At 70.9% G+C, this 96497-nt stretch carries 89 protein-coding genes, 1 tRNA gene and 9 pseudogenes; 53 read left to right on the forward strand and 46 right to left on the reverse strand.

Features of this window, described 5'->3' with window-relative positions; all coding sequences use genetic code 11:
- Nucleotides 1-198: 198 nt before the first annotated feature.
- Both MMR14E_RS08070 and MMR14E_RS08075 read left to right on the forward strand, forming a co-directional pair.
- Complete coding sequence (locus MMR14E_RS08070; RefSeq protein WP_331313626.1) at nucleotides 199-1515, forward strand: hypothetical protein; 1317 nt, start codon at nucleotides 199-201, stop codon at nucleotides 1513-1515.
- Nucleotides 1515-4799 (forward strand): hypothetical protein, encoded by a 3285-nt coding sequence (locus MMR14E_RS08075; RefSeq protein ID WP_331313627.1) that lies wholly within the window; start codon nucleotides 1515-1517, stop codon nucleotides 4797-4799. Before MMR14E_RS08070 ends, MMR14E_RS08075 begins: the two co-directional genes overlap by 1 nt.
- On the opposite strand, the gene MMR14E_RS08080 is transcribed toward MMR14E_RS08075, so the two are convergent.
- The 5 genes from MMR14E_RS08080 to MMR14E_RS08100 all read right to left on the reverse strand — a co-directional run bounded on the left by MMR14E_RS08080 (nucleotide 4749) and on the right by MMR14E_RS08100 (nucleotide 6650).
- Nucleotides 4749-4988, reverse strand: a complete 240-nt coding sequence (locus MMR14E_RS08080) for a hypothetical protein (protein ID WP_331313628.1) — start codon at nucleotides 4986-4988, stop codon at nucleotides 4749-4751. The two genes, MMR14E_RS08075 and MMR14E_RS08080, sit on opposite strands and share 51 nt — an antisense overlap.
- Before the next feature lie 38 nt (nucleotides 4989-5026).
- Nucleotides 5027-5275 carry a hypothetical protein gene (locus tag MMR14E_RS08085; RefSeq protein WP_331313629.1) on the reverse strand — a complete coding sequence of 83 codons (249 nt, stop codon included), beginning with the start codon at nucleotides 5273-5275 and terminating at the stop codon, nucleotides 5027-5029.
- Between the two features lie 278 nt (nucleotides 5276-5553).
- On the reverse strand, nucleotides 5554-5796 hold the full coding sequence (locus tag MMR14E_RS08090) for a hypothetical protein (protein ID WP_331313630.1): 243 nt from the start codon (nucleotides 5794-5796) through the stop codon (nucleotides 5554-5556).
- A gap of 246 nt (nucleotides 5797-6042) precedes the next feature.
- The gene (locus MMR14E_RS08095) at nucleotides 6043-6432 is read right to left on the reverse strand and encodes a hypothetical protein (protein WP_331313631.1); all 390 of its coding nucleotides are present in this window, start codon (nucleotides 6430-6432) and stop codon (nucleotides 6043-6045) included.
- Nucleotides 6429-6650, reverse strand: a complete 222-nt coding sequence (locus tag MMR14E_RS08100) for a hypothetical protein (protein WP_331313632.1) — start codon at nucleotides 6648-6650, stop codon at nucleotides 6429-6431. Before MMR14E_RS08100 ends, MMR14E_RS08095 begins: the two co-directional genes overlap by 4 nt.
- A 17-nt stretch (nucleotides 6651-6667) precedes the next feature.
- Here MMR14E_RS08100 and MMR14E_RS08105 point away from each other — a divergent pair, with 17 nt between their 5' ends.
- The 13 genes from MMR14E_RS08105 (at nucleotide 6668) to MMR14E_RS08165 (ending at nucleotide 16926) form a co-directional block, all read left to right on the forward strand.
- The gene (locus MMR14E_RS08105; protein ID WP_331313633.1) at nucleotides 6668-7009 is read left to right on the forward strand and encodes a hypothetical protein; all 342 of its coding nucleotides are present in this window, start codon (nucleotides 6668-6670) and stop codon (nucleotides 7007-7009) included.
- A gap of 223 nt (nucleotides 7010-7232) precedes the next feature.
- The gene (locus MMR14E_RS08110; RefSeq protein WP_331313634.1) at nucleotides 7233-7964 is read left to right on the forward strand and encodes a hypothetical protein; all 732 of its coding nucleotides are present in this window, start codon (nucleotides 7233-7235) and stop codon (nucleotides 7962-7964) included.
- 15 nt (nucleotides 7965-7979) lie between these two features.
- Nucleotides 7980-9224: a phage tail protein gene (locus tag MMR14E_RS08115; protein WP_331313635.1), complete on the forward strand. Its 1245-nt coding sequence runs from the start codon at nucleotides 7980-7982 to the stop codon at nucleotides 9222-9224.
- A 7-nt stretch (nucleotides 9225-9231) separates the two neighbouring features.
- The gene (locus tag MMR14E_RS08120) at nucleotides 9232-9792 is read left to right on the forward strand and encodes a hypothetical protein (RefSeq protein WP_331313636.1); all 561 of its coding nucleotides are present in this window, start codon (nucleotides 9232-9234) and stop codon (nucleotides 9790-9792) included.
- 1 nt (nucleotide 9793) lies between these two features.
- The gene (locus MMR14E_RS08125; RefSeq protein ID WP_331313637.1) at nucleotides 9794-10267 is read left to right on the forward strand and encodes a hypothetical protein; all 474 of its coding nucleotides are present in this window, start codon (nucleotides 9794-9796) and stop codon (nucleotides 10265-10267) included.
- 1 nt (nucleotide 10268) lies between these two features.
- Nucleotides 10269-11759 carry a hypothetical protein gene (locus tag MMR14E_RS08130; RefSeq protein WP_331313638.1) on the forward strand — a complete coding sequence of 497 codons (1491 nt, stop codon included), beginning with the start codon at nucleotides 10269-10271 and terminating at the stop codon, nucleotides 11757-11759.
- An 11-nt stretch (nucleotides 11760-11770) separates the two neighbouring features.
- Entirely contained in the window at nucleotides 11771-13423 is a 1653-nt protein-coding gene (locus MMR14E_RS08135) for a hypothetical protein (protein WP_331313639.1), read from the forward strand.
- Nucleotides 13424-13464: 41 nt separating this feature from the next.
- A complete protein-coding gene (locus tag MMR14E_RS08140) occupies nucleotides 13465-13818 on the forward strand; it encodes a septal ring lytic transglycosylase RlpA family protein (protein WP_331313640.1) in 354 nt (117 codons plus the stop codon).
- 13 nt (nucleotides 13819-13831) lie between these two features.
- Nucleotides 13832-14452: a lysozyme gene (locus MMR14E_RS08145; protein WP_331313641.1), complete on the forward strand. Its 621-nt coding sequence runs from the start codon at nucleotides 13832-13834 to the stop codon at nucleotides 14450-14452.
- A complete protein-coding gene (locus MMR14E_RS08150) occupies nucleotides 14452-14727 on the forward strand; it encodes a hypothetical protein (protein ID WP_331313642.1) in 276 nt (91 codons plus the stop codon). Before MMR14E_RS08145 ends, MMR14E_RS08150 begins: the two co-directional genes overlap by 1 nt.
- Nucleotides 14727-15140: a hypothetical protein gene (locus MMR14E_RS08155; RefSeq protein WP_331313643.1), complete on the forward strand. Its 414-nt coding sequence runs from the start codon at nucleotides 14727-14729 to the stop codon at nucleotides 15138-15140. Before MMR14E_RS08150 ends, MMR14E_RS08155 begins: the two co-directional genes overlap by 1 nt.
- Before the next feature lie 45 nt (nucleotides 15141-15185).
- A complete protein-coding gene (locus MMR14E_RS08160; RefSeq protein WP_331313644.1) occupies nucleotides 15186-15542 on the forward strand; it encodes a hypothetical protein in 357 nt (118 codons plus the stop codon).
- Between the two features lie 334 nt (nucleotides 15543-15876).
- A complete protein-coding gene (locus MMR14E_RS08165) occupies nucleotides 15877-16926 on the forward strand; it encodes a tetratricopeptide repeat protein (RefSeq protein ID WP_331313645.1) in 1050 nt (349 codons plus the stop codon).
- Nucleotides 16927-17922: 996 nt separating this feature from the next.
- On the opposite strand, the gene MMR14E_RS08175 is transcribed toward MMR14E_RS08165, so the two are convergent.
- Nucleotides 17923-18183: a hypothetical protein gene (locus MMR14E_RS08175; protein ID WP_331313646.1), complete on the reverse strand. Its 261-nt coding sequence runs from the start codon at nucleotides 18181-18183 to the stop codon at nucleotides 17923-17925.
- 230 nt (nucleotides 18184-18413) lie between these two features.
- On the opposite strand from MMR14E_RS08175, the gene MMR14E_RS08180 reads away from it, so the two are divergent.
- On the forward strand, nucleotides 18414-18602 hold the full coding sequence (locus tag MMR14E_RS08180; RefSeq protein ID WP_331313647.1) for a hypothetical protein: 189 nt from the start codon (nucleotides 18414-18416) through the stop codon (nucleotides 18600-18602).
- A gap of 107 nt (nucleotides 18603-18709) precedes the next feature.
- On the opposite strand, the gene MMR14E_RS08185 is transcribed toward MMR14E_RS08180, so the two are convergent.
- Nucleotides 18710-19063 carry a DUF6883 domain-containing protein gene (locus tag MMR14E_RS08185; RefSeq protein WP_331313648.1) on the reverse strand — a complete coding sequence of 118 codons (354 nt, stop codon included), beginning with the start codon at nucleotides 19061-19063 and terminating at the stop codon, nucleotides 18710-18712.
- Nucleotides 19050-19307, reverse strand: a complete 258-nt coding sequence (locus MMR14E_RS08190) for a DUF4926 domain-containing protein (RefSeq protein WP_331313649.1) — start codon at nucleotides 19305-19307, stop codon at nucleotides 19050-19052. Before MMR14E_RS08190 ends, MMR14E_RS08185 begins: the two co-directional genes overlap by 14 nt.
- Nucleotides 19308-19462: 155 nt before the next feature.
- Here MMR14E_RS08190 and MMR14E_RS08195 point away from each other — a divergent pair, with 155 nt between their 5' ends.
- From MMR14E_RS08195 to MMR14E_RS08210, 4 genes are all read left to right on the forward strand, one after another.
- Nucleotides 19463-19834 (forward strand): hypothetical protein, encoded by a 372-nt coding sequence (locus MMR14E_RS08195; protein WP_331313650.1) that lies wholly within the window; start codon nucleotides 19463-19465, stop codon nucleotides 19832-19834.
- 140 nt (nucleotides 19835-19974) lie between these two features.
- Nucleotides 19975-20175 carry a hypothetical protein gene (locus MMR14E_RS08200; RefSeq protein WP_331313651.1) on the forward strand — a complete coding sequence of 67 codons (201 nt, stop codon included), beginning with the start codon at nucleotides 19975-19977 and terminating at the stop codon, nucleotides 20173-20175.
- Nucleotides 20176-20334: 159 nt separating this feature from the next.
- On the forward strand, nucleotides 20335-20805 hold the full coding sequence (locus MMR14E_RS08205) for a hypothetical protein (RefSeq protein WP_331313652.1): 471 nt from the start codon (nucleotides 20335-20337) through the stop codon (nucleotides 20803-20805).
- Nucleotides 20806-21148: 343 nt separating this feature from the next.
- On the forward strand, nucleotides 21149-21598 hold the full coding sequence (locus MMR14E_RS08210) for a MucR family transcriptional regulator (protein ID WP_331313653.1): 450 nt from the start codon (nucleotides 21149-21151) through the stop codon (nucleotides 21596-21598).
- 889 nt (nucleotides 21599-22487) lie between these two features.
- Here the strand turns inward: MMR14E_RS08210 and MMR14E_RS08215 are convergent.
- The gene (locus MMR14E_RS08215) at nucleotides 22488-22691 is read right to left on the reverse strand and encodes a hypothetical protein (protein ID WP_331313654.1); all 204 of its coding nucleotides are present in this window, start codon (nucleotides 22689-22691) and stop codon (nucleotides 22488-22490) included.
- On the reverse strand, nucleotides 22688-22948 hold the full coding sequence (locus tag MMR14E_RS08220; RefSeq protein ID WP_331313655.1) for a hypothetical protein: 261 nt from the start codon (nucleotides 22946-22948) through the stop codon (nucleotides 22688-22690). The genes MMR14E_RS08215 and MMR14E_RS08220 overlap by 4 nt, the downstream gene beginning before the upstream one ends.
- A 209-nt stretch (nucleotides 22949-23157) precedes the next feature.
- On the opposite strand from MMR14E_RS08220, the gene MMR14E_RS08225 reads away from it, so the two are divergent.
- The 6 genes from MMR14E_RS08225 to MMR14E_RS08250 all read left to right on the forward strand — a co-directional run bounded on the left by MMR14E_RS08225 (nucleotide 23158) and on the right by MMR14E_RS08250 (nucleotide 27576).
- Nucleotides 23158-23232, forward strand: a tRNA-Thr gene (locus tag MMR14E_RS08225).
- A 567-nt stretch (nucleotides 23233-23799) separates the two neighbouring features.
- Complete coding sequence (locus tag MMR14E_RS08230; RefSeq protein WP_331313656.1) at nucleotides 23800-24018, forward strand: hypothetical protein; 219 nt, start codon at nucleotides 23800-23802, stop codon at nucleotides 24016-24018.
- Between the two features lie 318 nt (nucleotides 24019-24336).
- A complete protein-coding gene (locus tag MMR14E_RS08235) occupies nucleotides 24337-25551 on the forward strand; it encodes an ABC transporter substrate-binding protein (RefSeq protein ID WP_331313657.1) in 1215 nt (404 codons plus the stop codon).
- Between the two features lie 17 nt (nucleotides 25552-25568).
- Complete coding sequence (locus MMR14E_RS08240; protein ID WP_331313658.1) at nucleotides 25569-26327, forward strand: SDR family oxidoreductase; 759 nt, start codon at nucleotides 25569-25571, stop codon at nucleotides 26325-26327.
- 407 nt (nucleotides 26328-26734) lie between these two features.
- On the forward strand, nucleotides 26735-26983 hold the full coding sequence (locus MMR14E_RS08245) for a NepR family anti-sigma factor (RefSeq protein WP_331313659.1): 249 nt from the start codon (nucleotides 26735-26737) through the stop codon (nucleotides 26981-26983).
- The gene (locus tag MMR14E_RS08250; protein WP_331313660.1) at nucleotides 26980-27576 is read left to right on the forward strand and encodes a sigma-70 family RNA polymerase sigma factor; all 597 of its coding nucleotides are present in this window, start codon (nucleotides 26980-26982) and stop codon (nucleotides 27574-27576) included. Before MMR14E_RS08245 ends, MMR14E_RS08250 begins: the two co-directional genes overlap by 4 nt.
- A gap of 59 nt (nucleotides 27577-27635) precedes the next feature.
- Here the strand turns inward: MMR14E_RS08250 and MMR14E_RS08255 are convergent, their stop codons facing one another.
- The 3 genes from MMR14E_RS08255 to MMR14E_RS08265 all read right to left on the reverse strand — a co-directional run bounded on the left by MMR14E_RS08255 (nucleotide 27636) and on the right by MMR14E_RS08265 (nucleotide 29949).
- Nucleotides 27636-28169 (reverse strand): isochorismatase family protein, encoded by a 534-nt coding sequence (locus MMR14E_RS08255; protein WP_331313661.1) that lies wholly within the window; start codon nucleotides 28167-28169, stop codon nucleotides 27636-27638.
- Between the two features lie 134 nt (nucleotides 28170-28303).
- Nucleotides 28304-29209, reverse strand: a complete 906-nt coding sequence (locus tag MMR14E_RS08260; protein ID WP_331313662.1) for an SEL1-like repeat protein — start codon at nucleotides 29207-29209, stop codon at nucleotides 28304-28306.
- 338 nt (nucleotides 29210-29547) lie between these two features.
- Complete coding sequence (locus tag MMR14E_RS08265; RefSeq protein WP_331313663.1) at nucleotides 29548-29949, reverse strand: hypothetical protein; 402 nt, start codon at nucleotides 29947-29949, stop codon at nucleotides 29548-29550.
- On the opposite strand from MMR14E_RS08265, the gene MMR14E_RS08270 reads away from it, so the two are divergent.
- Nucleotides 29948-30208 (forward strand): hypothetical protein, encoded by a 261-nt coding sequence (locus MMR14E_RS08270; protein WP_331313664.1) that lies wholly within the window; start codon nucleotides 29948-29950, stop codon nucleotides 30206-30208. The two genes, MMR14E_RS08265 and MMR14E_RS08270, sit on opposite strands and share 2 nt — an antisense overlap.
- A gap of 154 nt (nucleotides 30209-30362) precedes the next feature.
- Here MMR14E_RS08270 and MMR14E_RS08275 read toward each other — a convergent pair whose 3' ends face one another.
- The 6 genes and pseudogenes from MMR14E_RS08275 to chpT all read right to left on the reverse strand — a co-directional run bounded on the left by MMR14E_RS08275 (nucleotide 30363) and on the right by chpT (nucleotide 37068).
- A complete protein-coding gene (locus tag MMR14E_RS08275) occupies nucleotides 30363-31226 on the reverse strand; it encodes a protein-glutamate O-methyltransferase CheR (protein WP_331313665.1) in 864 nt (287 codons plus the stop codon).
- On the reverse strand, nucleotides 31223-32398 hold the full coding sequence (locus MMR14E_RS08280; RefSeq protein WP_331313666.1) for a chemotaxis response regulator protein-glutamate methylesterase: 1176 nt from the start codon (nucleotides 32396-32398) through the stop codon (nucleotides 31223-31225). Before MMR14E_RS08280 ends, MMR14E_RS08275 begins: the two co-directional genes overlap by 4 nt.
- A gap of 58 nt (nucleotides 32399-32456) precedes the next feature.
- A complete protein-coding gene (locus MMR14E_RS08285) occupies nucleotides 32457-32849 on the reverse strand; it encodes a response regulator (RefSeq protein ID WP_043352407.1) in 393 nt (130 codons plus the stop codon).
- Between the two features lie 11 nt (nucleotides 32850-32860).
- On the reverse strand, nucleotides 32861-33379 hold the full coding sequence (locus MMR14E_RS08290; protein ID WP_331313667.1) for a chemotaxis protein CheW: 519 nt from the start codon (nucleotides 33377-33379) through the stop codon (nucleotides 32861-32863).
- Nucleotides 33380-33491: 112 nt separating this feature from the next.
- Nucleotides 33492-36253, reverse strand: a pseudogene (locus MMR14E_RS08295) (hybrid sensor histidine kinase/response regulator).
- A gap of 104 nt (nucleotides 36254-36357) precedes the next feature.
- The gene (gene chpT / locus MMR14E_RS08300) at nucleotides 36358-37068 is read right to left on the reverse strand and encodes a histidine phosphotransferase ChpT (RefSeq protein WP_331313668.1); all 711 of its coding nucleotides are present in this window, start codon (nucleotides 37066-37068) and stop codon (nucleotides 36358-36360) included.
- A gap of 304 nt (nucleotides 37069-37372) precedes the next feature.
- On the opposite strand from chpT, the pseudogene MMR14E_RS08305 reads away from it, so the two are divergent.
- Together MMR14E_RS08305 and MMR14E_RS08310 are read left to right on the forward strand one after the other, a co-directional pair.
- A pseudogene (locus MMR14E_RS08305) lies at nucleotides 37373-40138 on the forward strand (bifunctional [glutamine synthetase] adenylyltransferase/[glutamine synthetase]-adenylyl-L-tyrosine phosphorylase); the annotation flags it as partial.
- Nucleotides 40096-40293, forward strand: a pseudogene (locus MMR14E_RS08310) (CTP synthetase); the annotation flags it as partial. The pseudogenes MMR14E_RS08305 and MMR14E_RS08310, both read left to right, overlap by 43 nt.
- 474 nt (nucleotides 40294-40767) lie before the next feature.
- On the opposite strand, the gene MMR14E_RS08315 reads toward MMR14E_RS08310, so the two are convergent.
- From MMR14E_RS08315 to MMR14E_RS08325, 3 genes are read right to left on the reverse strand one after another with little or no spacing between them, the layout of a single operon-like run.
- Nucleotides 40768-41103 carry a hypothetical protein gene (locus MMR14E_RS08315; RefSeq protein WP_331313669.1) on the reverse strand — a complete coding sequence of 112 codons (336 nt, stop codon included), beginning with the start codon at nucleotides 41101-41103 and terminating at the stop codon, nucleotides 40768-40770.
- 18 nt (nucleotides 41104-41121) lie between these two features.
- Nucleotides 41122-42459: an acyclic terpene utilization AtuA family protein gene (locus MMR14E_RS08320; RefSeq protein WP_331313670.1), complete on the reverse strand. Its 1338-nt coding sequence runs from the start codon at nucleotides 42457-42459 to the stop codon at nucleotides 41122-41124.
- Between the two features lie 26 nt (nucleotides 42460-42485).
- Nucleotides 42486-43802 (reverse strand): citrate:proton symporter, encoded by a 1317-nt coding sequence (locus tag MMR14E_RS08325; protein ID WP_331313671.1) that lies wholly within the window; start codon nucleotides 43800-43802, stop codon nucleotides 42486-42488.
- A gap of 117 nt (nucleotides 43803-43919) precedes the next feature.
- Between MMR14E_RS08325 and MMR14E_RS08330 the strand changes: the two genes are divergently transcribed.
- A complete protein-coding gene (locus tag MMR14E_RS08330) occupies nucleotides 43920-44846 on the forward strand; it encodes a LysR family transcriptional regulator (protein WP_331313672.1) in 927 nt (308 codons plus the stop codon).
- Here the strand turns inward: MMR14E_RS08330 and MMR14E_RS08335 are convergent.
- Nucleotides 44734-45474 carry an amidohydrolase family protein gene (locus tag MMR14E_RS08335; RefSeq protein WP_331313673.1) on the reverse strand — a complete coding sequence of 247 codons (741 nt, stop codon included), beginning with the start codon at nucleotides 45472-45474 and terminating at the stop codon, nucleotides 44734-44736. The genes MMR14E_RS08330 and MMR14E_RS08335 overlap by 113 nt on opposite strands.
- A gap of 83 nt (nucleotides 45475-45557) precedes the next feature.
- Between MMR14E_RS08335 and MMR14E_RS08340 the strand changes: the two genes are divergently transcribed.
- Nucleotides 45558-45830, forward strand: coding sequence for a hypothetical protein (locus tag MMR14E_RS08340; protein ID WP_331313674.1), 273 nt, complete (start codon nucleotides 45558-45560; stop codon nucleotides 45828-45830).
- Between the two features lie 69 nt (nucleotides 45831-45899).
- Here MMR14E_RS08340 and MMR14E_RS08345 read toward each other — a convergent pair whose 3' ends face one another.
- Nucleotides 45900-47591 (reverse strand): methyl-accepting chemotaxis protein, encoded by a 1692-nt coding sequence (locus tag MMR14E_RS08345; protein ID WP_331313675.1) that lies wholly within the window; start codon nucleotides 47589-47591, stop codon nucleotides 45900-45902.
- Between the two features lie 456 nt (nucleotides 47592-48047).
- A complete protein-coding gene (locus tag MMR14E_RS08350) occupies nucleotides 48048-49019 on the reverse strand; it encodes a GNAT family N-acetyltransferase (protein WP_331313676.1) in 972 nt (323 codons plus the stop codon).
- Nucleotides 49020-49203: 184 nt separating this feature from the next.
- Between MMR14E_RS08350 and MMR14E_RS08355 the strand changes: the two genes are divergently transcribed.
- The 3 genes and pseudogenes from MMR14E_RS08355 to MMR14E_RS08365 all read left to right on the forward strand — a co-directional run bounded on the left by MMR14E_RS08355 (nucleotide 49204) and on the right by MMR14E_RS08365 (nucleotide 50451).
- A complete protein-coding gene (locus tag MMR14E_RS08355; protein WP_331313677.1) occupies nucleotides 49204-49701 on the forward strand; it encodes a hypothetical protein in 498 nt (165 codons plus the stop codon).
- Nucleotides 49698-50018 (forward strand): annotated as a pseudogene (locus MMR14E_RS08360) (aldehyde dehydrogenase family protein); the annotation flags it as partial. The gene MMR14E_RS08355 and the pseudogene MMR14E_RS08360, both read left to right, overlap by 4 nt.
- A 178-nt stretch (nucleotides 50019-50196) precedes the next feature.
- The gene (locus MMR14E_RS08365) at nucleotides 50197-50451 is read left to right on the forward strand and encodes a helix-turn-helix transcriptional regulator (RefSeq protein ID WP_331313707.1); all 255 of its coding nucleotides are present in this window, start codon (nucleotides 50197-50199) and stop codon (nucleotides 50449-50451) included.
- A 128-nt stretch (nucleotides 50452-50579) separates the two neighbouring features.
- Here MMR14E_RS08365 and MMR14E_RS08370 read toward each other — a convergent pair whose 3' ends face one another.
- The 4 genes and pseudogenes from MMR14E_RS08370 to MMR14E_RS08385 form a co-directional block, all read right to left on the reverse strand.
- The gene (locus MMR14E_RS08370) at nucleotides 50580-52580 is read right to left on the reverse strand and encodes a TonB-dependent receptor (RefSeq protein WP_331313708.1); all 2001 of its coding nucleotides are present in this window, start codon (nucleotides 52578-52580) and stop codon (nucleotides 50580-50582) included.
- Between the two features lie 332 nt (nucleotides 52581-52912).
- Nucleotides 52913-53359: a nickel-responsive transcriptional regulator NikR gene (nikR, locus tag MMR14E_RS08375; protein WP_331313678.1), complete on the reverse strand. Its 447-nt coding sequence runs from the start codon at nucleotides 53357-53359 to the stop codon at nucleotides 52913-52915.
- A 346-nt stretch (nucleotides 53360-53705) separates the two neighbouring features.
- Nucleotides 53706-55335: pseudogene (locus tag MMR14E_RS08380) on the reverse strand (PepSY-associated TM helix domain-containing protein).
- 34 nt (nucleotides 55336-55369) lie between these two features.
- Nucleotides 55370-57712: a TonB-dependent siderophore receptor gene (locus tag MMR14E_RS08385; protein ID WP_331313679.1), complete on the reverse strand. Its 2343-nt coding sequence runs from the start codon at nucleotides 57710-57712 to the stop codon at nucleotides 55370-55372.
- A 401-nt stretch (nucleotides 57713-58113) separates the two neighbouring features.
- On the opposite strand from MMR14E_RS08385, the gene MMR14E_RS08390 reads away from it, so the two are divergent.
- Both MMR14E_RS08390 and MMR14E_RS08395 read left to right on the forward strand, forming a co-directional pair.
- On the forward strand, nucleotides 58114-58938 hold the full coding sequence (locus MMR14E_RS08390) for a hydratase (protein ID WP_331313680.1): 825 nt from the start codon (nucleotides 58114-58116) through the stop codon (nucleotides 58936-58938).
- Nucleotides 58939-59039: 101 nt separating this feature from the next.
- Nucleotides 59040-59276, forward strand: a complete 237-nt coding sequence (locus MMR14E_RS08395) for a hypothetical protein (protein WP_331313681.1) — start codon at nucleotides 59040-59042, stop codon at nucleotides 59274-59276.
- A 27-nt stretch (nucleotides 59277-59303) separates the two neighbouring features.
- Here MMR14E_RS08395 and MMR14E_RS08400 read toward each other — a convergent pair whose 3' ends face one another.
- Nucleotides 59304-60011, reverse strand: coding sequence for a response regulator (locus MMR14E_RS08400; protein ID WP_331313682.1), 708 nt, complete (start codon nucleotides 60009-60011; stop codon nucleotides 59304-59306).
- Nucleotides 60008-60535 carry a helix-turn-helix domain-containing protein gene (locus tag MMR14E_RS08405; RefSeq protein ID WP_331313709.1) on the reverse strand — a complete coding sequence of 176 codons (528 nt, stop codon included), beginning with the start codon at nucleotides 60533-60535 and terminating at the stop codon, nucleotides 60008-60010. The genes MMR14E_RS08400 and MMR14E_RS08405 overlap by 4 nt, the downstream gene beginning before the upstream one ends.
- 216 nt (nucleotides 60536-60751) lie before the next feature.
- On the opposite strand from MMR14E_RS08405, the gene MMR14E_RS08410 reads away from it, so the two are divergent.
- Nucleotides 60752-62119 (forward strand): 8-oxoguanine deaminase, encoded by a 1368-nt coding sequence (locus MMR14E_RS08410; RefSeq protein ID WP_331313683.1) that lies wholly within the window; start codon nucleotides 60752-60754, stop codon nucleotides 62117-62119.
- 157 nt (nucleotides 62120-62276) lie between these two features.
- Here MMR14E_RS08410 and MMR14E_RS08415 read toward each other — a convergent pair whose 3' ends face one another.
- From MMR14E_RS08415 to MMR14E_RS08440, 5 genes and pseudogenes are all read right to left on the reverse strand, one after another.
- Complete coding sequence (locus MMR14E_RS08415) at nucleotides 62277-63950, reverse strand: formate--tetrahydrofolate ligase (protein WP_331313684.1); 1674 nt, start codon at nucleotides 63948-63950, stop codon at nucleotides 62277-62279.
- A gap of 229 nt (nucleotides 63951-64179) precedes the next feature.
- On the reverse strand, nucleotides 64180-65139 hold the full coding sequence (locus MMR14E_RS08420) for an OmpA family protein (protein ID WP_331313685.1): 960 nt from the start codon (nucleotides 65137-65139) through the stop codon (nucleotides 64180-64182).
- Between the two features lie 207 nt (nucleotides 65140-65346).
- On the reverse strand, nucleotides 65347-67215 hold the full coding sequence (locus tag MMR14E_RS08425; protein WP_331313686.1) for a tetratricopeptide repeat protein: 1869 nt from the start codon (nucleotides 67213-67215) through the stop codon (nucleotides 65347-65349).
- Between the two features lie 280 nt (nucleotides 67216-67495).
- The gene (locus MMR14E_RS08430) at nucleotides 67496-69169 is read right to left on the reverse strand and encodes an electron transfer flavoprotein-ubiquinone oxidoreductase (protein WP_331313687.1); all 1674 of its coding nucleotides are present in this window, start codon (nucleotides 69167-69169) and stop codon (nucleotides 67496-67498) included.
- 488 nt (nucleotides 69170-69657) lie between these two features.
- Nucleotides 69658-69966: pseudogene (locus tag MMR14E_RS08440) on the reverse strand (uracil-DNA glycosylase); the annotation flags it as partial.
- A gap of 86 nt (nucleotides 69967-70052) precedes the next feature.
- Here MMR14E_RS08440 and MMR14E_RS08445 point away from each other — a divergent pair.
- A pseudogene (locus tag MMR14E_RS08445) lies at nucleotides 70053-70691 on the forward strand (uracil-DNA glycosylase); the annotation flags it as partial.
- Between the two features lie 143 nt (nucleotides 70692-70834).
- Nucleotides 70835-71746: a neutral zinc metallopeptidase gene (locus MMR14E_RS08450; RefSeq protein WP_331313688.1), complete on the forward strand. Its 912-nt coding sequence runs from the start codon at nucleotides 70835-70837 to the stop codon at nucleotides 71744-71746.
- A gap of 145 nt (nucleotides 71747-71891) precedes the next feature.
- On the opposite strand, the gene MMR14E_RS08455 is transcribed toward MMR14E_RS08450, so the two are convergent.
- Entirely contained in the window at nucleotides 71892-72152 is a 261-nt protein-coding gene (locus MMR14E_RS08455; RefSeq protein WP_020094308.1) for a hypothetical protein, read from the reverse strand.
- 194 nt (nucleotides 72153-72346) lie between these two features.
- Between MMR14E_RS08455 and MMR14E_RS08460 the strand changes: the two genes are divergently transcribed.
- Both MMR14E_RS08460 and MMR14E_RS08465 read left to right on the forward strand, forming a co-directional pair.
- Entirely contained in the window at nucleotides 72347-73969 is a 1623-nt protein-coding gene (locus MMR14E_RS08460; protein ID WP_331313689.1) for an ABC-F family ATP-binding cassette domain-containing protein, read from the forward strand.
- A 197-nt stretch (nucleotides 73970-74166) separates the two neighbouring features.
- A complete protein-coding gene (locus tag MMR14E_RS08465) occupies nucleotides 74167-74646 on the forward strand; it encodes a hypothetical protein (RefSeq protein WP_331313690.1) in 480 nt (159 codons plus the stop codon).
- 79 nt (nucleotides 74647-74725) lie between these two features.
- Here MMR14E_RS08465 and mnmE read toward each other — a convergent pair.
- A pseudogene (gene mnmE, locus MMR14E_RS08470) lies at nucleotides 74726-76065 on the reverse strand (tRNA uridine-5-carboxymethylaminomethyl(34) synthesis GTPase MnmE).
- Nucleotides 76066-76188: 123 nt separating this feature from the next.
- On the opposite strand from mnmE, the gene bla reads away from it, so the two are divergent.
- The 5 genes from bla to MMR14E_RS08495 all read left to right on the forward strand — a co-directional run bounded on the left by bla (nucleotide 76189) and on the right by MMR14E_RS08495 (nucleotide 80439).
- Nucleotides 76189-77067, forward strand: coding sequence for a class A beta-lactamase (gene bla, locus MMR14E_RS08475; RefSeq protein ID WP_331313691.1), 879 nt, complete (start codon nucleotides 76189-76191; stop codon nucleotides 77065-77067).
- 11 nt (nucleotides 77068-77078) lie between these two features.
- Nucleotides 77079-77672 carry an aminoacyl-tRNA deacylase gene (locus tag MMR14E_RS08480; protein ID WP_331313692.1) on the forward strand — a complete coding sequence of 198 codons (594 nt, stop codon included), beginning with the start codon at nucleotides 77079-77081 and terminating at the stop codon, nucleotides 77670-77672.
- A 75-nt stretch (nucleotides 77673-77747) separates the two neighbouring features.
- Nucleotides 77748-78104, forward strand: coding sequence for a hypothetical protein (locus tag MMR14E_RS08485; protein ID WP_331313693.1), 357 nt, complete (start codon nucleotides 77748-77750; stop codon nucleotides 78102-78104).
- 97 nt (nucleotides 78105-78201) lie between these two features.
- Complete coding sequence (panC, locus tag MMR14E_RS08490) at nucleotides 78202-79050, forward strand: pantoate--beta-alanine ligase (RefSeq protein WP_331313694.1); 849 nt, start codon at nucleotides 78202-78204, stop codon at nucleotides 79048-79050.
- A gap of 138 nt (nucleotides 79051-79188) precedes the next feature.
- Nucleotides 79189-80439, forward strand: a complete 1251-nt coding sequence (locus MMR14E_RS08495; protein WP_331313695.1) for an OprO/OprP family phosphate-selective porin — start codon at nucleotides 79189-79191, stop codon at nucleotides 80437-80439.
- Between the two features lie 76 nt (nucleotides 80440-80515).
- Here MMR14E_RS08495 and MMR14E_RS08500 read toward each other — a convergent pair whose 3' ends face one another.
- Nucleotides 80516-81937 carry an EAL domain-containing protein gene (locus MMR14E_RS08500; protein ID WP_331313696.1) on the reverse strand — a complete coding sequence of 474 codons (1422 nt, stop codon included), beginning with the start codon at nucleotides 81935-81937 and terminating at the stop codon, nucleotides 80516-80518.
- A 240-nt stretch (nucleotides 81938-82177) separates the two neighbouring features.
- Between MMR14E_RS08500 and MMR14E_RS08505 the strand changes: the two genes are divergently transcribed.
- A complete protein-coding gene (locus tag MMR14E_RS08505; RefSeq protein ID WP_419539324.1) occupies nucleotides 82178-83050 on the forward strand; it encodes a MipA/OmpV family protein in 873 nt (290 codons plus the stop codon).
- A 68-nt stretch (nucleotides 83051-83118) separates the two neighbouring features.
- Complete coding sequence (locus tag MMR14E_RS08510; protein ID WP_331313698.1) at nucleotides 83119-83340, forward strand: heavy-metal-associated domain-containing protein; 222 nt, start codon at nucleotides 83119-83121, stop codon at nucleotides 83338-83340.
- Nucleotides 83341-83473: 133 nt separating this feature from the next.
- On the opposite strand, the gene MMR14E_RS08515 is transcribed toward MMR14E_RS08510, so the two are convergent.
- Complete coding sequence (locus MMR14E_RS08515; protein WP_331313699.1) at nucleotides 83474-83623, reverse strand: hypothetical protein; 150 nt, start codon at nucleotides 83621-83623, stop codon at nucleotides 83474-83476.
- Nucleotides 83624-84016: 393 nt separating this feature from the next.
- Between MMR14E_RS08515 and mnmG the strand changes: the two genes are divergently transcribed.
- From mnmG to MMR14E_RS08535, 4 genes are all read left to right on the forward strand, one after another.
- Complete coding sequence (mnmG, locus tag MMR14E_RS08520) at nucleotides 84017-85918, forward strand: tRNA uridine-5-carboxymethylaminomethyl(34) synthesis enzyme MnmG (RefSeq protein ID WP_331313700.1); 1902 nt, start codon at nucleotides 84017-84019, stop codon at nucleotides 85916-85918.
- A complete protein-coding gene (gene rsmG / locus MMR14E_RS08525) occupies nucleotides 85915-86550 on the forward strand; it encodes a 16S rRNA (guanine(527)-N(7))-methyltransferase RsmG (RefSeq protein WP_331313701.1) in 636 nt (211 codons plus the stop codon). The genes mnmG and rsmG overlap by 4 nt, the downstream gene beginning before the upstream one ends.
- A complete protein-coding gene (locus tag MMR14E_RS08530) occupies nucleotides 86547-87404 on the forward strand; it encodes a ParA family protein (RefSeq protein ID WP_012321019.1) in 858 nt (285 codons plus the stop codon). Before rsmG ends, MMR14E_RS08530 begins: the two co-directional genes overlap by 4 nt.
- A 61-nt stretch (nucleotides 87405-87465) precedes the next feature.
- Complete coding sequence (locus MMR14E_RS08535) at nucleotides 87466-88359, forward strand: ParB/RepB/Spo0J family partition protein (RefSeq protein WP_026605106.1); 894 nt, start codon at nucleotides 87466-87468, stop codon at nucleotides 88357-88359.
- Nucleotides 88360-88583: 224 nt separating this feature from the next.
- Here MMR14E_RS08535 and holA read toward each other — a convergent pair whose 3' ends face one another.
- The 5 genes from holA to MMR14E_RS08560 all read right to left on the reverse strand — a co-directional run bounded on the left by holA (nucleotide 88584) and on the right by MMR14E_RS08560 (nucleotide 94622).
- On the reverse strand, nucleotides 88584-89585 hold the full coding sequence (gene holA / locus MMR14E_RS08540) for a DNA polymerase III subunit delta (protein ID WP_419539323.1): 1002 nt from the start codon (nucleotides 89583-89585) through the stop codon (nucleotides 88584-88586).
- Nucleotides 89586-89591: 6 nt separating this feature from the next.
- Complete coding sequence (gene lptE / locus MMR14E_RS08545) at nucleotides 89592-90137, reverse strand: LPS assembly lipoprotein LptE (RefSeq protein WP_149313280.1); 546 nt, start codon at nucleotides 90135-90137, stop codon at nucleotides 89592-89594.
- Nucleotides 90138-90302: 165 nt separating this feature from the next.
- Nucleotides 90303-91262, reverse strand: coding sequence for an AEC family transporter (locus tag MMR14E_RS08550; protein ID WP_331313702.1), 960 nt, complete (start codon nucleotides 91260-91262; stop codon nucleotides 90303-90305).
- Between the two features lie 107 nt (nucleotides 91263-91369).
- The gene (locus MMR14E_RS08555) at nucleotides 91370-93613 is read right to left on the reverse strand and encodes a TonB-dependent siderophore receptor (RefSeq protein WP_331313703.1); all 2244 of its coding nucleotides are present in this window, start codon (nucleotides 93611-93613) and stop codon (nucleotides 91370-91372) included.
- 130 nt (nucleotides 93614-93743) lie between these two features.
- Nucleotides 93744-94622 carry a phosphatase PAP2 family protein gene (locus tag MMR14E_RS08560; RefSeq protein WP_331313704.1) on the reverse strand — a complete coding sequence of 293 codons (879 nt, stop codon included), beginning with the start codon at nucleotides 94620-94622 and terminating at the stop codon, nucleotides 93744-93746.
- A 307-nt stretch (nucleotides 94623-94929) separates the two neighbouring features.
- Between MMR14E_RS08560 and MMR14E_RS08565 the strand changes: the two genes are divergently transcribed.
- Nucleotides 94930-95793 (forward strand): hypothetical protein, encoded by an 864-nt coding sequence (locus tag MMR14E_RS08565; RefSeq protein WP_331313705.1) that lies wholly within the window; start codon nucleotides 94930-94932, stop codon nucleotides 95791-95793.
- Between the two features lie 34 nt (nucleotides 95794-95827).
- Here the strand turns inward: MMR14E_RS08565 and MMR14E_RS08570 are convergent.
- Nucleotides 95828-96497 (reverse strand): annotated as a pseudogene (locus MMR14E_RS08570) (hypothetical protein); the annotation flags it as partial.

Raw genomic sequence — 96497 nt, forward strand, 5'->3', positions numbered from 1 at the left:
GCGGAACCGGAGCGGTCGCCGCTGCCCAGCCTCGTCGGCTTGCGCGCGCCCGCCCTGCCGGTCAGCGCGCCGGTCGCGCCACGTGGTGATGATGTGGCGCCGTCCGCGCCCGCGCCGGCTCGCCCGCTGAGTTTTGGCAGTCTGCCGGCGCCCGCCGCACCGGCGACGACCGGGTCGACGAACGCCCCTGCTGCGACCGTGCCGGCCTCTCCCGCAGCGGAGCCGTCGCTTCTCGACCGGATCGGCGACGGGCTGCGAAATCTCAACGCGAACGGCGGCGGCGACCTGCTGACGTCCCTCGGCATCGGCCTCATGTCGACGCCCGGCTTCGGTCGCGGCGCGGCGGCCGGGCTGAAGGCCTACCAGGACAACGAGGGCAAGCGCGCTGCCTCCGCGCTGGCGCAGGCCGAGTTCGGGCTGAAGGCCCGGAAGGCGCAGCAGGAGCAGGGCGTCCAGAACCTTACCGCCCGGGCGATCATGACGAAGCTACCCGGCACCTCCGCCGAGGACGCCGTCGCGCTCGCGGGCAACCCCGACTTCGTGAAGAGCTTCCTCTCGGGGAACTATGGCGCGCCGGAGGGCTACGTCCGGACGTCGACCGGCCTCGTGCCGGTGGCGGGCGGCCCGCAGGACCTGGGAACGCTGAAGGCCCGCGCGCAGGCGCAGGCCGAGGGCACCGCGGCCGGGGCGAAGGACGATGTGCAGGTCATCACCCGCCTGGACGGGTCGATCGTCGGCGTGAACAAGTCGCGGATCGGCGAGACCGATGGCCCGTCCGCGCTGACCCCCGTCGCCCCGGCGACGGGCGGCGCCCGGGTGTGGGGCACGGTCGGTGCCGACGGTCGCGTGATCGAGCCTCCGCCCGGCACCCCGCCGGGCACGCCCGGCGCCTACGATGAGAAGGGCATGCCGCATGTCGCCCTGACGCAGGGCACGAACCAGCTTCCGCAGAAGGCCAACGCCGAGCTGGATCAGGCGGCCGTCAAGGCGATCACCGAGAGCCGGGCGAAGGCCGAGGGCGCAATCGGCACCATCGCCGCGATCAACCGGCAGAAGGAGGCGCTCGACCGTGGCATCGTGGCGGGCGCCGGCGCCGACTGGCGGACGCAGGCCCGGGCGATCACCGCGCAGGTCCTCGGCATCCCGGACAGCTACGTGACGAACTCGCAGCTGTTCGACCAGGCCGCGACCCAGAAGAGCGCCGAGCTGGCCAAGGCCATCTCGCAGTCCGGCCACACGACCAACATGGACCTCCAGCTCGGCAAGACGATCTCGTCGGGCGACCGGTCCAGCGTCGAAGCAGCCCTGCGCGCCGGCATCGAGGCGCAGGAGATCCTCGCCAAGAACACGATCGCCCACCACAACGCGAGCGTGGATCGGTTCGCGACGCCGGAGACGACGCAGCGCGCGGGCTTCTTCAAGGTGGAGCAGCCCGAGATCTACCAGTACAAGCCGGCCGCGCCTGACCGGGCCGCGGTCGAGTCCGAGATGCGCCGCCGCGGGATGATGCGCTGATGGATCTCTCGAAGATCTCCGACGACGAGCTGCAGCGCCTCTACCAGAGGGCGCCCGCGCCTCAGGCGACGGCCGGCGCCGCGCCGAAGGCGGATCTCGCCGGCATGTCGGATGCGGACCTGCTGAAGCTGCACCGCGGCTTCTCGGACGCGCCGACGGCGGACGAGCCGGGTGACGCCTCGGCCGCCGTCGGCCGCGGGCTGATCGAGGGCGTGCCGGTCGTGGGCCCGTACCTACTCGCGGGCGCGAACCGCGCCGCCGCCGGGATCCGCGCGCTGAAGAACGACACGCGCTTCTCCGACGAGCTGGCGAACGTCGAGCGGTTCGGCGAGCGCACGGCGGCCGAGCATCCGATCGCCTCCGGCCTCGGCGAGGCCGGCGGTGGTGTTGTCGGCGCCCTGCCCCTGATGGCGGCTGCTCCCGCGGCCTTCGGCATCTCGGGCGCTGCGCTGCCCGTGCGCATGGCAGCCTCCGCAGTCTCCGGCTCCGGCCTTGGCGCGGCGGATGCCGCGGTCCGGTCCGGTGGCGATCTCGGCGCGATCGAGCAGGGTGCCGCGATCGGCGGCGGTCTCGGCGCCGGAGGACCTCTGATCGGTGCGGGTGTCGGGCGGGTCGTGCGCGCCATCAAGGGCGGCAACCCGGGCGAGCACCTCCTGCGTGAGGCGACCCACGGCCTCACGGAATCCGAGCTGGCCGCGGCACAGTCGCTGCGCGATGGGGCGATGAACAGCCCGGGCGGACCGGTCGCGCTGTCGGTCGACGAGGCGCTGAACGCGGCCACCGGCGGCAAGGCGGTGCGGGCGTCGCAGCTCGCCCGGGTGGCGGCCAATTCCGGCGGCGAGGGCAGCCGGATCGCGGGCGAGTTCTACGCGGCCCGTCCGGCGCAGGTCGACAACGCCGGCCGCGCCCTGTTCGACCGCATCGGCGCCGAGCCCGCCAGCCCGACCGGACTCGGGTTCGATGTCCAGACCGCGGCGCGCCAGGGCATGATGCAGACGCCGGAGGGCACGGCGCTGTCGCAGGCACGCGCGGCGACCGGCCCTCGAATCACCCCTGAGCAGGCCGGCCGCACCATCCAGGGCGAGCTCCGCGGCGTGGCCGATGGCCTGGAGGCGCGCCGGGCCGCGCAGGCGGACATCGACTATCGCGCCGCCCGTGCTGCGCCGGAGACGGTCGGCATCGAGCGCACGACCACGGTGGAGCGCCCTGGCGAGCCCATTGTGACGCCGCAGCGGTACAGCCGCCCGCAGTTCGCGGATGGCGCGCCCGCTCCGCTCGGGCCGCCCCCGGGCCGCGCCGACGGCGCCATTCAGGAGGCCGGCCCGGTCAGCCTCGGGCGGTTCATCGCCCAGAACGGCGGCCTGCCGCTCGAAGGCGACGTGCTCGCCACCGACCTGCACAAGTTCGGCATCCCCGGGCTCGGCAACGTCGCGCGCCCGGGCGGGAAGTCGATCGACAGCTTCTGGCGCGAGCGACTGATCGAGGAGGGGTACTTCCGCCCCGACGCCGACGGCGGCATGGCTCGGGACATCTCGTCCGAGCTGCTGCGCAAGCTTCAGAACGAGCAGCGCGGCGTCCCCTCGTATCCGCTCGGCTCCAGCCGGGCGATGGGAGCCGGTCCGACTGCGGGGCAGCTCGGGGACGAGTATGCCGCCGCGCTCTCGCAGGCGGAGACCCGGCTGAATGGCGATCTCCGGGCCGCCGGTATCGACCCGGCCAGCGTACACCCCGACGTCCGGTCGCGGACCCTCGGCGCCCTGATGCGCGGGGAGACCGCCGAGCCCCTCGACGCGTTCGAGCGCACCGTGAACGCAATGCGGGAGCAGCCTGCGCCGCTCGTGAAGACGCCGATGGTGACGGAGGAAATCCCCGACGTCCGGTTCGGGCAGGTCGACCCGCGCCCGGCGCTCGCCGCGGTGGCGGAGCAGGGCCGCACGGCGAAGGGCGATGTGCGGGGCGCCCTGACGGCGGTTGGCCGCGACCTGCGCGAGCCCGGCGGCGACCTCGACATGAGCGTCGCCGGTCTGCTGCACGCCCGCGAGCGGCTCGACTTCAGCATCCGCGCCGCGCAGGACATCGGCGACGCCACGAAGGTGCGCGACCTCCAGGCCACCCGCTCGGCCCTCGACGCACAGTTGAAGAGCGTGCCGGAGGTGGCGACCGCCGACGCGAACTTCGCTGCCAACTCGGCGCCGCTGGAGCCGTTCGCCGGCAACAACCCGCTCGGACGCGTGGTCCGGCGGGACGATCTCACCGGCCGCATGGCGACGCCGGCCGAGCAGGTCCCGGGCATCGTCGGCCAGCCGTCCGCCGCGCGCGAGATGCTGGCCCAGCCGGCGCCGAACTCGCGCCAGGCCCTCGGCCGCCACGTCGAGACGCAGATCCTCGACCGGGCAACCGGCGCGAGCGGCGACCTCTCGGCCGACACGCTGCGCGCGGCGATGCGCGAGCATGCCGACGTCCTCGACGCCCTCCCCGAGGTTCGGGATCGGCTCTCACGGCTGACGATGGCGCGCGAGGGCATGGCCAGGATCGAGGCGTCGCCGCTCGGCCAGATCGCGCAGCGTCCCGACGTGGCGGCGGCGACCCGCGCCCTGTTCGCCCCGAACCCGGGCACCGGTAGCCATGTCGAGGTGGCGAGCGCGATGCAGGCCCTGGTCCGCAATGACGCTCCGGCTGCCCAGAGCCTCGCCCGGACCTATCTGGAGATGGTGTTCAACGAAGCGACCCAGCAGTCGAAGGGCGTCGCCTCGCAGTACGGTGGCGCCGGGTTCGCCTCGGCGATCCGGGGCAACGCGCAGCAGCGCCACAACCTCGAAGCGGTGATCCGGGCGCTGCCCGAGGGCGAGACGCGCTGGGGCGGTCTCGACCGGCTACTGACAACCCTGGAGGCGACCGGTTACCGGCCGGCGAAGGGGTCGGACACTGCGTTTAACCACGCCATCCAGAAGGAATTCCAGTCCGGCAAGACCCACGTCGGGCAGGCGGTCTCGGATGCCGTCACCGGCATGGCTGCTGGTGCGATTGCGGGCGGACCGAAGGCGATGCTCGCTGGTCTCGCGGTCGGCGCCAAGCACGGGATTGGTGACGCGATGATGCGGGCGCGGATGCTGAACAGCGGTGAGGCCGTGGCGCGGCTGATGTTCGACCCGAAGGCCCTCCCGGATCTCCGGGCGCTGTCGAAGTCCCCGCCCGGCAGCAAGAACGCCGAGCTGTTCACGACCCGGCTGCTATCACTGGCGAATGCGGGTCTGTCGCCTGCGCGCGAGCCAGCCCAGCAGTAGAGGTCGGTAGCCATAGAAGGCGAGCACGAGCCAGCCGGCGAGCATCAGGATGCCGAGCGTCCCGACGCCGATCGCGCCCTGCAGGCTGGTCATGATCGGCGGCACGATGGCGTGCAGCACCCACGACAGCGCGGCCATCGCTACGGTGAAGAGCGCCCAGCAGAGGATGACGTCGGTGCGGGTCGGCATCGGCGGAGCTTAGCATGCTTCGCCGCTATTCGGGAGCCTTAGTACCGAGCGCCGCGCGATCCGTAGGTGCCATTGTGGTAGTTATAGTTGCCCGACGTGCTGTAATTATCAGTCTGAGTGTTGTTCGGGTTGGTCGAGTAGTGCGGCTGGACGTACGTCCCCGAATTGGTCGTATAGCCGCGCGTGTAGTGACTGTTCGAGTTCGATCCGGTGCCGTAGCCATATCCCTGGGCGGCGGCGGCACCCACGGAGCCGAGCATCAGCGCGGTTGCGAGAAGCGTCTTCATCGAGGTTTCCTCTCAGGCATCACGAGCCCGGGACAACCTACGCGAGTGGCCGGCGCGCCTGCTATGGCGCCGCCGCCACAGTCTCGCCGCATTGTGAGATGGCTCAGATAATCGCCCACACGGCCAACGCGAAGCCTACGCAGACCGTCAGGTTGAGTATGATCCGGAGCCCGCGGCGCATGGCCCGATCATAGCACAGGTGTTCCGCGGAACACCTGTCAGCGCGCGCGTCGGGCCAGCCAGAGCGCGCTGAGACCCAAAACAGCATTTGATTTACATCACCAATAATAGTGACGGCAAACAGCCAGCCCGATCAGAGCAGTTACCATACCCAAAAATGCGCCCCCTGGCATGAATAATAATACGACCATATAGCTAGCCGTCCCTTCCATTGGGCTAATTTTCATCAGATCAATATACAAATTTCCAGCAATAAAACCCAATATTCCACCCAGTATCACTCCACATACGGCGGCGCCTAGATAGGCAAGAGCTGTCAATAAAGATTGATCGAGCGCCATTCAATCGCTGCTCCGTCGCGTCGTTGTGGACGGCACAGTTTAATGTTATACCGGTTATGCAACAAGTACGCTCTCTGGTTGTGCTAGCGCCAATCTTCGGTCTGACTAGCCTCATCGGCACTGTTACAGCCTGCCACATTGTGGATCGGCTCAGACGATCGCTCACACAGCCAGTGCAAAGCCTACGCACACCGTCACGTTAAGCAGGATCTGGAGCCAGCGGGGCGTGGCGGCATGCCTAGCACGTCACGGTTGTGTACGCTTCAAGGTCCCTTGGAACTCACACGAGGCGCCGTGCCACATCATGCAGCCCTGCTCCTCCAACACGACCGACCGGAAACCCGAGGTGTAGCGAGCGGTGATCCGGCAGGTTTGACCACCTTCAGTTTTGCTGAAGACGACCGTGTCGGGTCCAGTCGGCCGCCCCTTCATGGTCACCCCACCGCCGCAGCCTTTGGTTCCCGTTGAGAACTCGGCCGTGAAGCCGGCTGCGCCGGCTGCCTTTACCTCGACGCCCTGCTCGTAGCCGTCTTCTTTGTGCCCGAAGGTGCCCGTTGCCTTGGCTCCTGGGCCTGTAGCATGTGCAACCGTGGAGACGAGCAAGAGCGGGAGGATCGCGAGCCGGCGGAGCATCATCGCACCTTGTCAGATCGAGGAGGGCGATAGCCCTGAGCAGCCCGCACGATGATCGCCACGAAACTCAGGGCCAGCAACAGAACCAACACCTCGTAGGCCCACGGCCCAAGCCAGGATGCGACCTCGTCCGGCACGTGACGCACGAGCGTGCGCACGATCCCCGCGGCGAGCGCGATCAGCGTGACGAGGCCGAGGGCGAATTGGAGCCAGCGGGGCATCGGCAACGTGTACCACGATGCCGGACAAACCGCAGCTTGCCGGCGTCGATGTAGGCGCCCATCAATTGGGCTTGGGCGACGCCATATTTAATGATATTCAGCCAAGTTGGATAATCCGATATCAATATTCACAGGCGATGGAGGCGATCGTGTTATTTTTCCGCCTGCAGCTTATCGCGAGCGCTAATAAGTTATTGATAGCAAATCTACCTGAAATAACACAGCCCTACGGATCGTTCGTGGCAGGACAGTTTTTCACGTGGAATGGCCATACATATCGTATTGAAGATGTGGCACACGGTGCGATTGCGCAGCAGAATGGACCCCTATTGATGGAAACAAGTCTTCTGCTTTCGTGATTGCGCGGCCTTGCCGTCGTGTTGGGCCTCCGTCACGTCTTCTAATCTTCCAGAAGCTTCACACCTCCACGGCTGATCGGGCCGGGCCGCTTGAGCAAGCGTCCGGCCCACCCCTTGACCCGACGGGCGAAGTGCCCGAAACAGCCAGCGTCGCGAGCGCTGTGCGCCCGACCCTGCAAGGCCCGCCATCGCGCGGGTCTTTTGCGTTTCAGGACCTCCCAGCATGCCGACTGCCGCAGACCGCGACGCGCTGATCGCCAGCGCGCAGCGCATCGGCGCGGATCCGCTCGACTACGCGACCGTGATGTCGTTTGAGAGCGGGTTCAGCCCTTCGATCCGGGGCGGCTCGGGTAACCGGCACATCGGCCTGATCCAGTTCGGGCCGACCGAGCAGCAGAAGTACGGCGCGAGCCAGGATCAGAGCTTCTCGGATCAGCTTCCCGCCGTCGAGCGCTACCTGACCGACCGCGGCTTCAAGCCCGGCATGGGGATGCTCGACCTCTACTCGACGGTGAACGCCGGATCGCCCGGGCTGTACGACCGGAGCGACACGGCGAACGGCGGCACGCCCGGCACGGTCGCCGACAAGGTCAACAGCCAGATGGCCGGGCACCGAGCGAAGGCAGCAGCCTTCCTCGGCGGCGCGTTCTCGCCCGGCTCGGCCTCGCCCCGCGGCGCCTTCGGCCTATCCGGCCCGGTCGCGGCCGGTACCGAGGGTTCGGTTACGCCAGCCGGCGGCGCCGCGATGCAGTCGCCCGAGGCGGATCGCACGCTCCAGGTCGCCGCGCTGCTCCGGACGCTCTCCGCCGCCGACGGGCCGGCCGCCTCCCCGGTGGCGCAGGCTGCTGCGGCGCCCGCCCCGGCCCCGGTGCAGATGCACCCGGCCCGCCGGCAGGCCCCCGCCTTCGACGCGCAGCGCTTCTTCGCGCTGCTGCCTGGCGCCCAGACCCGCTAACCCGAGGACGAGCCTATGCCCGGCGCAGCCTTTTGGGACGAAGCGCCCTCGGGCAACGACGTCTCGGATCCCCCGATCATCTTCAACGAGGGGCAGCCGGCCAAGACCATCAACGACGCCATGCGCGCGCTGATGGCGTCGGTGAAGCTCTGGATGCTCGACAACTCGGGCGTGAACCAAGCCTACGGGTCGGACGCCTACACCGTCATCACCCGGCAGACCTTGTCAGCGAAGGTTACGGCGCAGGCGCACACGCTGAAATTCCGGACCACGACGACCAACCTCAACCCGTGCACCCTGGCGGCCGACGGGAACGATCCGAAGCCGTGGCTGCGCTCGGACGGGACGCAGTTCGGGCCCGGCGATATCGGCCAGAACGTCGTCTGGTCGGTGGTCTATGACCCGGACGCGAAGGTCTACCGCACCCTGTCGCCGACCACGGAGGCGGCCGGGAAGATCGCGGCGTTCGGCGGCCCCAACGTGCCGTCGGGTTGGGAGATCTGTGACGGCCGCCCGGTCTCGCGCGCCTCCTACGCCACTCTGTTCGCCGCGATCAGCAGCCTGTGGGGCGTCGGTGACGGCTTCCAGACCTTCAACCTGCCGGACCTGCGCGGGCGCAGCCTCTTCGGCGCAAACCGCGGGCTGAGCCTGCTCACCTCGGCCGGCGGTCTCGTCGGGTCGCTCGGCACGCTCGGCGGCTCCGAGGTCGTGGCGATGCTGCCGAACCAGATGCCGCGGCACATGCACACCTCGACCATGTCGCCGGCCGGCTTCTTCCAGCCGAACGTCCAGTCCGCCGGCTCGCACAACCATGGCGGCACCAACATCGACGGCGCCCACGACCACACCGGCTCGACCAACGTGACCGGCGCTCACGTCCACACCGGGACCAGCGACATCAGCGGCGATCATGCCCACGTCGTGCAGTACGGCTACGGGCTGGTCAGCACCGCGACCCCGAACAACGCCCAGGTCGTGACGGGCATCAACCTCGGCTCGCAGGGCAACGGCCAGACGACCCAGAGCGGCCCACATTCGCACACCTTCACCACGGGCGGAGCGGGCAACCACGGGCACAGCTTCGCGACCGATCCGGGCGGCACGCACAGCCACGGCATCCAGCTCGACGGCGGCCACATCCACACAATCGATCCGACGCCGAACCACACCCACACGCTGGTGATCGACACGGCCGGCTCGGGCGACCCGCACCCGAACGTGCCGCCGGGCGCGGTGGTGACGTGGGCGATCAAGACCTGAGGACCGGATGAGCGCTTTCGACTGGAAGACCGACCCGACCCAGAACGGGCAGGTCGACGCCGCCGTGCCGGCGCTGCCCGGGACCTCGGCGCGCCTGCTGCCGGATGCGGCCCGCGGGATCATGGCCGGCGTCGCCATGCTCGTCGGTGATCAGGGGGGCGCCCTGGTCTCGCAGGGCCTGACCGACGTGTTCGAGGTGCAGACCCTGTCCGGTCTGAAGCCGGCGCCGGGCGTGATGATCGGCTTCTGGGCGCATCGCGACAGCGTGGCCGAGCCGGCGCTCGCGGTCGACGGGTTCGGCCCGGCGCCGTTGCGCGCGGCCGACGGCGGCGAGCTCGCACCGGGGGCCATGCGCAAGGGCGAGTTCCAGCTCGTCGTCTGGGACGAGGCGATCGCTTCCGGCGCGCCGGCCTGGCGCAAGGTGAACCCGGCTCCGACCGATCTCGGCGTGCTCAACATCGCGACGCTTCTAGCCGCGCTCCAGGCGATCCTCCCGACCTCGGCGCCGCCCGGCAAGGGCAAGCTCTGGTTCAACGAGGGCCAGCTCGTCGTGACGACGGGAGACTGACATGAGCGCCTTCGACTGGTCCACCAGCCCGGCGGCGAACGCGTCGGCGGACCCCGACGTGCCGGCCCGCGACGGGACCTCCGCGCGCGACCTGCCCGGGCTCCTGCGCAGCATTATGGCGGCGCAGGCCGCGCTCCTGGCCGATCAGGGCGGCGCGATCCGGACCGCCGGACTGGCCAACGCCTACCTCGCGCGCACCGCCTCGGGCGTGGCGAGGATGCGACCCGGCGTGGCGATCCTGGTCCAGGCCGACCGGGACAACACGAACAGCCCGACGCTGAACGTCGACAGCCTCGGTGCGCGGCCGTGGCGCGACCTCGATGGCTCGCCGCCGCCCGCCGGCCGGATCCAGGCCGGCGCCTTCTACCTCGCGGTCGCCAACGGCTCGACCTGGACCTCGGATTTCGGCGCCCTCGCCCGTGCCGACGCCCAGGATATCGCGATCAGTACGGCCCTCATCTTCGGCGGGATCTGACATGAAGCTGCCCCCCATCCTCACGGGCATCGTCCTCGATCCCGTCGCCGGCACGCTCGACTTCTCGGCCCTCGGCGCCGACTTCGACCCGCGCACGGTGCTGGGCGTCCTCCACGAGCCGAGCAACCGCTTCGTCTTCGCCAAGGGGCGCCCCGGGCTCGGCTACGTCTCGACCGCCGGCGCGGTGATGACGCTGGCCACGGACGTGTCCGGCCTCACCGCCGGGCCGCTGACCGGCTTCCTCGACGACGGCGCGCTGATCGCCACCGACGCGCGCCTCGAAGCGTGCCGCGCGCTGCTCGCGACCGGCAACGCGACGCTGTCGAACCTCTCGACCGCGCTCGGCACCCCGGCCGACGTCGCTCCCGGGTCCGACGCGGCGGCCGGCTCCCTGATCGCCAAGGCGACACGGCTGCTCGCGACCCAGTCCGGGATCGCCGTCATCCTCGCCGCGATCCGGGACCGCCTACCTGCGGCCCTGGTCGGCGGTCGCCTCCCGGTCGACGGGTCCGGCGTGGTGCAGCCGGTCTCCGGAACCGTCAGCCTCGGGGCCGGCGCGGCGCAGATCGGCACCATCGGCAACGCCTTCGCCCTCGATGCGACCGCGCAGGCCGGCAACACCAGCACCGCGGCGATCGCCGCGGCGACCGGGACGAGCGCCGATGCGGCGACGGCATCGGGTGCGAGCACCTCCGTCATCGGCGCATTGCGGGCGATCCGGGATCGGCTGCTCGGCACGCTGGCAGTCTCTGGCACGGTCACATCGAACCAGGGCGCGGCCGGCGCCGCCGCCTGGAAGGTCGACGGATCCGGCGTGACGCAGCCGGTCAGCGCCGCCGCCCTGCCGCTTCCGGCCGGCGCCGCGACCGCGACCAACCAAGCCTCGCAGATCTCCGCGCTCGGCGCGCCGGCCGACGCCGCCTACGCGGGCGGGGCGACGGCCTCGATTATCGCGGCGCTGAAGGGGCTCTACGCGGCGATGATCGCCGCCACCCCGGCAGGGGCGAACATCATCGGCAAGGTCGGCCTGGATCAGACTACGCCCGGCACGACGAACGGCGTGGTGGTGAACAGCTCGGCGCTTCCGGCCGGCGGCGCCACGGCGGCGAACCAAGCGAGCGAGATCGCGCAGCTCACGGCCGCCAATCAGCGCACGGCCTTCTACGTGGACTATGGCCCGGGCTCGCTGGCGGCAGGCGCTTCGGCGGCCAACAACGCCTACGACGCAGGAGCCAATCCGGCGCCGTACACGAAGTTCAACGCGACCTTCGCGTCGACTCAGGCGATTACCGCCATCGTGCAGGGGTCGTACGACGGAGCGACGTTCTTCGAGGTGTTCAGCGGCGCGGTACCGGCGCCGCCGACCGGGTCGACCTATGGCGCGCTCAACGTAACCGTGCCGGTCACCCTCCGCTACTACCGCACCAAGATCATCGGCAACGCTTCCGCGGCCGCCACGGTCCTGGTCACCCACTCCTTCAGCGCGAACTGAGGCTCGTCCCGATGCGCTTCGTCTGGAAGATCCTCGCCCTCGTCGCGGCGCTGTCGCTGCCGGTCCAGGCGTTCGCGCTCGACCTCGAGCCGACCACGCGGGACCCGGCGGGCCGGTTCAGCACGCCGCGCGGTCTGACGCCCGGCTTCACCGACAACTCGCGGCGCCTCGCGACCACTGAATTCGTCCAGGCCCTGGCTTCGGCCACGGTCGTCAGCCCGTACCTGTCCGACACCCACTGCGGCGCCGATCAGACCGACCGCATCAACAGGCTGTCCGCGTCGCTGCCGGCCGGCGCGTGGCTGATCTTCCCGCGGTCGGGCTGCATCGCGATCTCGGGCACCCTGCTGAACGTCAAGCAGCGCTGGTCCGGCGCGGGCTTGGTCAACGGGACCGAGTTCCGCTACTCGGGCGCCACCGGCACGGCCATCAAGCTGATGGGCGACGGCGCGCTCTTCGAGCATGCCCGCGTCGCCAACAACGGGTTCACGAGCTCGTCGACCGGCATCGTGATGTCGGACGCCTCGGAGAACCCGACCCATCAGGGCGTCGAGAACGTCTACACGACCGGCTTCACGACCGCCATCAACGTCGAGAGCGGGTACTTCTGGGCGATCCGCAACGTCTGGGTCCGCAACTATGCGAAGTACGGCGTTCTCGTCCGCAACGGGAACTATTGCGACAACGGCGACAGCTCGATCGAGCATCTGATCACGCTCAACGACTTCGCGCCCCTCGACGGTTCCGCCGGGATCCGCTTCCAGAGCGGCGGCGGCTTGAAGATCACCAACTCCAAACTCCTCGGATCGCAATACGGCGTCGACCTCCAACTCGAACCGACCTGCAACATGCCCGGCACGGGCATCCTGCTCGTGTCCAACACCTCCATCGAGAACCAGACCGTCGCCGCCGTTCGCCTCGGTGCGGCCCCGGGTCTTGCCGGGGCCAGCAACCCGAAAATCTTCGGCTCCATCTCGATCTCCGGGAACGAGATTGCCGGGCAGCCGACCGCCATTCGGATCGACCCCGGCGTCTACAACGTCAACGTCACCGGCAACGTCTTCAACATCCACAATTACGACGTTCAGGTGTTTGGCGGGGAGAACGTCTACATCGGCGGGAACACGCACAAGAACTTCAACGTGGCGGCCATCGATCTCCACGATGGCGGCAGCAACATCGTCGTCGGCCCGGCGGCGTATTCCCCCGTTTCGCTCTCGTCCCACCGCGTGCTCGACCAGCGGCTGACGGACACCGGGCCGGTCGACCGCTTCGAGCAGCGCCCGCTCCATCTCGCCGCCCCGCCGGCCCAGGGCTACACGCCATCCGCGCCGGGATATGTGCCAGCCTTCCAGATCGACATGCGGCCGAACCGTGCCACCCGCGCGACCATCCAGATCGAGGGCACGCTGCAGGGCGTCGGCACCGTCTCCAGCTACCAGGACGTGCTGCTGACCAACACCGGCCTGACCGCGACCATCACGCCGACTTCTCCTCCGGTCACGGCGGCCAACCCGATCGATCTCGCATACGACACCACCACGGTGCCGGGGTCGGTAATCGTCCAGGTGCGCACCAACGCACCCGCCGGCGGCAACGGCTTCGACGGTTCGATCTCCGCCCGGGTGAACGGCCCCGCTGTCGGGTTCAAGGTCCTGCAGTAGGCCGCAGCTCCCCTCTCAAGCTCTCCTCCTAAGGGACTGCCATGATCCTGCGCTTGCCGGCGCGGGCCGCCCTCGCGTGCCTCGCGCTCGCGGGATCGGCCGCGTGCGCCCCAGCCTCGGCTGAGACCGCCTCCTGGTACGGCCCGGGCTTCCATGGCCGCCGCGCGGCCGACGGTTCGCGCTTCGACCAGGACGCGCTCACCGCCGCGCACAAGACCCTGCCGTTCGGGACTCGCGTGCGGGTGACCTGCGCCGCCACGGGCCGCTCGGTCGTCGTCCGCATCACGGACCGCGGCCCCTTCATCGCCGGCCGGGCGATCGACCTCTCGCGCGGCGCAGCCAGGGCCATCGGCCTGTCGGGCGTCGGCCGCGTCCACCTCGCCATCCTCGGCTGACCCGGAGACCACCATGGACGTCTCGCCCATCGGACGCGCCGCCCTCGAGGGGCGCGAAGGCACGCGGCTGACCGCCTACAAGGACAGCGTCGGCGTCTGGACGATCGGCACCGGCATCACGACCGCCTCCGGGCTGATCAAGGTCGTGCCGGGCCTGACGATCACGCCGCTCCAGTCCGACGCGCTCTTCGCCGCCGCGCTGGAGAAGTACGCGGCCCCGGTCCGTGCCGCCCTGGCCAAGCCGGTCCCGCAGCCGTTCTTCGATGCCTGCGTGAGCCTCGCCTACAACATCGGGCCGGTCGGCTTCGCGCACTCGACCGTGGTCCGCCGCGCCAACGCCGGCAACCTCGCCGGGGCCGTCGAGGCGTTCCTGATGTGGAACAAGCCGGCCGCGATCATCCCGCGCCGGCAGGGTGAGCGCGACCAGGCCGTCCTCGCCTCCTACGACGGCGCCAAGGTTTACGCGCGCCGCGGCGACCGCTCGCCCGTGAAGGCGATGGCCGGCACGCTGCCGGCGCCCGCGACCGCGCCCGACCCGCTCGCGCCGATGACAGGCGCGAAGCCGGCGGCCGCGGCCCGGCCCAGCCTCTTCACCCGCCTCGTCGACCTGTTCCTCGGACGAAAGGCTCCCTGATGCCCCGTTCTCGCTTCCACCGTGCCCGCATGCTGTGGCGACGCCTCAGCGGGTGGCGCACCTTCATCTTCTTCACGCCGGCATTCCTGCTGGCGCTGCTCGACGCCCTTCACGCCGTCGACTTCCGGCAGCTGCTCATCGACATGGGCGCGCCGGAGGGCACCGCGAAGGCGATCGTGGCCGGGTGCTTCCTGATGGGCCTCGTGATGCGGGCCTACACGACCACGCCGCCCATGCGCGCGCCGGACCGTGACGCGCCGGGAGGGCCGCGCTGATGCTCGCCGCCCTCCTCACCCTCGTGCCCGGCCTGCTCGGCAAGATCCTCGACTTCGCCAACAAGCGGGCTGACACGGATCTCGCCAAGCACCAGGTCGATGTCGGCGCCGACGTCTCGACCAACGCGCAGATGTTCCAGGCCTGGATCGTGGCGCAGCAGCAGGTCGCGGCCGCGCGCAACGCCGATCGGGCTTCCCTGCTGACCGCCTGGATGATGCCCGTCGCGTTCGCGATCGCGATCATCCACTTCGGCGCCGTGACCTTCGATTGCTTCCCCTGGGACGGTCACACGGTCGGCTCATGGCGGATCGCCGCGATGCCGGGCGAGTACCTGGAGATCCAGAAGACGATCATCTGGGCCGGCGTCGGACTGATCGGCCTGCTCGGCGTCAAGAAGACCTTCACCCGCTAACCCTCTCCCGCCCCGGAGAGGGGCCGGGCCGCGAAAGACCGCCCCATGGACACGTCCTTCCTGTCGCCCGGGCCGATCACCTGGGCGCAGCTCATCGCGCTCGCGCTGTTCCTGATCGCGCTCGGCAAGGGCACGGACTGGATCATCGGGAAGCTGCGCACCGGCACGAAGGAAGCGGTCTCGCCGCTCACGATCGACATGGCGGCGGCGAAGATCGAGATCCGCTCGCTTGAGGAGAAGCTGAATGCCTTCAAGATCGAGGTCGCGCGGACCTACGTCACCGGCGACGTGATTACCCGTCTGGAGCGGCGCATCGACGACATGGTGGTTTCGGTGCGGGACGAGATGAAGGAGACGCGCGAGGCGATGCTGAAGGCCTTCATGCGCCGGCCGCCCGACTGACCGCTGCGTCACATCCTACTTCACACCGCCCTGGGCGCCCCGGCTTCGGCCGGGGCGCCTTTCGTCGTTTGCAGAGCCTACATGGCATTTAAGTGGAACGCCGTGCCTACGACCTATTCTACAGTTGCAGATTAAGCTGCAATTTCCAATTTTGATCGAACAATCTTTAACCGCTTTAACAATGTCAGGCGGCGTCGGTGCGAATTTCAGACTTCAGCAGCATCGGTGCAGTCACATCGGGACGCAATTTACATCCATGTGTCTTGGAGCACTGCGGCATTCCCCGGGCGACGGTACGTGGAGCCAATAGTAACGCTGGATAGGGTTTAAGAAGATGCGCTCAAATCTGAAAACTGCAATTTGCTTCGGGTTGGCAATGAGTGGTGTCCTGATCGCAAGCGAGAGCGGGGCCGCTTCGTCGCAACCGGCTCCTCCAAACTCTATAGATTTCTCCAAGGATGAAGCTGCCTGCAAACGAATTTTCTTCGACGGGCGCGACCTCAGCAGCAATTATGCCTCGTGTTCGTTCGCAAAAGTCGCCACGGCAGACAATAGCCAGCTACCGGTGGCTGCTGACACGAGTCACGTCAGCAACGATCGCATAGACGGGGTCGGAAAAAACTACGAAACAGCACGGATGTGGTACGAAAAAGCCGCCGTAGCCGGCGACGTTACGGCCATGTACAATCTTGGTCTATTTTATTCGAGAGGAAATGGCGTCACGCAGAACTACGTTGAGGCAAGGTCATGGTACAAAAAAGCTGCAGACGGCGGTGACACCGATGCGATGAACAATCTGGGAAATTTGTATCAGGATGGGCTGGGCGGCAAGCAAGACTATAACGCGGCCAAAGCATTATTTGAAAAGGCGGCAAACAATGGAAATGCATTTGCGATGGCAAATCTAGCCGTTATGTATAACGCCGGTCGCGGAACTAAGATAAATTATCAGACTTCGCTAAAATGGTTCGAAAAATCTGCGGCGCTTAACAACGATTTTGCGCAAAACAGCCTTGGCATCATTTATCGTGAGAGTATCGGTGTTAAGCAAAATTTGAAGTTATCGCGTTCTTGGTTTGAGAAAGCTGCTGCGCTCGGCAATTTCGATGCGATGAACAGCTTAGGTGTTATGTTGGCCAACGGGCAGGGCGGCTCTCAGGACCTAGAAGCTGCAATCAAGTCCTACGAAAAATCTGCGGCAGGCGGCAACACTCTAGCAATGAACAATCTTGGTTCAATGTACGTAGATGGCAATGGCGTCAAGCAGGATCTAGTTAGTGCCAAAAACTGGTTCGAAAAATCCGCTGCAGCCGGCGATGCCACGGCGATGCGACGTCTGGCGGAGATGTATTCTCCCGACGACGGCAGGACCAAGAATGACTAATCATCCGTAGGAAATTTGATTGAAAGTGTGTTGCTGACTATTTGTCTATATTCGAAACGATGCCAAACCGCCCGGCTCCGGCCGTGGCGGTTCTTTCAGAACGGTAGCCCTTAGGCAGCTGTCTCATGGTCAAAAGGATTTACTCGGAGTCAGCAGCCAACAGTTACGGCACGTGCAAGAAAATAATCCGCCGAAGACCCTAGCGGTACTTTACTAAGGGATGCTCCGCGATCGAGAGACAACAGCGCCATACACCCCTTTCCTGTTGCGTATAATAGCCAAAATTTGCCCGGGAATTTTGATCCGGCGGCGAGTTTTTGCCAGAAATGCATATGAGAGGACAGCCAATGCGCGCCATGTCGACCGTCCTAATTGCTTCGCTTGCGGCAATTGCCTCAAGATCGGCGTCAGCTCAGCCGATTGCGCCCGGCGGCACCCCGCGATCAGGCGGTGCAGCTATCCAGCTTCAGCCCAACACCACTGGAAATGATCGCAACGTGGTCATTCCTCGCGGCGCAACGGGAGCGGAGACCATCACGACGGACTCGGCAGCTGGCGGTAACGCGAGCCTACCTGAGAGGGCCGTTCCAAATGGCAGTGCTGGTGGCGGCAGCGGCAGCGGCAGCCGTTAGATCGGCGGCAAAGACCTCGCATTAGCCTCAAAACAGACCGTCTTCAGCTCCGCCGCCGCGCGGCGCATTGTTGGTCCTGGTAGCCGCGGTCGGCTTTTCGGTCGGATGGATCTGTCACCGCGGCGACGTCTCCTCCGCCGGAAGGGCTGGTACTATTCCGGCTGTCACTCGGCGTAACGCACCGAGTTTCCTTAACCTCTAGCCCGCCCGGTCCGCCGGTGCGGGCTTTTTCGTGCGATCGCGATGAACTTTGCCGGGTGTTAAGGCGGAGGATCCTCGATGGCGTAATCTCGGTGCTCCTCCCGAGCCCCAACTTAGCCCGCCCGGTCCGCCGACGCGGGCTATTTTGTTCCTCGTGCCGCGGTCAGTTCACCGCATTGGGTCGATCGCCCACGAAGGGGCCGATCCCCGTCGCCTCGATCATTGCAAGGAAGGCCGCATGGGCATCCGCATCCGTCGCGAACGTGTCGTGCCAGCGAGTGCAGCCGGAGAAGTGAATCACCTCCATCCGCCAGCGATCCTGCGTCCCTGCGAAGCGGAAGATCTCGACTTCAACCTCATGCCCGTCGCGCGTGAAGATGCCCGATAGGGGTGAGCTCTCGAAGTCGTAGTCCTCGTCGTCCACTCTGACAGCCCCCTGCCGCCGGGCAGCACGCCGCTGCCCGTTCTCAATTCGGGACGCACGCGTAGAGGATGCTCAAACGATCCGGCAAGTGACGCTCGCCATCTAGGCACGCGAGCCGCGCTGCAATTCGGCTCCCGCAGGAGAGGCGATCGACCCCCATGCCGTCGCAGAGCGACCCGCATTCTCCTGCCGTTCGGGGTGAAAAGGCTGGACGGCTTGCGGCGACCGAGATGATCAAGACGCTGAGCCCACAGACCGGAAGCGTTCAGGGCCTCGTGCGCCGGCTCGAGGAGGTCGGGATTATCGTGGCCCAGGAGCACCTGAGAGCCGGCATGCTACCTGCTGAAGTCCGGGCATGGCACATCGGCTTCCAAGCAGGGATGAGCCTCGCACTCGGGGATTACATGCGCCGCTTTTGACCGGACAACTGATCCCCCGCCTCGTGAGCAGATCGGGGCGGGGTTGAGTGGGGTTTGGCCATGCGCATCCCGGCAGGATAGCCGCCGGGATGGCAGTGTCTAAGGGTTCAGCGAGTCAGTGGCACGGCGGTGATGAAGCGCATTCGCCGCTCGCCTTCCGTCTCGGTAGCCTCCCACACGGTTGCGAGCGGCATGTCGCGGCCGTCCGGCGCCCGCACGCGGCCTTCGAACCGAATGCGGACAGGACCCGTTGGTTGCGGCTGCGCGATGCCAGGGAAGTTGCCTATCGCGTGTGCTGCCAAAGCGTCGGCGAGCACCTTGGGCTCGGCGGGCGTGAAGCCGAACCGCATCAGGTATTTCGCCTTCGAGGCTCCGCGCTTGCTTTCGAGATTTAGAAGGTAGGCTGAAACCTTCGGCGCATCGATCGTAAAGAGGACCGGGACGAGCTTAGGGCTCACCATCGAGCCTGTTCACGAGCTGCAGCTGATGCGGGAGTGCCGTCACCAGAGCTCCGAGTGGCTCGGAAAACTCCACGACGTAGCTTTCGCCTTCCCCATGTACGCTTACAACCGTGCCTTCGGTGCCCGCGAGGATCGTGTCGCCATCATCGGTAACGGCATCAAAGAGCAGCACCACATCATCGAGATCCCGTAGGCTCGACGGCGGCTCGGTCTGCCAAACCCGGTAGGTGTACTCGAACGACATGGGTATCAAATACCCTGGTTGTCGCCGCCGTTCCATCGGAATCGTACCCTCAGAGGGTACGGTGTCAGCGACACGCGCACGCACGAAATTCCCGCCGCCTTGCTGGGCGCGGTGTGATGACGCTCCGTTAAGCCTGCGCCCTTAGCCCCCTTGGCATGTCCAACCTCCCGCCCGCCGTCGCTTCCTGGCGCGACCAGATCGAGCGCCTGTCCGAGCACGCCTCGCCGTGCCGCTACCTGACCCCGGCGCGGTGGGCGGCGATGCGGACGAACGCGCTGGCCTTCCTCGACCAGCACGGCGCGGAGGCGCACCGGCTTGGCTGGACCGCGCCGCAGCTCTTCGGTGTCCACCCGGAGCACGGCTTCCTGCGCGTCGAGTATGCGGGCGCGCTGATGGTCAACGACAGCAAGGTCGTCGGCGTAGAGCCGGACCGGATCGTGTTCGACCGGTTCTCCGGCTACCGGACGAAGCCCGGTCAGACCTGGGGGCCGCCGATCTGGGAGATCGCGGCCAAGGAGCGCGGCTGATCCCGCCTGTGATCTGAGAGGATGTCGGGGGCAACCATGTGGTGAGCCGGCGCAGGATGTTGCGCTGGCCAAGCCATTAACACCCCACGCCTTTTCCGAGCGCAAGGTGCCGGTATGTCCACTCGCATACCGAGCCATCCATGCATTTCGAGATCCGATCCACCGGCCGCCACCTCTGGACCTGGGTGCTCCTCGACGCGGCGCATCTGACGGTGATGGAGTCGGACCGGACCTTCCCGTCCGAGGCGCAAGCGTCGGCCGCCGCGCTGGCGTTCTCGAAGCTGGTGACCCGGGCGGGCAAGACGCTGACCAGCGGGCCAACGGGCGGCGGACTGATCTGATCGGATCGCCTGTTCCGGGCAAGCTGATGCTGCGGCAGTCGAAATCGGCCGCCATTCACATTCGTCCACCGGTCGCGAAGATCGCCCGCGCGAGCATCTTGAAGGAAGCGGCCGCCTCGGGCTTGTTCCGTGTTCGTTCGCGAGCGGAGGGCCACCAGAATGGGGCGCCTGGGGGATGCGGGGCCCGGTCGGGTGTACGTCGACTGCGCGACCTGCAAGCGCTCGGGCCGCTACACCATCGCCAGCCTGATCGACCGCTACGGGGCCGACATCTCGACGATCGACCTGCTGCGACACCTGACGGCCTCTTGCCGCTATCAGCGCGCGCCCGGGGCGCCGCCCGCGCGGAAATACGAGCACCTCTGTCTCGCCGCGATCACGCTGCCGCCGGCCGCCAAGAAGATGCCGCCGGTGCCGCCGGGCGTGCCATACACGATCGAGGTCTGGGACCGGATCGGCGGCAAGCTCGAGCTGCACCTCGCGACCATCTACCCGCTGACCGTGGCGATCGCTGCGTTCGAGGCCGCCTGCAAAGAGTGGCCAGCGAACGAGATCACCCTTCGGGATCGCGCACGAATCGTGCGGAAGCGGGAACTGACACCAATGTCCACGAGCACGTCACCGTCGTGAGGCGTCCGAAGACGCCATCGAGCGTAACGGCTCGGTACGCATCGGATGACCTAAAGCCGCACTGCGTTCAAACGGCACAACCATTGGAACGGATCTCCCAGTTCTAGTCCTCGGAAAGCCAAGTTGCCCTTAGTTGCGGCTAATAGGTCGTTCATTTGTATCGAATCATACATTAAAATGATCGATCAATCTGCCTACTTCTGATGGAATGGCTTCTAGAAATTGTCATTCGTAAGTAGTTATTGTGCTCGCGGGGCAACAATTGGATACAATCTTCACAACTTCAGATTTTGCCTTTAGAATTGTGATACTACGGCGTTGGTCTACTACTGGTGGGGGCACCGTGAACCAACACAGCATTACCGGCGCGGGTTCGCCGGCCGACTATACACGTCTGACTGCCACAATCGTGAGCGCCTATGTAAAGCATAACAACGTGCCGACTTCGGACCTAGCTGCGCTGATCGCCAGTGCTGCCGATGCTCTTATCGGCCTCACAGCGCCTGAGACGCCGAGCATTGCGACGGCCGGAAGAGTTTCGCAGGCGCAGATCCGAAACTCCATCACGCACGAGGCGCTGATCAGCTTCGAAGATGGGAAGGGCTATAAAACCCTCAAACGGCACCTGACGACCTGTGGCCTGACCCCGGAAACGTACCGGGCGAAGTGGGGCCTTCCTCGCGACTACCCGATGGTAGCTCCCGGCTATTCGGAGAGGCGATCTGCCATCGCTACAAGCTTGCAGCTCCGTCACGCCCACCGCTCGGCCGCTCGAACTGCAGGAAGAACGTAGATCCAGATGCGCCCAACCTCGTCGGAGGTCATCTCGCCTGGCTAGACCAGCGCTGAGGCATGGCGCGCCGGCCCTGCGGAGCGCCACCGGGTGACGTTCCGGCGCAACTCGCTGACCGCGAGGCCATCATCCTCAAAGTGTGCCAGCGCGCGGGCGGCGTGCATGCCGCGCTCACGGCCAGGGATTCCAGCGCGCCCAGCGAGCTCGACGGCGGTCGGCGGCTCGAACGTCAGCGCCGCCAGGGCGCGTGGGCGGAGATCCTGGCGCGGCCGGGCACCTCGCGACGATGAACCATACCGTAAGCTTTTCAATCGAAAGCGACCTTATTATTGATCCTGAGGCGTGGCCTCGTCCGCGCAGGCGCTTAATTGTGTCTTTTAACACTTTCAAAAAGTGCTCTGCACTGTAAATCAACGCCGTCGGACAAATCCGACCTTTCTGATAACAATATGTCTGGATCTTGCAGGATGAAAAAGATGATATTTGCTTCGATCGCGACTATTATCGGCGTCTCGTCTTTGGTTAGCCCTGCGCTTGCGTATTGGGTCTAGCTTTTTGTGATGATGATGGCCGATATGAGAAATGAAAATCGTACGCGGCCTTTGGCGGAAGCTGCCGTCATTGAGGCCCTGGTGCGTTCGCCAGGGCCTACGATACGGGTCGATGGCGCGCCTACAACTGAAGGATGCTCTGTGAGCCAGCCTGCCGCGCCTCGTCTGCCCCTGCTAGGCGGCTCTTGGTCGTGGTTCGCAGCGAGGCGCCACAACTTAGAAGCTGAAGAACGACTTATCCCGAGGAGATCGCGTCGACGGTCGACGCCACCGCGACGCCGGCCGCCCGGGGCACCGTCTTCGCCTCCATGATCGTGGCGGCCTCGTCGCTAATGCCACTACCCCAGCGCGATCAGCATCCAGGTGCGTGCCTTCGCCATCAGGTCGCCATCCCCGGCTTGAGGGTCGGACGCAATCACGCGGTCGATGATTTCGCGCGCGTCCGCGCCGCTCATCCCGATTCCCTGAACGAAGCCGCTCAGCCGCTCGGAGAGACGTTCGATGGTCGCCGCGCGGTCGGCGCTCGAATCGGTCTCGCTCATCCCTTCACCGGATGAGCCAGCAGAATCGCGGTCCGGACCATGTTCCGCTTCCAGGCGGGCTTGTCGGTGGTGAGCGCCTCGGCCGCGCGGGTGTTGGTTCGGAGCGTCTCGACGAGGTCGAGGGTCCAGCCCTTCGCGAGCGGGTATGCGTCGGTCGCCAAGTCCGCGAGGACGGCGTCGACCGCGGCGTCGACCTCCTGATCGCTGACCTCGGCAGACTTGCGCAGCTCGGAGACGGTCGCGGGTTCCTTAGCCATTCGATCCTGTGCCGTGGGCTGTGCCGAGTCTTGTGCCGACCCCCGATTTCCTCGGGGGTCGGCTGGTTGGGCTCGTTCAGAGGGTAGCGCGAACGAGCAGTGAACGGAATGTGCCGAGTTCTGTGCCTTGACGAAACGCCTCCAAACGTAGTCAAAGACGCTCCTGACGCACCGAAACCGCCAATTTCCTCAATGGTTTCAGGGCGCCTGCCGGTGTAGCACAGCGGTAGTGCAGCGGTTTTGTAAACCGAAGGTCGGGGGTTCGATCCCCTCCGCCGGCACCACGAACTTCGAGACCGGAGGGCTGCCCTCGCCTCGGCGGAGGCTCCGGAGTCCCGACCGGGGTCTCGGGGGACAGCGGCGCAGGCCGCTCGCCGACCTCCCCGGACTGGGGCGGCGGCGCCCGCGCGGCGTGGACATCATCCGGCAACGCCCGTCGGCTACGGCCGAGCTTGTCGGTGGCCTAAGCCCCCTCCGGCCGTCCACGCCCGCTCAGCACCAACTCCGACCGGAGCGGGCGGGCGTGGATCGCCGTCGGCGTCGCGGATTGCACGAATGCGCGAGCGACGGCCGATGTTACAAAATGATACACCGCGCCGGCCGGATCGGCGCCATGGTCGAGAGGTCGACGGTGATCGACCTCCACGCCCGCGACCTGGTGACCCCCTCAAGACTCTGGTGAGCGGGCGTGGAGCCCCCCGCGGCGGGCGCGACCGCCCGGAGCCCGGCGAACCCTCGGTCAGGGGTCGCGCGAAATCACGCCCCCGTCCCCCGTTCGAGGGACGCGCCCCGACACCCCGCAGCCTAGCCTCTCCGCTGGCGCAGAGACTGCGCCGCTTGGGAGGACATCCATGGCCACCGCCCGGCTTCCCGCGCTCCGGCGCAACGTCCTGCTGTTCAGTCTCGCGTTCGCCGCCGCCAGCCTGGCGTTCGGCGCCGTGATGCTGACCTCGCCGCCGATCAGCGAGGCGGCCGTCTCGACCCTGACGGACGACGGGATCATCCCGCCGGTCACCAACTGCGAGTTCCTGCCGAGCGGGGACGTCAACGGCTGCACCGTCTACCGCTGAGCGCGTGAGACCCGACCGCGGCCGCGGTCGGGCCCCGCCCTGTCCCGTCGGGCTGCCCCTCCGGAACCGCCGCCTGCGGCGCTCCGCCGGCGCGCCCGCGACCGGGCGGAGGCCCGGTCTTCGCACCGGCCCAGATGTCCCGACGGGCGGCCTCGCGAGGACGCACCGGCCCGATCCCGTCGGCACCGCCGCCGCGACACATCCGGCCCCGGCCTGTCTCGCGGGTCCCGGATCCGGTCGCGGACCGCTGCTTGACGCTGGGATGCCAGCGTGGCCTCCTGGCCGAAAGAAAGAACGTGCCGCGGAGGACGGTCTGCCATGGCGTTGATCCGGAGCTGCGTCCTCTCGGTCGCGATCGGCTTCGCCGCGCTCGCCGGACCGGCCGCCGCCGAGCCGATCCGCGTCAAGGTCGGCGTCCTCAACGACATGTCGGGCGTCTACGCCGATACCGGCGGCAAGGGCTCCGTCGTCGCCGCCCAGATGGCCGTGGAGGACTTCGCCAAGACCGAGCCGGGCGTGCAGGTCGAGATCGTCTCGGCCGACCACCAGAACAAGCCCGACGTCGGCGCCGCCATCGCCCGCCAATGGTACGACCGCGACGGCGTCGACGCGATCCTCGACGTGCCGACCTCCTCGGTGGCGCTGGCGGTGAGCCAGGTCACCCGCGAGAAGAACAAGATCTTCATCGACTCGGGGGCCGGCACCACGGAGCTGACCGGCAAGCAGTGCTCGCCGAACACGATCCAGTGGACCTACGACACCTACGCCCTGGCGCATGGCACGGCCGGCGCCATGCTCAAGCGCGGCGGCGACACGTGGTACTTCCTCACCGCCGACTACGCCTTCGGCCTCTCGCTGCAGAACGAGGCCACCGCGGTGGTCGACCAGGGCGGCGGGCGGGTGCTGGGCGCAGCCCGGGTGCCGTTCCCCGCCACCGATTTCTCGTCGTTCCTGCTGCAGGCGCAGGCCTCGGGCGCGAAGGTGGTGGGTCTGGCCAACGCGGGCGGCGACACGGTCAACGCGGTCAAGCAGGCGCACGAGTTCGGGCTGACCGACGGCGGCCAGAAGCTCGCCGCCCTGCTGATCTACGCCGTCGACGTCCACGCGATCGGCCTGCAGACCGCGCAGGGACTGGTGCTGACCGAGTCGTTCTACTGGGATCTCAACCCGGGGACGCGGGCCTTCGCGGAGCGGTTCTACCCGCGCAACGGCAACAGCATGCCGACGATGAACCATGCGGGCGTCTATGCCGGGCTCCTGCACTACCTGAAGGCCGTGGCGGCGACGAAGTCGACGGACCCGCAGAAGACCATGGCGTGGATGAAGGCCAACCCGACCGACGACCCGCTGTTCGGCAAGGGCGTGGTCCGGGCTGACGGGCGCAAGACCCACCCGATGTACCTGTTCGAGGTGAAGGCGCCGTCCGAGTCGAAGGGCCCGTGGGACCTCTACAAGGTGCTGGAGACGATCCCCGCCGAGCAGGCCTTCCGCCCCCTGGCCGACGGCGGCTGCCCGCTCGTCGCCAAGCCGTAGCGACGGAGCCGAACGCCATGATGCGCGCGCTCGACGGGCAGGTCGCCTGGGTGACGGGGGCCGGATCCGGGATCGGGCAGGCGACCGCCCTGGCGCTGGCCCGGGCCGGCATGCGGCTCGCGCTCACGGGCCGGGGGCGGGACGCCCTCGACCGCACCGCGGATCTCGTCCGCGCGGCGGGGGGCGAGGCCCTGGTCGCCCCCGCCGATATGGGCGTGGCCGAGGACGTGCAGCGGGCCTGGGAGGCGGTCCACGCCGCCTGGGGGCGCTGCGACCTGCTGGTGAACTCCGCGGGCCTCAACGTGCCGCAGCGCGGCTGGAACGCGATCACGCCGGCCGGCATCGACGCCGTGGTCGGCGTCAACCTGAACGGCCCCTTCTACGCGTCGCGGGCCGTGCTGCCGACGATGCGGGCGCAGGGGAGCGGCCTGATCGTCCACGTCTCCTCCTGGGCCGGCCGCTACGTGTCCAAACTCACGGGACCCGCCTACTCCGCCGCCAAGCACGGGCTGGTGGCGCTCTCGGAGAGCCTGAACCAGGAGGAATGCGGGCACGGGATCCGGTCCTGCTGCATCTGCCCCGGCGAGGTCGCGACGCCCCTCCTCGACAAGCGGCCGGTTCCCGTCACCGCGGAGGATCGCGGACGCATGCTGCAGGTGGAGGATCTCGCCGAGACGATCCTGTTCGTCGCCCGCCTGCCGGCCTCCGTCTGCGTCAACGAGATCCTCATCAGCCCCACCTGGAACCGCGGCTATCTCGAGGGCGTGAAGCTCTGAGCGGGGCCGTCGCGGCGCGCTCTGACGGGGCGCGACGCGCGCGGCGACCGTCGGCCCGGCCGGCCGCGATGCCCATCGATCGGCCGAGAGGCCGGGACGTCCCGGCCCGGGGTGCGGCGCACTCATCCGCCGTTCAGGTGCGAAGGATGAGTGTCGTCACGGCCAAGCTAAAAACAAGTATTTCTGAATTGTATCTGGGATTTCACGGATTAAATCCGGCACAAGCTGGGCCATTTCAAGATTAAAATTTGATGAATGCGGAGTTCAGAACCGATTAAATCCGTCGCGCCTACCAGCGCTGCCGGAAGGCGATGAGACGCGTCTTCGCCGAACCGACGGGGACAACGGTCCGGCGGACCGCCGGGCCCCTCGGGGCCCCATCGCGCACGACCGGGGGGGGCGCGACCATGTCAGGGACCGAGGACGATCCAGGGATTCCGGGCGCCGCGGACGCGGCCGGAACGGGCGCCGCGGCCGCGTCCCGCCCGGTGCCGGACGGCAGCCCCGGCCGGCCGATCGACGACGGGGCGCGGGACCGGATCGGGCGGGGGCTGCGCCTGCACTACGCGGGCGTCCTGGCCCTGCCGATTCCGGACCGGCTCCGGACGCTGCTCGACGAACTCGCCGCCCACTCCGACACGGAGGCCTCGCGATGACCCTGATGCTGCAAGCCGCCCCCGCGGGGAGCGGGTCCGGTCCGGCCCCCCGGGGCGCGGACGCGGAGATGCGCGACCTCCTGCTGGGGGCGATCCCGGCGCTGCGGGCCTTCGCGTTCTCGCTGACCTACGACCTCGACCGCTCGGACGACCTCGTGCAGGACACGCTCGTGCGCGCCTGGATCAACGCCGCCAGCTTCCGCCGCGGGACCAACCTGACGGCGTGGCTGTTCACGATCCTGCGGAACCTGTTCTACTCGGAGCAGCGCAAACGCAAGCGCGAGGTGGAGGACGCCGACGGCGTCCACGCCGGGCGCCTGACCGCCCTCCCCGAGCAGGAGATCCGGATGGAGATGGCGCAGTTCCAGAGCGCGCTGAACCAGCTGCCGCCGGCCCAGCGCGAGGCGCTCGTCCTGGTCGGCGCCCAGAGCTTCACCTACGAGGAGGCCGCGGCCATCTGCGGCGTCGCGGTGGGCACGATCAAGAGCCGGGTCAGCCGCGCCCGGACCCGCCTGATCGAGGTGCTGGGCATGACCGGCACCGACGATATCGGACCCGACCCGCAGACCCGCGCGGCCCTCGACGGCTCCTGAGGCGCGCGCGGCCGCCGCGAGGACCGCCGCGAGGACCGCCGCGAGGACCGCCGCGGAGCCTACTTGATGAGCCTGACGACGTCGCGGAACCGCCTGTGCCGCGCCGTGCCGAGCCACTCGAACGCCACCATCTCGGTGGTGACGATCTCGGCGCCGTGGGCCGCCATCCGGGCGAGCGCCGCCTCCCGGTTCCCGATCCGCCGCGAGCCCACGGCGTCGGCCACCACGGCGACGCGGCGACCGGCCTCGCGCAGCCCGAGAACCGTCTGCAGCACGCAGACATGGGCCTCGCAACCGCCGACCACGAGGTCGCGGTCCGCGGGCAGGCGCTCGAGGAAGCCGGGCGTCCGGGTCGCGCCGAAGCTCATCTTGGCGAAGACCGTCCCGGGCTCGGGCGCCAGGGCCGGCACGGTCGGCCCGAGGCCGGCGGCGTTCTGCTCGGTGACCAGGACCGGGACGTCGAGCAGCCGCGCGGCGGCGAGGAGGCGGCCCGCATTGGCGACGACCCCGTCCCCCTCCGCGATCGTCGGCATCAGCCGGACCTGAACGTCGATGACGAGGAGGAGCGAGCGGGCGGAGTCGATCTGCGGCATCGATGTCTGGTCCCTGCGGAGGGGTCCCGTCGGAGACGGACGCGCCCGATCCGCGTCCCGTCCGGCCCGTTCGGGACCGCGCCCACCGGCATGACAGGTGCGCGTCTCGACCGCGACCCCGCCGGCGCATTGCCCTAGCGGAGCGCGATGTCGCCGGGGACGCCGGCGGCCGCGGCCCCGCCGGCGGCCTTCTCGAACCACCGCCGGGCGGCGTCGAAATCCTGCTTCACCCCGCGACCGTTGAGGTAGAGGAAGCCGAGATTGTTCATCGCCTCCGCGTGGCCGGCGGCGGCCGCCTTCTCGAACCAGCGGCGGGCGGCGGCGTCGTCCGGCTTCACGCCCTGGCCGTTCAGGTAGAGGCTGCCGAGGTTGTTCATCGCGTCGACGTTGCCGCCGGCGACCGCCTTCTCGAACCAGCGGCGGGCCGCGGGGGCGTCCGGCTTCACGCCCAGACCGTTGAGGTTCAGGCTGCCGAGGGCGTTCATCGCGTCGACGTTGCCGCCGGCGGCGGCCTTCCCGAACCAGGACGCGGCCGCGCCGTAATCCTGCCCGACACCCTGACCGTTGGTGTAGAGAAGCCCGAGATTGTACATGGCCGACGCGGCACCGGCGGCCGCGGCCTTCTCGTACCAGCTGCGGGCGGTGGCGTAGTCCTGCGTCACGCCCTGGCCGGCATCGTAGAGGCTGCCGAGGTTGTTCATCGCCTCGGCGTTGCCGGCCCGGGCGGCCTTCTCGAACCACGCGGCCGCGGCGGCGTAGTCCTGCTTCACGCCCTGGCCGTTGTAGTACAGGCTGCCGAGGTTGAGCATGGCGTCGACGTCGCCGCCGGCGGCCGACTTCTCGAACCAGCGTCCGGCCGTGCCGAAATCCTGCTTCACGCCCTGTCCATTGATGTAGAGGATCCCGAGATTGTACATCGCGGCAGCGCTGGCGCCGGTGGCCAGCGTCGCGGAGGCGCTCCGGGCGGTCTCCGCCCGGGCGCCCAGTCCGGACAGGACCGAGAGCGCCAGCGTCATGGAAACGATGGATGTCGCGCGCATGGCCGTGAATCCCTGTGCGGGCACGCGAACCGTCATGCCCTGCGCGGAAGCCGATCCCGAGCATCTTCCGCAATGCTGATGGCGTCTTTCAGAACCTTGTTCCGTCCGATGACAGTCTTCCGGGACGAGGCCCCTTCAGCTGAACTGCACCGAACTGATCCGTGACCTATCCGGGTCCGGCAGGACTTTCTGGACCAAATCGCACATGCGGCCCGCCGCGCCGGCGCGTCCCGCAGGCGCGCGACGGGCTCGCGCGTGGCGGCCCGTGCGCCTNCGGGAGGCCCGCCGAGCGCGCCCCGACCTCGCGCCCCGGCCCCTCGCCGGGACGGGCCGCGGCCTCAGCTGCGGAAGTCGACCAGGAGCGCCGAGACGGTGCCGCTGTTGGCGGTGCCGCTCGCCCCGTAGCCGGCGCTGCCCGACTGGCTGCTCTGGAGCTGCTGGATGAAGGTGGACAGCAGGTCGTTCGTCGTCCCCGCCGCCGAGGTGGTCGAGGCCGACGCGGAGGCCGACAGGCCAGTCCCGGCGCCGCCCGCGGCGTCTCCCGGGGGCGGGCCGGGCGGGGGCCCGGGCGGCGGGCCGTCCGGACCGGCGACGTCGCCGGTCCCGTCGCCCGCGGCGTCGGTGCTCTGGGTGCTCCGGCCGTGGCTGGCGAACAGGTTCTTCAGCTCCGTGGCCTGGTCGGCGGTGAGGCTGCCGCTGCTGACCTGATCGGCGATCAGGCCGTCGATCCGGTCCTTCATGGAGGACGGGTCGAGCTTCGACCCTGTCGCGGTGCTGCTCGAGGCGGAACTGTCCGACGACAGGCTCGAATCGATGCTGCTCAGGGCGCTCGTGAGCGCCGTCGCGTCGGTGCTGCTGATCGTGCCGGCCGACAGCGCGCTGCTGATCGTGTCGGACATCTGGGTCTTGGGCGACGGCGGCGGCGACCATCGCTGCGCGGCGAGCTGCGCTGTCGCGGTGGATGAGACGGTACTCATTGGGGGCTCGGGTCACGGATGAGCCGGATTCGCCCGGCGGCGGGTCCGTGTGCAAATTACCCACGCGATCCTTAAGGCCGCGTTTCCGCGATCGCCCGGATCCCCGCCGCGGTGAAGGGACGGCCTCGGTGACGGGACGGCCGCGTCGGCGCGGCCGGGAACCCCGATCGCGCCGCTCAGAGGCTCGCGGCCATGCGCAGCGGCGCCGCTTCGGCCGGGCGCGCCGCGGCCTCGGCGTGGCCGTAGAGGCCGCGATGCTTCGGGTTCGGCGACAGCCGGTCGGTCAGGCCGATCACCGTCTCGGCGGCGCCGAGCAGGAGCGCGCCCTCCGGGGCGAGCTGCGCCGCGAGCCGCGCCAGGACGTCCGACTTGGTCGGCGCGTCGAAGTAGATCAGCACGTTGCGGCAGTAGATCACGTCGAACTGGCCCAGCGAGGCGAAGCTGTGCAGCAGGTTGAGCTGCCGGTAATCCACCATGCTGCGCAGGCTCTGGGCGATCTGCCACTGCTCGCCGACCTGGGTGAAGTACTTGATCAGCCACTGCACCGGCAGGCCGCGCTGGACCTCGAAATGGCTGTACAGCCCGAGCTTGGCCTTCTCGATCACCTCGGTCGACAGGTCGGTGGCGACGATCTCCACCTGCCAGCCGGCGAGCCGCGGCGCCGCCTCCTGGAGGAGCATGGCCAGCGAGTACGGCTCCTGCCCGGTGGAGGCCGCCGCGCACCAGATGCGCAGCCGGCGACGGCCGGCATTGCGCGCCAGCACGTCGGGCAGGAGCGTGTCGCGGAACAGGTCGAACGGGATCCGGTCGCGGAAGAAGAAGGTCTCGTTCGTGGTCATGGCCTCGACCACGGCCCGCTCGATCGTGCTGTTCTGGGCGAGCTTGAGGGTGCCGATCAGGTCGCCGAGGCTGGCGAGCCCGAAGCGGCGGCAGACCGGGGTCAGCCGGCTCTCCACGAGGTAGCGCTTCTCCGGCGTCAGCGCGAGGCCGGAGCGCTGCTTCAGGAAGGTGCGCAGGAATTCGAACTCGAGTTCGGTCATGCCGGCTGCCCCGTGATCATGGCGCGCAGCGCCGTCGCGAGTTCGGGCAGCGGCAGCACGGCCTCGGCGAGCCCGGCCCGCGCGACGCTGCCCGGCATGCCCCAGACCGTGCTGGTGGCCTCGTCCTGGGCGAGGACCGGGCCGCCGGCCTCGGTGAGCGCCCGGGCGCCGTTGGTCCCGTCCGAGCCCATGCCGGTGAGGATCACGGTCGCGGTGGCGGCGCCGAACACCACCGCCGCGTCCTTGAACAGGACGTCGACCGCGGGACGGCAGAAATTCACCGGCGGGCCGTCGGTGAGCTTGATGATCGGGCCGCCGGCCCCGGCGGCCAGCCCCATGTGGCGGCCGCCCGGGGCCACGTAGATGCGGCCCGGCTCGACCCGCTCCTCGGCCTTGCCCTCGGCCGCCGGGAGCCCGGTGCGGGTGGACAGGTGCTCGGCGAAGACCGCCGTGAAGATCGGTGGCATGTGCTGGACGATCAGGACCGGCAGGCGCCGCAGGGCGGCCGCGCCGATGCCCTCCAGCATCTCGCCCACGGCCCGCGGCCCGCCCGTGGAGGAGCCGATCAGAAGGGCCCGGGGCTGGGACCGGGTGCGGACCTTGGGCCGCAGGGTGAAGGGGGTCGCCGGGCGCGCCGCGGCGGCGGCGGCGTGATGCCCCGGGGCGTGGCCCGCGGGCGCGGTGACCGGGCGCCGGTTCCGCGCGCGGGCGGAGCCGAACACGCGGACCCGCTCGATCAGCTCGACCCGGAACGTGTCCGAGGTGGTGACGCCGCGGCTGCTCTCCGGCTTGGCGATGTAGTCCACCGCGCCGAGGGCGAGGCACTTCAGCGAGATGTCGGCGTTGCGCGTCGTCAGCGTCGACATCATCACGACCTGCACGCTCGGGCTCATGGCGAGCATGCGCGGCAGCGCGGTCGTGCCGTCGAGTTCCGGCATCTCGATGTCGAGCAGGACCACGTCCGGGTCGTGCTTGGCCATCAGCTCGAGGGCGATCCGGCCGTTCGAGGCCGTGCCGACGAGCTCGAACCCGGCCTCGCCGATCCAGCGGGCCACGAGGCCGCGCACCACGGCCGAGTCGTCGGCCACCAGGACACGGATCGCCGTGGCCGATGAGGTCGTGCTCTGGGTTGGCGGCGTGCGCAGCGGGGCGACCGCGGGACTCAGGGCCATGATGATTGCCTCGGGTGCAGGGTCGCGGGGCTCGGGCCGCGGGTCAGGGAGCAGGCGATCAGGCCGCGTCGGCGACGAGTCCGACCTGTTCGAGCTTGGCCGTCAGGATGTCGCGGTCGAAGGGCTTCATGATGTACTCGTCGGCCCCCGCCCGGAGGGCGCGGGCGATCGCCCCGACGTCGTTCTCGGTGGTGCAGAACAGGACCTTCGGCACACCCCCGCCCTCGCTCTGGCGCAGGGCCTGGAGGAACGCGTAGCCGTCCATGTTCGGCATGTTCCAGTCGAGCAGGATCGCGTCCGGCATGCTGGCCGCGCAGGCTTCGAGGGCGGCGCTGCCGTCCTCGGCCTCGCTGACGTTCATGCCGAGATCCTCGATGATCCGCCGGGCGACCTTCCGGATCACCGCGGAATCGTCCACCACCAGGCAGGTGGTCTCGTGGGGCGCCTTCATCGACCTCTCCCTCAAGCCGCCTTGGCGCCGGCGGGCGTGAAGCCGAGGAGCGCGTCCACGTCGAGGATCACCAGGAGCCGCCCGTCGAGGCGGTGGACGCAGGTGGCGAGGTCGCGGAAGCGCGGATCCAGGTTGATCGGCACGGCCTCGCGGCTGTCGGCGCCGAGCTTCAGCACCTCGCCGACGCCGTCGACCACCAGCGCGAAGGTCTCGCCGGCCTGCTCCAGGCCGATCGCCATCTTCGGGCTCGCCTTGCTGCCGTCCGCCTCGGCCTCCGCGTCGGGCAGGCCCAGGCGGCGGCGCAGGCTCATGGCCGTCACGACCCGGCCGCGCAGGTTCAGGAGGCCGACGATCTCGGCCGGCGCCAGGGGCACCGGGGTCACGCCCGACGGGACGAAGACGTCGTGGACCCGCTCGATCGCCAGGCCGAACAGCGTCTCGCCGACGAAGACCGTGACGAAGTCGTCGGTGGCGCCGGTCTCGACGCCGTTGGTGGTGGCGCCGCTGGTGTTGGCGTTGGCAGCCTGCATCGGAACTCTCCGGATTCGTTCGTCGCGATGGTCGCGATCGGCTTTGGGCGATCGGCCTGGGTCGATCGGCTCGGGTCGATCGGCTCGGGTCGATCGCCCTGGGGCGGGCGGCTCAGGCGGCTTTCGACACCGTGGCGGCGCCGATCTCGGCCAGCGCCGAGATCAGGCCGCTGCGGTCGAACTTCGCCACGAGGTCGCTGATCGCCAGCGCCCGCGCCTTCTCCACCGCGTCGGCGCCGACCGCGCCGGTGAGGCCGATCACCGGGAGCCCGGCGAGGCGCGGCTCGGCCCGCCGCATGGCGGCGACGAGGTCGAAGCCGCTGCGGCCCGGCATCTCCAGGTCGGTGACCACCACCTCGATCTGCGGATCGGACTGGAGGGTCGACAGCGCCGCCTCGGCGCTCGCCGCCGTGACCACCTGGTAGCCCGCGGCCTTGAGCACCGGGCTCAGCATGTCGCGGAAGAAGGCCGAGTCGTCGACCAGCAGGATCGTGGAGATCTGCTCGGGCCGCTTCAGGCCGCGCGCCCAGTCGTCGTAGGCCAGCGGCAGGAAGTGGGCGATGTTGATGATGTCGGTCGCCCGGCCCCGAAGCACCGCCGAGCCGATCAGGTCCGACCGGTCCGCCGCGATCTCGATGTCCAGGCGCTCCTCGACGATGTCGACGATCTCGTCGACCACGAGGCCCATGGCGCGCTCGCCGTCGGAGAACACCACCAGGGCCTGCGTCCCCTCCGACTTGATGGTGATCGCCGCGTCGGCCGGGACCAGGGGCATCAGGCGCCCGCGGTACTGGATCAGCGCGCGGCCGCCGAGCCACTCGACCTTGGCGCACTCGATCTCCTCGAGGCGGGTGACCAGCGACAGCGGCACCGCCTTGAAGCTGCCCTGGCCGCCCTTGAACACCAGGAGCGTGGTCTTGGTGTCGGCCATCTCGACCGCCTCGTCGGCGTCGGCGTCGATGTGGCCGCCGCTGCCCTGGACGCCCTGCGCCACCTGGCGGGCCACGCCGTTGGGATCGACGATCAGCACCACGGCGCCGTCGCCGAGGATCGTGTTGCCGGCAAACATCGGGATGTGCCGCAGCTTCACCGACATCGGCTTCACGACGATCTCCTCCGTGTGGAAGACCTCGTCGACGAGGATGCCGAAGCGCTCGCGCCCGACCTGGGCGACCACCACGAACCCGGCCTGGTCCGTCTCCGCGCCCGGGCTCGACTGTCCGAGCAGGCCGGTGAGCGAGACGATCGGCAGCAGCCGCTCGCGCAGGCGCAGCACCGGCGCGCCGTTGATGTGCTCGACCCGCTGCGCCCCGGCGTCGACCCGAACCAGCTCCAGAACCGCCACCTGCGGCAGGGCGAAGCGGTGCTCGCCGGCCCGCACGATCAGGGCGGCGACGATGGCGAGCGTCAGCGGGATCTTGATGGTGAAGGTGGTGCCGCGCCCCGCCGTCGTGGCGATGTCGATCAGGCCGCCGATGGTCTCGATGTTGGTCTTGACCACGTCCATGCCGACGCCGCGGCCCGAGACCGAGGTCACCGCCGCCGCCGTCGAGAAGCCGGCGTGGAAGATGAACTTGGCGACCTGGGCGTCGGTCATCCGCTCGACATCGGCCTGGGAGGCCAGGCCGCGCTCCACCGCCTTCTTGCGGATGGCCGCGAGGTTCAGGCCCTTGCCGTCGTCGGCGATCTCGATCGTGATGGTGCCGCCCTCGTGGTAGGCGGCGAGCCGGATCGTGCCGCGGGCGGGCTTGCCCGCCGCCACGCGCTCGGCGGTCGATTCGAGGCCGTGATCCGCCGAGTTGCGGACCATGTGGGTCAGCGGGTCCTTGATGACCTCGAGGACCTGCCGGTCGAGCTCGGTCTCGTTGCCGACCATGACCAGGTCGATCTGCTTGCCGAGTTCGGCCGAGAGGTCGCGCACCACGCGCGGCAGCTTCTGCCACGCGTTGCCGATCGGCTGCATGCGCGTCTTCATGACGCCTTCCTGCAGCTCGGCCGTGACGTGCGACAGACGCTGCAGCGGGACCTTGTAGCTCGAATCCTCGTGCCGGCGGGCGATCTCGAGGAGCTGGTTGCGGGTCAGCACCAGCTCCGAGACCATGGTCATCAGGTGCTCGAGCGTGTCGACGTTCACCCGGATCGTCTGGTTCTTGGCGGCGGCGGTCGCCTCGCCCTCGACGGCCTCGGCCTTCTCGGCGCGCGCCGGCTCGGGCTTCTCGGCCTTCTCGGCCTCGACAGGCTCGGCCCGGGCCGGCTCGGGCTTCTTCTCGACCTTGGGCGCCGCGCTGACGGCGGGGGCCGGAGCGGGCGCGACGGCGGCCGCCGGGNCACCGCGGGGGCCGGCGGCGGCAGGAAATCCGACTCGTCCGGGCCGGGGGCGGCCAGGAAGGCGGCCTCCAGGTCGTCCAGCGAGACCTCGCCGGGCTTCAGCTCGCGGACCACCGGATCGGGCAGGACCGGCTCGGGCGGGGGCGGCGGGGCGGCGGCCTCCGGCTCGTGCGCGCCCTCGGCCATGCGCTCCAGGGCGGAGATGAGGTCGTCATCCGAGCCCGCAGGCTCCGTGCCGGTGGCCTCCAGGTCGGCCAGGATCGCCTTCAGCCGGTCCAGCGTCAGCAGGATCAGGGTGACGGAATCGGACGTGGCGGGCAGCCCGTCGCGGAATCGCCCCATCAAGGTCTCGGCGGCGTGCGCCAGGGCTTCGAGCCGCGGGAGACCGAGGAACCCGCAGGTTCCCTTGATCGTGTGCACGAGTCGGAAAATGTTCCGCAGAATAGTCTCGTTGTTCGGATCCTGCTCGAATCGAACCAATTCTGCATCGACCGTGTCGAGATGCTCCCCGCTCTCGGTCAAAAACTCGCGAAGCAGGTCGTCCATAGGCGCTACTCGTTACGCGGAGAAGGTCTCGCGCAACCTACTTACTCGCGCGGGGTTAGGGAAGCGTTTCCATCCCGGCCCCGCGCGGCACCTTTTTCAGAGTTTCACGCCAGCGCCGTGTCCGAAGCTTCTCCATCGGAGTCTTCGGGCGCGTCGATCACTGCGGGCGTGGCGGTGATAGTCACTTCATCGCCCTCGATGGCGAAGCGCACATCCATGGCGGCGGCCCGCGCCACGAGGCCGGCGTAGAACGGCAGGATGCCGTGGGCGTCGACGGTGCCGCTCTCGGGCCGACCGGCCATCAGCTCCTCGACGTGGGGCGGGATGCGGGCGTGCGAGCCCTTGGCCTTGAGCACCAGCGTGGGCGCCTCGCCGTCGCCGGAGACGACGACGTCGATCAGGCCGCCGCGGGGAATCGCAGAGGTGGCGACCATCACGAGATTGAGGAGGAGCTTGACCTTGTTCTTCGGGAACAGGGCCTGCGGCGCGCTCCAGGTCAGCTTGGTCTTGTCGTCGGAGAACATGCCCTTGGCCACGCTCTCGGCGTCGGCGAGGTCGATCGAGGCTCCGGCCGAGCCGGCGGCCCCGAAGGCGATGCGGGCGAATTTCAGCCGCGCAGAGGCCTGGCGGGCGCTCTTCCCGATCAGCTCCAGGGCGAAGGTCCGCATCGATTCGTCCTGGTCGTCCTCCAGGACCTCGAGCCCGTTCACGATCGCGCCGACGGGGCTGATCACGTCGTGGCAGACGCGGGAGCAGAGCAGGGCGGCGAGGTCGAGGCCGTCGAGAGTCAGGGTGGGCGAGGTCGGGGAGGACATGGTGCGCTCCGGGCGGGCGGATCTGAGGTGCGGACGTCTGCGGGCCGGGGCCCCGATTGAGGCTGCCGGTTCCCGGCCGCCCGGTTCTCGGCCGCCCAGTCCTCGGCCGCCCCTGCGGCGATCGAGTCGCCCGAAAGGGTCCCGCGCGGCCTGCGGGCCGGACCGGGGGCGACGACCGGTCCGCACGGATAGACGCCACGGTCGGCTTTGAAAAGCGTTACCGCATCGGACGGGAGGCCGGGCCGGGCGCCGATTCCGGGCCCGCGCGCGCCGCCGCGGCCCTGTCCCGAAGCCGTGGTGGCCCTGCCGGGACCTGCTCCTCGGGCTGGCGGACCATTCCCCCTTCCTCTGGCGGGCGGCCACCCGGTCGCCCGAGCGGCTCGTCGCCCTGATGGAGCAGCCGCCGGACGCGATGAGCCGGGACATCGTCGCGCGGCAGCGCGGGGTCGGCGCCGCCTGCGGGGCGAATCCCGACCTCGCCGAGGTCGGCCGGCGGCTGCGCGCCAACCGGGAAGCCCACGCCCTCCTGGTCGCCCTGGCCGATCTCGGGGGCTGCTGGGACCTCGAGGCGGTGACCCGCGCCCTGTCGGCCTTCGCCGACGCCTCGGTGAGCGCGGCCGTCGAGGCGCTCCTCCGGCAGGGGATCGCGGCCGGACGATACCGGCCCAGGGATCCGGAGGCGCCGCAGGACGGGTCGGGCCTGATCGTCCTGGGCCTGGGCAAGCTCGGCGGCTGCGAGCTGAACTACTCCAGCGACATCGACCTCGTCGTCTTCTACGAGGCCGAGCCCACCGCCGCGGCGACCGGCGGCGACCCGAAGCCGTTCCTCGTCAAGCTGGCGCAGGGGCTGGTGAAGCTCCTGGCCGACCGGACCGCCGACGGCTACGTCCACCGCATCGACTACCGGCTGCGGCCGGACCCCGGCTCGACCGCGGTGGCGCTCTCCACCGCCTTCGCCTTCGACTACTACCAGACGCTCGGCCAGAACTGGGAGCGCGCGGCCTTCATCAAGGCCCGGCCGATCGCCGGCGACATCCCGGCCGGCGCGGCCTTCCTGGCGGAACTCGCGCCGTTCATCTGGCGCCGGCACTTCGACTTCCCGGCCATCGCCGAGATCCACGCCCTGAAGCGGCAGATACACATGGTCCGCGGCCACGAGACCGTCGCGGTCGGCGGCCACGACATCAAGATCGGCCGCGGCGGCATCCGGGAGATCGAGTTCTTCGTCCAGACCCAGCAGCTCGTCTTCGGCGGCCGCAAGCCCGCCCTGCGGGGCCGGCAGACCGTCCCGATGCTCGGCGAGCTCGTCGCGGAGGGCTGGATCGACGGACGGGCCCGGGACGAGCTCTCGGCGGCCTACGCGTTCCTGCGCACCCTCGAGCACCGGATCCAGATGATCCGGGACGAGCAGACCCAGCGCCTGCCCACCGGGACCGAGGCGCTGACCGCGCTCGCCCTGTTCGCGGGCTTCCCCGACCTGCCGGCCTTCGAGGCGGCCCTGCTCCACCATGCCGGGCGGGTCCAGGCGCACTACGCCCTGCTGTTCGAGGCGGAGCCGGAGGCCGGCGCGGACGGGGCCGCCCTGGTCTTCGGCGAGAGCGAGCCGGATCCCGAGACCCTGGCGCGGCTCGGCGCCTTCGGGTTCCGGGACCCGCCCCTGGCCTGGGAGACCGTGCAGGGCTGGCATCTCGGGCGCCGCCCGGCCCTGCGGACAGGCCGGGCCCGGGAGATCCTCGCCGAGTTGCTCCCGGCGCTGCTGCGGGCGCTCGGGGGGACCGCCGATCCCGACGCGGCGCTCCTCGCCCTCGACCGGGCCTTCGCGCGCATGCCCGCGGTGGCCGAACTCCTCGCCATCCTGCGCTCGCACGAGCGCCTGCGCCTCCTGTTCGCCGACATCCTGGGGACGGCGCCGCGCCTCGCCGACACGGTCGGCCTGAGCCCGCACGTCCTCGACACCGTGCTCGACGCCGACTTCGTGACGCCGACCACGGATCCCGGAGAGGTTCGCGCGCAGTACCGGGCGCTCCTGGGCCAGCCGGCGAGCCACGAGGAGAGCCTCGACCGCTGCCGGGACGCCACGCGGCAGATGGCCTTCGTCACCGGGGCCCGCCTCCTGTCGGGCATCCTCACCCCGCGCCAGGCCGGGGAGGCCTACGCGGCGATCGCCGAGGCCACGGTGGCGCTGAGCCTGGAGGCGGAGGAGCGCCGGTTCGCCCTCGACCACGGCGCGGTCCCGGCGGGGCGCTGCTGCATCCTGGCGCTCGGCCGTCTCGGGTCCCGCCAGCTCAGCGCCGAATCCGACCTCGACCTCGTTTTCCTGTACGATTTCGACCCGGAGAACCGCACCAGCGACGGCCGCCGCCCCCTCGACGCCGTGGTGGCCTACAACCGCTTGGCGCAGCGCGTGTTCGCGGCGCTCACCACGGCCACGCGGCGCGGCCGGCTCTACGCGGTCGACCTGCGGCTGCGGCCCTACGGCAGCCACAGCCCGCCCGCGGTGCAGCTCAGCGGCTTCGCGGCCTATCACGGCGGCGAGGCGGAGCTCTGGGAGCACATGGCCCTCGCCCGCGCCCGGGTCGTGGCCGGCGACGCCACGCTGGCGGCCGACGTCACGGCCACGATCGCCGGGATCCTCCGGCAGCCGCGCGAGACCGCCGCCGTCTGCGCCGAGGCGGGCGCGATGCGGGCCCTGGTCGCGCGGGAGCGGGGCCATGCCGGCCCCTACGACCTGAAGCTCGCCCCCGGCGCGCTGTTCGACCTCGACTTCCTGGCTCAGGCCATCGTGCTGAGCCGGGCCCGCGACTGGCCCGGCTGCATCGGCCTCGGCGCGGAGGCGCTGTTCCGGGAGGCGGCCGCGCGCGGCCTCCTGCCCGCGGCGGCGGGCGAGGCCCTCGCCGAGACCTACGGCTTCCTCGACGCCGTCTACCAGTGGCAGCGGCTCGTGATGACCGATCCCGCCGCCGAGCCGTCCGAGACCGCGTCCCGGCAGATCGCCAAGGCGGTGGGTCTCCCGGACGCGCGCGGCNCCACCTCACGCTGCTGCCCTACATCCCGTCCGCGGGCGAGCTGAAGACCAAGCCGACGCAGCACTCCGTGAAGGAGCTGCGCTCGATCGGCATCCAGCCCGACATCCTGCTCTGCCGCTGCGACCGGCCGATCCCGATGGACGAGCGGCGCAAGCTCGCGCTGTTCTGCAACGTCCGCCAGACCGCGGTCATCGAGGCGCTCGCACCACGCCGCGAAGATCTCCGGCTCGATCGGCACGCGCACGACCTCGACGCCGCTGCGCTGCACCTCCCGCTCCATCTGCTCCGTGGCGACGCGCCAGGTCTCGTAGTCGGGCGGCAGCTTGGCACCGTCCGCGAGGCTGGTGCGCAGGGCTGGGTACTGCTCCGGGGTGTACCAAGGCAGTCCGACGCGGCGGGGACGGTCCATCTGGGCTCTTCGAACGGTCACGCTGAACGACCGTCAACGGTCATGGGCGCCCTCCGGTTCGCATCCGGATCGCGGGCGGGCCGCGATCATGCCGCAGCGGCCGAACGCCCGATGGCCGCCCCGGCGGCGAGCCGCTAGCCGGCGGGGATGGATCCGCTCGTTCTGGCCCTCGTGGCCGCGACCCTCACCTTCTCGAGCTTCGTCGTGCTGCTCGGCTGGCGCTGAGCCTCGGGATCGCGCGTCGGGCCGGCGGGGCCGGCGGCCTCACCGCGGCGGCGCGCGCCCGGCTTCGGGCCGGTCCGGGATGTCCAGATCGAGGAGCGCGGAGCCGAGGCCCTTGCCGTGCGCGTCGAGGGCGAGGGAGCGGGTGACGCCGCCGCCGAGCGCGCCCGTGAGCACGAAGTTCAGCGCCCCGAGCTTCGGCAGCGCGTAGCGGGTCACATCGCCGGCCACGATCCCGCGGAAATGCGCCCGCACCCGCTCGGCCGTGACGTGCGCCGCCAGGTGCTCGTAGTCTGCCGCATCGTAGGCGATCAGCGCGATGTTCGACGTGTTGCCCTTGTCGCCCGTGCGGGCATGGGCGAGCGCGCGCAGCTTCATCCTCGGGACTCCCGGCTCTCAGGCTTCGACGACGTGCACGCGCGGCCGGGCGAGCGCGGCCGGGACGAGGACCGACTGCACCGCCACCACCTCGCGGGCCGACTTCCAGGCACCGCCGCCGCCGGCCGGGCCGTTGGTGTAGAGCGTCTCGACCTCGTTGCCGATCCGCACCGCCTCGGCGTGTGTGTCGGTCCGACCGGCGACCCGCAGGCGGACCTCGTAGGGCTCGCGCCCGCCCGACAGCGCCGCGCCGTGGAGCGCGTCGACGCCGATCAGGTCGCAGCGCAGCTCGGTCGTCGCCACGCCGGTGAGGGCGAGGCGCTCGCGCACCACCGCCAGGGCGAGGCGGCCGCGGGCCAGGGCACCGGGCCCGGCGTAGGAGATCTGCCCCTCGCCGATATACGAATCCACGTACCCGACCGAGACCTTCAGGAGGCCCGTCGCCGGCGCCCCGGTCGCGCCGCTCACGCGGACGCGGTCGGGGCCGGTCTGCTCCATCGCGACGCCGGAGAAGTCGCCGACCACGTCCGGCTGGATGTAGCGGGCCGGGTCGTGCACCTCGTAGAGCAGCTGCTCCTTGCAGGTGGCGAGGCTGATCCGGCCGCCCGAGCCCGCGACCTTCGTGATCTCGACCGTGCCGTCCTCGGCCACGATCCCGATGGGGAAGCCGAGGCGCGCGAGGTCCGGGACGTCCTTGAAGCCCGGATCGGCGAAGTAGCCGCCGGTGATCTGGCCGGCGCATTCGAGGAGGTGCCCCGCGAGGGTGCCGCGGCCCAGGCGCTCCCAATCGTCCATCGCCCAGCCGAAGGCGTGCACCAGGGGGGCCAGGAACAGGGCCGGGTCGCCGACGCGGCCGGTGATGACCACGTCGGCACCGTCCGCGAGGGCGGCCACGATCGGCGCCGCGCCGAGATAGGCGTTCGCCGAGACGACGCGGTTGCCGAGGCTGGCGACCGGCTCGCCGCTCTCCTCCAGGACGAAGTCGCCCGCCCGGACCGCGTCGAGCAGGTCGTCGCCGGTCACCGCGGCGATCCGCAGGCCGGCGAGGCCCATCTCCCGCGCCAGCGCCCCGGCCTTCCGGGCGGCGGCGACCGGGTTGGCCGCGCCCATGTTGGTGACGATGCGGACGCCGCGGGCCCGGCACGGCCCGAGCACGGCCCGCAGGCGCGCCTCCAGCAGCGGATCGTAGCCGCCCGCGGGGTCGCGCAGCTTCGCCTGCTGCGCCAGCGCGATGGTGCGCTCGGCGAGGCACTCGAACACGAGGTAGTCGAGGTCGCCGCGCTCGGCGAGTTCGACGGCGGGCTCGATGCGGTCCCCGGCATAGCCGGCGCCGGCGCCGAGGCGGACGGTTCTCATGGCGTGCTCTCCGCTGTCAGAGGGGTTCAGATGGGGAAGACGCCGAGGACGACGCAGGCGAGGGTCATCACCACCGAGGCCGTCAGCAGGAACGGGAAGGTGAACTTCTGGTGGTCGGCGAGGTCGATCCCGGTCAGGCCGCAGACCAGGAAGGTCGCGGGCGTCAGCGGGCTGACGGGGAATCCCGTCGTCATCTGGCCGAGCAGCGCGCCCTGGGCGACCTGCACCGGCGGGACGCCGAGCTGGTGGGCCACCTCAGCCACCACCGGCAGGACGCCGAAGTAGAACGAGTCCGGGTCGAACAGCATCGACAGGGGCATCGACACGAGGCCGAGCCCGAACGGGATGTGGCGGCCCATCTCGGGGGGCACGAAGGTGACGGCCGTCTGGGCCATGGCCCTGAGCATGCCGGTGCCCTGCATGATCCCGGTGAACACGCCGGCGGCGAGGAGGATCGAGGCCATCAGGATCGCGGCCCGGGCGTGCGCGTCGATGCGCTGCCGCTGGGCGTCGACCTGCGGGTAGTTGATGACCAGGGCGAGCGCCGTGCCGAGCATGAACATCAGCGCCGGCGGCACTTTCTCGGCCAGGAACACCATCGTCCCCAGGACCGCGGCGGTGAGGACGATGTTGATCCAGAAGCGGTCGGGGCGGCGCAGGCTCCGCTCCGCGTCGCTCAGGGTCCGGGCGGTCGGGACCGGGCCGGGCGCGGCCCCCGCGGCGCCGGGAACGAGGGCCAGACGGCGCTCCTCCCGCAGGCCGAGCCAGTACGAGGCGGCGAAGATGAAGACGAGGCCGACCGCCTGAACCGGCACGAGGGGCGAGAAGATCTCGGGGATCGGCAGCTTCAGGGCCGCCGAGGCGCGGATCATCGGCCCGGTCCAGGGCAGGAAGTTCACGCCGGCCGCCATCGAGGCGGCGCAGGCCAGGATGCGCCGGTCGATGCCGACGCGGTCGTAGAGCGGCAGCATCGCCGGGATGGTGATCAGGAAGGTCACCGCGCCCGACCCGTCGAGGTGAATCAGCAGCGCCAGCAGGGTGGTGCCGGGCACGATCCGGGTGGGGCGGGTGCCGACCCGGGCGAGGATCCGGTCGATGATCGGGTCGAGCATCCCGGCATCGCTGACGATGCCGAAGAACAGGATCGCGAACACGAACATGCCGACGACGCCCGCGAGGCTCTGCAGGCCCGCGAGGACGAACTTGCCGGTCTCGAAGCCGAACCCGCCGATCAGGGCGGCCGCGACCGGGATGACGATCAGCGCCACGAGGGGCGACATCCGCTTGGTCAGGATGGCGGCGAGCAGCAGCGCGATCGTGCACAGGCCGAGCAGGGCCAGCATCCGTTCCTCCCGTTGGGCGCCGGCGCGGTTCGAATCCGCGCCTGTATCGGGTCAGGAGACGGCGGAACACTTCATGACACAATTGAAAAGATCGGATCGCGGCGATAGCCTGAGCTTATGGATCTCAACCTCCGGCAGGTGCGGGCCTTCGTGTCGGTCGTCCAGGCCGGCAGCTTCACCCGGGCCGCCGCCCTGCTGAACCTGTCGCAGCCCGCCCTGACGGTTCAGATTCGGCGCCTGGAGGAGACGCTCGACGCGCGGCTCCTCGACCGGACCAGCCGCACCGTCGCGCCGACGCGGCTCGGCCGCGAGCTGCTGCCCGTGTTCCAGCGCGTGCTGCGCGACCTCGACGCGGTGGTGGTCGACACCCGCGACCTCGCGGCGAGGCGGCACGGAGTCGTGCGCGTCGCGACGCTGCCGTCCTTCGCGGCGAGCGTTCTGTCCGATGCGATCGTCCGCTTCCGCGCCGAGCACCCCGCCGTGACGTTCCTGATCAAGGACGTCATCGCGCAGCGGGTGCTCGACCTCGTGCGCGGCGAGGAGGCGGATCTCGGCATCGTCGGCGGCGACGTCCGCGATCCGGAGATCGGCGTCCTGCACCGGACGCGCGACGCCCTGCACGTGATCTATCCCGCCGATCACCCGATCGGCGCGCTGCCCCGGATCACGATCGCGGCGCTCGCCGAGCATCCCCTGATCCTGATGGACCCGGCCACGAGCGTGCGGGCGGTGGTCGACCGCGCCTTCGTCGGCTCGGGCCGGCTGCCCCGCGTGGCCTGCGAGGCCACCTACATGATGACCGCCGTCAGCATGGTCCGGGCCGGCCTCGGCCTGACGATCCTCCCGGGCGCGGCGCGGGAGATCCGGGCCGAGCCCCTGCTCCGTTCGCGGCCGATCGACGACCCGCTGTTCGAGCGTCCGGTCTGCCTGATCAAGAAGGCGGGGCGGACGATGCCGCCGGCGGCCGAGGCGTTCTGCCGGATGGTGGCGGACCGGCTCGCGGCTCCGGGCGGGCCGGCCGCCGGCGCACCGTCGAGCGCCTGATCGGCCGATCGGAGCCGCGGGCCCGGTGCCGCACGGAACCGTCCATCTTGGTCAGGGCGACCTCGGTCCGGTGGATCACGCGCGGGTCGATCGTCGGGCTGCTGCGGCCGAGGACGATCAGGTCGGCGCGCCTGCCCGCCGCCGCCGACCCGCTCCTGTCGTCCATGCGGAGCCGATAGGCGGCGCCCATCGCGTTGGCGCGGATCGCCTCCGCGACCGTCAGGCTCTCCTCGGCCGGGCTCAGCACGGGCCCGTCCGGCCGCCCGACCAGCTCCCGCGTCACGCCGACCCGGATCGGCGAGAGGGGCGCGTCGCTGTCCGCGACATGGACCAGGTGCGCGACGGCGTGACGCCGGTCGCGGGCGGATTGTTTGCGACGGCCCTCACACGCGACGCACCTGCAAGCCTCCCGGTTCCCGAACCCGACGAGACCTGTTTTCATTCTCGTGACATTTGGATAAGATCTACTATCGATTGACGAATAACCGATCGCATAGCGTTCGCGGGATGAGCGAGCCGACCGGCGCAGATCGACCGGGCCCGCAACCGGCCCGGCCCGCCACACGATCGCTCCGCGCGACGCCGGAACTCTATCGGTCAGTCGGATTACGGTGGATCGTGGAGTCATCCGGCTCGCGACTGGACGAAAACGGTTCCGGCAGGCGACGGATACTGCCAGGCTGGTTCACGCGCTCGAAGACGGGAGGTACGATGACCCGAACGCTCTACCGCTCCGCGGCCCTGGCCACGCTGAGCCTGGCCGTCCCCGCCACGCTCGCGGCGCAGGGCCTGGCGCCGGACCAGACCGGCACCGGCGGCGGCCCGGCCTCGACGATCACGGCGCCGAACACCAACAGCCTCGGCGTGACCAAGCCCCCCGGCACCTCGCTCGGCCCGGGCGAAGTGCCGCCGCGCGCCGTGCAGGAATACGAGCGCGCCCGGGTCAACAAGATCGAGCGCAGCATCTGCGACGGCTGCAACTGAGCGCGGGCGCGGCCGGTCGCGACGGAGGCAGGCCCTCCCGCCCCAGCCTCTCTCGCCCCAGCCCGATCGCTAGGCGGCCCGGACCTCGTCCAGGAAGCTGCGGACGGCCCGGCTGAGTCCGTCGGACCGGACCGCGAGGGTGCGCGCGGCGCCGAGAACCTGCGTGGCGGCCGAACCCGTCTCGCCGGCCCCCTCGCGCACCGACCCGATATGGCCCGTGACCTGCCGCGTCCCCTGCGCGGCCTCCTGGACGTTCCGCGCGATCTCGCGCGTGGCCGCGCCCTGCTCCTCGATCGCCGAGGCGATGTGGGTGGCGATGCCGGACATGTCGTCGATCGTGCGGCTCACACCCTGGACCGCCTCCACCGCGCCCCGCGTGGCGGACTGGATCGCGCCGATCCGGGCGGAGATCTCCTGGGTCGCCCGTGCGGTCTGCTCGGCCAGCGTCTTCACCTCGGCGGCCACCACCGCGAAGCCGCGCCCGGCCTCGCCGGCGCGCGCCGCCTCGATGGTGGCGTTGAGGGCGAGCAGGTTGGTCTGGCTCGCCACGCCCGAGATCAGGCCCGCGGCCGCGCCGATCCGGTCGGCGCTGTCGGACAGCTCCCGGATGATGGTGCCGGTCTCCTGCGCGCGCGCGATCGCCGAGGCGGCAATCTCCACCGAGTGGGTCACCTGCCCGCTGATCTCCTGCACGGAGGCCGCCATCTCCTCGGTCGCGCTCGCGACCTGCTGGACGTTGCCGGACGTCTGCTCGGCGGCGACCGAGACGCTCGCCGCGAGGGTATTGGTCTGCGCGGCGATCTCGGTCATCGAGGCGGCGGTCGCCTCCATCTCGGTCGCGGCGGCGGTCAGCTCGTCGGTGAGCGCCCCGGCCTCGCACTCGAACCCGCGCGTGATGCGGTCGAGCAGCTCGGCGCGGCGCATCTTGGCGGCGTCGGCCTCGGCCTGGAGGGCGGCCAGCCGCCGCGCCTCGATCCCCGATTCCTTGAAGACCTGCACGGCGTCGGCGATCTGGCCGATCTCGTTCCGCTCGCCCTGGTGGGGGATCGCGACCGCGAGGTCCCCGGCCGCCAGCCTGCGCATCGGTTCGAGCACGGCGCGGACGCTGGCGGCGATGCTCCGTACGATCAGCGCCCCGAGCGCGGTGGCGAGGGCGAGGGCCACGGCGCCGATCACCAGCATGAGCCGCTTCGCGCCGGACGCGGCGGCCGCCCCCTGGGCGATCGCCGTCTCACCGCTGGCGTTGTTGAGCGCCACGATCTCCTCGAGCGCCTGGGAAGCCGCCTTGATGTGGGGGCGAACGCCGACGAGGCTCTCGCGCAGCGCCAGATCCTTGCGGCCCGTCCGCGAGTAGTCCAGCACGGCGGGTATCGCCGCGAGGTAGCCCCTCCATTCCCGGTCGAACACCTCGAAGAGCGCGCGCTCCTTCGGACCGTCGATCAGCGGCGCGTAGTTGCGCATCGCGGCGGCCACCGCCTCCGTCTTCTTCGACAGGGCCTCCTCCTCGGCCCGCATATGGGCAGCCTCGGGGTAGAGGATGTGGTTCACGACGCTGACGCGCACGTCGATCACGTTGCCGCGCAGCTCGCCGGCGTACCGCACGCTGGGCAGCGTGTTGTTGCCGAGGCGGCTCTGATCCTCGGCGAGATTAGCAACGGCGTGCAGACCCACGCCGTCGACGAGAAGCAGACAGACGATGAGCAGCCCGAGTGCGCCGACGAGCCGGTGCTTGATCGAGAGTTCCGCGAACCAAGCTTTCATTGTCCGAGCGCAGCTCCTGAGCTAAACCAACAGTGTGGGAGCGCGACGATAAGATTCCGTTACACATTCTGTTTCCGACATCCCGCTGTCGACATGATAAAATCAATTTTCAGTTGAATACCTGCATCCCGAACTTCGTCGGCGCGCGCCTCGACGGTCGGACGAGATCTGACGCGGGCCATGCCGGGAGCCTTCGCGGACTGGGGCAGCGCTGGCCGTCGCGGGGTTTCGTCCCGGGGCCGGGCAGCCGCGGCGGCCCTGCATCGGCCGCTGCTTTACGCGACCGTCGGACCGCGCGGGCTGCGCGCAGCTCACCGGACGCCGGCTCCCGACGCGCGGACGACGCCCCTGCCGAAGCCGGGGCGGCCGGCGGGCCGGGACATCTGCGGATCCTCCGTCACCGTGCCGGGCGGCGCGACCGGGACGGGATCGACGCGGGCCGCCGGTCCGGCGGCGTCACAGGGGGTAGCGCATGGCCACGTTGCAGCGGGCATAGCGCCGGCCGAACCGGTCCATGATCTCCGGGTCGTGCCGGAATCCGACCTTCTCGTAGAGGTGCACGGCGGCTTCGCACTTGGTGTTGGTCAGCAGGTAGAGCGTCTCGATCTCCATGGCCGCGACCCGGGCCAGCACCGCCCGCAGCAGGTGCTCGCCGGCCTTGCGGCCCCGGGCCCGCTCGGACACGGCCATCTTGGTCAGCTCGTAGCAGCCCGCGTCCGTCCGCATCAGCGCGCAGGTGCCGACGATTCCGAGATCCTCGGCCTCCACGAACAGGATGAGGCCGCCGCGCTCCAGGATCTGCCCGCGGGGATCGGACAGGATCCGGCGGTCGTTCTCCTCCAGCGCGAACATCGCCTCGATCCACTCGGCGTTGATGTCCCGGAAGCGATCCGCCAGCGCGTCCGTGTAGTCCCGGATGGCCAGGCCCGGCGCGGCCTCGCCGACCGCGCGGTCCGGGCGGACGCGGTCCGCGAACGGGACGGCGTCGAGCCTGCGCTCCAGCGCGGCGATCTGCTTCAGCAGCGGGCCCGACAGGCCGTCGCACAGCCCCGCGACGGCGCTGTCGACGCGGGGCCAGAGCGCCTCCTTGGCGCGCACCATCAGGGCCTCGCCCGGCACGCTGAGCGACAGCGCCTTCTGGCGAAGGTCCGCGTCCGAGCGCGCCTCGTCGAGCAATCCGAGCGCGACGAGGCTGGCTGCCGTGCGCGTGACCGCCGGCTGGCTGACGCCCAGCGCGGCGGCGGCGTCTCCGATGGTCAGCGGGCCGTAGCGGTCGAGGGCAGCGAGGAGCGGGAACTGGGCCGGCTGGATGCCGAGACCCTCGTCCTTCAGGATCCGGGCTGCGTCGGCCTGGAAACGGTCTGCGAGACGCTTGAGGCGGCTGCCGAGGAACAGCGGTCCGAGTTCGTCGAGGATGTCCGCACGCATGTCGTTCTCCTCCCCTAATTATATAACGCGTTATGTTTCGCGCAAGCCCGCGCCGTCCGGGGCGCCTCACGTCGGCGCTCGACGCGGGCGCCGCGGCACGCCTGATCGTCGATTGTGTCCCGCGGGGGCTAGGCGGAAGCGCAACGTAAGGTAAAGTCGCCGATCTTCGATCGTCGGTCCCGCCGTGAACTTCGTACCCCGGTCCCTCTTCACAACCGACCCTCTGCCGGAGCGCGACCGTTTCGCCGCGTGGCGGGCGCTGTTCTCGGCCCACGACCTCGATGCCGATCCGCGCGGCTTCACGGGCCGGATCGAGACGACGCAGATCGGCCCGATGGCCCTGCGCGTCATGAACGCCGCGCCGCAGGGACCCGCCCGGACCCGGTCCCAGATCCGGCGCGACGGACAGGACGGCTTCGTCCTGCACCTGAGCCGGCACGCCTACAGCGTCGAGACCGAGCGGGGCGTGGCGGAGGTTCCGGCGGGCGCGGTCAGCCTCAACGACCTGTCGCAGCCGTACCGCCGCAGCCGGGTTCCGGAGACGGACTCGCTGATCCTGGCCGTCTCGCGCGCCTCCATCGCCACCGTGCTGCCGGACGAGGACGCGATGCACGGGCTGATCCTCGCGGGCGGGCTCCGGATCCATATGGCGCGCACCACCGGACGGAGAGGCGCGCCGTGAAGACCTACCAGCTCTACATCGACGGCCAGTCCGTCGATCCGGTCGAGGGCTCGTGGTTCGAGTCCATCGATCCCTATCGCGGCGAGCCCTGGGCCCGGATCCCGCGCGCCGGGCGCGTTGACGTGGACCGGGCGGTGGCCGCCGCCAAGCGCGCCATGTGGGACGGCCCCTGGGCCACCATGACGGCGTCGGCCCGCGGCAAGGTCCTGCGCCGGATCGGCGACCTCGTCGAGCGCGAGGCCAAGGCGCTGGCCGAGGTCGAGGTACGCGACAACGGCAAGTTGTTCGCCGAGATGTACGGCCAGACCCGCTACCAGCCGGAATGGTGGTGGTACTACGCGGGTCTCGCCGACAAGGTCTCGGGCTTGTCGATCGGCACCTGGGCGCCCTCGACAAGCCCGAGACCTTCGCGTTCANCCGCTCGAGGCCGCCCGGCTCAGGGCCGCGAAGCGGCTCATCCGCGGCCATCTCGCCGCGCCGCCCCGGATCGACGCGCTGGCGCGGGCGCTCGGCATGTCACGCTCCCAGCTCTACCGCCTGTTCGAGCCGGAAGGCGGGGTGGCACGCTACCTCGCGCGGCAGCGCCTCGCGGCCGTGCGGGCCGCCCTCGACAATCCGCTGGAGCCGCGCTCGATCGGCGCGATCGCGGAGGCGTACGGCTTCGGGAGCGGCGCCCAGCTCAGCCGCGCATTCCGGGAGACCTACGGCCTGACTCCCCGCGACTACCGGGTCTCGCGCAGCGGCGGCTGACGCGACCGGGGCGCCGGTGACGATCCCCGGATACCGGTCGGCGAGGCGCCGGCGCGCCGGGACGAAGTCCGTCACGGCGTGGGTCTGCCGCGAGGAGGGCAGGACTTGCGTGCGGCGGATGCCGGCGGTCAGAACCGTCCGGCGATCGTCAGCCGCACGGCCGTGGGCTCCACCGGGTGGAAGACGCGGTCGATCAGCCCCTCGGCGGGCTCGCCCGGCAGGCGGGACACGTACGCGTAGGTGATCTGGTCGGACTTGCTGTTGGTCAGGTTGAGCACATCCAGCGAGACGCTCACCCCGGTGTCGAACAGGTAGCCGATGCGGCCGTTGAGCAGGGCGGTCGCCCGGGAGCGGATCGCGTTGTCCTCGATGAGCGGGCGCGGCCCGAAATAGCGGACCCGCAGGCTCCCGAACCAGCCGAGGGGCTCGCCGAAGGTCACGCCCGCCGACGCGATGGTCGTGGGGGCCTCCGGCACGCGGTTGCCGGCCGGGTCGTAGCTGGAGAACCGGGCGTTGGTGATCGTCAGATCCCCGTCCAGGGACAGCCACGGCGTCACCGCGTAGCGGTTCGTCCACTCGACGCCGAACCGGCGGGTCGGGCGGCTCGGCTCCGTGGTGCCGGTGTCGCCCTGGAAGATGTTCTCCGAGGCGAAGTCGAGCCGGAACAGGGCGAGGCTCGTCTCCAGCCCGGCGATCGAGCGGTTGCGCAGGCCCAGCTCGTAGCCCGTGGACGGCACCAGGAAGGGCGACCGGGTGATGTTGAACAGGGGGCTCGCGGGATCGACCGTGGCGGTGACGCCGCGCGCGTCGTTCGAGTGGAAGCCGCCGCCGTAATTCACGTAGATCTCGGTGTCGGACCACGGTCCGAGCACGAGGCCGAGCTTCGGGTTGACGATGCCGTCGGTGGCCCGTCCGGAGTTCGCCGGCGTGTCCGAGCGGACATCGGCGTAGTAGCCGTCGGCCCGCACGCCGACGCTCGTGCGCAGCCACTCGGTCCAGCGCACCCGCGTGTCGAGGTAGAGGGCGCCGCTCGATTCCAGCACCCGGTCGTCGAGCACGGTCGAGCGGTACTGGCGGAAGGCGGTGTTGAACAGGCCGACGCGGATCGAGTCCGTCCGCGTCTGCGCGCCGACCTCGACCTCCAGGGGCCGGCCGAACAGGTCGCCCTGGAAGATGTGCAGCACCTCGCCGCCGCCGAGGATGCGCTGGTCGCGCTGGTGGAACTGGTCGCCGTTCACCGGATCGTTGAGGGCGTAGGTGAAGTCGTTGAACAGGTTCATCTGGTAGCGGATCACGTAGGCGGAGGCCCGGGTGATGCCGGTGTCGTCCGTCGCGCTGAACCGGCCCGACAGCGAGAAGCGGGCGGTGTCGCCGCCATCCGTGGGGTTGAGGGTGCCGTAGCGGCCGATCAGCCCCGCGCCGACGGCCCGCTCCGGGATCTGGTTGGTGGCCGTCCAGCGGGACGCGTAGGCCATGCCGGTGACCGCGAACCCGTCCAGCGCCGTGCCCTGGCTGTAGCGGGCGACGCCGTTGAGCTTGCGCAGGGCGTCCGGGACAGCCCACGGCCCGTCGTAGACCTGCGCCTCGCCGGCCACCAGCAGGGTGCCTTCGCCCAGCGGAGCCGAGGCGATCGACAGGGCCCGCCTGTAGCCGAAGCTGCCGATCGAGGTCAGCGCGAGGTTCTCCCGCACGGTGTCGAGATAGCCGATGCGCACCGAGCCCGCGGAGGCGAAGTCGCCGTCGCGCACGAAGTACGGTCCCTTGTGGTACTCCACCGCGCCGACGAGTTCGGGGATGAGGAAGTTGAGGTCAGCGTAGCCCTGGCCGTGGGCGTGGGTGCGCATGTTGACCGGCATGCCGTCGACGCTGATGGCGATGTCGGTCCCGTGATCGAGGTTGAAGCCGCGCAGGAAGTACTGGTTGGCCTTCCCCTCCCCGCTGTGCTGGGTGACGATCAGGCCCGGCACCCCCTCCAGCACCTCGCCGGGCCGCGTGACCGGGCGTGCGTTGAGAACCGCGCCGTCGATGAGGCCGGCGCTGGCCGCGTCGACGCTGAGCAGGGCGCCGCCGATCCCGGCGACGCCGCCGACATAGCCGGCGCTGGCGCCGGGCCCGTCCGTCGCGCGGATGACCGGCGGCGCCGGTAGAGCGCCGTGCGGCGCTCGGTCGGGTCGGCCGAGATCGGCTCGTCGCCGCTGACCTCGGGGTCCGCGACGACGAGGCCGCCCGCGGCGAGCAGCCGGGTCACGGCGCGGAGGCCGGTGGCGGCAGGCCGGTGGCGGCAGACGGGACGGGAAGTCGGGCGGGACACCGGCAGACCGAGCGAGGCGTGGCGATCCCCGGACTCTCGCACGCCGGGCGTATGATAAACATACGAAAAAATCATACGGGCGGATCGAGCCGGTCGTGTTGCGCGCGGGGCGCAGTCGCCGGGGCGCCGGATCGCGGGCGGGGGAAGCCCTCACCCCGGGCCGTCGTCGCCGTGGCCCGGATGGGCGTGGGCGTCGTCGCCCTCCGGGATGAGGTGCAGGTGACCGTAGCGGACGCCGCGCTGCGTGACGACGGCGTCGGCGTAGCTCTGCATCCGGGCCACCGGCCCGCGCAGGACCGCCACCTCGAGGCACGCGTCGTGGGTCAGGTGCACGTGCAGGCTGGCGATCGAGACGCCGTGCTCATGCCCCTCGCCGGTCAGCCGGCGGGCCAGGTCGCGGGTGCCGTGGCTGTAGACGTAGCTCAGGGCCCCGTAGCAGGCCTCCGATCCGCCGGTCTCCGCGGCGCCGGTCGGCGCCAGGGCGTCGCGGACGATGTCGCGCACCGCCTCCGAGCGGCTGCCGTAGCCGCGCCGCGCGCAGAGATCGTCGACCGCCGCCAGCAGGGCGTCGTCGATGGTGATGGTGATGCGCTGCATGCCCGTCCTGCCGCTCCCGTGGCCCTCTGGTACGGGGGCGCGGGGCCCGTGAACAGGCGGCGGGCATCGTCCGGGGCGGCAGAAAAGGAGCCTCGAGGGCCGCGCCTCGAGGCTCGAGTTCTGGGTCTCGGGGACATGTCCAGCGTGCGCTTGGGATGGACCGCGCTGGAGCGCCTGGGCCGAAGGATCAAGGGCGTGAAAATCGACGACACAGGCGCGACCGGCTGGCATGCCGGCCGAACCATTCTGCACAGATACAGTCGCGGCGCATCCGATGCATGTCAGATTTCGGGAGTTATTTTGAATTAATTCGCCGCACCAGGTTCAATATACCAGTTCAATTTTATCATATCGGTTCCCGATCTCCCGGTACCGGCATGCCGGGCCGGCCCTGGTCCCGCGGCGCGTGCCCCGCGATCGAGAGCCCCGCGGCCTTCGCGGGGCCGCGGGACGCTCCGCCGCGCCGCGCGATCGTGCGGACCGCGAGCAGGAAGAGGGCGGCGAGGGCCAGCATCGCGCCGTCGAAGGCGAGGAAGACCGGCTCGACCGGCGCGTCGCCGCCGAGCCGGAGCGCGACGAGGCGCCCGATATCGGCGGCCGCGACGGCGCCGTACAACGCGGCCGCCGCCGTCAGCGTCTCCGGCCAGACCCGCCCGGCCGGGCGCAGGAACGCCGCCAGGGCGACGAGCAGCCAGACGGCGAAGAAGGCCCCGACCTCCCCCTCCGCCCGCGCGGGCAGCGCGGCGGGCAGCAGCCGGTTGGCCAGGAAATAGGCGGCGACGGCCGCGGGCAGGCCGGCGATCGTCGCGACGTTCAGGCCCTGGACGAGGCGCAGGCCGACGCCCCGGGGCGCGTCCCCCTTGGGCAGGCGCGCCACCGCCCAGAGCAGCAGCCCGGTCGCCACCATGGCACTGCCGGCGAGGCCGCACAGGAAGAACAGCACCCGCAGCGCGGGGCCGGCGAAGTGCGCCTCGTGGAGGCCGACCATCGCGGTGAAGGTCTTGGTCGCCGGCCGCAGGCCGCCCGCGCGCACCTCCAGGACCGCGCCCGTCGCGCCGTCGAAGGCGATCTGCGGGTGCTCGTGGGAGAGGCCGTGCGGCTCCTCGAACACCGCCACCACGGTGGCGCGCGCGTCCGTCGGGTTGACGATCGTGATCCGCTCCAGGGGTTCCGACCGCATCGCGAGGGCGCGGACCACCAGCGGCCCGACCGGTGTCAGCGTGCCGGGCTGGCCGTCGGGCGGGCGGGGCGCGGTGATCTGGCCGGACTCGGCGAAGTAGCGCTGGCTGTCGCCGCGATAGGCCGCGTTCAGGCCCCAGGGCACGTACATCACCATGAGGGTGGCGAGCCCGGTATAGGTGATCATCAGGTGGAACGGCAGGGCGAGCACGCCCGCGACGTTGTGCGCGTCGAGCCAGCCCCGCTGGGCGGACTTGTCCCGCCGGAAGGTGAAGAAGTCGGCGAAGATGCGCCGGTGGGTGACGATCCCCGAGATCAGCGCCACCAGCAGGATCATCGCGCAGGCGCCGACGATCCAGCGGCCCCAGAGCGGCGGCAGGTTCAGCTCGAAGTGGAAGCGGTAGAGGAAGTCGCCGCCGCGCGTCGCCCGCACCGCCGCCGGCGCGCCGCTGTCCGGATCCAGGAGGACGTGGCCGGGCGGGCGGCCCGGCCCCGTCCGCCAGAACAGCTCCAGCACCGGCCTGTCCGGCCGCGGCAGCGCGAGGAACCACGTCCGCGCGCCGCCCGCGTGGGCNGAGGAACCACGTCCGCGCGCCGCCCGCGTGGGCCTGCAGGTGGGCGACGCCGCGCTCGGCCGCCGCCGCGAGCTCCGCCGCCCCGAAGGTCCGGTCGGTGCGGAGCTCGGGCCGCATCCACTGCGAGATCTCCGGCCGGTAGTAGCTCGCCGTACCCGTCACGAAGACGGCGAACAGCACCCAGCCGACGACGAGGCCCGACCAGGCGTGGAGCCACGCCATCGACTGGCGGAAGGTCCTGCGCACGGCGGCCGCCTCACCAGCGGTAGCGCAGGGTCGCGTAGACCGTGCGCGGCAGGCCGTAATAGCAGCCCGAATAGGTGAAGCAGCCGGTCACGTAGCGCTCGTCGAGCAGGTTCTGCACGTTGATCTGCGCGCTGAGGCCGGCGAGCCGCGGGTCGAGGTGCTTCATGTCGTAGGAGGCGACGGCGTCGACCAGCACGCTCTCGGGCACCTGGAAGGTGTTGGCCGGGTCGCCCCAGGACGGGCCGAGGTAGCGCACGCCGCCGCCGAGGCCGAGGCCGAGGAGCGGGCCGTCGGTGAAGCGGTAGTCGACGAACAGCGACGCGGTCGTGTCCGGCACCTGCACCGGCCGCAGGCCCTGGAGCGGCACAGACCGGCGGGTCAGGTCGTTCGTGGTGAAGCCGGTGTCGCGGACGTTGCGGATGTCGAGGAGCGAGAAGCCGCCGATCAGGCTGAGGCCCTCGGCGAGGGTGGCCCGCGCCTCGAACTCGACGCCCTGCACGCCGACCTCGCCGGTCTGCACGACGAAGCCGGGATTGACCGGGTCGGTGGTGGTCGCGTTCGAGCGGCGGATGTCGAAGAACGCGGTGGTCAGCAGGATGTCGGTGCCGGGCGGCTGGTACTTGATGCCGGCCTCGTACTGGTTGCTGGCGATCGGGACGGGGATGCGCCCGGCCGAGCCGAGGGCCGCGTCGAAGATCCGGCCGTTGACGATCGGCTCGAACGCCTCGCTGTAGGAGACGTACGGGGCGATGCCGCTGTCGAACAGGTAGAGCAGGCTGGCGCGGCCGGTGAAGGCCTCGGCCGGCACGTCCTGGATGGTCAGACTGTTCGGCGCGAAGGTGCGGGTCGGGCCGCTCTGCCGGGCTGTGTCGTAGCGGCCGCCGAGCGTCAGGACGAAGCGGTCGAACTTCGCCTGATCCTGAAAGTAGACGCCGGTCTGCTGGGCGTCGATCCGCGCCGTCGACGTGAAGGCGGGGAACCGGATCGGCAGGTCGTGGTCGGGGGCGAGGGCGTTCAGGCCCGTCGTCGCCGGGAACGGGCCGGTGACCGACCGCGTGCTGAAGGTCCGGTGGTCGACGCCGAGCAGCGCCGTGTGGGCGATCGGGCCGGTGTCGAAATCGGCGATGAAGGTGTTGTCCATCGTGAAGGCTTCGATGTCGACCTGGGTGCCGCCGACCGAGCGGCCGATGGTCGGGCCGGTCGTGTACGGGCCGTTGACGTCGCCGAAGGTCGTGAACGCGCTGCGGTAGTCGCCGTTCGAGCGCAGGTAGCGGCCGGCCGAGTGGAAGCGCAGGTTCTCGGTGATCCGGTGGTCGAACAGGTACTCGACGGAGGCCTGGGTGCGGTCGGAGCGCTCGATGTTGCGGTCGCCGTCGTAGAAGTTCACCGGGAGCCGGCCGAAGACGCCGTTGCCGAAGTTGCGCGGGAACACCGTGCCGACGGCCGGGAAGCCGCCGTAGAAGCCCGAGAACGGGTCGCGCTGGTAGTTGGCGATGACCGTGAGCGACGTGTCGGCGGAGGGCCGCCACGTGAGGCTCGGGTTGATGAAGGCGCGCTCGACCTTGGTGGTCGCGGCCGGCCCGTCGCCGTTCCAGCCGAGTCCGACGACCCGGTAGGCGAACTGGTCGGCGAGCCCCGGGACGTCGGACGCGATCGGCCCGCCGATGTCGAAGCCGCTGCGGACCTCGCGGAACCCGCCGCCCTGGACGAACACCTCGCCGTGGCGGACGAATTGCGGGACCTTCGAGACGAGGTTGACGAGGCCGCCCGGGCCGGACTGCCCGTAGAGGACCGAGGCCGGCCCCTTGATGATGTCGACCCGCTCCACGCGATAGGGATCGACGCTGGGGAAGGCGTCGCGGTTCGTGGGCAGCGCCATGTTGTCGAGGAAGATCGGGGCGGTGAAGCCGCGGATGTAGAACTGCTCCAGGCGCGTCGAACCGGCGCCGCCCCGCTGCTCGGTGGTGACGCTCGGGGTGAAGCGCAGCGCCTGATTGATGGTCAGGGCGTTCTGGTCCTCGATCTGCTGGCGTCCGATGACCGAGACCGACTGCGCCGTCTCCAGGATCGGCGTGTCGGTCTTCGTGCCGACCGTGCTGCGGCTGGCGACGTAGCCCGGTACCGGCCCGGTCGCACCGCCGCGCCCGTACAGATCGCTGTTCAGGCTGCGCCCGCGCCCGTCGCCCGTCACGCTGAGTTCGGACAGCTCGATGTCGGTGGCGGGCGCGGGCTGGGCGAGCGCGGCCGCTCCGAGCGTGAATAGAGATGTCGACGATACAAACCCGACCCGGAGCAGCCTCTCCGCGTGATCGAACGCGCGCGACGCGGCTCGCCGGTCAACAGATCTCGACATTATACCAACTCTAAACAAGAAAGACCGGACGAAGATAGGCGCCAATGTCCGGTTATCACGGATCCGTGAGCAGTATGTGCCCCTGATGACACATCATCAAGAAACGTATTTTGGTATTGATCTAATGAAAATATTCGGCGCGTCGAACCTCGGACCGACCGACACCCCGTTCTCCGGCGCGGCGCGGCCGGCCGGAACGCCCGGGACGACCGGGCAGAGAGCGTCGCCTCGGGAGCACCGCCTCGGGAGCGCCATGCTCGGCCGCGAGCCGTTGGGGTCGCCGGGCGCGCGGGGACAAATCGCGCGTTCCCGACGGGAAGGACCCCGCGTAGGATCGACGGCGCCGCGATCGACGCGGCCCGGCGCGGGTGCCGCCCCGTCGGCCCTCGCGCCGTCCGCCGATGACCGAGCCGATCTCCGCCGCGGCCCATGCCCGCACGATCCTCTCCGCGCACGAGCATCGCCGCCCGATCGCGCCGCTGACCGACTGGGATCCGACCCTCGACCTGCCGGCGGCCTACCGGGTGGCCGAGGCGGTCCGAGTCCTGCGCGGGGAGCGCGGCGAGCGGCCGGTCGGCTACAAGATCGGCTTCACCAACACGACCCTGTGGGAGCGCTACGGCGTCCGCGCGCCGATCTGGGGCCACGTCTACGACACGACCCTGCGCGATCGCGCCGCCCTGTCGGGGCCGGTCCCGCTCGCCGCCTTCGTCGAGCCGCGGATCGAGCCGGAGATCGTGTTCGGGCTGGCGCGCGCGCCCGAGCCCGGCATGGATGCCGCGGCGCTGATCGCTTGCCTCGACTGGGCGGCGAGCGGCTTCGAGATCGTGCAGTCGCTCTATCCCGGCTGGCGCTTCGCGGCGCCCGACACCGTCGCGGCCTTCGGCCTGCACGGGCTGCTGGTGGTGGGCGAGCGGGTGCGGATCGCCCCGGACGCGCGCTCGGCCTGGCTCGGCGACCTCGCGGGCTTCACCGTCGACCTGCTGCGGGACGGGGCCGTCGCCGACCGGGGCGGCGGCCGCTGCGTGCTCGGGACGGGGCCGCTCGCGGCCCTCGCGCACCTCGTCGATGCGCTGGCTAAAGATCCGGTGGCCCCACCGCTCGCGGCCGGGGCTGTCGTCACCACCGGCACGCTGACGGACGCGCTGCCCGTCGCCTCCGGCCAGCTCTGGCGCGCGCGGCTCGACGGGCTGGGGCTTCCCGGCATCGACCTTGCCCTGAGCTGAAAGGCCCGGCACGGGTTATCGTGCCGGGATCGTTCCGTTTCCCGGTCGGCTCCGAGACTCGGGCATTGGTGAAGGTTAGCCGACATGCCAAATGCTGGACCATGCCTGGACGCCCGCGGCGACGCCACACCACCTTCCTCGTCTCCGTCACCGCGGAGGGCGCCGGCCCGGCGCCCGGCGCCGCGGTCTACGCGGTGATGACGCCCAGCGCCGAGGAGGCGCTGGCGGCCGTCCGCGCCCTCGCCGACCCGTCGGCCAGCCTCGCCATCGTGGGGAGCCTGTCCACCCGGATCGCCAAGGCCCTCAAGCTGAAACCCGACGCGCCGCGGGTGATCTGAGCCGCCCGGTGCCGGACCGCGCGCGGCTCAGTCGACCGCCAGCCGGTAGCCGACACCCCGCACCGTCTGCAGGAAGACCGGGTTGGCGGGATCGACCTCGGTCTTGCGGCGCAGGCGGTTGATCTGCACGTCGACGGTGCGCTCGGCCGCGGCGCCGCCCGGACCGGCGAGCTGCTCGCGCTCGACATTGGCGCCGCCCGCCGTCGCCAGGATCGTGAGGATCTCGCGCTCGCGCTCGGTGATGCGGATCAGCTCGTCGTCCCGGCGCAGCTCGCCCCGGTCGATCCGGAACGCGAACGGCCCGAAGGTCACCGCCTCCGCGGAGCCCGCGCCGGGCCGCGCGCTGCGCTTGATGATGTTGTTGAGCCGCAGCGTCAGCTCCCGCGGCTCGAACGGCTTCGGCAGGTAATCGTCCGCGCCGATCTCGAGCCCCATCACCCGGTCGTTCGGGTTGGAGCGGGCGGTGAGCATCAGGATCGGCACCCGCGAGGTCTCGCGCACGCTGCGGGCGTAGTCGAAGCCGTTCTCGCCGGGCATCATGACGTCGAGCACCATGGCGTCGAACACGACGCTCTGGGCCCGGGCGCGCGCCTCCGCGGCGCTCGCCGCCGCGGTGACCCGGAAGCCCTGATCGGTGAGGTAGCGGGCGAGCAATTCGCGCAGGCGGCGGTCGTCGTCGACCACGAGGACGTGGGGCGCCTCGTCGGGCAGGTCGGACCGGGCAGGGTGGCTCACGCGGGGTCCTCCGCGCCGACGCGCCCCTCGGCCCCACCCCCGCGCCGCGCCATCAGGCGCTGGACCGCCGGCCGGTCCTCCGGCTCGATCATCGCCATCAGGAAGTCCTCCGGGGAACCCCGGGCATCCGGCGCCGCGAGCGCCCGGGCGAGGCGGCGGGCCTGGACCCGCGTGAGGTCGGCGGCGAGCCCGGCCCCGGCCGCGGTGCAGTAGAGGAGGCGCTGGCGCCGGTCGCTGGAACCGGGCTTCTGCGCGACGTAGCCCTGCCCGATCAGGTCCTTGAGCACCCGGTTCAGGCTCTGCTTGGTGATGCGCAGGATGTCGAGGAGCTCGGCGATCGTCAGGCCCGGGTAGCGGTCGACGAAGTGCAGCACCCGGTGGTGGGCGCGGCCGAACCCGTAATCGGCCAGGATCCGGTCCGGATCGCCGACGAAATCCCGGTAGGCGAAGAACAGGAGCTCGATCAGGTCGTCGCTGCCGAGGGCGGCCGGCGCGGCGCCCGGGACGGGTTTCGGCGCGAACATCTGCTCGCGCGGGGCTGTCCGTGTCACGGCGCGGCCGCTCCCAACGGGTGATAGGTCAGTCCCCGTGACGTTTCTCAAGGCGGCCCGGGCCCGTCAACCCTGGCCGGGGCGGCCGGGGCGCCGACCGCCGCGGATCCTCAAGCGTGATCCCGCGGGATTGCCGCCGGTCCGGCACCTCCGCTACGCAGGCCCCTCGGGCGACGGGAGCGGACGCGCATGGCCGAGGCAGCTGAACCGGGACCGGGCCGCCTCTGGATCCGCGATCCCCGCGCCATCCTGGCCGCGGGCGCCGGGGGCGGGATCGTCGTGGCGGGCACCCGGATCGTCGAGTGCGTGCCGGCGGGCGCGCGGCCCGCCGCGCCCGTGGACGCGACCTTCGACGCGTCGCGCCACGTGGTCATCCCGGGGCTGATCAACACCCACCACCACGCCTTCCAGACGCTGACCCGCGCCCATCCGCTGGCGATCAACAAGCCGCTCTTCCCCTGGCTGAAGGCGCTCTACACCGTCTGGGGGCGGATCACTCCGGAGGCGTTCCGGCTCGCCACCCGGGTCGCCTTCACCGAGCTGCTGCTCTCGGGTTGCACCACGGCGGGCGACCACCACTACCTGTTCCCGAAGGAGCTGGAAGCGTCGATGGACATCCAGGTCGCGGAGGCGCGGAGCCTCGGGATCCGGGCCGCCATCACCCGCGGCTCCATGAGCCTGTCCGACCGGGAGGGCGGTCTGCCGCCCGAGAGCCTGACCCAGGACGACGACACGATCCTCGCCGATTGCGAGCGGGTGCTGAACCTGTTCCACGACCCCGACCCCGGCGCGATGGTGCAGGTCGCGCTCGCCCCCTGCTCGCCCTTCGCGGTGACCGGGCGCCTGATGCGCGAGAGCGCGGCGCTCGCGGCCCGGCACGGGTGCCGGCTGCACACACATCTCGGCGAGACGCGGGACGAGGACGCCTACTGCCAGGAGATGTTCGGCTGCCGCCCGGTCGAGTACCTCGAAGAGGTCGGCTGGCTGAACGACCGGGTCTGGCTCGCCCACGGCATCCACTTCGACGATGCCGAGGTCGCGCGGCTCGGCAGGACCGGCGTGGGCGTCTGCCACTGCCCGACCTCGAACATGACGCTGGCCTCCGGGCGCTGCCGCACCTGCGAGCTGGAGGCGGCGGGCGCCCCCGTGGGCCTCGGCGTCGACGGCTCGGCCTCGAACGACAGTTCGAACCTGATGGAGGGCGTGCGCCACGCCCTGATGATCAACCGGCTGACCTACGGGGCGGAGGCCGTGACGCACCTCGACGCCCTGCGCTGGGCGACCGAGGGCTCGGCCGCCTGCCTCGGCCGCTCCGACATCGGCCGGATCGCGCCGGGCCGCGAGGCGGATCTCGCCCTGTTCACCCTGGACGAGCTGCGTTTCTCCGGCGCCCACGACCCGCTGGCGGCCCTGGTCCTGTGCGGCGCCACCCGGGCCGACCGGGTGATGGTGGCGGGTCGGTGGCGGGTGATCGACGGGCAGCCGCTCGGGGTCGATACCGGGATGCTGCGCGAGGCGCATTCCCGGCTGGCGGTGGACCTGTTCGGGGACGCGTAGGGGCGGCCCGTGATCCGACCTGCTCCGTCATCGCGAGCGCCAGCGAAGCGACCCAGGGCAGCGCGCGATCTCCGGATGCGGTGTGTCCCTGGGTTGCTTCGCTCCGCTCGCAAAGACGAGGGGCGGGGCCCGCCCGTGGACGAGCCCCGCGCGATCCTCAGAACAGCCCGTCGATCTGGCCGTTCGCGTCGAGGCGGATCGTGTCGGCGGCCGGCACCCGGGGCAGGCCCGGCATGGTCATGATCTCCCCGCAGATCGCCACCACGAAGCCGGCGCCGGCCGAGAGCCGGACGTCGCGCACGCCGACGATGTGGCCCTCGGGGGCGCCCATCAGGGTCGGGTCGGTGGAGAACGAGTACTGGGTCTTGGCCATGCAGATCGGCAGGTGGCCGTAGCCGTCCTTCTCGAAGGTGGCGAGCTTTCCGGCGGCCTTGGTCTCGATCTGGATGTCGGCGGCGCCGTACAGCTTGGTGGCGATCGCCCGGATCTTGTCGGTGAGCCGGCTCTCGGTCTCGTAGGCGTGGCGGATCGGCGCCGGCTCGGCCTGGCTGAGCTTCACCACCGCGCGGGCGAGGTCCTCGGCGCCGGCGCCGCCCTCGGCCCAGTGGCGGCAGGTGATCGCCTCGACGTCGAGCCGCTCGCGGCACAGCTCCTTCAGCTTGGCGTGCTCGGCGTCGGTGTCGGCGTGGAAGTGGTTGACGCCGACCACCACCGGCAGGCCGAAGCCGCGCAGGTTGGTGACGTGCCGGGCGAGGTTGGCGAAGCCCTTCTCCAGGGCGTCGATGTTCTCGGCCCCGAGGTTCTTCTTGTCGACGCCGCCGTGCATCTTGAGGGCGCGGATCGTGGCCACCACCACCACGGCCGAGGGGGTCAGGCCCGCCTGCCGGCACTTGATGTCCAAAAACTTCTCGGCGCCGAGATCGGCGCCGAAGCCCGCTTCCGTCACCGTGTAGTCGGCGAGCCGCAGGCCGGCCCGGGTCGCGATCACCGAGTTGCAGCCGTGGGCGATGTTGGCGAAGGGTCCGCCGTGGATCAGCGCCGGGTTGCCCTCGAGCGTCTGCACGAGGTTCGGCTGCAGGGCGTCCTTGAGCAGCACCGTCATGGCGCCCGTCGCCTTCACGTCCTTGAGGGTGACGAGCTTGCGGTCGCGGGTCTCGGCGATGACGATCCGGCCGAGGCGCTCCTCCAGGTCGGCCAGGTCCTTGGCGAGGCAGAACACCGCCATCACCTCGGAGGCCACCGTGATGTCGAACCCGTCCTCGCGGGGGAAGCCGTTGGCGACGCCGCCCAGCGACTGGGTGATCTGGCGCAAAGCCCGGTCGTTCATGTCGACGACGCGGCGCCAGTGGATGCGGCGCACGTCGATGTTGAGCTCGTTCGCCCAGTAGACGTGGTTGTCGATCAGCGCGGCCGCGAGGCTGTGGGCCGCCGTGATGGCGTGGAAGTCGCCGGTGAAGTGCAGGTTGATCTGCTCCATCGGCACGACCTGCGCCTTGCCGCCGCCGGCCGCGCCGCCCTTCATGCCGAAGCACGGCCCGAGCGAGGGCTCGCGCAGGCAGATCATGGTCTTCTCGCCGATCCGGTTCAGGGCGTCGCCCAGGCCCACCGTGGTGGTGGTCTTGCCCTCGCCCGCGGGCGTCGGGGAGATCGCCGTCACCAGCACGAGCTTGCCGGGCTTCCGGCTCTCCAGCCCGGCGATGTAGCCGTGGTCGATCTTGGCGATGTGCTTGCCGTAATTGTGGAGCGCGTCATCCGGGATGCCGAGCTTCTCGGCGACCTGCGCGATCGGCTTCAGGGTCGCGGCGCGGGCGATCTCGATGTCTGACGGCATGGGCCTTCCTTCCCTGGTCGCGGGCACGCTGCCCGCCCGCCGGCTCTTGCCGTGCGAATCTCCTGCCGTGCGGGACGCGGCGTGGCCGCCCGCGAACGGCCACGCACTGTGCGTCAAAGCCCGCGAAAATGCGCGTCGATTTTTATGAGCTGGCGGACAAAATACTCTTGTCGCTGCCGCTGTCCCCTGCTCACGCGCTGAGCGGTCCCGGATCGGCCGCCCGCGCCGCTCAGAACTTGACCAGCTCGACGCGCCGGTTCCGCGCCCGCCCCGCCTCGCTGTCGTCGGCGGCGACCGGGCTGGCGGCGCCGAAGCCCTTGGCCCGCAGCCGGTCCCTGGCGATCCCGGCCGCGACGAGCTTCGCCATGACCGCCTTGGCGCGGCCGTCGGACAGGGTCCGGTTGTGCGCGGCGGCCCCGGTCCCGTCCGTGTAGCCGTTGATGGCGAGCCGCAGGCCGGGATCCGCCCGCAGCAGGGCCGCCACCGCGTCGATCTGCGGGGCGGAGGCCGGCAGGATCTCGGTCCTGTCGGTGGCGAAGTTGACCTGGATCACCGCCCTCCCGGTCTTGTCGAGATCCTGCTTCAGCCGCTCGGCGGGCAGGAGGGCGGCGGTCTGGACGAACGGCTTCGTCTCGAGGATCGTCCAGGCCGCGCTGTTGCTGTCGGGCACGAAATGCACCCAGACCTCCCGGTCCGGCCGGCGGATCACCCAGGTCTGGGCCGGCGCGCTGTAGACGTTGCCCAGGCCCTCGTACATCCCGACCCGGATGTCCTCCGGCAGCGTCTCCGTCACGGGGTCGGGGATCCGGCCGTCGGCGATCTTCCGGCCGCCGGCCTGCGTCAGCACGGCCTCGATGTTCTTCTTCAGCTCGTAGGCGGAGTAGGTCTTGCCGTCACGGGGACCAATCAGGGACTGGAAGACCTTGCCCTCGACCTCGTGGAGCGCCGCGCCGGTCCAGAACAGGAAATGCCCGAAATCCCGCGTCTCGGGCGGGTTCACCGGCTGGTAGCCGTCGGGCAGCGCGAAGTAGGGAAAGCGACCGAGCGGCGCGTCCGAGACGGGAACGGAATCGAGCGCGAAGGCCTTCGGCGCCGCCGCCGCGTCCTGCGCCCGCGCGGGATCGGCCCCGATCCCGGACGCCGCGCAGGCGAGGGCCAGCAGGATACAGACAGGCTTCAGCGCTCTCACGACGCACTCCGGAACGTTGCGGAGGCGCGACGATAGCGGGCGCGGATCGGCGGGCAATTAGGTCGCCCGACCTACGGCCTCCGGGGCATCGCGCGCGATCGCGGGAGAGCGACGCGGGCGCCCGGAGCCCGGACAATCGACATATCTCCCGGACGGCGCGGCCGGAACGGCAGCCGCACCGCCCCGAGGCGGGACCGGGCGGGGGCCCTAGCCCCCCGACTTCTTGGCCTTGTCGGCGGAGCCCGGCGCCTCGTGCGGCTGGGGCGCGCCCTTCGGGAGTTCCGGATTGTCGGGGTTGTGCGGGGCGGCGACCGGGGCCGGCACCGTCTCGGCGGTGGCGGTGGGCTTCTCGATGTCGGGCAGCCCGTCCTTCAGCTTCGCGTTGATCTGCGCGAGGTCGTCCGGCTCGGGGTTCAGGTCCTTGGCGTGCTGCCACTGGAACTTGCCCTCGAGGCGCCGGCCCGAGCGCCAGTAGGCGTCGCCGAGGTGGTCGTTGATGGTCGGATCGCCGGGCTTCAGCTCGACCGCCTTCTCCAGCTCGCGCACCGCGTCGTCCCAGCGGCCGAGGCGGTAATAGGCCCAGCCGAGGCTGTCGACGATCATGCCGTCCCGCGGGCTCGCGTCGGCGGCCTGCTGCAGCAGCTTGAACGCCTCGTCGATGTTGATGTTCTGGTCGACCCAGGAATAGCCGAGATAGTTCATCACCTGCGCCTTGGCGGCGGGCTGGTTGGCCGGCACAAGCGACAGGGCCTTCTTCAGGTCGGCCTCGGCCTTCGGCCACTGCTTGGCGCGCTCGTAGGCGGTGCCGCGGAAATAGTAGGTCGTCCAGTAATTGGCCTGCGGCCGGTCGCCGATCAGGTCGATGGCGCGGGTGTAGGTGGCCGCCGCCTCCTCGTACTTCTTGCGGGCGCGCTGGACGTTGCCCAGCGCCGTGATGACGTCGATGTCGTCCGGGTGGGCCTTCATCGCCGCGTCGAGATGGGCGAGCGCCTCGTCGCCCTTGCCCATCTGCTCCAGGTTCAGGCCGATCTGGATGTCGGCGTTGAGCTTGAGCGGGGAATTGGCGGGGATCTGCGCGTAGGCCTCGTTGGCGCGCTCGGGCTGCTTCATCCGGTCCAGCGTGTCGGCGAGCGTCAGCCGGGCCAGCGCGTGGTCGGGGGCGAGGTAGAGGGCGAGCCGCAGGTAGATCACCGCGGGCAGCTCGTCGCCCTGCGTCGAGCCGGCCGAGCCCAGCCCGTACAGCACCTCGGCGGCGCCCTCCTGGGCGGTGCCGATCAGCCGGGTGAGCGGCTTGCCCGCCTTCAGCTTCTCGAGGGCGTCGCGCACCAGCGGGTGGCGCGGCGAGAGCTGGTCGAAGTCGGAATAGGCCTGGATCGCCAGGTCGGTGCGGCCGAGGCTGGCCTCCATCCGGGCGTAGGCGTCGACGATCCGCAGGGTGTTGTGGTCGGCGTCGTAGGCGGCCTTGAGGCGGCGCTCGGCCTCGGCGTTGTCGCCGGTCACCGACGCGATCAGGCCGGCGTGGTAGTCCCGGAAGGTGTTGTAGTAGCGCTCGCCCCGGAGCTTGTTGACCGTCTCCAGCGCCTTCTTGCCGTCGCCGGCGCCCGCGTAGGACCAGGCGGTGAGCAGCGTCGCGGTCAGGTCCGTGGCGGCACCCCGGCCGCTCCGGGAAAAGTTCTGGCGGGCGGCGGCCCACTGGCCGGCCTTGATCTGGCGCACCCCGAGGGAGAGGTTGGCCAGCCCGTTGGTCGGATCGCGGGCGATCAGCTTCTCGGCGGTGCGGAACGCGTCCGGCAGGGCCCCGTCGGCCAGCAGCGAGATGAAGGCGCGCTCGACGAGTTCCGCGTTGCGCGGGTCGGCCTTCACAGCCTCGCGGTAGAAGGTCGCCGCCGCCGCCGTGTCCCGCGACGCGCCCGCGATGTAGGCGGAGAGGAAGTTGCCCTCGAGCGAGTCCGCGGGCTCGTAGTCGAGCAGCGGAGTCGACTCCTTCGGCTGCGCGGCGAGCACGGTCTGCGGAAGCCCGGCAGCGAGCAGCAGGGCGAGCGCCGAAACGCTCCGGCGGGCGCGTGTCATCATCATGAACCGATCGCGGCTCCTGGGCGCCGGCCCGTCGGGGGCCGGGCGCGAGAATGGCGGGGCATCCCCGAAAAAACGTTGGGGACACTGAACCCATCCCGCCAGCCCCGCAAGGCGAAAGGATGGCGCGGGGGTTGAGGCCGGGTTGGTCGGCCGTCCCGTCATCGCGAGCGCAGCGAAGCGACCCAGGGCGGCGGGACGTCTGCCCACGGAGCGGTTCACCGGATTGCTTCGCTGCGCTCGCAACGACGTGAGACCTCGGCTCCTCGGCCGAGAGCAATCCTCACATGTTCGGGTAGTTCGGCCCGCCCGGTCCCTCCGGCGTCACCCAGTCGATGTTCTGGTTCGGATCCTTGATGTCGCAGGTCTTGCAGTGGACGCAGTTCTGGGCGTTGATCTGGTAGCGCACGCCGTCGCCGGCGGCGGCGTCCTCCACCCACTCGTAGACGCCGGCCGGGCAGTAGCGGCCCGAGGGCCCGCCGTAGACGTCGTGCTCGGAACGCTTCTGCAGCTCCAGGTCGCGGACCTTGAGGTGGGGCGGCTGGTCCTCCTCGTGGTTGGTGTTCGACAGGTAGACCGAGGACAGCCGGTCGAAGGTCAGCTTGCCGTCGGGCTTCGGGTAGACGATCGGCGTCACCTCCGAGAGCGGCTTGAGGCAGGCGTGGTCCGGCTTGCCGTGGGACAGCGTGCCGAACGGCGAGGCGCCGAGGATGCTGGTCGCCCACATGTCGATCCCGCCGAGCCCGACGCCGACCAGCGTGCCGTACTTGGACCAGAGCGGCTTGACGTTGCGCACCGCCTTCAGGTCCTGCCCGATCGGGCTGTCGCGCCAGCCGGCCTCGTAGGCGGTGAGCTCGTCGCCCGCGCGGCCGGCCTTCAGGGCGTCCGCGATGGCGTCGGCCGCCTGCATGCCGGACAGGATCGCGTTGTGCGAACCCTTGATCCGCGGCACGTTCACGAAGCCCGCCGAGCAGCCGACGAGGCAGCCGCCCGGGAAGACCAGCTTCGGCACCGATTGCCAGCCGCCCTCCATGATGGCCCGCGCGCCGTAGCCGATCCGCTTGGCGCCCTCGAAGGTCTCGGCGATCATCGGGTGGGTCTTGAAGCGCTGGAACTCCTCGAACGGCGACAGGGTCGGGTTCTCGTAGTTCAGGTGCGTGACGAAGCCGACCGAGAGCAGGTGGTCGTCGAAGTGGTAGAGCCAGGAGCCGCCGCCGGCCTTGTTGGGCAGGGGCCAGCCCATCGTGTGCTGCACGAGGCCGGGCTCGAACTTGCCGGGGGCGAGCTGCCAGAGCTCCTTCACGCCGAGCCCGTACTTGAAGTGGTCGCTGTGGCGATTGAGTTCGAAGCGCCGGATCAGCCCCTTGGTCAGGTTGCCCCGGGCGCCCTCGCCGAACACCGTGTACTTGCCGCGCAATTCCATGCCGCGGGTGTAGTCGTCGCGCGGCTCGCCGGACCGGCCGATGCCGAGATCGCCGGTGGCGATGCCCGCCACGGCGCCATTGGCGTCGAAAAGCACCTCGGAGGCCGGGAAGCCCGGATAGATCTCGACGCCGAGCGCCTCGGCCTGGGCGCCCAGGTACTTGCACGTGTTCGAGAGCGAGCCGACGAAGTTGCCGTGGTTCGACATGAGCTTGGGGAAGAACAGGTTCGGCAGGGTGATGCCGCTGTTCTTGGTGAGCATCATGAACTCGTCGCGCTGGACCTCGGTCTTGAGCGGCCGCTCGGGGTCGGTGCGCCACTCCGGCAGCAGGCGATCCAGGCCGATCGGGTCGATCACCGCCCCCGACAGGATATGGGCGCCGACCTCCGAGCCCTTCTCGACGACGACGACCGAGATCTCCTCGCCGATCTCGGCGGCGCGCTGCTTCAGGCGGATCGCGGTGGCGAGGCCGGCCGGGCCGGCGCCCACCACGACCACGTCGAAATCCATGCTCTCGCGTTCGGGCAGCGCCATCCTCGGGTTCCTTTTCTTGTTCCGGCGCCCGGTTCGTCGCCGGGCCGGCCTTCCTGATGCCGTCTCAAGCGATTCCAAGCTAGAAAGGCAAGTTGCCGACGCTCAAGCTCAAGGCAAAGTTCCCTTCGCCGCAGGGGACGGCGTCACAGCGCTGCGCCGCGCCGCGCTGTTCGGTCACGCAAGTCCTTGCCGCCCGGTGCGATTCGGCGCGTTGTCCACAGGCCCCGGCGATCCCACATGCTGAGTCCCATGCCGAGCCCCACCGACGCGCAAGCCGACCTGATCGCCTATCTCGACTTCCACGTGGAGGCCGGGGCCGACGCGGCGCTCGATGAGCACCCGCACGACCGCTTCAACGAGGCCGACGCGCCCGCGCCCACCCTGCGCGCGCCGCGCCGGGCGCCACCCCGGGCCGCCGCCGAGCAGCCCGTCAGCCCGGTCGCCAACACGCTCGTTCCCCCGCCCGGATCGCCGCCCCCGGGCATGGCGGTGCCGGTCAGCGTCTGGGTCGCGGGCGCGCCGAGGCAGACGATGATGTCCGGGTCGACGAGCTCGATCTGGCGCTCCACGAACGGCCGGCAACCGCAACCCGACTCCCCAGGAGGTGGCGGTGTGCCGGGCGGCCGCCAGGGCACGATGTTGCCGATATAAGCGCTCGTCCGGTCGAGCCCGACCGCCTTCATCATCTTGTCGAGGAGCTGGCCCGAGCGGCCCATGAACGGCTTGCCGATCCGGTCCTCGTCGGCGCCGGGCGCCTCGCCGAGAAACATCACCCGCGCCTCGACCTCGCCGACGGCGTCGCCCTGTTCGTGGATGCCCGCAACCTCACGAATGCCCGCTACGTCTCGGACATCGCCGTGGTGGCCAACGCCGCCGCGACCGCCGGAGGCCCGGCCGCGCTGCCAGCGCCCAGCCCGACGAGGCCGCGAGCGACGCCCGCGCCCGGGCGCGGCAGGCCAAGTCGCTCGACGAGCTCGAGCGGATTCTCGCGGATTTCGACGCCTGCCCGCTGCGCTTCACGGCCAAGAACCTCGTCTTCGCCGACGGCAATCCCGAGGCGCGGGTGATGTTTCTCGGCGAGGCGCCCGGCGCCGACGAGGACCGGATCGGCAAGCCGTTCATGGGCCGCTCGGGCCAGCTCCTCGACAAGATGATGAAGGCGGTCGGGCTCGACCGGACGAGCGCTTATATCGGCAACATCGTGCCCTGGCGGCCGCCCGGCAACCGCAACCCGACTCCCCAGGAGGTGGCGGTGTGCCGGCCGTTCGTGGAGCGCCAGATCGAGCTCGTCGACCCGGACATCATCGTCTGCCTCGGCGCGCCCGCGACCCAGACGCTGACCGGCACCAAGGACGGCATCCTGCGGACCCGCGGCCGCCTCTTCCCGTACAAGTTGCCGAATCGCGAGGTGAAGCTGCTCGCCACGCTCCACCCGGCCTTCCTGCTGCGCCAGCCAGTGCAGAAGCGGCTGGCCTGGCGGGATTTCCGGTCCCTGCGCGCCCTCCTCGACGGGAAAGCTTGACCGGAGTGACGGAACCGGCTCTCCCCTCCCGTCATTAGAGCTTCGTTCCCGCTGCTGGCGCGCCAACGGCCGGACACGACGACGCACAGCAAACCGTGGGCTGCCCGGGGCGGCCGGCGCAGCATCGATGGCGGGACCCAACCATGCGCTGGGAAGATCTACGCAGCTCGGACAACGTCGAGGATCGGCGCGGTGAAGGGGGCGGCGGTGGCGGCATGGGGTTTCCCGGCGGCGGTGCCGGCGGGCTCGGCATCGGCACCATCGTGGTTCTGCTGATCATCAGCTACTTCACGGGCATCAACCCGGCGATCCTGATCGGCGGCGCCCAGCAGATCGGCGGCGGCGGCCGCGGCCAGCAGGAGCAGGTCGACCCGCAGACCCAGGCCAAGCGGCGGCAGGCGCCCACCGACGAGAGCGGCCGGTTCGCCTCGAAGATCCTCGGCAACACCGAGGACGTGTGGAGCCAGATCCTGCCGCAGCAGACCGGCAAGCAGTACACCCCGACGACGCTGGTGCTCTACACCGGCGGCACGCGCTCCGGGTGCGGTTCGGCCCAGGCCGCGATGGGCCCGTTCTACTGCCCGCTGGACAAGAAGGTCTATCTCGACACCGGCTTCTTCAAGGAGATGGCCTCGAAGTTCGGCGTGAAGGGCGACTTCGCCTACGCGTACGTGATCGCCCACGAGGTCGGCCACCACGTCCAGGACGTGCTCGGCATCCTCGGCAAGGTCCAGGCGCGCCAGCAGCAGGCCTCCAGCAAGACCGAGGCGAACGCCCTCTCGGTGCGGATCGAGCTGATGGCCGACTGCCTCGCCGGCGTCTGGGCCAAGAACTCCAACGACAAGTACGCCGAGCTCGAGCAGGGCGACATCGACGAGGCGCTGAACGCCGCCGCGCAGATCGGCGACGACGCGCTGCAGCAGCGCTCGCGGGGCTACGTGGTGCCGGATTCCTTCACCCACGGCTCCTCGGCCCAGCGCCAGCGCTGGTTCATGGCCGGCTACAAGAGCGGCCAGACCAAGGCCTGCGACACGTTCCGGACGGCCAACAACTGAAGGCGGACTCGGGCCTCACGAGCCGCCCCCGTCATCGTGAGCGCAGCGAGGCGACCCGGGGCAGCGTGACGTCACCGGATGGGGCGCCGCTGGATCGCTTCGCTGCGCTCGCAAGGACGCCGCGGTGAGATGCGGCGGGCGCGCCTCACCCCCGGCTCAGCCGCCGCGCGTTGGCCTGGACCTTACGCCGGTAGCTGCGGATCACCTTGCCGTTCGAGGCGCCCGCGGCGAGCATGAGCGCCGCCTCGCCGGCGGCCAGCATCTTCTCGGTCACCATGAGCTGCGCCTCGGCCTGGGCCGCCGGGCCGCCGAGGGCGAACATCGCCATGCGCTGCGCGATCACGCCCTGCGCCTCCAGCCCCAGCATGGCCATGTCCATGCCCGTCATCCACCAACCGAACAGCATCGCGATCCTCATGTTGCCCAGGGCAACGGCCGAGCCTCATCCCGGGTCCCGGGATGCGCCCAGGCCTGCGCCGGACGCAAGCGTTATCCCGCACTGCGGCACCCTGCCTTTGCGCCGCGTCGGCCGATGCCGTAAGCGGCCGGGACACTCCCGGACACCTTCCGGACAGCGACCTCCCGGACAGCGCCCGCCCCATGATACGCCTCGACAAGATCACCAAGCAGAACGGGCGGCAGCTCGTCTTCATCGAGGCCTCGGCCGCCCTCCAGCGGGGCGAGAAGGTCGGGCTGGTCGGCCCGAACGGGGCCGGCAAGACCACCCTGTTCCGGATGATCATCGGCCAGGAGCAGCCCGACGAGGGGCAGGTCGCCGCCGACCGGGGCATCACCATCGGCTATTTCAGCCAGGATGTCGGCGAGATGTCGGGCCGCAGCGTCGTCACCGAGGTGATGGACGGCGCCGGCCCGGTGAGCGCGGTCGCGGCCGAGCTCGCCGAGCTCGGCGCGGCGCTCGCCGACCCGGACCGCGCCGACGAGATGGACGCCCTGGTCGAGCGCTACGGCGAGGTCCAGGCCCGGTTCGAGGAGCTCGACGGCTACGCCCTGGAGGGCCGGGCCCGCGAGGTGCTCGACGGGCTGAGCTTCAGCCAGGAGATGATGGACGGCGACGTCGGCGCCCTCTCGGGCGGCTGGAAGATGCGCGTCGCGCTGGCCCGCATCCTGCTGATGCGCCCGGACGTGATGCTCCTCGACGAGCCGTCCAACCACCTCGACATCGAGAGCCTGATCTGGCTCGAATCGTTCCTGAAGGCCTATGACGGCGCCCTGCTGATGACCTCGCACGACCGCGAGTTCATGAACCGCATCGTCACGAAGATCATCGAGATCGACGCCGGCGCGCTCACCACCTACTCGGGCGACTACGCCTTCTACGAGGGCCAGCGGAAGCTGAACGAGGCGCAGGCCCAGGCGCAGTACGAGCGCCAGCAGGCGATGCTGGCGAAGGAGATCGCCTTCATCGAGCGGTTCAAGGCGCGGGCCTCCCACGCCGCCCAGGTGCAGAGCCGGGTGAAGAAGCTCGACAAGATCGAGCGCGTCGAGCCGCCCCGGCGTCGGCAATCGGTGGCCTTCGAGTTCCAGCCGGCGCCCCGCTCGGGCGACGACGTCGTGATGCTCAAGGGCGTGAACAAGCGCTACGGCAGCCGCACGATCTACGAGGGCCTCGACTTCTCGGTGCGGCGCAAGGAGCGCTGGTGCGTCATGGGCATCAACGGCGCCGGCAAGTCGACGCTCCTGAAGCTCGTCACCGGTACCACCGCACCCGACGACGGCTCGGTCACGGTCGGCGGCAGCGTGAAGCTCGGCTACTTCGCCCAGCACGCCATGGACCTCCTCGACGGCGACCGCACGGTGTTCCAGACCCTGGAGGATTCCTTCCCGCAGGCCGGCCAGGGGTCGCTGCGGGCGCTGGCCGGCTGCTTCGGCTTCTCGGGCGACGACGTCGAGAAGCGCTGCCGGGTGCTCTCGGGCGGCGAGAAGGCCCGGCTGGTCATGGCGCTGATGCTCTACGACCCGCCGAACTTCCTGGTGCTCGACGAGCCGACCAACCACCTCGACATGGGCACAAAGGAGATGCTGATCGAGGCGCTCGCCAATTACGAGGGGACGATGCTGTTCGTGTCCCACGATCGGCACTTCCTGGCCGCCCTCTCGAACCGCGTCCTCGAGGTCACGCCGGAGGGCATCCACCAGTACGGCGGCGGCTACACCGAGTACGTGGCCCGCACCGGCCAGGAGGCGCCGGGCCTGCGGAGCTGAGGCGCCGCTCGCCATCGCGGGGGCAGCGCAGCGACCCCGGGGCAGCGCGCCCGCGGGAAGCGTGGCGCACCTGGATCGCGTCGCCGCGCGCGCGAGGAGGGCGGAGCGTTCCGGCCGGAAGCCCTGCGACCGGCGCGCCGCTATCGCCCCCCGTTGCCCCGCGCTAGGCTGCGCCGAAACGGCCCGGGTGAGACGCCGTGCGACGCCTGCTGAAGTTCCTCCACACGATGGGGTCCGCGGGGCTGCTGGGGGCCATGGCGTCCCTGGTCGTCATGCTGAGCCTGTCGCCCGCGCCGTCCGCCCTGGCGGGCTACGCGGCGACGCGGGGCGCGATGGGCGCCGTCGCCACATGGATCTTCCTGCCCGCCCTGGCGGTGACGCTGATGTCGGGCCTGCTGGCGATGGCGCTGAACCGCGCCTTCCTCAACGCCGGCTGGGCGTGGGTGAAGCTCGCCACCGGCGTCCTGATGTTCGAGGGCGGGCTGGTCTACGTCCAGGGCCCGATGAAGCAGGAAGCGGAGCAGAGCGCCCGCGCGCTGGCGGGCCTCGTCGATCCCGCGGGGCTGGCCGTCTCGCTGACCGGCGAGCGCGGCACCCTCTGGGTCCTGCTGGCGGTCGCGACCGCGAACGTGGCGCTCGGGATCTGGCGGCCGCGGATCCTGCGGATCCCCCGGTAGTGCCGCCGCATGGGACCGGGGGGCGGGCGACGGTCCCGCGCCCGGCCGGCCCTCAGGCAATGAGTTGCCAGCTACAGATCTACTTCCCGATACAGAACCCGCTGAACAGCCGGTCGAGGACGTCCTCGACACCGACATGGCCCGCGACCTCGCCCAGGGCCCGCACCGCGAGCCGCAGATCCTCGGCGGCCAGCTCCGGGAGACCGCCGGCACTGCCCGAGACCCGGTCGAGATGCGCCACGCAGACCTCCAGCGCGGCCCTGTGCCGGGCCCGGGTGATCAGCGCGTCTCCGGCGCCGAGACCGTCCACGGCCGCGGCCTGGATGGCGTCGAGCAGGGCGCCCATGCCCGCCCCCGTATGGGCCGAGACCGTCACGTCGGCCCGGTCTCCCACCTGTTCTGAGCCGGCAAAGAGATCGGCTTTGGTCTGGACGATCAGGACTGGCGCGCGCGCCGGCCCGAGATCCGGGACCGCGCCGCCGGGGGGCACGAGCGCGACCACGAGATCGGCCGCGTCGATCCGCGCCCGCGTCCGCACGATGCCCTGCGCCTCGATCGGTTCCGCGGTGTCGCGGAGCCCGGCGGTGTCGACCAGGAGGACCGGCAGGCCGCCGAGGTCGAGCCGCACCTCGATCGCGTCGCGGGTCGTCCCCGGGCTGTCCGACACGATGGCCACGTCCCGCCGGCTCAGCGCGTTCAGCAGGGTCGACTTCCCGCTGTTGGGGGCCCCCGCCAGGACAACGTTGAATCCTTCGCGCAGGCGCTCGCCGCGCTGGCCGTCCTGATCGACGCCGAGACCGAGGGCCAGCGCCGGCAGGCCCNCAGGCGCGCGGCGCGGTCGAACAGCGCCGCGTCGAGGCCGGCATCGTCCACGTCCCCCTCGTCGGCGAAGTCCAGCGCGGCCTCGGCGGCGGCGAGGCAGTCGATCGCCTCCGCGCGCCACGCGGCCACCTGCCGGCTGAGCGCGCCGTCGAGCTGGCGCAGGGCCTGCCGGCGCTGGCCCTCGGTCTCGGCGTCGATCAGGTCGGCCACGGCCTCCGCCTCGGCGAGGTCCATCCGTCCGTTGAGGATCGCCCGCCGCGTGAACGCCCCGGGCTCGGCGGCCCGGCAGCCGGGAAGGCAGGCGAGGGTGGCGAGGACGCGCATCCGCACGGCCGCGCCGCCGTGCAGGTGCAGCTCGCCCATATCCTCGCCGCTGTAGGTGTCCGGCCCCGGAAACCACGCCACCAGCGCCCGGTCGAGCTCGGTGTCGTCGCGTGGATCCCGGAGGCGCCGCAGCGACAGCCGGCGCGGCGGCGGCAGGCGCCCGCCCAGGGCGACGAGCGCGTCGCGCGCGGCCGGGCCGCTGATGCGGATCACCGCGACGGCGGCCCGTCCGAAGCCGCTGGCCGGCGCGAAGAGCGTGTCGGTGTCGGTCATGATCCCACAGGGCCGCGCGGAGGAGCGGAGTTTCACGTGAAACACGCGTGGCCGCCCTATACCATCCCGACGTCGCGGTGCCGTGCCCGGATGCGCCGTCGCGATCTCGAACGGGGATGCGCCATGATCGTCTGGACCCGCCGCGCCTTCGGCCTCGGCCTGCTCGCCGCGCCGCTCGTCCGTCCGACGCGCGCCGCGGAGGCGGAGCCGGACTGGGCCGCCGTCGAGCGCCGGCTCGGCGGCCGCCTCGGGATCGCGGCCGCCGCGACCGACCGCGTCCTCGCCGCTTACCGCGCCGACGCGCGCTTCCCGATGTGCAGCACCTTCAAGGTTCTGGCGGCGGCGGCGGTGCTGGCGCGGGTCGATGCCGGCCGCGAGACCCTCGACCGGATCGTCACCTACGGTCCCGGCGACCTCCTGAGCTACGCGCCAGTGACTCGGAAGGCCCTGGAGGCCGGCGCCGGGACCGGGCGGATGAGCGTCGCCGACCTGTGCGCGGCCACCCTGATCTGGAGCGACAACGCTGCCGCCAACCTGCTCCTGGCGGATCTCGGCGGCCCCGATGCGCTGACCGCGTGGCTGCGCACCACCGGCGACGCTGTCACCCGCCTCGACCGGACCGAGCCGACCCTCAACACAGCGCTGCCGGGCGACCCGCGCGACACGACCACGCCGGACGCCATGCGGGCGACCCTGGGCCGGATTCTCCTCGGGACGACCCTGTCACCGTCCTCGCGCGACCGGCTGGAGGCCTGGATGGTCGCCTGCGAGACCGGCCGGAAGCGCCTGCGGGCCGGCCTGCCGCCCGACTGGGTCGCCGGCGACAAGACCGGGAGCGGCGACAACGGCACCGTCAACGACGTGGCGATCCTGCGGCCGCCGGGGGGCGCGCCGATCCTCGTGGCGGTCTACCTCACGGGATCGACGGCCTCCCCCGAGACCTGCGCGGCGGCCTACGCTGAGATCGGCCGCCTCATCGCCGCGCGCGCCCATTCGACCTGACCGGACGAACCATGAAGACAGCCGCCAGAACGCCGTCCAAGACACCGTCCAAGACACCGTCCAAGACACCGTCCAAGACACCGTCCAAGACACCGTCCAAGACACCGTCCAAGACACCGTCCAAGACACCGTCCAAGACGACCCGCGCCACGCTCGCCCTCGACAGGGCCGGCATCCCGCACAGCCTCCACGTCTACGCGTACGATCCGGACGCGCCGCGCATCGGCCTTCAGGCCGCGGAGGCGCTCGGGGTGGATCCGGGGCGCGTGCTGAAGACCCTGATGGCGTCGGTGGACGGACGGACGGTGTGCCTGCTCGTGGCCTCCGACAGGGAGGTGTCGATGAAGCGGGTCGCCGCCGCCTTCTCGGGCAAGGCCGCCGCCATGCTCAAGCCGGCCGATGCCGAGCGGCTGACCGGCTACCATGTCGGTGGGATCAGCCCACTGGGGCAGAAGCGCCCCTTCCCGACAGCGATCGACGCCGGTTCCCTGACCGACCCGACGGCCGAGATCCACGTCAACGGCGGCGGCCGGGGCCTGCAGATCCGCCTGACCGAGGGCGATCTCGCTGCCGTCCTGGACGCCCTCGTCGTGCCGCTGACGTGATCCCGCGGTAATCGCTCGTTTACCCTGCCGTCGCACGGTGTCGCCTCTCGGCGGAGAAGGCGGCGCAGGGGCGGCATGCGGGAAACGGCGCGCAGGGCGATCACGGCGCTCGGACTCGTCCTGCTGCTCGCGGGACCGGGCCGCGCGGCCGATCTCGACATCCGTGGCGGCGTCGAGACGGGCGTGGGCGGCCCTCCCCGCTTCTTCCCGCGCAACGACGGCCTCGACCGCCGTCCGGTCTACGCGGTCCGGTCCCGCGCCGTGCCGGTGGGCTGCACGCCCCGGCGGGCGCCCGTGCCCACCAACGCGCCGGACGATCCGAGCTACGTCGGCTCCGAGTACGGCCTGGGGCATCCCAGCTATTACGGCTTCACGCCGCCGCCCGGCGTGGACGATCCCTTCGGACGCTCGCTCCTGCCCTACTGCCCGTGACGCCGACCGGGGCGGCGGGGACCGTGACCGGACTGCCGGATTCCACCGCCCCCCATCATGCTCTAGACCGGCCCTGCCCTCCCCCGGAGCCCGTGCCGTGTCCGAGTCGACCTTCCAGTCCTTCCGCGACCTCGAAGCCCTGCGCGGATGCGTGGCCGCGTGGCGCGCGGCGGGCGAGCGCGTCGTCCTGATCCCCACCATGGGCGCGCTGCACGACGGGCACCTCGCCCTCGTGGCCGAGGCGCGGCGGATCGGCCGCCGGGCGGTGGCCAGCATCTTCGTCAATCCGACCCAGTTCGGCCCGAACGAGGATTTCGCCCGCTATCCCCGCGACCTGGACGCGGACCTGGCCCTGCTGGCGCGGGCCGGCGCCGACGCCGCCTGGACGCCCGGCGTCGAGACCATGTACCCGCCGGGCTTCGCCACCCGGATCGAGGTCGCCGGCCTGACCGAAGGTCTGTGCGGGCCGTTCCGCCCCGGCCACTTCGCGGGCGTCGCCACGGTGGTGACCAAGCTCCTCAACCAGGTCCGGCCGGACGTCGCCCTGTTCGGCGAGAAGGACTTCCAGCAGCTCCGCGTGCTCCAGCAGGTCGCGGCGGATCTCGACCTCGCCGTGGAGATCCGCGGTGTGCCGACCGTGCGCGAGCCCGACGGCCTCGCGCTGTCGTCGCGCAACCGCTACCTCTCGGCCGAGGAGCGGGCCGTCGCCCCGAAGCTCCACGCCGTCCTGTCCGAGATCGCCTCCGCATCCCGCAACGGCACCCCCGTGGCCGGCCGGATCGCCGCCGGGCGGGCGGCGCTGGAAGCGGCGGGGTTCCGCGTCCAGTACCTCGCGGTCTGCGACGCCCGGACCCTGCTCCCGGTGGAGCGGGTCGACGGCCCGGCCCGCGTGATCGCCGCGGCCTTCCTGGGTCGGACCCGGCTGATCGACAATCGCGCCGTCTAGGCCGCCCGCGGTCGTGGCCGCCGGGCCACGGCGCGCGGATTTCCGGCTTTGACTGCGCCAGGTGATTGGCGCCGCCCGGCCGACCTGTTCTCTGCTGCTCCCGTGATCGGAACGCGCACCGCACCGGCCGTCCTGGCCATGTCCCTCGCCCTGGCGGGTCCCGCCGGCGCCGGCGAGGACGCGTTCGAGGGGATGGCCGGCCCCTCCGGCGAGCGCCTGCGCTACGACGCGAAGGGGCTCACCCTCACCTTTCCCGAGCCCGACGTGAAGCTCCAGATCGGCGGGCGGCTGCACATCGACGGCGGCGCGGCGGGCTTCAGCCGGCCCGACCTGCCCGAGGCCTTCCCCGACAACGTCGCCGTGCGCCGGGCCTGGATCGAGCCGACGCTCACCGTCGGCCGCGACTGGGTGATCGCCTTCCAGTACGATTTCGCCGACCCGATGTTGCCGATCAACGACGCGCTGGTCGCCTGGAAGGGGCTGCCGGACACGATCCTGACGCTCGGCAACATGAAGGAGCCCTTTAGCCTGGAATGGCTGCAGAGCAACAACGACACGCTGTTCGCCGAGCGCTCGGCGGCCAACGCCCTCGTGCCGGAGCGCCGGTTCGGCCTCGCGGCCGGGCATCAGGGCGCGATCTGGACCGCGGTGGCCGGCGTGTTCGGCAACGCCGCCAGCAGCGGCATCGACGGGGACGGCGTCGCGGTCGCGGCCCGCGCGACCGTCGCGCCGATCATGACCGCCGACGAGACCCTGCATCTCGGGCTCGCGGGGGCCTTCCGCAGCCGGTCCCGCTCGGACGGTGCCTTCAGCTTCTCCAGCCCCGCCGGCGCCTCCCTGTTCGAGCGTCCCCTGGTGGATACCGGCGATCTCCCCGACGCCGCCAGCGTGTCGCGCCTCGGTGCCGAGCTGGCCTATCGCCGCGGCCCGCTCCTGGTGCAGGCGGAGTACATCCGGGCCGCGTTGCAGCCGTTCCGCGGTCCCGGCCAGCCCGGCACCGCGCTCGATTTCCAGGGCGGCTACGTCGAGGCGGCCCTGGTGCTCAACGGCGAGGGCCGCGCCTACGCGCTGACGCCGCAGAGCGGCACGACCTACGCGACCTTCCGGGGCGTGACGGTTCCGGAGGCGCAGCGGCTCTCCCGGGGCGGGATCGGCGTGTTCGAGCTGGCGGTGCGCTACAGCGCCGTCGACCTGGACGCGCGGGGCTTCCGCGGGGGCATGGAGCGGGACGTGACCCTCGGCCTGAGCTGGTATCCGGAGCCCAACCTGCGGTTGATCGGCAACGTCGTCCGCGGGCGCGTGCGGCCCGGGGAGGCCCAGTCCGAGACCCTGGGCACCCGCCCGTTCACGGTCGACACGGTGATCGCGCGCCTGCAGATCTACTGGTGACGCGCCCCGCCGGGGCGGCTCCAGTCCCGGCCGCGGCCCCGGACACGACCGGTCACACGACCGGTCACACGGCCGGTCACACAGCCCTGCGCAGGACCGACCGGAACGGGCGCCGTTCGGGCTCCGGCGGGGGTGTCGGCTCCCCGGCGGGCGGCGCCGCCAGGACCTCCGCGCGCACCGGCCGGGGCGCCGCGAAGGCCGTCCCCTGCGCGAACGGCACGTCGAGGTCGATCAGGTCCGGGACATCGGCCTCGTCGGCGACGCCCGTGGCGACGACGCGGATCCCGGCCCGGGCCAGGGCCGGCGCGGTGTCCTCGACGGCGAGGTCCGACAGGCTGCCGCGGGTGGCACCGGGCCGGAGCAGCATCTCCGCCGGCACCTTGACCTGCCCGATGCCGAGCGCGGCGAGTTCGGCGGCGTCGAAGCGGAGATCGTCCGGGCGGTCGAGGCTGAAGCCGATCCGGCCCTGCAGGGGCGCGAGCAGGCCCCGCTGGCCGGCATCGAGCCGGCGCCAGCTCTCCTGCGGCAGCGCGATGGTCAGGCCCGCCAGGGCCGGGTCGTCGGCGGCCGTGCGGGCCAGCTCGCGCAGGAGGCCTGGCTCGAACAGCGACAGCGGCGACAGCCCGTAGGTCAGCAGGGTCTCGCTGCCGCGCCGGGCGAGGTGGCGGGCCACGATCGTGGCCCGCTGGAGCATCCGGCGGTCGAGTTCGGTGGTGCGCCCGTAGCGCTCCAGCACCGGCAGGAACATCTCCGGCTCGGCCGGCGTCGCGCCGGGGCCGCCGATCCGCAGCCGGGCCAGCGCCTCGTAGGCCACCACCTTGCGCTGCGGCAGGGTGACGACCGGCTGCAGGTGGATCTCGAGACCGTCCCCCTCGAAGGCGGCGATGATCGCGCCCTCGTCCGCGGGCGCGGCCGCGGGCCGGGGCGGGNGCGGAGGCGGCACCGGCGCGGGTGGCGGCGGGGCAGCGTCGGCGTCCGGAAGGGCCGTGGCGAGCGCCGCGGGCAGCGGCCGGGGCGTCTCGGCGGGCCTGATCTCGGGCTTGATCTCTGGCCGGGCCTTGAGGCCCGCGATCTCGGCGTCCTGGGCGCTCACGACCGTCGTGAGGTCGCGGACGATCCCGCTGAGCAGCCCGAACTCGACGGTCAGCTCCTCGATCTGGGCGCGCAGGGCGGCCTCCGCGGTCTCCGGCCGCGGCTGGGCCGCCGCGGTCGCGGCCGCCGTCTCGACCTTGAGCAGGCGCCGGGACAGCAGATCGACCTCGCCGGACAGCTTCTCGCAGCGCGCCTTGAGGGTGGCGATGCGGGTCAGGGCGAGACCGCCCGCAACGGCGGCCGCGGCGCCGAGCGTCAGGGCACTCCAGAGCGGCAGGAACACCGCGAGCGGCCCGAACACGACGAGCCCGAGAAGGCCGACCGTCAGCAGCCCCGCGTACCGGCCGAGGACCGGGACCATCGTCTGAACACCTGCCAGGAACGCGCGCCGGTCGCCGGGGGACATCCCGAGCGATCCCCACCGGGCGCGAACCGAATCGCAGGATCATTGGCCGCCCGCACCCCGCCCGGCAAGGCTCGGGGACCGCGATGGCGCGCCGTAGCCTGTTAATTCCGGGCGGTGTGACGCCCGCGCCCGCTGGAACGTTGCGGATTCGTCACGGCGCGCCCGATTGCGGGGCGATCCGGGGAGGGTTGCGCGGCTAGCGAATGCGGACCGGATGAAAAAGGATCATAAAGCGTGGCCATGACGTCCGTGCCCCCGCGTACTCCCCGATTTCGCGCCGTTCTCGGCGCCGGCGCGCTCCTCGCGGCCTTCGGCACGACGGCGCCGCGGGCCGCGGATCTCGGCGCGGATCTCCCGCGCACCACGCCGACCTTCGCGATGGTCGATCCCAACACTTGGATCGTCACGTTGAGCGGCTCGATCCAGGCCGTGCCGCGCTATCCGGGCGCGAGCGACTACACGGCCGTCGGCTACCCCTCGATCGATATCCGCCGCGTCGGCGAGCCGCGCCGCTTCTCGACGCCGGATGACGGGTTCAGCTTCTCGCTCTTCGACACCGAGTCGTTCCGCATCGGCCCGACCGCGCGCTTCGTGCCGGGGCGCTACTACGGCGACGACCGGCGCCACCTGTACGGTTTTCGCGACGCCCGCTTCGCCGTGGAGCCCGGCGTGTTCGCGGAGTTCTACCCGGTCTCGTTCATCCGGACCCGCGTCGAGCTGCGCCAGGGCGTCTACGGGCACCACGGGACGGTCGGCTCGGTGGCGGCCGACTATCTGATCCCGGCGGAGAAGTTCCTGTTCTCCATCGGGCCGCGCCTCAACGTCGGCGATGCCAGCTACGCGCGGAAGTATTTCGGCGTCTCGCCGATCGAGGCGGCGCTGAACGGGCGCGTGACGCCCTACGACCCGCGCAGCTTCTACTCGGCGGGCGTGCTCGGCGGTGTGACCTACACGCAGAGCGAGACGTGGTCGTACACGGCCTATGCCGGCTACACCCGGATCCTGGGCGCCTCCGGCGACAGCCCGCTGGTGCGGCGCCCGTTCGGCAACCCCAACCAGTATCAGTTCGGCCTGCGCATCGATTACGCCTTCCGCATGCCGGCGCTGTTCTGAGCCGACACCCGGCTTGCGCCGGGCCGGCCGGGTCCCGACATCCCCGGGAGACGATCGAGGAGGCCCGGATGGACGTGACGCGCGCCGACCTGCTGATGCGGGTCGAGGGCATGACCTGCGAGGGCTGCGCCGCCGCGGTGACCCGCACGGTGAAACGGATCGATCCCGCGGCCGACGTGCAGGTCGACCGGGACGCCGCGCGCGTGGCGATCCGCACGGACGCGCAGGCGCTGACCATCGCCGAGGCCCTGACCAGGGCCGGCTACACCGCGACGGCCATGACCGGCTGAGCCGGGTCTCCTCCGGGCCTGCGGGCCGTAGAGGCCGGAGCGCCCCGCGCGGAGCCGACGCTACCCTCGCGCGCGGCGCGCGTCGGCCGGGCCCGCGATTCCGGACGGCGCGCCGGACGACGGACCCTCCCGTTCAGGAGCGGCTCAGGAACATCCCGGTCAGGAGCAGGGCGAAGGCCGCGAGGCCGAACAGGCCCTCCTTGCGCTGGGTGCGGTCGAGGAAATGGGCGGCGGCGCCGGCCGCGCAACAGGCGGCGCCCAGGCCGATTGTCAGCGACGACATCTCGAGTCTCCTCCTCGCGCGTCGCTCCGCGGCGCGGCGAAAACAGTCCCTCTCGTGGGCCTGCCGGACGGCGTTGTCCGTTCAGGATTGAGTCACGGCGGAAGATTTGCACGGTCCGGACGGACTGGCAAGGGATGACGGCCAAGTCCTCGCCGGGCCTTCGTCAGCAACGCGCGCGCGAACAACAGATCTTCGCGTCGCGGGCGCGTTGAATACCGCATTCAGATGGGCCCGATCGGGGCGGGCCGGCGGGGCGGGACGCGTTGACCGCCGCGCCCGCGCGCGCTTAGACCTCCCGGCAGATCCGCCGGTCCCCGCGCACGCACCGCGCACGGTGCGTGCGCGCCGCCCGCACCCGCGGCGGGATGTCTGCGAAAGGCTGCTCGGTACCCGATGCTCACCCCCTCCTCCGCCCGGTTCGACGTCGCGGTCGTCGGCGGCGGCCATGCCGGCGTCGAGGCCGCCGCCGCCGCGGCGCGCTGCGGCGCGCGCACCGCGCTGGTCACCCACGATCCCGCGACGATCGGGGCGATGTCCTGCAACCCGGCGATCGGCGGCCTCGGCAAGGGCCACCTCGTCCGCGAGGTCGACGCCCTGGACGGGCTGATGGGCCGGGTCGCCGACGCGGCCGGCATCCAGTTCCGCCTGCTCAACCGACGGAAGGGCCCGGCAGTGCGCGGGCCGCGCACCCAGGCCGACCGCAAGCTCTACGCCGCCGCCATGCAGGCCGCCGTCGCCGCGACCGCGGGACTGACCGTGGTGGCGGGCGCCTGCGAGGACCTGGCCTTCGACGCCGAGGGCCGGCTCCGCGGCCTCGTCCTGGCCGACGGCCGCACCCTCGCCTGCGGCGCGGTGGTGCTGACCACCGGCACCTTCCTGCGCGGCCTGATCCATATCGGCGAGCGGCAGATCCCGGCAGGCCGCGTCGGCGAGGCGCCGGCGGTCGGGCTGGCGCGGACGCTCGACCGCCTCGGCCTCCGCCTCGGGCGCCTGAAGACCGGGACGCCCCCGCGCCTCGACGGGCGGACCATCGACTGGTCCGGCCTGGAGATGCAGGAGGCCGACGCCGAGCCGGTGCCGTTCTCGACGCTGACCGAGCGGATCACGACGCCGCAGATCCGCTGCGGCATCACCCGGACGAGCCGGGAAGTCCACGACCTGATCCGTGCCAACCTGCACCGCTCGCCGATGTATTCCGGCGGCATCGCCAGCCGGGGTCCGCGCTACTGCCCGTCGATCGAGGACAAGGTCGTGCGGTTCGGCGACCGGGAGGGGCACCAGATCTTCCTGGAGCCCGAGGGGCTCGACGACCCGACCATATACCCGAACGGCATCTCCACGGCGCTGCCGGAAGAGGTGCAGCGCGACCTCGTCCGCCTGATCCCCGGTCTGGAGCGGGCCGCGATCCTGCGGCCGGGCTACGCCATCGAGTACGACTACGTCGATCCCCGCGAGCTCGATGTCGGCCTCCAGGTGAAGCGCCTGCCGGGCCTGTTCCTGGCCGGCCAGATCAACGGCACGACGGGCTACGAGGAGGCGGCCGGCCAGGGGCTGGTCGCCGGCCTCAATGCCGCCCGGCACGCGGGCGGCCTCGGCGTCGCGGGCTTCGACCGGGCCGAGTCGTATCTCGGCGTGATGATCGACGACCTCGTGACCCAGGGGGTCAGCGAGCCGTACCGGATGTTCACCTCGCGCTCGGAGTACCGGCTGTCCCTGCGGGTCGACAACGCCGACGCCCGGCTCACGCCGCGCGGGATCGCGCTCGGCTGCGTGGGCGGAGCCCGGGCGGCCCATTTCGCGGCCGGGCAGGCGGCGCTCGACGCGGCGCGCGCCCGCCTCGACGCGGTGAGCCTGACGCCCAGCCAGGCCGCGTCGCACGGGATCGTCCTGAACCGAGACGGCATCCGCCGCACCGGCTTCCAGCTCCTCGCCTACCCGGAGATCGGCTGGTCGGACCTGGCGGCGGTGTGGCCGGACCTCGCCGAGGTCGCCCCGCTGATCGCCGACCGGATGAAGACCGACGCGACCTACGCGGTCTACCTCGACCGGCAGGACGCCGACATCGCGGCCTTCCGACGGGACGAGGCCGTGCGCCTGCCGGCGGGGCTGGACTACGCGGCGATCAGCGGCCTCTCGAACGAGATGCGGGTGAAGCTCGAGACCGTACGCCCCGGGACCCTGGGACAGGCGGCGCGGATCGAGGGCGTGACGCCGGCCGCCCTCACCCTGCTGGCCGCCCACGCGCGGCGCGGCGCGCGCGCGACCGCCACCGCCGCGGACCGGCACCCGGCATGAGCGATCCGGATCGCGCCCGTATCCTCGCGGCAGCCGGTGTTTCACGTGAAACAGCGGAGCGGCTCGACCTCTACGTGGCGCAGCTGCGGCGCTGGCAGCCGATCAAGAACCTCGTCGGCCCCGCGACGCTGGCCGAGGTCTGGAGCCGCCACATCGACGACGCGCTGCAGCTCCTCGACCTCGCACCGGAGGCCCGCACGTGGCTCGATCTCGGCTCCGGCGCGGGCATCCCGGGCCTGATCCTGGCCATCGCCGGACGGGACCGCGGCGTCCGGGTCGACCTCGTCGAGAGCAACGCGCGCAAATGCGCCTTCCTCACCGAGACCGCCCGGCTGACCGGCGCCCCGGCCCGGGTGCGCAACGCCCGGATCGAGGCGGTGATCGGCGACTACGTCGGGGCCGACGTGGTCTGCGCCCGCGCCCTCGCCCCGATGGTTCAGCTCCTCGCCTGGACCGAGCCTCTGTTGAAAACGGGCACCACCGGCCTGTTTCCGAAGGGGCGGGACGTACAAGCCGAATTGACCCAGGCCGGCGCGCAGTGGAGAGTCGTTAACGACCTCGTGCCGAGCCGGACCGATTCCGATGCCCGGATCGTGCGCGTCACTGCCCTCGCCGCCCCGAGCCACCGATGAGCGAAGCGATCCTCGGCGATCCCGCCGACCGGTCCATGGATTCATCCATGCGACGCCCTCTGCGCGTTCTGGCGCTCGCCAACCAGAAGGGCGGCGTCGGCAAGACCACGACGGCGATCAACCTCGGCACCGCCCTGGCGGCGATCGGCGAGGACGTCCTGGTCATCGATCTCGATCCGCAGGGCAACGCCTCCACGGGTCTCGGGATCGACCGCGCCAAGCGCCGGGTCTCGACCTACGAGGTCATGGCCGGCGAGGCCTCGCTGGCGCAGGCCGTGGTCCCCACCGCCGTGCCGCGGCTGTCGCTTGCGCCCTCGACCATGGACCTCCTCGGCCTGGAACTGGAGCTGGCCACCCTCCCCGACCGGGCGCACCGGCTGCGCGGCGTCCTGAAGAGCCTGACCCAGGCGCCGAGCCTGAGCCGGATCAGCTACGTCCTGATCGACTGCCCGCCCTCGCTCAACCTGCTGACCATCAACGCGCTGGCGGCCGCCGACGCGGTGCTGGTGCCGCTGCAGTGCGAGTTCTTCGCCCTGGAGGGCCTGAGCCAGCTGCTACGCACCGTCGAGCAGGTCCGCGGCGCCCTGAACCCGAAGCTGACGATCCAGGGCATCGTGCTGACGATGTTCGACCCGCGCAACAACCTCTCCGCCCAGGTCGTGGCGGACGTGCGCGGCTTCATGGGCGACAAGGTCTACGAGACCGTGATCCCCCGCAACGTCCGGATCTCCGAGGCGCCCTCGCACGGGAAGCCGGCGCTGCTGTACGACCTGAAATGCGCCGGCAGTCAGGCCTACCTGCGCCTCGCCTCGGAGGTGATCCAGCGCGAGGGCCGAGTTCCGGCCGCGGCCTGACGGGTTTGAGTCCCCCTCCCGGTTCGAGGGGCGAGTGTGGAGCGTGACACGGGTGGCGATCATGGCGGAGGAGGGGGCGAAGCCTCGACTGGGGCGCGGGCTCGCGGCGCTGATCGGTGACTTCAATGAGGCCGGGAAAGCCTCGGCCAAGGCCGAGGAGCAGCGCCGGGTTCCGATCGAGTTCCTGCGCGCCAACCCGCGCAACCCGCGCCGGAGCTTCGCCGAGACGGAGCTGTCCGAGCTGGCGGCCTCGATCGGCCAGCGGGGCATCATCCAGCCGATCGTGGTCCGCCCGATCGGCGACGTGCCCGGGACCTTCGAGATCGTGGCCGGCGAGCGGCGCTGGCGGGCCGCCCAGCGCGCCGGCCTCGACGAGGTGCCGGTGGTGGTGGTCGAGATCGACGACCGCGGCTCCCTGGAATTCGCCATCCTGGAGAACGTCCAGCGCACCGACCTCAACGCGATCGAGGAGGCGTCCGGCTACGAGCGCCTGATGAAGGATTTCTCGTACACCCAGAAGGAGCTGGCCGAGATCCTCGGCAAGAGCCGCAGCCACCTCGCCAACACGCTCCGGCTGCTCAACCTGCCGCTGTCCGTGCAGGAGCGGGTCACCGCGGGCGAGCTGACCGCCGGCCACGCCCGCGCGCTGCTGGCCGTCCGCGATCCCGAGGCGACGGCGCGCCGCGTCGTGGCCGAGAGCCTGTCGGTCCGCGACGTGGAGGCGATCGCCTCCGCGGAGGCAGCCCCGGCCGAGACCCCCCGCCCCGGCCGCCCGCGCCTCTCGGCCGAGCGCCCCGCGACGGTGCGCGACCTGGAGCTGCGGATCCACCGGGCGCTCGGCGTCCCGGTCTCCTACAAGCCGAAGGACGCCGATTCGGGCGAGATCCGCATCCGCTACGAGACCCAGGACGAGCTGCAGGCCCTGCTCAACCGGTTCAAGGTCTCGGACGCCTGAGGAACCGTCCCCGCCGGGTGGCCCCGTCTCAGCGGGCCCGGCGCAGGCCCGGTATGAGCGCGGTCAGCAGGCCGCGGCGCGCGGTGGCAGAGGGTGTGGTGTCTCGCTCAGGCCAGCCGGTCCGGGCCGGGCGATAGAGCGCCGACATCGCGCGTCTGTGTCCGCGCGGTTCCTGTCGCAGCCGTCTCGCATGCGGGCCTCGCCGGACGCGGACCGGCGCGCCGTCACCCTCTCCCGCGCGGGCGAGGGCACCCGCGCCCCGGATGGCACGGCCTCAGCGACGCCGCCGCGCCCCCGCCTCCGCGACCCGCAGGAGGGCCGCCGAGGCCAGCGCGTGGCCGCCCGGGACCCTCGATGCTGGCCCTGCGCTTGAAATGCAGGCCCCGCCACGTCGCCACCATCGCGGCGGGCGTCTTGTCGGGATTGTCGAGCCGGGTGGCGAGCAGCGTCAGGGCGTGCCGCAGCGCCGAGCCCAGCACCGCGCCCGGGTCGAGGCCCTCGTGCCGGAAGCGGCGGTAGTCGCGCTCCACCGCGTCGCGGCGGCCGTCGAAGGCGGCGTCGATCAGGGTGTTGAGCACGCTCGCCGCGACGTCGCTGGTCACGGCCTCGACGTGCTCGAGGGTCACGGTCCGGTCCCCCTCCCCCGCGGCGTAGAGGGCGAGCTTCTCGATCTCCATCAGGCTCGCCCGGCGGTCGCCGCCGAGGCTGCGGGCCAGGACCTCCCGGGCGGCCCGGTCGATGCGCAGGCCGCGCTCCTGGAGGGTGCGCTCGATCAGGTCCGACAGGGTCCGCTCGTCGTCGGCGTAGCAGGGGATCGCGAGAGCCTTGGGGGAGCGCTCGCAGAGCGTCCGGAGCGGGTTGCTCTTGGCGAGGTCTCCGGCCTCCACGACGATGCGGGCGTCCGCGACGGTCGCGCCCAGCACCGCCTCGACGGCGGGCGCGTAGTTGCGGGTGCCGGGCCGGACCCAGATCGACCGGCGGCCGCCGAACAGGCCCATCGTCCCGGCCTCGTCGCACAGCCGGCCCGGATCGGCGGCCAGGGCGTCGCCGTCGATCCGCACCAGCGCGAAGGGGTCGGCCGGATCGGCGACGAAATCCTCGGCGAGCTTGCGGGCGCGCTCGGTCACCAGACCGGTATCCGGCCCGAACACCAGGATGACGGGGATGCGCGGATCGGGCCCGCGCCGGATCAGCCCCTCGATCTCGCCGGCCTTGACCGCCGTCACGTCGGGCTACGGCTTCGTCGAGAGCACGGCCGCGAGGCGGCTCTTGATCTGATCGGACAGCACGCCCGCCAGGCGGATCTCGGCGTCCCGCGCCGCCCGCTGGCTGGCGAAGCGCTGGACCGAGCGGTCGTAGGTGGCGGTCGAGGTGGCGACACCCTCGGTGTAGACCTTGGTGCCGCTCATGTCCTCGAGGCTGTACTTGATGTTGGCCACCAGCGTGCCGGCCTCGGCGCGGCCGGTGGTGGAGGAGACGATCGGGGTCTGCACGATCTCGGAGCCCGAGAGCTTCAGCCGGTAGCGCTTGGTCGCCGGGTGACCGGACCCGTCGAGGTCGAAGACCAGCTCGCTGCGCAGGTAGTGGCCGAGGCGCTCCTGGCCCTGGGCCATCGCGACGTCGTCGACCTGGACCGAGGCGAGCAGCGCCTGGACGGATTCCCCAGAGGCGGTCGGCCCGTAGAGCGGCCGGAAGCAGGCCGAGAGGCTCAGCGCCAGGCCGGTCGCGCAGGCGAGGCGGGCGATCCGCCCCGCGATGGAAACTCCCGAACCCACCATCCGCCGTCGTTCCGCCCCTGCCTGTCGGATCGTTCTAGCGCGGACACGGCGTTCCGCGCCACGACGCTACGGGGCAAACGTTACGATTCCTCTGCGGCAAGAGCGTGATCGTCCGGTTTCCGAATGTGAGGCCGCGGCCGTCCGGGGGCCGGAGGACGGGCCATCTCAGGCGATCGCCGCGAGATAGGCCGAGACCGTGACGACGGCCAGCATCGTCGAGACCAGCACCACGGTGGCGGTCAGGTCGGCCTCGCGCCGGTAGAACTCGGCCAGCATGAACGGACCGGTGCCGGTGGGGAGGGCGGCCATGAGCACGGCGGTGTGCAGCAGGAGCGGGGGCAGGTCGAACAGGTAGCGGCCGAGCCCGTAGGCCAGGACCGGGTGCAGCGCGAGCTTGAGGCCGACGAGCAGCGCGGCGGTGCGCCCCTGCCCGCCCCCTGCGCGACGGGGCTGGGCCAGGAACAGGCCGAGCGCTACCAGGGCGCAGGGCGCCGCCGCGCCGCCGAGGAGCTTCAGGAACGTGGCCACCGCCTCGGGCACGGTCAGCCCGGCACTCGGCACCAGGGCGCCCAGCGCCGGCGCCACCAGCAGCGGGTTGCGCAGGAGGGAGCGGAGCACCGTCCACCAGACCGGCCGGCGGGGCCCGCCGCTCCGGCCCGACGCGGCCGACTCGCGCCGCAGCCCGGTCTCGATCAGCACGATCGCCACCGCGAAGACGCCGCAGACCGTGAGGATCGCCGCCACCGTGGTGGGCGCCAGCGCCTCCGGCCCGAAGGCGACCAGCGCCAGGGGGAAGCCCATGAAGCCGGTATTGGCGTAGCCGGCGTTGAGCCCGTCCACCGCGGCGTCGGCCAGCGGCCGTCCCGCCCCACGCCGGATCAGCACGGTGAGGGCGAAGACCCCGAGGCTGCTGAGCCCGAAGGCGCCGATGAAGCCGGGCTTCCAGATGGCGCTCCAGTGGGCGTGGGCGGTCACGTCGAACAGCAGCGCGGGAAGGGCCAGGAAGACCACGAACCGGTTGAGTTCGGTGGTGGCGGCGGCCCCGAGCACGCCGATCCGCCGGGCCAGCCAGCCGGCGAAGATCAGCGCGAAGATCGGCAGCACGACCAGCAGGGTCGAGAGCATGGCGGGTCCGGGTCGGAGGACGATGCTCCGGCCTTAGGACGGTTTCCGATCCCGGCTCCAGTGCCGCGGGCGGGGACCTGCCATGCCGCGGACCCCGCCCGTGGAAGCTACCAGCGGTAGATCAGGCTGCCGATGACCGTCGCGGGCGCGCCGCGGTAGCAGAAGCCGGCCTGACAATTGTAGTAGTCGCGATCGAAGATGTTGAACGCGTTGATCTGCGCCCGGAAGCCTTTGTACTTCGGATCGAGCGCCGCGAAGTCGTAGGCGACGAGGGCGTCGACCAGCGTCACGGTCGGGTTGCGCACCGTGTTCTCGTCGTCGGCGAAGCTGTTGGCATTGAACCGGATGCCGCCGCCGATCGTCAGGCCGCGCAACGCGGAGGACGGCGGGAACAGGTAGGTCAGGAACGACGCGAAGGTGTCGCCCGGGATGCCGGAGAGCTGGTTCCCGTCGATCGCCGCGCCGGTGACGGCCGAGGTCTGCTTCACGAAGCGGAAGTCGAGATGGGTGTAGGCGAGCGTCAGGTTGGTCCCCGGTGCGAAATTCGCCGTCGCCTCCATCTCGAAGCCGCGCGAGTTGACCTCGCCGGTCGCGACTTGGTTCGCGAAGTTGGTCGGATCCTGGCGCAGGATGCTGGTCTGATTGATGTCGAACCCGGCGATGCCGGCGCTGATGTTCGTGCCCGGGATCAGGTACTTCACACCGGCCTCGATCTGATCGCCGGTGGCCGGACGATAGGGGCGGCCGGTGACGGTGTTGACGCCGACCTGGGGGGTGAAGGTCGTCGCGTAACTCGCGTAGGGCACGAGGCCGGGCGCGAGCTCGTAATTCAGGCCCGCCCGGTAGGTGAAGGCGCTGTCGTTCTGGCTCTGCGGACCGGCGACCACGCCCCGGGTCACGCTCGCCGTATCGGAGGCGACCCAGTCCTGCCGCCCGGTCAGCGTCAGGACGAACTTCCCCCACTTCGCCTGTTCCTGGAAATAGACGCCGACCTGATCCTGCGCCTGCCGCGAGGAGCGATCGATGCTGGGGCGCGCGATCGGCTGGCGACCGTAGTTCAAGGTGAGCAGGTTGAGGTCGGGCGCGACGCCGAAACCGGCGACGCTCGAGAAGTCGTAGTGGTAGTAGTCGATGCCCGCCAGCAGCGTGTGGGCGACCGGGCCGGTATAGAGGTGGCCCTCGAGCTGGGTATCGACCGCGAAGGAGGCCAGGGACTGCTTGAACAGGCCGGTGGAGCGCTGTGCGCTCAGACCCGTCACACTGTCGACCTGCGTGTACGAGAAGTTGGCGTCGACACCGGAATAGCGGAAGTTCTGCCGCAGGATCAGGTCCGGCGAGAATCGGTGTTCGAAGGCGTAGCCGATCCGGTGCTGATCCGTTCGGTAGGTGTTGAGCGCGCCGTCGCCCGAGTAGATCCGCGACACGCGGAAGCCCGGGAAGTTGTAGAAGCTCGCGTTGCCCGGGACGTTCGACTCCTGGAACTCGGTCAGCAGCGTGAAGGTCGTGTCGGCTGTGGGGCGCCACGTGAAGGCGGGCGCGATCGTGAAGCGGTCGTCCCGGACGCCGGGGCCGGGCAGGAACGTGTTGGATTGCCGGGCCACGCCGGTCAGGCGGAAGGCCATGGTGCCGTCGGATCCCTCCACCGGGGCGCCAATGTCGAAATTGCCCTGGTAGCGGTCGAAGTTGCCGCCCTGGAACCAGACCTCGCCGAACTGGGCGAAGACCGGCCGCTTGCTGGTCACGTCGACGATGCCGCCGGGCGAGCCCAGGCCGTAGAGGCCGGAGGCCGGCCCGCGGAGGATCGTCAGGGCTTCCGTCCCGTAGGGTTCGATCCGCGGCACCGCGAAGCCGACGCCGGTCTGGCGCAGGCCGTCGCGGAAGATGCCGTCGTAGGTCTCGGCGAAGCCGCGGATGTAGAACGCGTCGGCCCGCGGGTCGAAGCCGAACACGTTGCTGGACACGCCGGGCGTGTACGCCACCGCCTCGTTGAGGCTCTGCACGTTGCGGTCGTTGAGCTGCTCGCGGGTGACCACGGAGACCGATTGCGGCGTCTCGAGCAGGGGCGTGTTGGTCTTCGTCGCGGTGGGGCTCACCCGCGCCACGTAGCCGGTGACGCCGGAGGGCCCGCCGCCGCCGCCGCTGGTGGCCGCGCTGCCGCCGTCGCCGCCGCTGACATTGCCGCCGCCGCTGCCGGATCCCGTCGGGGCCGCGACGGCCGGCCGGGCGGCCTCCACGGAGATCTCGTTGAGCTGGACGGCGGCGCCCTGCGCGGCAGCGGCCTGAACGAAGGCGACGGTGGTCAGCGCGGTGGTGGCGAGGAGCAGGCCGGATTGAGCGGAGCGAAGCGACATCGGAGACTCACGAACACGCCGCGACGCGGCGCCCGGCGTTCACGTACCACCAATCACGGTCTCTCGATCAAGCCGAAAACGTGTTGTAAATCACACACTTAGAAGCGTTCAAATCTGGAACGGTTCGAGCCTAGAACTCCAGCGGCGGCTCCCGCAGGGCGGTAGCCTCCCGGGTGCAGGCGGCCTGATCGGGCGCCAGTCCGACGCCGCCCAGGGCGGCCCGCAGCTCGGCGCGGGCCTTGTCGATGTCGGCCCGGAAGGCCGCATCGCCCATCAGCGCGGCGAAGACCGCGGTTCCGGTCAGGCGTCCCGCCGCCACGTCGCTGAGCCAGTGCACGCCGCAGACGATCCGGCTCTCGCCGTAGGCCCGGCCGCGGGCCAGGATCGGGGTCGCCTTCTCGGGCACCAGGGATGCCAGGATCAGCGCGTAGGCCCAGCCCTGCGTGGCGTGGCCGGAGGGGTAGCTGAAACTGTCGGCCAGGGCCTGGCTGCGCTGCACGCAGATCGGCGCCTCGTTGCCGACGAACGGGCGCAGGCGGCGGTAATGCACCTTGGGCCCCCGCGTCGCCCGGGCGAGGTCGAGGCGGGCGCGCTCTAGGAGGTTGATCACGGCCGGCACCCGCGCTTGGTCGATCCGGGTGCCGAGCACGCAGGCGAAATTCTCCAGCACGGCGGCGGCGCCCTCGGACACGTCGTTGGCGGCCAGATCCCAGCGGGGCGTCCCCTTGAGGGCGCGGGTGCTGTTGAAGGCCGCCCGGTCGGCCCTGTCGAGGGGCGCGTCGTGGGCCGGCGGGGAGGGCAGGAACTGGACGGCGTCCGGCACCGCCGCGTCGGCCAGGTAGGGCTTCACGGCCGGCTTGCCGGGCTTCAGCGTGTCGGCGCCGAGGGACGGGGCCGCGGGCGTGCCCGGGGGCACGGGGCGAGGGGAATCCTCGGCGCGGGCCGCGACGGCCAGAAGGAGGGCGAGGGCGGCCGGGGCGAGGAGGGGCAGGGACGGCGTGCGCAGCATCGGATCCGGGACTCTCTCGGATGGAATCTGCGGGGCGCGCCCGCTGCCGGAGGAACGGCTCAGCCGGCCCGTTCAGTCCCTGCACAGGCGGCTCGATCTGTCCAGCGCGCGGCGGCCGGGGCGCCTTATGAACCGCTGCATGTTGTAGGTGCGCATTCCGGTCGGCGCGGAGTGCGAAGCGTCGTCAGAGCACGGCGATGGCCGGGGAAACGCACGTCGACGACCTCGGATGCAAGCCCGAGGCAAGTTTGCTCGGCAACAGTGACCGGTAGATGCTCTATCGCGGGCAGCGCAAAGCGGCACTCTGATGATTGACACCCGGGAGGAGGATCACCGCCGCGAAGAACTCGGGTCTCTCTACGTCATCACGGCGCATGAATTCAATCATGTCGCGAGATCGACGCCGATAGACAGGAGGTTCTTCGACAGGGACCTCCCTGCGAGATTCTATTTCGTCGATAGAAACGGTGCGCCCCGCGATTTCCGAAGCGCGTACATCGAGGAACGCATCCTCAATCCCAGCATCATCGACGCCGGGAGCCGATTCATCGCGGAATGGTCGTTCCTTCTCACCGAATTCGAGAAGCCTTTCGCGCAGTATCCGTTCTTCGTCGTGTCGTCACGGTTCTTCGAGAAGAATCTGTCCCTACCCCTGGAGCTTCAGACGGTGCTGGCGTTCGCCTTCCCGTGCCTGAAGTGTTACGGATGGGGATATCTACCTTCGTACGATCGAAAGGCCAATTTTCAAGATCTTCAGCTCTACAAGCAAGTTGGCTATCTCGGCATCAAGGATGAGGGCATCGCCTTTCTCGACGGGCTGTACGGCGTGCGCTTCGTCGATCAGTACCGCATGATCTCCGACTTCTTCTGCAACTATATCGGATTCCAATCGCGGGAACATCTGATCGAGTACGTCAAATTCTATCTCCCATTGATACGAAGATTTTTTGACGCAGACTGGAACATCGTTCGACAGCCCGAACTCTACGTGCGCAGAACAGGAACGTATCGGAACGAGAAACCATTCACCTTCCTTCTGGAAATGGCGTCCCATCTGTTCTTCTACAAGAACAATCTCAGGTTCTGTGGCGTCAGCTACGACGGCATTCACGAAGTCGACGAGCGCGAAACAATCATGAGGCCGATCATAACGTGGGATCAGGCGGGATGACCGGCTGGAACCTTTCCGGGAGTCCTCGAACGGATCAGCCTTCCCGGATCGCGGCGGCCACGGCGTCCGGATGCTCCTCGTGCGGGCTCAGGGCGCCGGGGATCGCGGCGCCGGTCACGCCGCCCTGGGCGATGAGGGCGTCCATCTCGGCGCCCGAGCGCCGCGGGGCGCCCGCGGGGCGCAGCACCAGGGTCGGCGGCAGGCCGTCGCCGAACAGGGCCAGGAAGGCCTCGCGGCTGCCCACCGGGTCGAGGCCGCCGGTGACGAAGGCGGCGGTGCCGAAGCGGCCGTTGCGCTGGCGGGTGATGGCGTACTTGTCGCGGATCACCGCCGGGGTGACCCGGGCCGCGTCGGCGTAGACGTGGGCGCGCATCATCCGGCCGATGATCGGCGGGCTGATGTTGATCCGGTAGAGCGCCTCGCCGAGGATCGGGGCCTCCACGGCCCGGCGGATGCGCGGGAACCAGTGCGCCCGCCCCGGCATCGCGGTGGGCAGCGGCCCCCGCCAGGTCGGCGCCACCAGGACCAGCCGCTCGAAGGCCGGCTGCTCGCCGAGCATCCGGCCCTGGGCATCGTTGGTCCAGAGCACGCCGCGCACGGCCTGAACGGCGGCCCGGAACCGCGCCTCGCTCGCCTGGAGCTCGCGCTGCACGCGCTGCTGGTCCAGCGACGAGGCGAGCATCGCCAGGAACAGGATGAGGAAT

The sequence above is a fragment of the Methylobacterium mesophilicum genome (assembly GCF_036441335.1).
GTDB classification, from domain to species: Bacteria; Pseudomonadota; Alphaproteobacteria; order Rhizobiales; family Beijerinckiaceae; genus Methylobacterium; species Methylobacterium mesophilicum_B.

What these genes read in the sequence shown, in the direction of transcription:
- MMR14E_RS08075 (WP_331313627.1), top strand. Translation starts at nt 1,515, where the DNA reads ATGGATCTCTCGAAGATCTCCGACGACGAGCTGCAGCGCCTCTACCAG.
- MMR14E_RS08080 (WP_331313628.1), bottom strand. Translation starts at nt 4,988, where the DNA reads ATGCCGACCCGCACCGACGTCATCCTCTGCTGGGCGCTCTTCACCGTA.
- MMR14E_RS08085 (WP_331313629.1), bottom strand. Translation starts at nt 5,275, where the DNA reads ATGAAGACGCTTCTCGCAACCGCGCTGATGCTCGGCTCCGTGGGTGCC.
- MMR14E_RS08090 (WP_331313630.1), bottom strand. Translation starts at nt 5,796, where the DNA reads ATGGCGCTCGATCAATCTTTATTGACAGCTCTTGCCTATCTAGGCGCC.
- MMR14E_RS08095 (WP_331313631.1), bottom strand. Translation starts at nt 6,432, where the DNA reads ATGATGCTCCGCCGGCTCGCGATCCTCCCGCTCTTGCTCGTCTCCACG.
- MMR14E_RS08100 (WP_331313632.1), bottom strand. Translation starts at nt 6,650, where the DNA reads ATGCCCCGCTGGCTCCAATTCGCCCTCGGCCTCGTCACGCTGATCGCG.
- MMR14E_RS08105 (WP_331313633.1), top strand. Translation starts at nt 6,668, where the DNA reads ATGCCGGACAAACCGCAGCTTGCCGGCGTCGATGTAGGCGCCCATCAA.
- MMR14E_RS08110 (WP_331313634.1), top strand. Translation starts at nt 7,233, where the DNA reads ATGCCGACTGCCGCAGACCGCGACGCGCTGATCGCCAGCGCGCAGCGC.
- MMR14E_RS08115 (WP_331313635.1), top strand. Translation starts at nt 7,980, where the DNA reads ATGCCCGGCGCAGCCTTTTGGGACGAAGCGCCCTCGGGCAACGACGTC.
- MMR14E_RS08120 (WP_331313636.1), top strand. Translation starts at nt 9,232, where the DNA reads ATGAGCGCTTTCGACTGGAAGACCGACCCGACCCAGAACGGGCAGGTC.
- MMR14E_RS08125 (WP_331313637.1), top strand. Translation starts at nt 9,794, where the DNA reads ATGAGCGCCTTCGACTGGTCCACCAGCCCGGCGGCGAACGCGTCGGCG.
- MMR14E_RS08130 (WP_331313638.1), top strand. Translation starts at nt 10,269, where the DNA reads ATGAAGCTGCCCCCCATCCTCACGGGCATCGTCCTCGATCCCGTCGCC.
- MMR14E_RS08135 (WP_331313639.1), top strand. Translation starts at nt 11,771, where the DNA reads ATGCGCTTCGTCTGGAAGATCCTCGCCCTCGTCGCGGCGCTGTCGCTG.
- MMR14E_RS08140 (WP_331313640.1), top strand. Translation starts at nt 13,465, where the DNA reads ATGATCCTGCGCTTGCCGGCGCGGGCCGCCCTCGCGTGCCTCGCGCTC.
- MMR14E_RS08145 (WP_331313641.1), top strand. Translation starts at nt 13,832, where the DNA reads ATGGACGTCTCGCCCATCGGACGCGCCGCCCTCGAGGGGCGCGAAGGC.
- MMR14E_RS08150 (WP_331313642.1), top strand. Translation starts at nt 14,452, where the DNA reads ATGCCCCGTTCTCGCTTCCACCGTGCCCGCATGCTGTGGCGACGCCTC.
- MMR14E_RS08155 (WP_331313643.1), top strand. Translation starts at nt 14,727, where the DNA reads ATGCTCGCCGCCCTCCTCACCCTCGTGCCCGGCCTGCTCGGCAAGATC.
- MMR14E_RS08160 (WP_331313644.1), top strand. Translation starts at nt 15,186, where the DNA reads ATGGACACGTCCTTCCTGTCGCCCGGGCCGATCACCTGGGCGCAGCTC.
- MMR14E_RS08165 (WP_331313645.1), top strand. Translation starts at nt 15,877, where the DNA reads ATGCGCTCAAATCTGAAAACTGCAATTTGCTTCGGGTTGGCAATGAGT.
- MMR14E_RS08180 (WP_331313647.1), top strand. Translation starts at nt 18,414, where the DNA reads ATGATCAAGACGCTGAGCCCACAGACCGGAAGCGTTCAGGGCCTCGTG.
- MMR14E_RS08185 (WP_331313648.1), bottom strand. Translation starts at nt 19,063, where the DNA reads ATGGTGAGCCCTAAGCTCGTCCCGGTCCTCTTTACGATCGATGCGCCG.
- MMR14E_RS08190 (WP_331313649.1), bottom strand. Translation starts at nt 19,307, where the DNA reads ATGTCGTTCGAGTACACCTACCGGGTTTGGCAGACCGAGCCGCCGTCG.
- MMR14E_RS08195 (WP_331313650.1), top strand. Translation starts at nt 19,463, where the DNA reads ATGTCCAACCTCCCGCCCGCCGTCGCTTCCTGGCGCGACCAGATCGAG.
- MMR14E_RS08200 (WP_331313651.1), top strand. Translation starts at nt 19,975, where the DNA reads ATGCATTTCGAGATCCGATCCACCGGCCGCCACCTCTGGACCTGGGTG.
- MMR14E_RS08205 (WP_331313652.1), top strand. Translation starts at nt 20,335, where the DNA reads ATGGGGCGCCTGGGGGATGCGGGGCCCGGTCGGGTGTACGTCGACTGC.
- MMR14E_RS08215 (WP_331313654.1), bottom strand. Translation starts at nt 22,691, where the DNA reads ATGAGCGAGACCGATTCGAGCGCCGACCGCGCGGCGACCATCGAACGT.
- MMR14E_RS08220 (WP_331313655.1), bottom strand. Translation starts at nt 22,948, where the DNA reads ATGGCTAAGGAACCCGCGACCGTCTCCGAGCTGCGCAAGTCTGCCGAG.
- MMR14E_RS08230 (WP_331313656.1), top strand. Translation starts at nt 23,800, where the DNA reads ATGGCCACCGCCCGGCTTCCCGCGCTCCGGCGCAACGTCCTGCTGTTC.
- MMR14E_RS08235 (WP_331313657.1), top strand. Translation starts at nt 24,337, where the DNA reads ATGGCGTTGATCCGGAGCTGCGTCCTCTCGGTCGCGATCGGCTTCGCC.
- MMR14E_RS08240 (WP_331313658.1), top strand. Translation starts at nt 25,569, where the DNA reads ATGATGCGCGCGCTCGACGGGCAGGTCGCCTGGGTGACGGGGGCCGGA.
- MMR14E_RS08245 (WP_331313659.1), top strand. Translation starts at nt 26,735, where the DNA reads ATGTCAGGGACCGAGGACGATCCAGGGATTCCGGGCGCCGCGGACGCG.
- MMR14E_RS08250 (WP_331313660.1), top strand. Translation starts at nt 26,980, where the DNA reads ATGACCCTGATGCTGCAAGCCGCCCCCGCGGGGAGCGGGTCCGGTCCG.
- MMR14E_RS08255 (WP_331313661.1), bottom strand. Translation starts at nt 28,169, where the DNA reads ATGCCGCAGATCGACTCCGCCCGCTCGCTCCTCCTCGTCATCGACGTT.
- MMR14E_RS08260 (WP_331313662.1), bottom strand. Translation starts at nt 29,209, where the DNA reads ATGCGCGCGACATCCATCGTTTCCATGACGCTGGCGCTCTCGGTCCTG.
- MMR14E_RS08270 (WP_331313664.1), top strand. Translation starts at nt 29,948, where the DNA reads ATGGAGGACGGGTCGAGCTTCGACCCTGTCGCGGTGCTGCTCGAGGCG.
- MMR14E_RS08265 (WP_331313663.1), bottom strand. Translation starts at nt 29,949, where the DNA reads ATGAAGGACCGGATCGACGGCCTGATCGCCGATCAGGTCAGCAGCGGC.
- MMR14E_RS08275 (WP_331313665.1), bottom strand. Translation starts at nt 31,226, where the DNA reads ATGACCGAACTCGAGTTCGAATTCCTGCGCACCTTCCTGAAGCAGCGC.
- MMR14E_RS08280 (WP_331313666.1), bottom strand. Translation starts at nt 32,398, where the DNA reads ATGGCCCTGAGTCCCGCGGTCGCCCCGCTGCGCACGCCGCCAACCCAG.
- MMR14E_RS08285 (WP_043352407.1), bottom strand. Translation starts at nt 32,849, where the DNA reads ATGAAGGCGCCCCACGAGACCACCTGCCTGGTGGTGGACGATTCCGCG.
- MMR14E_RS08290 (WP_331313667.1), bottom strand. Translation starts at nt 33,379, where the DNA reads ATGCAGGCTGCCAACGCCAACACCAGCGGCGCCACCACCAACGGCGTC.
- chpT (WP_331313668.1), bottom strand. Translation starts at nt 37,068, where the DNA reads ATGTCCTCCCCGACCTCGCCCACCCTGACTCTCGACGGCCTCGACCTC.
- MMR14E_RS08315 (WP_331313669.1), bottom strand. Translation starts at nt 41,103, where the DNA reads ATGAAGCTGCGCGCGCTCGCCCATGCCCGCACGGGCGACAAGGGCAAC.
- MMR14E_RS08320 (WP_331313670.1), bottom strand. Translation starts at nt 42,459, where the DNA reads ATGAGAACCGTCCGCCTCGGCGCCGGCGCCGGCTATGCCGGGGACCGC.
- MMR14E_RS08325 (WP_331313671.1), bottom strand. Translation starts at nt 43,802, where the DNA reads ATGCTGGCCCTGCTCGGCCTGTGCACGATCGCGCTGCTGCTCGCCGCC.
- MMR14E_RS08330 (WP_331313672.1), top strand. Translation starts at nt 43,920, where the DNA reads ATGGATCTCAACCTCCGGCAGGTGCGGGCCTTCGTGTCGGTCGTCCAG.
- MMR14E_RS08335 (WP_331313673.1), bottom strand. Translation starts at nt 45,474, where the DNA reads ATGACTCCACGATCCACCGTAATCCGACTGACCGATAGAGTTCCGGCG.
- MMR14E_RS08340 (WP_331313674.1), top strand. Translation starts at nt 45,558, where the DNA reads ATGACCCGAACGCTCTACCGCTCCGCGGCCCTGGCCACGCTGAGCCTG.
- MMR14E_RS08345 (WP_331313675.1), bottom strand. Translation starts at nt 47,591, where the DNA reads ATGAAAGCTTGGTTCGCGGAACTCTCGATCAAGCACCGGCTCGTCGGC.
- MMR14E_RS08350 (WP_331313676.1), bottom strand. Translation starts at nt 49,019, where the DNA reads ATGCGTGCGGACATCCTCGACGAACTCGGACCGCTGTTCCTCGGCAGC.
- nikR (WP_331313678.1), bottom strand. Translation starts at nt 53,359, where the DNA reads ATGCAGCGCATCACCATCACCATCGACGACGCCCTGCTGGCGGCGGTC.
- MMR14E_RS08385 (WP_331313679.1), bottom strand. Translation starts at nt 57,712, where the DNA reads ATGTCGAGATCTGTTGACCGGCGAGCCGCGTCGCGCGCGTTCGATCAC.
- MMR14E_RS08390 (WP_331313680.1), top strand. Translation starts at nt 58,114, where the DNA reads ATGACCGAGCCGATCTCCGCCGCGGCCCATGCCCGCACGATCCTCTCC.
- MMR14E_RS08395 (WP_331313681.1), top strand. Translation starts at nt 59,040, where the DNA reads ATGCCTGGACGCCCGCGGCGACGCCACACCACCTTCCTCGTCTCCGTC.
- MMR14E_RS08405 (WP_331313709.1), bottom strand. Translation starts at nt 60,535, where the DNA reads ATGTTCGCGCCGAAACCCGTCCCGGGCGCCGCGCCGGCCGCCCTCGGC.
- MMR14E_RS08410 (WP_331313683.1), top strand. Translation starts at nt 60,752, where the DNA reads ATGGCCGAGGCAGCTGAACCGGGACCGGGCCGCCTCTGGATCCGCGAT.
- MMR14E_RS08415 (WP_331313684.1), bottom strand. Translation starts at nt 63,950, where the DNA reads ATGCCGTCAGACATCGAGATCGCCCGCGCCGCGACCCTGAAGCCGATC.
- MMR14E_RS08425 (WP_331313686.1), bottom strand. Translation starts at nt 67,215, where the DNA reads ATGATGATGACACGCGCCCGCCGGAGCGTTTCGGCGCTCGCCCTGCTG.
- MMR14E_RS08430 (WP_331313687.1), bottom strand. Translation starts at nt 69,169, where the DNA reads ATGGCGCTGCCCGAACGCGAGAGCATGGATTTCGACGTGGTCGTGGTG.
- MMR14E_RS08450 (WP_331313688.1), top strand. Translation starts at nt 70,835, where the DNA reads ATGCGCTGGGAAGATCTACGCAGCTCGGACAACGTCGAGGATCGGCGC.
- MMR14E_RS08455 (WP_020094308.1), bottom strand. Translation starts at nt 72,152, where the DNA reads ATGCTGTTCGGTTGGTGGATGACGGGCATGGACATGGCCATGCTGGGG.
- MMR14E_RS08460 (WP_331313689.1), top strand. Translation starts at nt 72,347, where the DNA reads ATGATACGCCTCGACAAGATCACCAAGCAGAACGGGCGGCAGCTCGTC.
- bla (WP_331313691.1), top strand. Translation starts at nt 76,189, where the DNA reads ATGATCGTCTGGACCCGCCGCGCCTTCGGCCTCGGCCTGCTCGCCGCG.
- MMR14E_RS08480 (WP_331313692.1), top strand. Translation starts at nt 77,079, where the DNA reads ATGAAGACAGCCGCCAGAACGCCGTCCAAGACACCGTCCAAGACACCG.
- MMR14E_RS08485 (WP_331313693.1), top strand. Translation starts at nt 77,748, where the DNA reads ATGCGGGAAACGGCGCGCAGGGCGATCACGGCGCTCGGACTCGTCCTG.
- MMR14E_RS08495 (WP_331313695.1), top strand. Translation starts at nt 79,189, where the DNA reads ATGTCCCTCGCCCTGGCGGGTCCCGCCGGCGCCGGCGAGGACGCGTTC.
- MMR14E_RS08505 (WP_419539324.1), top strand. Translation starts at nt 82,178, where the DNA reads ATGACGTCCGTGCCCCCGCGTACTCCCCGATTTCGCGCCGTTCTCGGC.
- MMR14E_RS08510 (WP_331313698.1), top strand. Translation starts at nt 83,119, where the DNA reads ATGGACGTGACGCGCGCCGACCTGCTGATGCGGGTCGAGGGCATGACC.
- MMR14E_RS08515 (WP_331313699.1), bottom strand. Translation starts at nt 83,623, where the DNA reads ATGTCGTCGCTGACAATCGGCCTGGGCGCCGCCTGTTGCGCGGCCGGC.
- mnmG (WP_331313700.1), top strand. Translation starts at nt 84,017, where the DNA reads ATGCTCACCCCCTCCTCCGCCCGGTTCGACGTCGCGGTCGTCGGCGGC.
- rsmG (WP_331313701.1), top strand. Translation starts at nt 85,915, where the DNA reads ATGAGCGATCCGGATCGCGCCCGTATCCTCGCGGCAGCCGGTGTTTCA.
- MMR14E_RS08530 (WP_012321019.1), top strand. Translation starts at nt 86,547, where the DNA reads ATGAGCGAAGCGATCCTCGGCGATCCCGCCGACCGGTCCATGGATTCA.
- MMR14E_RS08535 (WP_026605106.1), top strand. Translation starts at nt 87,466, where the DNA reads ATGGCGGAGGAGGGGGCGAAGCCTCGACTGGGGCGCGGGCTCGCGGCG.
- lptE (WP_149313280.1), bottom strand. Translation starts at nt 90,137, where the DNA reads ATGGTGGGTTCGGGAGTTTCCATCGCGGGGCGGATCGCCCGCCTCGCC.
- MMR14E_RS08550 (WP_331313702.1), bottom strand. Translation starts at nt 91,262, where the DNA reads ATGCTCTCGACCCTGCTGGTCGTGCTGCCGATCTTCGCGCTGATCTTC.
- MMR14E_RS08555 (WP_331313703.1), bottom strand. Translation starts at nt 93,613, where the DNA reads ATGTCGCTTCGCTCCGCTCAATCCGGCCTGCTCCTCGCCACCACCGCG.
- MMR14E_RS08560 (WP_331313704.1), bottom strand. Translation starts at nt 94,622, where the DNA reads ATGCTGCGCACGCCGTCCCTGCCCCTCCTCGCCCCGGCCGCCCTCGCC.
- MMR14E_RS08565 (WP_331313705.1), top strand. Translation starts at nt 94,930, where the DNA reads ATGATTGACACCCGGGAGGAGGATCACCGCCGCGAAGAACTCGGGTCT.